The sequence below is a fragment of the Paenibacillus sp. BK720 genome (assembly GCF_011761545.1).
In the GTDB taxonomy this organism is placed as follows: Bacteria; Bacillota; Bacilli; order Paenibacillales; family Paenibacillaceae; genus Pristimantibacillus.
Map to the genome: position 1 here is coordinate 230,685 of NZ_JAASRQ010000002.1, position 115,343 is coordinate 346,027.

At 52.6% G+C, this 115,343-nt stretch carries 72 protein-coding genes (2 of these 72 cut by a window edge); 59 read left to right on the forward strand and 13 right to left on the reverse strand.

Translation table 11 applies throughout. The features are described 5' to 3' along the window. From FHT67_RS07985 to FHT67_RS08060, 16 genes are all read left to right on the forward strand, one after another. Positions 1-449, forward strand: the end of a protein-coding gene (locus FHT67_RS07985) for an ABC transporter permease (protein ID WP_167197246.1). The gene continues 520 nt to the left of window position 1, outside the view; only the last 449 of its 969 coding nucleotides appear in the window; its start codon lies beyond the left edge, outside the window; its stop codon occupies positions 447-449. Positions 450-467: 18 nt separating this feature from the next. After that, entirely contained in the window at positions 468-1,340 is an 873-nt protein-coding gene (locus tag FHT67_RS07990) for a carbohydrate ABC transporter permease (protein WP_167197249.1), read from the forward strand. Between the two features lie 335 nt (positions 1,341-1,675). Then, positions 1,676-3,004, forward strand: coding sequence for a type 2 periplasmic-binding domain-containing protein (locus FHT67_RS07995; protein WP_208403189.1), 1,329 nt, complete (start codon positions 1,676-1,678; stop codon positions 3,002-3,004). 95 nt (positions 3,005-3,099) lie between these two features. Next, complete coding sequence (locus tag FHT67_RS08000; RefSeq protein ID WP_132306818.1) at positions 3,100-4,014, forward strand: glycoside hydrolase family 43 protein; 915 nt, start codon at positions 3,100-3,102, stop codon at positions 4,012-4,014. 97 nt (positions 4,015-4,111) lie between these two features. After that, complete coding sequence (locus tag FHT67_RS08005; RefSeq protein ID WP_167197254.1) at positions 4,112-5,620, forward strand: response regulator; 1,509 nt, start codon at positions 4,112-4,114, stop codon at positions 5,618-5,620. Positions 5,621-5,625: 5 nt separating this feature from the next. Then, a complete protein-coding gene (locus FHT67_RS08010) occupies positions 5,626-7,362 on the forward strand; it encodes a cache domain-containing sensor histidine kinase (protein WP_167197257.1) in 1,737 nt (578 codons plus the stop codon). A 33-nt stretch (positions 7,363-7,395) separates the two neighbouring features. Beyond that, a complete protein-coding gene (locus FHT67_RS08015) occupies positions 7,396-8,943 on the forward strand; it encodes an ABC transporter substrate-binding protein (protein WP_167197260.1) in 1,548 nt (515 codons plus the stop codon). Positions 8,944-9,062: 119 nt separating this feature from the next. Beyond that, a complete protein-coding gene (locus FHT67_RS30645) occupies positions 9,063-9,614 on the forward strand; it encodes a VanZ family protein (protein ID WP_481856696.1) in 552 nt (183 codons plus the stop codon). A 124-nt stretch (positions 9,615-9,738) separates the two neighbouring features. Further along, positions 9,739-10,560, forward strand: a complete 822-nt coding sequence (locus FHT67_RS08025) for a hypothetical protein (protein ID WP_167197265.1) — start codon at positions 9,739-9,741, stop codon at positions 10,558-10,560. Beyond that, positions 10,557-11,216 carry a DUF4328 domain-containing protein gene (locus tag FHT67_RS08030; RefSeq protein ID WP_167197268.1) on the forward strand — a complete coding sequence of 220 codons (660 nt, stop codon included), beginning with the start codon at positions 10,557-10,559 and terminating at the stop codon, positions 11,214-11,216. Before FHT67_RS08025 ends, FHT67_RS08030 begins: the two co-directional genes overlap by 4 nt. 540 nt (positions 11,217-11,756) lie before the next feature. Then, entirely contained in the window at positions 11,757-12,347 is a 591-nt protein-coding gene (locus FHT67_RS08035) for a hypothetical protein (protein ID WP_243867033.1), read from the forward strand. A 258-nt stretch (positions 12,348-12,605) separates the two neighbouring features. Beyond that, the gene (locus FHT67_RS30650) at positions 12,606-18,128 is read left to right on the forward strand and encodes a discoidin domain-containing protein (protein ID WP_481856697.1); all 5,523 of its coding nucleotides are present in this window, start codon (positions 12,606-12,608) and stop codon (positions 18,126-18,128) included. Between the two features lie 242 nt (positions 18,129-18,370). After that, the gene (locus FHT67_RS08045) at positions 18,371-19,765 is read left to right on the forward strand and encodes a glycoside hydrolase family 30 protein (protein ID WP_167197274.1); all 1,395 of its coding nucleotides are present in this window, start codon (positions 18,371-18,373) and stop codon (positions 19,763-19,765) included. 27 nt (positions 19,766-19,792) lie between these two features. Further along, positions 19,793-22,564: a beta-galactosidase gene (locus tag FHT67_RS08050; RefSeq protein WP_167197276.1), complete on the forward strand. Its 2,772-nt coding sequence runs from the start codon at positions 19,793-19,795 to the stop codon at positions 22,562-22,564. Positions 22,565-22,747: 183 nt separating this feature from the next. Beyond that, the gene (locus FHT67_RS08055) at positions 22,748-24,589 is read left to right on the forward strand and encodes an RICIN domain-containing protein (RefSeq protein ID WP_167197279.1); all 1,842 of its coding nucleotides are present in this window, start codon (positions 22,748-22,750) and stop codon (positions 24,587-24,589) included. Between the two features lie 107 nt (positions 24,590-24,696). Continuing rightward, positions 24,697-25,728, forward strand: a complete 1,032-nt coding sequence (locus FHT67_RS08060) for a LacI family DNA-binding transcriptional regulator (protein ID WP_132306795.1) — start codon at positions 24,697-24,699, stop codon at positions 25,726-25,728. A 57-nt stretch (positions 25,729-25,785) separates the two neighbouring features. On the opposite strand, the gene FHT67_RS08065 is transcribed toward FHT67_RS08060, so the two are convergent. After that, the gene (locus FHT67_RS08065) at positions 25,786-26,382 is read right to left on the reverse strand and encodes a TetR/AcrR family transcriptional regulator (RefSeq protein WP_167197282.1); all 597 of its coding nucleotides are present in this window, start codon (positions 26,380-26,382) and stop codon (positions 25,786-25,788) included. 300 nt (positions 26,383-26,682) lie between these two features. Here FHT67_RS08065 and FHT67_RS08070 point away from each other — a divergent pair, with 300 nt between their 5' ends. The 3 genes from FHT67_RS08070 (at position 26,683) to FHT67_RS08080 (ending at position 31,102) form a co-directional block, all read left to right on the forward strand. Next, positions 26,683-28,122, forward strand: coding sequence for a DHA2 family efflux MFS transporter permease subunit (locus FHT67_RS08070; protein WP_243711645.1), 1,440 nt, complete (start codon positions 26,683-26,685; stop codon positions 28,120-28,122). A 188-nt stretch (positions 28,123-28,310) separates the two neighbouring features. Beyond that, the gene (locus FHT67_RS08075) at positions 28,311-29,879 is read left to right on the forward strand and encodes a spore germination protein (RefSeq protein ID WP_167198375.1); all 1,569 of its coding nucleotides are present in this window, start codon (positions 28,311-28,313) and stop codon (positions 29,877-29,879) included. Then, on the forward strand, positions 29,876-31,102 hold the full coding sequence (locus FHT67_RS08080; protein WP_167197285.1) for a Ger(x)C family spore germination protein: 1,227 nt from the start codon (positions 29,876-29,878) through the stop codon (positions 31,100-31,102). The genes FHT67_RS08075 and FHT67_RS08080 overlap by 4 nt, the downstream gene beginning before the upstream one ends. A 6-nt stretch (positions 31,103-31,108) precedes the next feature. Here FHT67_RS08080 and FHT67_RS08085 read toward each other — a convergent pair whose 3' ends face one another. Beyond that, positions 31,109-32,194, reverse strand: coding sequence for a GerAB/ArcD/ProY family transporter (locus FHT67_RS08085; RefSeq protein ID WP_165930653.1), 1,086 nt, complete (start codon positions 32,192-32,194; stop codon positions 31,109-31,111). A 208-nt stretch (positions 32,195-32,402) separates the two neighbouring features. Between FHT67_RS08085 and FHT67_RS08090 the strand changes: the two genes are divergently transcribed. The 6 genes from FHT67_RS08090 to FHT67_RS08115 all read left to right on the forward strand — a co-directional run bounded on the left by FHT67_RS08090 (position 32,403) and on the right by FHT67_RS08115 (position 46,053). Beyond that, positions 32,403-34,682, forward strand: a complete 2,280-nt coding sequence (locus tag FHT67_RS08090; protein WP_167197288.1) for an AraC family transcriptional regulator — start codon at positions 32,403-32,405, stop codon at positions 34,680-34,682. Between the two features lie 340 nt (positions 34,683-35,022). Further along, positions 35,023-36,651 carry an ABC transporter substrate-binding protein gene (locus FHT67_RS08095; RefSeq protein WP_132306783.1) on the forward strand — a complete coding sequence of 543 codons (1,629 nt, stop codon included), beginning with the start codon at positions 35,023-35,025 and terminating at the stop codon, positions 36,649-36,651. Positions 36,652-36,722: 71 nt separating this feature from the next. Then, entirely contained in the window at positions 36,723-37,637 is a 915-nt protein-coding gene (locus FHT67_RS08100) for an ABC transporter permease (protein WP_132306781.1), read from the forward strand. 17 nt (positions 37,638-37,654) lie between these two features. Further along, the gene (locus FHT67_RS08105; protein ID WP_132306779.1) at positions 37,655-38,554 is read left to right on the forward strand and encodes a carbohydrate ABC transporter permease; all 900 of its coding nucleotides are present in this window, start codon (positions 37,655-37,657) and stop codon (positions 38,552-38,554) included. Between the two features lie 32 nt (positions 38,555-38,586). After that, positions 38,587-41,106, forward strand: coding sequence for a LamG-like jellyroll fold domain-containing protein (locus tag FHT67_RS08110; RefSeq protein ID WP_243867035.1), 2,520 nt, complete (start codon positions 38,587-38,589; stop codon positions 41,104-41,106). Positions 41,107-41,397: 291 nt separating this feature from the next. Continuing rightward, positions 41,398-46,053: a X2-like carbohydrate binding domain-containing protein gene (locus tag FHT67_RS08115; RefSeq protein WP_243867037.1), complete on the forward strand. Its 4,656-nt coding sequence runs from the start codon at positions 41,398-41,400 to the stop codon at positions 46,051-46,053. Positions 46,054-46,117: 64 nt separating this feature from the next. Here the strand turns inward: FHT67_RS08115 and FHT67_RS08120 are convergent, their stop codons facing one another. Continuing rightward, positions 46,118-48,103, reverse strand: coding sequence for a beta-galactosidase (locus FHT67_RS08120; protein ID WP_167197296.1), 1,986 nt, complete (start codon positions 48,101-48,103; stop codon positions 46,118-46,120). A gap of 250 nt (positions 48,104-48,353) precedes the next feature. Between FHT67_RS08120 and FHT67_RS08125 the strand changes: the two genes are divergently transcribed. The 16 genes from FHT67_RS08125 (at position 48,354) to FHT67_RS08200 (ending at position 73,394) form a co-directional block, all read left to right on the forward strand. Next, positions 48,354-49,325, forward strand: coding sequence for an ABC transporter permease (locus FHT67_RS08125; RefSeq protein WP_481856062.1), 972 nt, complete (start codon positions 48,354-48,356; stop codon positions 49,323-49,325). Between the two features lie 27 nt (positions 49,326-49,352). After that, positions 49,353-50,237: a carbohydrate ABC transporter permease gene (locus FHT67_RS08130; protein ID WP_167197299.1), complete on the forward strand. Its 885-nt coding sequence runs from the start codon at positions 49,353-49,355 to the stop codon at positions 50,235-50,237. A 50-nt stretch (positions 50,238-50,287) separates the two neighbouring features. Further along, on the forward strand, positions 50,288-51,871 hold the full coding sequence (locus FHT67_RS08135; protein WP_132306769.1) for an extracellular solute-binding protein: 1,584 nt from the start codon (positions 50,288-50,290) through the stop codon (positions 51,869-51,871). Between the two features lie 243 nt (positions 51,872-52,114). Continuing rightward, the gene (locus tag FHT67_RS08140) at positions 52,115-54,376 is read left to right on the forward strand and encodes a helix-turn-helix domain-containing protein (protein WP_347880082.1); all 2,262 of its coding nucleotides are present in this window, start codon (positions 52,115-52,117) and stop codon (positions 54,374-54,376) included. A gap of 130 nt (positions 54,377-54,506) precedes the next feature. Further along, complete coding sequence (locus FHT67_RS08145) at positions 54,507-57,098, forward strand: exo-rhamnogalacturonan lyase family protein (RefSeq protein ID WP_167197304.1); 2,592 nt, start codon at positions 54,507-54,509, stop codon at positions 57,096-57,098. Between the two features lie 2 nt (positions 57,099-57,100). Next, positions 57,101-57,802, forward strand: coding sequence for a YesU family protein (locus FHT67_RS08150; RefSeq protein WP_208403190.1), 702 nt, complete (start codon positions 57,101-57,103; stop codon positions 57,800-57,802). 35 nt (positions 57,803-57,837) lie between these two features. Continuing rightward, entirely contained in the window at positions 57,838-58,632 is a 795-nt protein-coding gene (locus tag FHT67_RS08155) for a polysaccharide deacetylase family protein (RefSeq protein WP_167197307.1), read from the forward strand. Positions 58,633-58,689: 57 nt separating this feature from the next. After that, positions 58,690-59,955 carry an FG-GAP-like repeat-containing protein gene (locus tag FHT67_RS08160; RefSeq protein WP_167197311.1) on the forward strand — a complete coding sequence of 422 codons (1,266 nt, stop codon included), beginning with the start codon at positions 58,690-58,692 and terminating at the stop codon, positions 59,953-59,955. Positions 59,956-59,971: 16 nt separating this feature from the next. Next, the gene (locus FHT67_RS08165; RefSeq protein ID WP_132306759.1) at positions 59,972-61,078 is read left to right on the forward strand and encodes a rhamnogalacturonan acetylesterase; all 1,107 of its coding nucleotides are present in this window, start codon (positions 59,972-59,974) and stop codon (positions 61,076-61,078) included. Positions 61,079-61,372: 294 nt separating this feature from the next. Further along, a complete protein-coding gene (locus tag FHT67_RS08170) occupies positions 61,373-66,451 on the forward strand; it encodes an S-layer homology domain-containing protein (RefSeq protein ID WP_167197315.1) in 5,079 nt (1,692 codons plus the stop codon). Positions 66,452-66,555: 104 nt separating this feature from the next. Beyond that, complete coding sequence (locus FHT67_RS08175) at positions 66,556-67,368, forward strand: helix-turn-helix transcriptional regulator (protein ID WP_167197318.1); 813 nt, start codon at positions 66,556-66,558, stop codon at positions 67,366-67,368. An 80-nt stretch (positions 67,369-67,448) separates the two neighbouring features. Continuing rightward, positions 67,449-68,411 carry a proline dehydrogenase family protein gene (locus FHT67_RS08180; RefSeq protein ID WP_167197321.1) on the forward strand — a complete coding sequence of 321 codons (963 nt, stop codon included), beginning with the start codon at positions 67,449-67,451 and terminating at the stop codon, positions 68,409-68,411. A 14-nt stretch (positions 68,412-68,425) separates the two neighbouring features. Next, positions 68,426-69,334: a sugar phosphate isomerase/epimerase family protein gene (locus FHT67_RS08185; RefSeq protein ID WP_167197324.1), complete on the forward strand. Its 909-nt coding sequence runs from the start codon at positions 68,426-68,428 to the stop codon at positions 69,332-69,334. Between the two features lie 211 nt (positions 69,335-69,545). Continuing rightward, positions 69,546-70,220, forward strand: coding sequence for a DUF2238 domain-containing protein (locus tag FHT67_RS08190; protein ID WP_167197327.1), 675 nt, complete (start codon positions 69,546-69,548; stop codon positions 70,218-70,220). Positions 70,221-70,901: 681 nt separating this feature from the next. After that, positions 70,902-72,605: a biosynthetic-type acetolactate synthase large subunit gene (gene ilvB, locus FHT67_RS08195; RefSeq protein ID WP_167197330.1), complete on the forward strand. Its 1,704-nt coding sequence runs from the start codon at positions 70,902-70,904 to the stop codon at positions 72,603-72,605. 426 nt (positions 72,606-73,031) lie between these two features. Next, positions 73,032-73,394, forward strand: a complete 363-nt coding sequence (locus tag FHT67_RS08200) for an IDEAL domain-containing protein (RefSeq protein WP_165930651.1) — start codon at positions 73,032-73,034, stop codon at positions 73,392-73,394. Between the two features lie 30 nt (positions 73,395-73,424). Here FHT67_RS08200 and FHT67_RS08205 read toward each other — a convergent pair whose 3' ends face one another. After that, entirely contained in the window at positions 73,425-73,865 is a 441-nt protein-coding gene (locus tag FHT67_RS08205) for a hypothetical protein (protein ID WP_167197333.1), read from the reverse strand. A gap of 182 nt (positions 73,866-74,047) precedes the next feature. Beyond that, positions 74,048-75,406: a uracil/xanthine transporter gene (locus FHT67_RS08210; RefSeq protein ID WP_167197336.1), complete on the reverse strand. Its 1,359-nt coding sequence runs from the start codon at positions 75,404-75,406 to the stop codon at positions 74,048-74,050. Positions 75,407-75,567: 161 nt separating this feature from the next. Between FHT67_RS08210 and FHT67_RS08215 the strand changes: the two genes are divergently transcribed. The 4 genes from FHT67_RS08215 to FHT67_RS08230 all read left to right on the forward strand — a co-directional run bounded on the left by FHT67_RS08215 (position 75,568) and on the right by FHT67_RS08230 (position 80,534). After that, the gene (locus FHT67_RS08215) at positions 75,568-76,446 is read left to right on the forward strand and encodes a LysR family transcriptional regulator (RefSeq protein ID WP_132306744.1); all 879 of its coding nucleotides are present in this window, start codon (positions 75,568-75,570) and stop codon (positions 76,444-76,446) included. A 170-nt stretch (positions 76,447-76,616) separates the two neighbouring features. Further along, positions 76,617-78,227 carry a cellulase family glycosylhydrolase gene (locus tag FHT67_RS08220; protein WP_167197339.1) on the forward strand — a complete coding sequence of 537 codons (1,611 nt, stop codon included), beginning with the start codon at positions 76,617-76,619 and terminating at the stop codon, positions 78,225-78,227. A 140-nt stretch (positions 78,228-78,367) separates the two neighbouring features. Further along, complete coding sequence (locus FHT67_RS08225; protein ID WP_167197342.1) at positions 78,368-79,333, forward strand: GH25 family lysozyme; 966 nt, start codon at positions 78,368-78,370, stop codon at positions 79,331-79,333. 94 nt (positions 79,334-79,427) lie between these two features. Further along, positions 79,428-80,534: a GntR family transcriptional regulator gene (locus FHT67_RS08230; RefSeq protein ID WP_167197344.1), complete on the forward strand. Its 1,107-nt coding sequence runs from the start codon at positions 79,428-79,430 to the stop codon at positions 80,532-80,534. A gap of 45 nt (positions 80,535-80,579) precedes the next feature. On the opposite strand, the gene FHT67_RS08235 is transcribed toward FHT67_RS08230, so the two are convergent. Both FHT67_RS08235 and FHT67_RS08240 read right to left on the reverse strand, forming a co-directional pair. Beyond that, positions 80,580-83,063, reverse strand: a complete 2,484-nt coding sequence (locus FHT67_RS08235; protein ID WP_167197347.1) for a family 43 glycosylhydrolase — start codon at positions 83,061-83,063, stop codon at positions 80,580-80,582. Between the two features lie 157 nt (positions 83,064-83,220). Beyond that, entirely contained in the window at positions 83,221-84,159 is a 939-nt protein-coding gene (locus tag FHT67_RS08240) for an ArsR/SmtB family transcription factor (protein WP_132306734.1), read from the reverse strand. Between the two features lie 163 nt (positions 84,160-84,322). Between FHT67_RS08240 and FHT67_RS08245 the strand changes: the two genes are divergently transcribed. The 8 genes from FHT67_RS08245 to FHT67_RS08280 all read left to right on the forward strand — a co-directional run bounded on the left by FHT67_RS08245 (position 84,323) and on the right by FHT67_RS08280 (position 96,061). Beyond that, positions 84,323-86,083 carry a glycoside hydrolase family 2 protein gene (locus FHT67_RS08245; protein ID WP_132306732.1) on the forward strand — a complete coding sequence of 587 codons (1,761 nt, stop codon included), beginning with the start codon at positions 84,323-84,325 and terminating at the stop codon, positions 86,081-86,083. Positions 86,084-86,342: 259 nt separating this feature from the next. After that, positions 86,343-87,665 carry an ABC transporter substrate-binding protein gene (locus FHT67_RS08250; protein ID WP_132306730.1) on the forward strand — a complete coding sequence of 441 codons (1,323 nt, stop codon included), beginning with the start codon at positions 86,343-86,345 and terminating at the stop codon, positions 87,663-87,665. A gap of 79 nt (positions 87,666-87,744) precedes the next feature. Continuing rightward, positions 87,745-88,638 (forward strand): carbohydrate ABC transporter permease, encoded by an 894-nt coding sequence (locus FHT67_RS08255; protein WP_132306728.1) that lies wholly within the window; start codon positions 87,745-87,747, stop codon positions 88,636-88,638. 4 nt (positions 88,639-88,642) lie between these two features. Then, positions 88,643-89,467 carry a carbohydrate ABC transporter permease gene (locus tag FHT67_RS08260; protein WP_132306726.1) on the forward strand — a complete coding sequence of 275 codons (825 nt, stop codon included), beginning with the start codon at positions 88,643-88,645 and terminating at the stop codon, positions 89,465-89,467. Beyond that, positions 89,464-91,206: a family 43 glycosylhydrolase gene (locus tag FHT67_RS08265; protein WP_132306724.1), complete on the forward strand. Its 1,743-nt coding sequence runs from the start codon at positions 89,464-89,466 to the stop codon at positions 91,204-91,206. The genes FHT67_RS08260 and FHT67_RS08265 overlap by 4 nt, the downstream gene beginning before the upstream one ends. Positions 91,207-91,307: 101 nt before the next feature. Continuing rightward, positions 91,308-92,615, forward strand: a complete 1,308-nt coding sequence (locus FHT67_RS08270; RefSeq protein WP_132306722.1) for an ABC transporter substrate-binding protein — start codon at positions 91,308-91,310, stop codon at positions 92,613-92,615. Positions 92,616-92,627: 12 nt separating this feature from the next. Continuing rightward, positions 92,628-94,418, forward strand: coding sequence for a cache domain-containing sensor histidine kinase (locus FHT67_RS08275; RefSeq protein WP_243711623.1), 1,791 nt, complete (start codon positions 92,628-92,630; stop codon positions 94,416-94,418). A 17-nt stretch (positions 94,419-94,435) separates the two neighbouring features. Beyond that, positions 94,436-96,061 (forward strand): response regulator, encoded by a 1,626-nt coding sequence (locus tag FHT67_RS08280; protein ID WP_167197350.1) that lies wholly within the window; start codon positions 94,436-94,438, stop codon positions 96,059-96,061. A 423-nt stretch (positions 96,062-96,484) separates the two neighbouring features. On the opposite strand, the gene FHT67_RS08285 is transcribed toward FHT67_RS08280, so the two are convergent. Genes FHT67_RS08285 through FHT67_RS08295 form a run of 3 tightly spaced genes read right to left on the reverse strand, consistent with a single transcriptional unit; the run spans position 96,485 to position 99,685 of the window. Beyond that, positions 96,485-97,477 carry an ABC transporter permease gene (locus FHT67_RS08285; protein ID WP_347880089.1) on the reverse strand — a complete coding sequence of 331 codons (993 nt, stop codon included), beginning with the start codon at positions 97,475-97,477 and terminating at the stop codon, positions 96,485-96,487. A gap of 28 nt (positions 97,478-97,505) precedes the next feature. Beyond that, a complete protein-coding gene (locus FHT67_RS08290) occupies positions 97,506-98,516 on the reverse strand; it encodes an ABC transporter ATP-binding protein (protein ID WP_167197352.1) in 1,011 nt (336 codons plus the stop codon). Between the two features lie 2 nt (positions 98,517-98,518). After that, complete coding sequence (locus FHT67_RS08295) at positions 98,519-99,685, reverse strand: COG1470 family protein (RefSeq protein WP_132306715.1); 1,167 nt, start codon at positions 99,683-99,685, stop codon at positions 98,519-98,521. Positions 99,686-99,866: 181 nt separating this feature from the next. Between FHT67_RS08295 and FHT67_RS08300 the strand changes: the two genes are divergently transcribed. Next, positions 99,867-100,454, forward strand: a complete 588-nt coding sequence (locus FHT67_RS08300; protein ID WP_132306713.1) for an RNA polymerase sigma factor — start codon at positions 99,867-99,869, stop codon at positions 100,452-100,454. Further along, on the forward strand, positions 100,451-101,224 hold the full coding sequence (locus FHT67_RS08305) for an anti-sigma factor domain-containing protein (protein WP_132306711.1): 774 nt from the start codon (positions 100,451-100,453) through the stop codon (positions 101,222-101,224). The genes FHT67_RS08300 and FHT67_RS08305 overlap by 4 nt, the downstream gene beginning before the upstream one ends. Here FHT67_RS08305 and FHT67_RS08310 read toward each other — a convergent pair. After that, the gene (locus tag FHT67_RS08310) at positions 101,208-102,065 is read right to left on the reverse strand and encodes a helix-turn-helix transcriptional regulator (RefSeq protein WP_132306709.1); all 858 of its coding nucleotides are present in this window, start codon (positions 102,063-102,065) and stop codon (positions 101,208-101,210) included. The two genes, FHT67_RS08305 and FHT67_RS08310, sit on opposite strands and share 17 nt — an antisense overlap. A 151-nt stretch (positions 102,066-102,216) precedes the next feature. On the opposite strand from FHT67_RS08310, the gene FHT67_RS08315 reads away from it, so the two are divergent. The 3 genes from FHT67_RS08315 to FHT67_RS08325 all read left to right on the forward strand — a co-directional run bounded on the left by FHT67_RS08315 (position 102,217) and on the right by FHT67_RS08325 (position 110,986). Continuing rightward, entirely contained in the window at positions 102,217-103,584 is a 1,368-nt protein-coding gene (locus FHT67_RS08315) for an MFS transporter (protein WP_132306707.1), read from the forward strand. A 131-nt stretch (positions 103,585-103,715) separates the two neighbouring features. Next, positions 103,716-110,339, forward strand: coding sequence for an S-layer homology domain-containing protein (locus tag FHT67_RS08320; RefSeq protein WP_132306705.1), 6,624 nt, complete (start codon positions 103,716-103,718; stop codon positions 110,337-110,339). Positions 110,340-110,518: 179 nt separating this feature from the next. After that, positions 110,519-110,986, forward strand: coding sequence for a nucleoside deaminase (locus tag FHT67_RS08325; RefSeq protein WP_132306703.1), 468 nt, complete (start codon positions 110,519-110,521; stop codon positions 110,984-110,986). Between the two features lie 79 nt (positions 110,987-111,065). On the opposite strand, the gene FHT67_RS08330 is transcribed toward FHT67_RS08325, so the two are convergent. Next, a complete protein-coding gene (locus FHT67_RS08330) occupies positions 111,066-113,270 on the reverse strand; it encodes an Ig-like domain-containing protein (RefSeq protein WP_132306701.1) in 2,205 nt (734 codons plus the stop codon). 313 nt (positions 113,271-113,583) lie between these two features. Further along, on the reverse strand, positions 113,584-115,206 hold the full coding sequence (locus tag FHT67_RS08335; RefSeq protein ID WP_167197354.1) for a GMC family oxidoreductase: 1,623 nt from the start codon (positions 115,204-115,206) through the stop codon (positions 113,584-113,586). A gap of 97 nt (positions 115,207-115,303) precedes the next feature. On the opposite strand from FHT67_RS08335, the gene FHT67_RS08340 reads away from it, so the two are divergent. Next, positions 115,304-115,343, forward strand: the 5' end (the start) of a protein-coding gene (locus FHT67_RS08340) for a cyclase family protein (RefSeq protein ID WP_132306697.1). It continues 500 nt past the right edge of the window; 40 of the gene's 540 nt are visible here — the first part of the coding sequence; it begins with the start codon at positions 115,304-115,306; its stop codon lies beyond the right edge, outside the window.

Consider the following 115,343-nt stretch of genomic DNA (forward strand, 5'->3'; position numbering starts at 1 on the left):
ACTTCCTCGGGGATACAAGATATTTCCGCTTTAGCCTGGTGATCACGAATATCTGGAAGGAAGTAGGCTGGGGAACGATCGTCTACCTTGCGGCCCTGTCGGGGATTGACCAGACCTTGTACGAAGCAGCGCGGATGGACGGGGCGAACCGATGGAAGCAGACCTGGCATGTGACTTTGCCTTCCATGCTGCCGATCATTTCCATTATGTTCATCCTGTCGCTTGGCGGCATTCTGAATGCGGGCTTTGACCAGATCTACAACTTGTACAGCCCGGCCGTATTCGAAGTCGGGGATGTCATCGACACCTATGTTTACCGTCAGGGGATCGTGAATTTCCAGATGGGATTAACCACGGCGGTTGGTTTATTCAAAAATATCGTCGGGATTACGCTGGTCCTCGGGACGAACTATATCGTGAAAAAGATGGGACAGGAAGGCGTTCTGTAAGGAGGGGAGTATGTCGGTATGAAAATGACTGCCGGAGAGAAAGTGTTTCAAGTGTTTCTGCTTCTGTTCATCTTAATGCTTTGCGTAATAGCGATTTATCCTTTCATTCATATTGCAGCGGTCTCCTTCAGCGCGCCTAAGGAAGCCGGCCGCTTCGGATTCCACTGGTTCCCGAGAGATATCGATCTGTTCTCCTGGGAACAGCTGCTCACGCAAAAGAAAGTCTGGATCGGCATGCGCAATACCACGCTGCGTACTGTCCTTGGCACGGTGCTTACGCTCATTGCCATGGCGCTTGCCGCCTATCCGCTGTCCCGCAGGCATCTGCCTCACCGCAGCTTTTATACGATGATCATCGTTTTTACGATGTTCTTCAGCGGAGGACTTATTCCGTCTTATCTATTGATCAAAGATTTGCATCTGTTGAATAACTTCTGGGTATACATTTTGCCGGGACTTATCCCAACCTTCTCGATGCTCATTATGCGGAACTTTTTTATGACCATCCCGGTTGAAGTCGAAGAATCCGCCAAAATCGACGGTGCCAACGACATGAGGATACTCTGGAGCATCATTCTACCGCTGTCTAAGCCGGTGCTTGCCACACTGGGGCTATGGGCAGCCGTAGCGAATTGGAACGCCTGGTTTGATGCCATTATCTATGTCACGGATACGGACTTGAAGACGATTCAGTTCTTCTTGAGGGAGGTTGTCGTCACCAGTGCGGACGCCGAGATTTTCGGCCGGGTTACGGGGGCGGCTAATCTTCAGTACGAGACTTCGATCAAAGCGGCAACCGTTATTTTTGCGGTTGTGCCTATCCTTATCGTCTATCCGTTCCTGCAGAAGTATTTCGTCAAAGGGACGATGGTTGGTTCTCTGAAAGGCTGATAGGGTTTGGTTTATCCGGGGTACATTCTCCGTTTAAATAATCGTTTATTCCATGTAAAGGGGAGCAAAAAAAGATGAAGCATGGCAAAAAGGTGATTCTGGCATCCGTATTGGCAATGTCTCTTATGGCGGCAGGCTGCAGCAGCAATTCCAATAACAGTGCGAATAGCGGCGCAACAAACGCATCCTAGACCAACGATGCAAAAGGAAACAGCGGCGCAGAAAAAGAAGCGCCTATAGAGATCTCGATCGGTTCGACCTGGAACCTTCCTTCCGCAGACGGGAACCCGACTCAGAAGTATTTGGAAGAGAAATACAACGTCAAATTCATCAACATGAATCTGACGGATGAAAGCTTTAAGCTCAAGCTCGCCTCTAACGAGATTCCGGATATTTTCCCGGGTACGCTGCAGGAAGCGGACATGGCGAATTACGCAAGACAAGGCATCATCGCAAGCATTTCGACCGATGAGATCAAGCAGTATATGCCGAAATATTCGGCGGACATCGATCAGGTCGATACGGCGGCATGGGGAATTGCCATGGTTGACGGCAAGAATTACGGTGTGCCGAGAATTTGGCTGAACGGCCGTTACGGCTTTATTCCTACTTACAACGGGGCGTGGCTGAACAAGATCGGTTATACCGAAGCTCCAAAAACGCTGGAAGAATACGAGGATGTTCTGACGAAATTCCGCAATGACGATCCGGACGGCAACGGCAAGAAGGATACGTACGGCATGACGGGCCGCGGCAAATCGGCACGAAACCAGCTGTTTAACGAAGTATTCGCCGCTTACGGCGTTAATCCTTATCAGTTTATGGCAGCGGCGGACGGTACGGTCACTTGGGGCGGGATCACCGACCAGGCGAAGGAGGCCGTGAAGAAGATTAATCAATGGTACAATTCGGACCTGATTGATCCGGAGTTCCTGACGGATGACCAGGACCAGATCAACACCAAATGGAACAGCCGGAAAATCGGCATTAAGGATAATTACATGTACCATCATTTGTTCGGCCAGCTGGAGCAGGACAAAGCAAACGGCTTCCCTGTCGTTTACGGCAAAGGTCTGATTGGCCCTGCCGGCAAATCCTATGTGATGTCCAACGGTCCTCTGCAGACCCCGCTCATGTTCGGCAAGCAGCTGGAGAAGAACGACAAGAAACGGATCAAGATCCTGCAGATGCTTGAAGACCTGGCGACTAACGACGAAGTATACCTGAGAACGACATACGGGGAAGAAGGCAAATCCTACGATATGGTAGACGGCGTTCCGGTATGGAAAAAAGAATACCTGGATACTCCGCAGCTCCAGAACGACCTTGGCACAGGAGGCTATTATAACCCGTTTGTAGACCGTTCGCTCTCCAATGCGAAGTTCCAGATGCCTGCCGACAAGCAAGCATTCTCGGATAAGCTGAATGCCGGCAACGAGATCGTTTCCGACCTTCTTGGACCAACTCCGCTGGAGTCGAAGACGAAATATTTGGCGAACTTGAACACGCTTGAGGATTCGTTCTATTCCAAGGTCATGGTCACGAAAGGCGATGCGGAGAAGGAATTTGAAGCCTTTAAATCGGAGTGGCTGAAAGCCGGCGGTCAGGAAATGCTGGACGAGGCGACTAAAGTGTATCAAGAACGTCAAGCCGCATTGAAATAATAGGCAAGGAAGGCTTCTGAACGAATTCAGGGGTCTTCCTTTTTTGGCAACTGGCACGGCGATGGAAAATCTCCTGAGGATAGAGGGTTGATCAAGTGGCGGATCACTATGCAGGTTATTTGTTTGCCTATTTCAAAGGCAATGAGACGGCCGAAGAAGAGCAGGTATACTTTGCGCTAAGCAAAGGAAACGACCCCCTGCATTGGCATGAGCTTAACGGAGGCAGGCCCGTGCTGACCTCGTATCTTGGGGAGGGCGGCGTACGGGATCCGTATTTGGCGCGATCGCCGCAGGGGGATAAGTTTTATCTTGTCGCGACGGATTTGAGTATTTACCGGAAGCCCGGCTGGAACCGGGCGGTCACCGAGGGCAGCCGGTCGATTATGGTCTGGCATTCGTACGATCTGGTTCATTGGTCGGATCAGCGGATGGTTGAGATTGCGAACGCGGAAGCAGGCTGCGCTTGGGCGCCCGAAATTTTCTATGATGCGGGCTGCCGGGAATACAAGGTGTTCTGGGCCTCAATGGCGGACTCTTCAGACGGGGGATCTGGCGGAAGGTATCACCGGATGATGGCTGCGGCAACGAAAGATTTTGTCCATTTCAGCAGGCCCGAAGTGTATATGGATTACGGCTATTCCGTGCTTGATGCAACCTTGATCGAGCATAACGGATTGATTTACCGGTTCGCAAAGGGCAAAAACATCATGCAGGAAGTAGGAACGGGTATTAAAAACGATAAGTACAGGATGATTCATGGGCAGGTGGAGCAGGATTTTATGGTCCGAGGCGAAGGCCCCATCGTCTTCAAATCCAATGTCGAAGAGAAATGGTATCTGTTTATCGATGAGTTCGGGTTTCGGGGCTATATCCCGCTGGTTACGTCCGATCTCGGATCCGGATACTGGCAAGTACCCGCTCAATATACGCTGCCCAGGCAGACGCGGCATGGTTCGGTTATCCCCGTCACGTTAGCGGAATACGATCGACTGCTGCAAGTCTATGGCTAGAACTTTATCCTTCTATTTATATTTGTCCGGATATCCTATAAAATTTAATAGAATTGCAAGCGTTAACATTACGGGGGGAAGAGGGGCGGGATAAGTCATGCGAATCTTGATTGCCGATGACGATGATTACACCCGGGAAGGCTTAAGCGAGACGATCGATTTCGAGAAATTCGGCATCCGGGAAGTGTTTCTCGCAAGCGACGGTGCTGAAGCATTAAGGCTCGCTGGGCTGAAGAAGCCGGATATTGTCCTGACGGATATCCGCATGCCCAAGCTGAACGGGATCGAATTTGCCGAGAAGCTTGCCGAGACTTCTCCGGAATGCCAGTTGCTATTTATGAGCGGGTATATGGACGTGGAATATCTCAAAAGCGCGATTAAGCTGTCCGCCGTTGAATATATCGAGAAGCCTCTCAAGCTGGGGGAAGTGGAGCAGGCGATATTAAAATCGGTCCGCACCATTCAGAGCAAGCAGAAGCAAACGGCCGTTCTGAATCAAAAGAATGAGCTGGAGCGGCAAAGATTGGCCGGCCTGCTGAGGGAGAGCGGCGCCAATCCGGATACCGTCAAGGAGTTATGCCAGGAAACAGGTTTTCCGGTGGGCAAGCGTTACGCGGGAATGATTGTGTCATGCCGGAAGAAAGAAGAGGGCAGCAGGGCCGATCTTGACCTCATCAATCGCTATTGGAGCAGCAACGGCGTCATGGCCATCGGGGAGCAGCTCGATCGTTACCGCTGCTTTGTTGTTGCCGCTTACGACAAGCAGGACTACAAGCGGATTCATTATTTGGCGGATTTATTTGTGAGAAAACAGGAGGCGTACAGCCTTGCCATAGGAGAGCCGGCAAACGGGCTGGAGTTGATGCCCGCAAGTTTCCAATCAGCCAGCCGGGCTTCGGAACGGTCGTTCTACGATCCGGAGCGCGGATTCTATCAGCCGCAGGAGGAGAAGGGGCAGAGCCATGCCGTACTTGCCAATCTGCTGCCGGAGTTTTACAAGCGGAAGGAAGAAAGTCCGGAGTTGCTCCCGGAGTGGGTGAAAGCTTCGTGCAGGCTGATAAGAGAACAGGAATACGCCGACCGTGCCCGGATCATCGCGATATTCGAGACGGCGGCGTTAGCCTTGGTCGGAGGCAGCCAGAAGCTGCTTATCGGACTGGAGAACGAATACGGCATTCATCGTGTAGAAGAAGCGTTGCGGGATTGCCGAACCCTGGAACAAGTAGAATTGACAATGAGCATCATCTGCTCGGCCTATTTGGAGGAGGTGAAGCAGACCTCGCCCTACTCGCGGCTGGTGCAGGATGTGCTTCACTATATTGCGGGGCATTATCAGAATCCGGATCTGGATTTGCGGATGATCGCCGACCATATGCATTTGTCTACCGCGCATTTGGGAATGTTGTTCAAGCAAGAGACCGGCGTATCGATTAAGCAGTATATCGGCGATTACCGGATAGGACTGGCGAAAAAGCTGGTCATGAGCGAGCATTACAAAATGAATACCATTGCCGAGCTGTGCGGCTATGCCAGCGCGAGCTACTTCGCCAAAGTATTCAAGGCTTCAACCGATTTGTCGCCACTTGAATACAGAAAGAAGACCTGATCCGGATGAACCTTATTCATGCTGTCAACGATATGCCTCTGCGCAAAAAAATTATCATTCTATTCGCCTTAATCGGGATTGTCCCGCTTATTATTACGTTCTTTATCTCCTATGGGGAGATCCGCAAGCTGGTTGTGAACGGGCAAAATTACGCCGAGAACCAGAGCTACGAGCAAACGCTGACAACCTTAAACCGCAAGCTGGAGCATATTGAGGAATTATCCTCCATGCTTATCGTAAACAAGGATATGGAGGCGATTCTCGCCAAGGGCTCGGCACGGATGAGCGTGGCCGACCAGATCGAGGTCTACGGCAATATCGTGGATTACACGCAAATTATGGTGTCCAGCTCGGACATTGACAGCATCGTATATTTTGTGGACGATAACTATGCTTTTACGGGCGTAGATACGTTATTCCGGCGGATGAACAGCATCCGGCAGCTGGATTGGGCGCAGAAGGTCATCGAGAACAAGGGCGGTCCCACCTGGACGTTAAACAAAGATATCGATACCCGCACGGGACAGTCCTATCTCTCCTTGAACAAGCTGCTCTGGAATCCGGAGGACTATACCTCCGCAATTGGCATCGTCTCGCTTAACCTGGAGCTGAAGCAAATTCAGCAAAGCTTGACGAAATCCAATCCGGAGCAGCTTGTTTATGTGGAGACGGCAGCCGGCGAGCTTGTGGCCGGCAGCGGCGGGAAGGAGCTGGAAACGATGCGGTTGGATAAGCCGTTTGACAGCAAGGGCTCCTATGTGAATGTCTCGCTGGCAAGCGGGTCCTATATGGCGAGAGGCCAAGAAATAGGGGATACCAATCTGTATTTGATGTCCGTTATTTCGCACCGCGCCGCCACGAAGAGCATTAATGAAATCAAATATCAGATGGGGATGGTTTACGTGATCATCTGTCTCCTTCTGCTTTTGTTTATTTTCCCGGTGGCCAGATCGATTACCCGCAGAATTTATCTGCTGATGAACAAGATGAGCCAGGTTCGGCAGGGCCGCCTGAACGAGCTGGATATCCGGACAAGCAAAGACGAGGTCGGCCAGCTTATCTTAAGCTATAATTACATGATTAACAGCGTGCAGGAGCTGATGGTCGAGCAGTACAAATTAGGCCAGGAGAAAACGCAGGCCGAGCTGAAGGCGCTCCAGTCCCAGATCAATCCCCATTTCTTGTACAATACGCTGGATATGCTGAACTGGATGGCGCAGAAGGAAGAGCGGGACAACATTCAGCAGATTATTTATGCGTTGTCCGATTATTACAAGCTGATTCTGAACAAAGGCAATGATTTTGTTACGGTCAGGGATGAGCTGAGGTTAAGCTCGATTTATATGGAGATTCAGAAGAAACGGTTCAAGAACCGGGTCCAGCTTGAAATGGAAGTGGAGGAATCGGTGATGGATTGCATGCTCCCGAAAATTACGATTCAGCCGCTTGTGGAGAACGCGATTCTTCACGGTGTCTCGGAGAAGCCCGGCGGCCGGGGCACCATCCGGATTACGGGCCATATTGAGGGGGAACGCCTCATTATGCGAATCAGTGACGATGGCGTCGGTATGCCGGAAGAGGGAGGCGGCGGGCAGCGAAAGCATCGCGGGAGCGGTTACGGCCTAAGCAATATCAGGAAGCGGCTGGATTTATATTTTGGCCAAACAGCCGAGCTGCAGCTTCAAAGTACGCCAGGCGAGGGAACCGACGTGACGATAAACGTTCCGGTAACTCATCGTTGAGTAGAGGCAATGGATGCAAGGGGATGAGGAAAGATGAGGTTGTTTCGAATAACTCCGGCCTTGCTGACGATCCCTCTGGTACTGGGCGGATGCATGGGGCAGGACAATATCCCCGATAGGGCGGAGGTTGCGGAGGCGGTAAAGCCGGTCATTCAGTTAAACGCGATTACGATGGGAAATCCGCCGGCAAGAGGCATGGATTCCTTTTACAAGCAGCTGGACGAATTAACGATACGGGATTTCGGAGCTACGGTCCGGTTTGATTTTATTCCGTGGGATGAAGAGAAAAGCAATATCGGCATGGCGATTGCCTCGAAGAAATACGATTTCTACGTAGGTGGTCCGTGGTCGGATTTCAAGTCCTTTGCAGCCAAAAACGCGTTTGTCGATCTGACACCGCTATTAGGCGAGGTGCCGGCGCTGGTGAAGCATTACAAAGGGATGCTGGAGCAGATGAAGATCGACGGCAGGCTGTACGGCATTCCTCAGCTGAACGTACCGGGGGCCGGTCGGGAAGGGATGCTGTATCGCGAGGATCTGCGGAAGAAGTGGCAGCTGCCCGAGATGAAAGATTTTTCTGTCATGGAGCAATATTTGTATAAGGCGAAAGAAGAGTTTCCGGATACGCCCATGATTATCGACAAGCGTTACAGCGATAACCTGTGGCTTGCCCTGACGGGGGATAAGTATTATTCCGTCGCCGAGTTTGCGGTAGCGCCGATTAACGATCCGTACAAGGTCATCAGCATGTTTGATACGCCGGAGTATAAAGGGATGGTCGCAAAGGCCAAAGAGTGGTACGACGCCGGCATTGTGGATCATGATATTCTCGGGGCCCAGGAGAATGAAACAACCAAGACATTGGCATTAATGAAGGAGAATAAAAAGCCGCTGGAGTTTAATAACCATTTTGGCGCGGTCAGCAATTCGTATATTTCGGCGTTAAAGGCCGCTTATCCGGAGCAGGAATACGGCTGGATGGATTACAAGTTCGATATGTTCCCGAGTACGTTGTTTCTGCCGAATACCTCGGCGAATACTACAACGCAGATCTCGATTGGTTCGAACTCCCGGTATCCGGAGATAGCTCTTCAATTTCTGGAAAAAGCCCATACCAATCAAACCTATTATAATCTTCTGGTATACGGCGTAGAGGGCGAGAATTACAAGCTGCAGGGCGGCATGATCTCTTACGACGGGATTAAGGAAGAGAATAAGAAGCAGGCTTGGACAGGATTAATGGACGGCTACATGAACGTTCCAGTCCGCTATCCGGAAGAATGGCAGGCAATCGTAGACAAGCTGACCGTTAAGGAGGGCCCAAAGCTGGCCGAAAAGAACGGTGTTGACCCGTACCAAAATTTCCTGTTCGATACGTCCTCCTTATTCGACGAGCTGTCCAGTCTGGAGACGGTTCAGGAGCAGTACGTTCAACCGCTGAATCTTGGGATAAGTAAGGACATAGAAGGCGACCTGGCCGCGATGAAGCAGAAGCTGAAGGAAGCGGGCATTGACCGTTATTTGAAGGTGCTGCAGGAGCAGCTGGATGAGATGGAAAAGAAGGAGAGGAAGCAGCCTTGATCGGCTGCTTTTTTGTTGAAAAATAGGATCTCAATATGTAACTTTTACAGCTTATCCATCGTCTAGTGGTTTGTGGAAAAAATTAGGTTATGAAAACGAGTGAAGAAGGAGATCCATTCATGAGATTAGGATTTGATATTCTTATAATCGCGGTTCCCGTAACGCTGCTTTATTTGATTATAAGAATAAGTTTATGGAAAGTGTTCAGAATCAAGTTGATTCGGGAGGTTCTTCATCTATCTTTTGTTTTATACACGTCTTCCGTCGTATTTATTGTGTGGCTTTATTATGCGGCGCAAACGGAATATATGTTGTATAATTATATCCCTTTCAAAACCATCGTTGGTTACCTACAGGAGATCCCTTCCAACACGGCGTTCAAAAATATTATAGGAAATCTCCTCATTTGCTTGCCGTTTGGTTTTTACTATTATTTTAATATCCGGGTCATTCCCAAAATGAATATAGCCATTTATGCGGTCGCGATCCCGTTTATTATTGAATTCGGACAATGGATCATGTATTTCATTCATCTAGGAATGAGGGCCGTTGATATTGACGACGTTATCTTAAACGGTTCGGGTATTCTAATAGGATATTACATAACGAAAGGCCTTTTTCGGAAGAAGAGGCGTTCGGTTAAATCTACTGAAATGGTATTGAGCCGTTAGTAAAGCAGTCTGCCTGCTGGCAGGCTGCTTTACGCATTTCTTCCTTTATTAAGCAGGAATACTTATCCAACTGTCGAATAGGAGTCATTCGATCTACATTCGAACAAATAGGATGGTTGCGAAAGTGAAAGAATTACCTCAAATGACAAGCAACGACAGTCAAAAGTCATACCGCCATTGGATTATAGGCATTCTATTGCTTCTCATTCCCTTTACTGTTGCGATCTATGCTTATTGGCCCCAGTACTATAGTTTCACGACTACGGGCGAGATCGTTCCGATGCAAGAGATCGAAGTCGACGGCAGCGTTAACTTCGTGTATGTCCAAGAAGGCGTTACGCGCAACCGGTATGAGAAGTATTCCGTTGGCCTTCGCGATTCGGAAGCCGAATTTACGAAGGTCGATTCCTCGGCTGAAGACGATCTTAGCGCAATGCTCGACTTTGAGGAAGAAATGCGTAATGAAACGATCCACCATGCCATTGATTCGGCCTCCGAGGTAAGCTCCACCGCGATCATACAAGATCGGCGGAATGAGCGGCTTCAGCAGATCATCGAAGAAACCTCGGATTATTACGGGGACTCCATCGGACTAATGCTGGGGATTGGGCTGGTAGAGGAAACGATGCAGGAGGATTTCTCTCAAGACGGCACGATTATTATCGCGGGCACGGGAACGCTTGAAGAAGACCATACAGTCGGCTCCGTTGGAGCTATCCGGGATAAGCTGCGAACGGCCGAAGCGGCGGGTGCGGATATTTTCTTCGTGCCCAAGGATAAAGAGACGTTTATGTATCCGGGGCTCAGCAATGAAGAAGAAGCCGAGTTAACCTCGGAAAAACTGCGTTTGAAGCTCGAGATTGTCCCGGTTGCGACATTAGAAGAAGCTATTTCCTATTTGCGGCAATTACCTAAACCCTATCTCCGGAGCGTGATTAAACCTTGAAATTGAAGTCAAAGACTTTGTCGAACGTATTGAAGATATTGCTGTGGGTACTTGCCGGATTTGCCTGTGCCGATTTGGTAAGCTCCATTGTGTATACGGCAAGTCTGGATGCTTTCACCGCTTATATTTACGATTTCTACGGTTTCGTCGAGATCGTATCCTCCGTTCTGTATTATATTGCCGCGGTTGTCTATCTTATCTGGATCTATTGCGTTCATCTCGATATGAAAGCGATCTTTCCTAGCTTCGCCCGTTCGCCGGGAAAAGCGCTTGCGTGCATTCTGATTCCCGTTTACAACTTATTCGGGATTCCTTCTATTTACCGAATGATTGGACGAAGTTATCTGGAAGAAACAGACGGTGCCAAGAAGGAAGGGCGCTGGATCTGCAGCCTGGCATTGCCGCTTCTTCTATTCATGATGATTTCAAACGGTCTTGGCCGTATGGTTAATCAAGCCGACGAGCTGAGCGGATCGATGATTCTTATCCTGAGTTTAGTTACGCTGATCCTATACATGTGTTTTTTGATCCTCTGCATCCAAGTATCGCGCGGTTTGCATATTGCCCGTCTAGAGATCTTCTCAAGGCAATCCAACGATTTTAATGCCGGTGACTTTGAAGAAACCACCGTTGGGCAGCCGACCGCAGCTCATTAGCTTGAATATTGAGCAATAAAAGAAGCCAAGTACTTCGGATACTTGGCTTCTTTTATTGCTGAGGCACTTACAGTGCACTTATGCCTGGATTTCTAAAAATTCTTTTATATGTTTTATACCCGGAAAAGGGTTCCCGAATTTGCTAGTATAGGAGTGTAACACAATTGAATAGGGTTTGAGGATCTTTTGCTATCGGAATTTGATGTAGACAGACTAGGGGGGGCTTATGGTTGACGTTTTTGCTGTCGCAGATATTATTGTTGAGCATATTAAAACTCATTACTCCGAGGATATTTCGATTGTCGGATATTACGGATCTTATTTGCAGGTCTTGCTAGATTCATGGCGCTTCGAGACAAGATATCGGGCATTGGAAGCGAATCCAATGCATCGTTAATGGTAAATAAAGCAGAATCCGTTATAAAGGAATGCCTTGCCGGCTTGGCTAATATGCGGATTTTTACAGACTCTAAAGATCTGTCCTATTTTCGGATTCAAGCTCAAAAGATTGCTGGAGACATTTTCAAGTCCCTTGGCTTCTTGAACCAAATCTATTATAAGCGAAGCTGGGGCCACTATCGTGAGCAAGTCAGAGATCTCAAGGTAAAGCCGGAACAACTAGATCAATACCTGGATACGATTATGTTCAGCCATAGTCCGGATGATATTTTAATGGCGTGCGAGAAACTGACGGCTTCCACCATTCGTCTTATATCGGAGAAAAGAAACAATCTGGTAGAGAATCGCTCTTACAAAGAACGTATGAAGGGATACTACGAAGAGGAACGGGGGATGATGAACAAGCTGTTGACCGCATGCGAAAAGGGCCATTACGAAACAGCCTTCTTTGTTTCTGCCGGCTTGCAAGACGGACTAGCCCGAATATTGTACGCGGCGGAAAAAGGGCGTTGGCCTGGTCTTGGTGACATAGGGGATTATCGAGAGTATTACGTTCGTTTTGGATATCCGGATCTTGTCTCGCTGCTGGATCCAACTAATTTCGAACCGTTACGGTTAGCCGTGTTGCAGCTTATCGTTCAGTTGGAGAAGCATCTCATAGCGGAGGGTGTAGCCTTAAATTCCTTCGACTCTGTTGCTGAATTCGAAGCATTTTACACCAATAAAATATAAAAATAAGATCTAATAAGCTCCGGACAATCCGTCCGGGGCATTTCTTTGCTTACGCAAAAGTTACAGGAATCTTGCAAAATTGCGATAGGAGCGGTCGGGGCCTCGCTCTATAGTTAAAGTAGATTGGACGAAAGGAGGAAGGATGCCGATTCAAAGCGTTTTATGGCGAGGTTATTTGTAAGCGGTATCATCTTACTAGAGGAGGAGTTATTGGTGGGGCAATTAACTTTCAGCAGGGTATGGACGAGGCTGTTGTCCATGATCGTTACCGTGAGCATGGCGGCGTCGATGCTGCCGCAAGGGGCGGCAGCGGCGGCCGAGGATACCGGTGAGGGGAACAGCTCCGGCTATACCGTTACCGTTCAGGAAAGCATCAGCAGCAATGGCTTTACGCATCCCGGCGTCGGATTAACGAAGGACATTCTGGAGAACATGCGGGCTCAAGTGCTTGCGCATAAGGAGCCTTGGTATTCGTATTACACGGCCATGACAACCTCGGCTCAAGCCTCCAAGACCGTGTCGATCAAAAATCAAAGCGCAACCGACCCAACGAAACCGTTGTCCAATTTCTTTAACAGCCAAGGCATTCAATCGAGATTTATAAGCGATGCCCTGCTGGCCTACACGCAATCCATTATGTATGTCGTAACCGGCGATGCGACCTACCGGGCAAATGCGATGAAGGCGATTCGGATCTGGTCCCAAATGGATCCATCCCAATACGCGTATTACACGGATGCTCATATTCATACCGGGATTCCGCTTAACCGGATGGTAACGGCAGCTGAGATTTTGAGATATACAAGCAGCCCCTCGCCGGAATGGGAGTGGACGGAGCAGGATACAACGAATTTTTCAAACAACCTGATTAATCCGGTTATTGAAACGTTTCAACACAGCAACAACTATTTCATGAATCAGCATACGTATCCGTTAATGGGCGCGATGGCCGGTTATATTTTTACGAACAATAAAGAGAGATATAATGAGGCCGTTGAATGGTTCACCGTGAATAAGACAGCGAATGACCAGGGCTTTAACGGATCCATTAAACAGATGTTCCGCATGGTGGATACGAATGACCTGACGGGAGAACCGGTAACGCCGCATGTGCAGCATTTGGAGATGGGACGGGACCAGGCTCACGGAGGCGGCGATTTAACGAACGCGGCGATCCTATCGCGGATGCTGCTGGCGCAGGGAACAAAGGTAGACCCGGTAGACGGTACCGTCTCCGAAAGCGCGGATGCCGTGGGTCCATTCGAGTTTTTGGATGACCGCATTCTCGCAACCGCCGATTATTTCTGGCAATATATGCTTGGCTATGATACCCCTTGGACGCCTGTGGCTTACGCGATTTCGCCGGACGGTACGATCCGGGACACGTATAACCATCTTGCTGCCGGGTATAGGGGCAGGTACAATACCGCGAACTTCTGGGACCTCTATTACTACTATACATACGCGAGAGGGATCGATGTTGCCGAGAAGGCGCCGTATTATTTCGAAGCCTTTAAGAAAAGAACTCCGCTTACGTTTTATTACGGCGGCGGGCTTAACAACAACTGGGATAACGTCGACGGTGGAGGCGACTTCTGGCTGTATATCCCGAAGCAAGCGGAGGCTGAAGGCGCGTCTTATCTGCCAAAACGGCAAGCAAGCCCATCAATCATGGAAGTGGAAGACCGTTACACTGCGTTGGACGCTCATTCCGTGACCAAGCAGGAGGGAGATGCCTCTTATGTCCGCATGAATGCGACGGAAGCGGGAACTACGGTTGCTTATCTAAGCTCGGGTTACGGCTTGCAGACCTTTGGCTTGAAAATCCGGACCAACGGCCCGGCTGATCTCGATATGCTTGGCGCGGCCTGGACCTTGCCGGATACCAACGGACAATGGAGGTATGTGACGGTTTCCGGCTTTATGGGGGATATCGCGTATTTGACAGTGAAAGGATCAATCGGCACCATCGTCGACATCGATCATATTAACGCTCAGGCAGCAACGCAATTAACGCCGCCGGCGTTTAAGTCCGGAAGCTCGGATTTGAAGGTATATACGTTTGTTGGCTCGGCCCTTACTCTCGATCTCTCTGCGGATGATGCCAATAGTGCCGATACGATCACCTATTCGCTGGCTAATAAACCGGAAGGTGCAACGCTAAATGACTCAACGGGCGCATTTAACTGGCAGCCTGCAGAGGCCGGTGAGTCAACCTTAATAGCTGAAGCATCCGATGGAACAAGCGTTTCGGCGAAAAAGATTACCATCGTTACGGCTTCGGACCGGGTATCCGCCGTAAAAGCGGCTATAGCGCCATACGATCCATCCGCCGTTTATGTGCTAGACTCGCTTGCTCAATACGAAGCGGTCTATAACGAGACGATCGGGATGTTAAATACGGCATCCAATGATGCGTTTAATCGGCAGCTGGGCAAGCTTAGGCAATCGGCGGAAAATCTTGCGTTAACGACGCCTCTCCGGGCGGATGGCAGCATTCATTACTCCGATTCCGTTTTCTGGTCCAGCTGGGGAGCCGACGTTACCAAGATGGACGATTTGAGCTATGATACGGGCGGCTATTACGGACTTGCGCTTGGATCAGCTCCTAACCTGTACCATATTCTTGATTTCGGGCCCGATTATAAAGTATCCGCGACGAGGTTTGGATTCCAGAGCAATATTTTCGCCGATCGGCTTGCCAACTCAACGGTGTATGGCTCGAATGACGGGGAGAACTGGACGCGGCTGACGCCAGGCGCTACGCGAATGACGCAGGAATACCAGACCCTGGATGTGGATGAAGCGCGCCGGGACGAGAAGTACCGTTACATCAAGCTTGAAATGATTAAACCTCTGCCTGATGTTCTATATGGCATCGTCCGAAATTTCCTGGAGCTGACCGAATTTAGAATTTACGGGACACGTTATGAGACCGGCAATAAATTGGCTTCCGTATCCATGAGCTCGGAACAAAGCGTAAACGGCAAGATTACCACCGGGGATACCGTTAAGATTACCATAACGGCACGCGATGCCATTCAAAATGTCAAGGTTCGAATTCAAGGTCAGGATGCCGCGGTGAGCACATCCGATCAGAAAACATGGACGGCAGAAGCGAAGATGCTCCCGGCCGCTCCAACCGGATCGGTTAAGTTTGCCATCGACTATGAGAAAAGGGACGGAACAAGCGGCGACACGGCTTATTCCACAACGGACAGCTCGGCCTTATTCCTCGTTGACGGAACGACCTATCTGGATGTAACCAGCCTGGCGAAAGTGACGGCTTCCGACCCGCAATGGCCGGGGACCGGCTTATCCGCCGAGCAAGTGGGCTATTTATTGTTTGACGGCGATCCTGGTACTTACGGAGATTTGACGAATAGCACGGGGACTTATACGGTTGATTTCGGAGAAGGGGCAGCGGTAGAGTTGAACGAAATCGTACTCCTGCCAAGAGCGAGCCATCCGGCCCGAATGAACGGGCTTATTATTCAAGGCTCCAACGATAATTCGAGCTGGACCAACCTGACAACGGCGGTGGCGTCATCCCAAGCGAACAAGTGGTTTGACATTAGCGGCAATCAGCTGTTGGAGCATAAGCCCTACCGTTACTTCAGGCTGTATAATCCTACCGCTTGGAGCGGGAATGTTGCCGAAGTAGAGCTGCATGGCAAATATACGGCATCCGCGGAAACCGTAGCATCCAAAATCACGAGTATTGCGGTGCCGGCAAAAGGCGCGGCAAGCCTAACGCTTCCGAGGGTTCCGGACGGTTATTCCGTATCGGTTGCATCCGCGGCACCGGAAGGAATCATTGGCACGGACGGTACGATTACGCAGCCGGCTATGGACACCATCGTCTCCGTTGTACTGTCGGTTACGAATGAAGCAGATGGGACTACAGCTAATACAAGTGCGATTAACGTTGTTGTACCAGGGAAATACGCGCCGATTCAGATCGTTGTAACAAAGCTTGCGACCGTTACAGCCTCCGACAATCAATACGTGAAAACAGGGAGCGGCCTGACGAAGGAACAGGTAGGTTATCTGCTGTTTGACGGCAATACGTCGACTTACGGCGATCTGGTTACCGGTCCGGGCTCTTCCTATACCATTGACCTTGGCGTAAATTCTTCCGTTAGCCTGACTCAGATTAAGCTCTATCCAAGAGCGGCGCTGGCCGGCAGGCTGGACGGACTGATAGTCCAAGGCTCCAACGATAACGCGAGCTGGAGCAATTTGACGACTCCGGTTACGGGGGCCCTGTCCAATGCCTGGACCGATATCCGGCTGGATAAAATCATTGATCATGGAGCTTACCGGTATCTCAGGCTGTATAACGCCGGGAACTGGTACGGCAATATTGCGGAGGTTGGGATCTACGGTTATTACGACTATGATCTCCATTCCAAAATCGTACAGCCGGAGGGATTCACACAAGCAAGCTATTACAAGTATTTAAAAGAAATAGACCTTATCAAGGCTGCGAACAATCAGCCGGGCGCCGATAAAATGGAGATTCTGAACCAGCTGCTGGCCGCAAGAAATCTTCTTGTTTCCTTGGCTGATCTCTATCCGAAGATCCCCGTGACGGCCGACATGACGCTTGCCTCTTCCGATTCCTGGGACGGCACGGCCGATGCCGCGACGAATGGCTGGCGCGCCTTTGACGGGGATACGGCTACATCCCCGGATACAAAAACCGCATCGGGCTGGGCTCGCATTGACCTCGCGGCAGGCAACGAGAAGGTGGTCGGCAGCATACGGTTTATCGGCAGAAACGGGAATATCGCAAGGATCAACGGCGCTCAGATTCAAGGCTCGAACGATGGCATCAACTATGAGACTTTGTTTACGATTAATGGCATATCGGATTTCAAATGGTATTCGCAGCTGCTGGACAACGGCAAGGCTTACCGGTACTTGAGATATTACACGCCAAGCGGATATGCCAATATTGGAGAAATCGAATTCCGTGAAAAAACCGTAGACCGCACGCTGCTTGAGCTGTTTATAGAAGAAGCAAAAGCGATAGACTTAGAACCGTACACATCCGAGAGCGTCACGGTTTTCCAGGCGGAACTGGCGGCTGCGCAAGAGTTATGCATGAATGCAAATGCTGCGCAGGCTGAGATTGATTCGGAAGCGGCGAAGCTTCGGCAGGCACAGGATAACCTGAAGGTTCAGGTTCCGCTAGCCGCGGATGTGCCGGGGAAAGCGGTCCTGTCGGACAACAACGGACATGACAGCGGCTTAAAAGACGGAAGCTATACCGTTACGATGAACCTCTGGTGGGGCAATAACGGTACCGTATATAAGCTGTACGAGAATGGGGAGTTGATTGATACGCAGAAGCTCGCCGACAAATCGCCTGAAGCGCAAACCGTAAAGACGGATATGACGGGCAAAGCAAACGGAACGTATACGTATACCTGCGAGCTCACGAATTCGTTCGGAACTACGGCATGCGCTCCGCTGGTTGTCGCCGTAACGGATGCTAATCCTGGCAAGCCGGTATTATCGAACGACAACTGGGATAACAACGGCGAATACAAGATCTCCTTGAATATGTGGTGGGGAACAAACGCAAGCGAGTACCGGCTTTATGAGAACGGGCAATTGATAGATAAGCAGGCTCTGGAAGCCGGTACGCCAAATGCGCAATCCGCGGTAACGGCGATTTCGGACAGGGCGCCTGGCGAGTATGTCTATGAAGCCGTCCTCGTTAACGCTGCGGGAGAGACCAAGAGCGGGAAAATGAGCGTAACCGTTAAATAGCGCGAACCGCATTTAAGCGGCAACGAGACTGTCCAAACGGCAGTCTCGTTTGCTTATGAAGGAGCTAATAAACAAGTATTGACAGTTTCCGGAAGTCGGGAATATAATTAAAACCAGATTATTGTAAGCCTTTTCAATCGAGCTCTATAATTACCAATACCCGTCAATGGGTATTCATTTTTCAGCAATTATGAAACCCGTTTCATGAAATAGGTTTCAGACTTGGCTGAGCAGGAGGACTTATGAGCGGCAATAACGGAAACGGAAACGGACTTATCGACGGGGATACTTTCATTCAAATCAAGCCGGAGAACGGTTACGACGGGTTTGAAGGCTGGGGCACCTCGCTTGCCTGGTGGGGGCATATTGTCGGCCAGTGGAGCGATCGGAATAGGCAAGATGAGATCATGGATCTTATTTTTGATGCGGATAAAGGTCTAGGCTTAAACATCATCCGGTACAACATCGGCGGCGGGGAAAATCCGGCGATCCAGCCTAACACGCTGCGTCCGGGCGGCGATGTTCCGGGCTTTCAACCGGAGAAAGGCATATGGGACTGGAGTGCCGACGAGGGTCAACGGAACGTCTTGCTGGCAGCGATGAAGCGCGGGGCTGATATTGCCGAAGCCTTTTCGAATTCGCCGCCCTACTGGATGACGATAAGCGGTTCCGTTACGGGTGCGGAAGACGGCGGAAATAATCTGCGTGAAGAATGTTACGAGGAGTTTGCGGATTATTTAACGGAAGTGGTTAAGCACTACAAGGAAGCGCACGGCGTTGCCTTCCGGACGCTTAATCCGTTGAATGAACCGGTCTCGAACTGGTGGAAGAAGGGCAATATTCAAGAAGGCGCTCATTTTTCGCTTGATAAACAGATGGATATCATTAAGCAAACCGCCCGATCCCTCCAATTAAAAGGCTTAACCGAAACGGCAGTCAGCGCACCCGATGAAAATAGCGTGGATGAAACGCTGGAAATGCTGCACGGCTACGACGAGGAGACGTTTAACAGCTTATCGCAAATCAATACCCATTCTTATAACGGCGTTCGCCTCGAGGAAATTCGGAAGCTCGCTCAGGAGAAGGGGAAAAAGCTGTGGATGTCGGAGTACGGAACCGGCGGGACGGGACCGCATGATCACGGGGATATGACCAGTGTGATGGAGCTGGCTGAGAGGGTCATTACGGATCTGCGGCTGCTGCAGCCCGCAGCTTGGGTATATTGGCAGGCCGTGGAGGACGAAAGCGCCCAGAATAACTGGGGATTTATCCACTCCGATTTCAGGCATGGCGAGAACCAATACGAAATAACGAAGCAATATTACGCGATGGCTCAATTCAGCAAGTTTATTCGTCCCGGCAGCCGTATTTTATGTCCCGACGATCGCGATTCCATTGCGGCTTACGATGCAGAACGCAAGCAGCTTACGGTGGTTGTTCATAATCGGGAAGGGCAAAGACGAATCCGTTACGACCTTGGCCCTTTTGTCCCAGACGGCACAACGGCCAAGCTGTACCGTACATCGGAGCAGGAAAACCTGGTTGAAGCGGAGTTGTTCATTCATAGTAACAAAATTACGGTTAATCTCGAGGCGCAGTCCGTGACGACTGTGGTCGTATCCAATATAACTCTATAAAAAGAGAAATAGGGAGGAGTACTTCAAATGCAGGAAACCATCCAACCCACGAATGGACTGCCGCATAAAAATACGGCTGTTCAATATAACGCATTCAGTTACAACATTAACGGTGAGCAAGTGTTCCTGAACAGCGCGGCTATTCATTATTTCCGCATGCCTAAGGAAGAATGGCGCGAGGTGCTTGTGAAGGCGAAGCTGGCCGGCATGAATTGCGTCGATACTTATTTTGCGTGGAACGTCCACGAGCCTGAAGAAGGACAGTGGAGCTTCGAAGGCGATAACGACTGCGGCGCTTTTCTGGATCTTTGCCATGAATTGGGACTGTGGGTCATTGCCCGTCCAGGTCCGTTCATTTGCGCGGAATGGGATTTCGGCGGCTTCCCATACTGGCTGAATAATAAGAAGGATATGAAATTCCGGGCTTACGATAAACAGTACCTGACTTACGTCGACCGCTACATGGACCGGATTATCCCGATTATCCGGGAGCGCGAGATTAACGCCGGCGGCTCGGTTATCCTTGTGCAGGTCGAGAACGAATACGGTTATCTGGAAACCGACGAGGCTGCGCGCGACTATATGCTTCATCTTAGAGACGTCATGCTGGAACGCGGCGTAACGGTACCGCTGATCACGTGCGTCGGCGGCGCGGAAGGCACGGTTGAAGGCGCGAACTTCTGGTCCGGAGCGGACCATCATTATAATAATCTGGTGCAAAAGCAGCCGGATACGCCAAAGATCGTAACCGAGTTCTGGACCGGCTGGTTCGAGCATTGGGGTGCGCCTGCGGCAACGCAGAAGACGGCAGCCCTATACGAGAAAAGAATGCTGGAATCGCTGCGGGCCGGTTTTACGGGCATCAGCCATTACATGTTCTTTGGAGGTACCAACTTTGGCGGTTACGGCGGCCGCACGGTTGGCGCGAGCGATATTTTCATGGTGACCTCCTACGACTATGATGCACCGCTTAATGAATACGGTCGCGTAACGGAGAAATACAATACCGCCAAACGAATGTCCTATTTCGTGAATGCAACGGAAAACGTCCTGCTGAGCGCGGTTGAAGGCGCTGCCGGTTCAGCAGCTCTTCCGCAAGGCTTTGCGGCACGTGTTCGCGAGAAAGGCAATGAGCGGATCTGGTTTGTGGAGAGCTCGAAGGACGAGCGGGAAACGACCAGCATGACGCTGCCGGACGGACGGACCATTCCGGTTACGGTTGGCCCTCATGCCATCGTTCCCGTCATCGACAGGCTTCAGGTGGAACCGGGCGTTTATCTGACCTGCAATACGTATCTTCTTGCCAACGAGCTGATCGACGGGCAGCAAACGCTTATGGTGTACGCGGAGAACGGCCAGCGTTCGCATATCGAGCTGGAATCCGGGCAGCCCATCCGGGTTGAGGATGACGGTGTCAGAAGACAACTGCTGGAAGGCGACAGAAGAGTTGTTTTTGATCTTTGCCACTTCCAGGAGGCGCAGTTCGTTCAACTGACCGTTGGCGGCAAGCCTTACCGGATTATCGTCATCAACAAAGACAGCGCGGACCGGGCTTGGCGGATTGCCGGCAAGAACGGGTCTAACTGGGCGATTGGCTACGCAGACTTCGACCTGCTTGCAGACGGTACGTTCCGTGCTGCCCTCCAGGATAGCGATGCGGAGCCGATTCTTCTGGGCGAATGGGCAACTCTCCCTGGAGGACAGCTTGCTCCATACGTGTATTTGCAAGCGCCGGCTTTAGAAGGCTGGACATCCGAAGCCTGCGAGCTGTCGGCGGCGCAAGGCCGGGAGGCTTCGCAGCCGAAAGCTTTCTCCGAGCTTGGTCAGCCGTATGGTCATTTGCTCTACGAATGCGACATCGACGCAGGCAGCGAGAGTGCCGCAAATCTCGTTATCTCAAGACTCGAAGATACCGCCAGAGTGTACGTTAACGGCAAGCAGCAAGCGCTTGTGCAAAAGGTCGGAGCAGCGGCGGTGGAAGTGCGGCTTGCGCCGAACAGCAAGAACCGGCTGCAAATTCTGGTGCAAAATATGGGTCGTCTCAATTTCTCGCCGTATTTGGGCGAAGTGAAGGGGATCGCCGGAGCCGTCTATGCGGACGGACAATCGGTTGATCTGCTCGGCGGCTGGAAGCATGAAGACGCAACGGTTCATCTGAACGAGGTCAATTCGATTGCGGGCGGCAGCGTGATCCGCAGAGCCTTCACCGTGGAGGCCGGTCTTGACCGCGCCGTTCTGGTAGGCGCGATCAGCGGACGCCTCAGCATTAACGGCAAGGAAATCAAGCTGGAAGGCTATCAGGATTGGTTCCTGCATCACACGCTGGACATCTCGGACTATATTCAGGAAGGCTCCAACCTGATCGAGATGGCTTACGTAAAATCGCCGCTGCAGCGTCTGGAGCTGCTCTTGTCTTCCTCGAAGAACGAGTTGGGCGGATGGCGGATCGCCGATGTCGAGCAGCTTAACCGTAAACCGTACGCGGGAAGCACCGGAGCTCCGGCGTGGCATACCGTGCAATTCGATAAACCGGAGCTTCCGGCGGATGTTAACGCCAAGCTGAAGCTGCGTTTAACGGGTATGAGCAAAGGAACGTTGTGGCTTAATGGCATCAACCTTGGCCGTTACTGGCAGGTTGGTCCTCAGGAGGATTACAAAATTCCGATGGCATGGCTGAAGGAGCGCAACGAGCTTGTCCTGTTTGACGAGAACGGCGCAAGCCCGTCGAAGGTACGCCTTCTTTATGATCAGGCATCCAGCAGGCGCTGGATTTCTATTCCATCCCAGCCATGGCTTTAAAATAAATAGGTTATGAGTAACCGCTGCTTAGATGATGCGTTCAATTTTTGAATCAGTCATATCGGGCAGCGGTTTTTTCTGAGTTGTTGTAATCGTTTGCATGAAGGGGGGTGATGCCGAAGCGTCCGTCTCACCTGAGAACCGTCAGAAGTGATGAGCAATCTCAAATAAGGAGAGGAAAACATGAAAAGGATCAAACGAGTTCTGGCAGGGGCTTTGGCAGGCGGCATGCTTGCGGGAAGCTTCGGGATAACCGCATCGGCGGCAGGCTCTTACACCGCCGTTGCCGATCCGTCTTTGCAGTATCAGACGATTGAAGGCTGGGGAACTTCGCTGGCCTGGTGGGGAAAGGTAGTAGGCGGTTATGCCAACAAGGATGAATACGCGGACAAAATGTTCAGCACGACAAGCGGGATTGGCCTAAACGTTCTCCGCTACAACATCGGAGGCGGCGAGAATCCAAGCTTGAGTTACCTGGAATACCGGAAGGCCGTGCCCGGCTTCCAGCCGACGCAAGGCGTATATGATTGGACGGCCGACGCGAACCAGCGGTACATGCTCCAAGCCGCAAAAACAAGAGGCGCCAACGTATTTGAAGCCTTCTCCAATTCCGCTCCTTACTGGATGACCAATAGCGGCAGCGTTACCGGCGCATCCGGCGGGGCTAATAATTTAAAGAGCGATTATTACGATGATTTTGCCGATTATTTGACGGAGGTCGTCAAGCATTTCCGCGACAGCTGGGGGATTACCTTCAAGACCCTGACCCCGCTGAACGAGCCGGTATCCACTTGGTGGTCGCTTGGCAACAATCAGGAAGGCATGCACTTCGACCGGGCTAATCAGGATACGATTCTGAGCCAGGTGAATGCCTCCCTTGCCGCGAAGGGTCTCACGGGAACCAAGCTGAGCGCCCCGGAAGAATACAGCATAGATGATTCCGTAACCTCTTATAACAGCTACTCAAGCGCAGTCAAATCGGCATTGGCACAGGTCAACACGCATACGTACGGCGGAACGAACAGAGCGGCCTTCCGCAACATCGCGGCATCCAACGGGAAGACGCCTTGGGTCTCGGAGTACGGAGACGGGGATGCCAGCGGCCTCACGATGTCCCGCACCATCTTGAAGGACATCCGCAACATGGGCGTAACCGCGTGGGTTTATTGGCAGGCGGTAGATAGCGCGGATGGGTGGGGCTTTTTCAAAAACGTGCTGAACAGCACGCAGACGACAAGCTACACGGTGAACAAAAAATATTACGTCATGGGAAATTACAGCAAATTTATCCGCCCGGGCTACAAGATTATCGGCATGAGCGATGCCAATACGCTGGCGGCTTACGATGCGGCCTCCAGCAAGCTTGTGCTGGTTACAACCAACAGCGCGACAACGGATACCTCCGTCACCTATGACCTTGGCAAGTTTACGGCCGCAGGCAGCTCCGCTGCGGTATACCGGACCTCCGCAACAGAGGATCTTGCCCAGCTCTCTAATGCGGTCGTCTCGAACAAAACGTTTACCGCTACGGCCAAAGCAAGCTCGGTTACGACATACGTGATCTCCAACGTTACCTACACCGGCACAACGGGCTATCCTTCCGCGGCAATCTATAAGATTGTCAACAAGAACAGCGGGTTGGTAATGGACGTAAACGGCGCTTCAACTTCAAATGGCGCATCGGTTGTTCAATACACGGATAACGGCGGCAGCAATCAGCGCTGGAAGCTTGTCTCGGCAGGCAACGGTTATTACAAGATTCAGAACGTGAACAGCGGACTGTTGCTGGATGTGAACCAGGGCTCCACAACCGGCGGTACCGCGTTGATTCAATACCAGGACAATGGCGGATATAATCAGCAGTGGCTCCCCGTGGACGCCGGAGGATCGGTTATTCTCGTGAACCGGAACAGCGGCTTGACCGCGGATGTGAATCAAGCCTCGACGGCAAGCGGGGCATCCGTCATTCAATGGTCCGACAACAACGGGGCAAATCAGCAGTGGACGTTGGTTAAAGTCAATTGAAATTATAGGGAGATTGGCGGATAGCGGCTGCTTAAATCCGTTTCTTTAGCAACCTAACTTTGGTATAATTTCAACTATATTAGATGTTCCAGAGGAGAACCTATCAGATGAAGCAAGTGACCGTATACGATATAGCGAAGGAAGCCAAGGTGTCCGTTGCAACCGTTTCGCGCGTACTTAATGACACCGCTCCCGTACGCGCTTCCACGAGGGAAAAGATCGAAGCTATCATGCAAAAATATCAGTTTCAGCCCAATGCGAACGCAAGGAGCCTGCTGAAGAAAGAAACGGGAATAATCGGCGTTATTCTGCCGGATATTACGAACCCGTTTTTTCCCGAAGTTTTTTCCGGCGCGGAGCAGGAAGGAAGGGAATCCGGCCATACTTTTTTCCTCTGCAATACGATAGGCTTGCATGACAAGGAATCGGAGTTCTTGACCATCATGCAGGAGAAGCGGGTCGACGGCATTCTGTTTATGGGCGGACGGATTAACCTGAAGGATTGCAGTCCTGCCTTGATTCAGGAGGTTGTGGAGCATTCGCAGAAAATTCCGATGGTGCTCGTAAACGGCAATTTGAAGGATTCCGGCATTACCCGCGTCGTAACGGACGAATATGCGGGCACCGTTCTGGCGGTCAAGCATTTACTCGAAACCGGCCATAAGAAGATCGGCTTTATCGGCGGACAGATTCATATGGCAACTACAGCCGTCAAGATCAGGGCTTATAAGAAGACTTTAAAGGATGCGGGTCTTGCCGTGCGGGAGGACTGGATCCTGCCGGACAGCTTCTCCGTTGATTCCGGACGGACGCAAATGGAGGCCTTGCTGCAATTGAAGGACCGGCCGACGGCGGTATGCTGCGTTAACGATTTTACGGCAATCGGGGCGATTAAAGCGGCGGTGGAGCAGGGACTTCGCGTACCGGAGGATATCTCGATCGTTGGGTTCGACGATATTCCGCTTGCTCATCACGTGATTCCCGAGCTGACAACCGTATCGCAGCAGGCGAATAGCCTTGGACGGACGGCGGTGCGGGTGCTCCGAGATCTGATGAACAAGGAAAAGGTCAAGAAAGTGTACTCCCTGGAGCCGGAACTTATTGTCAGACAAAGCACAAAGCCGTTAGCCGATGGATAATCAGAACAAAAAATCGCCTTCACCCGTATGCACGATTTCAGGGTGAGGGCGATTTCTTCATTCCTTCGGGTCCTGCAGCGTGCGGAGCAGGAAAAACTGCTTCGCGAGAAAAACAGGGGTATACGGCATGTCCGCCCGAAGCCAGGACACTATCGTGCCGATCAAGGCGGCGGAGCTGTACCACACCGCAATATCCTTCTGAATATTGGCCTTGGCCACAAAAGAAGCATTTCCCCGTTTGTCTATCCCGTCCGAGATCAGCTTGGTCAACAGCCGCAGCAACCGCTCGGTAAAGATCGTCGTGCGGTGAGACGCCAGAATGATCTTGTAAAATTTCGAATGCTCCGCGATATGCTCCAGCAGCTTTACAAGCATCGTTGTATTGATTACCTCCGGGGAGTCGGATTTTACGGTAGACCGGTCAAGAACCTGATGAATGTCTTCGATCATATCATCGGCCATTTTCTCCAGCATGTCCGGGATGTCTTTATAATGAAGATAAAAAGTAACCCGGTTAATCGTAGCGCGCTCGGCAAGCTTGTTAACCGAAATTTTCTCGATGTCCATTTCCTCGAGCAGATCGATAAAGGCATCTCTTAGCAGCTGACGCGTCCGGAGGATACGGGGGTCGGTCCGGGTTGTTGTTTTATCCATCGTTACTGCATTCCTTTCCTTTAGTAACTAATTACCTAGTAGTAAACTACAATTTCTTTTTTGACTGTATTATTTTCTTTGCTAAAGCTACAAAAATTCAATTTCTGTAAACTAATTTACACTTTTGCCTGGAATCGTTGCTTGTAAAAGGGGCGGCTCGAGCTATAATTTAATTTATACAATGTTCACTATACGACACATTGTAAATTTAGTCTAGAGAGACAAGAAAGAAGGATGGAGCGGTTGAGTAAAGGTTTACAAGCAGACGGTTCTGTCAAAAAGGGGCCCATTTTATTTGTTATGATTTTAGGCGCTTTTATTGCGACGCTGAACCAGACGATTATGAGCGTAGCCGGCCCCGAGCTGATGAATGACTTCGGCATATCGGCGACTACGGTCCAATGGCTGACGACCGGATACATGCTGGTCAACGGTATTTTAATTCCGATTACAGCCTTTTTGATGCAAAGATTTACGACGCGCGAGCTGTTCCAGACGTCAATGGTTTTATTCCTGGCAGGTACCGTCGTATCGGCGCTCGCATCGGATTTCAACGTATTGCTTATCGGACGATTGATTCAAGCGGCTGGCGCCGGTATCATCATGCCGCTACTCATGACCGTTATCTTAACCTTGTTCCCGCCCGAGAAGCGGGGCGGCGCAATGGGGATGGTTGGTTTCGCCATTATCTTCGCACCGGCGATTGGCCCAACTCTTGCCGGCTGGGTGCTCGAGAACTTTAAATGGGAAATGATGTTCTACGGCATGATTCCGCTTGCGGTTATCGTTATCATTTGCGGATATGTTTTTCTCACGAATGTTTCGGAGCGTTCGTATCCGAAGATCGATGTGATCAGCGTCATCTTGTCCACGATCGGTTTTGGCGCTTTGCTGTACGGCTTCAGCCGTGCGGGCAGCGCAGGATGGGAAAGCGCGGAGGTGCTTATCACGATTATCGGAGGCTTTATCGCCCTGGTGCTGTTTGTATGGCGTCAGCTCATTTCCGACAATCCGCTGCTTGATCTGCGTGCCTTTAAATACAATATGTACAGCTTAACGACGTTTATCAACATTGCGATTACGATGATTATGTATGCGGATATGATGCTGCTTCCGCTTTACCTGCAGAATGCGCGCGGTTATACCGCGATGGAATCGGGTCTGCTTCTGCTTCCGGGCGCGCTTATCATGGGCTTCCTGATGCCCGTTACAGGCAGACTGTTCGATAAATTCGGCGCCAAATGGCTATCCGTTGCCGGCATGATTATCGTTATCGTGACAACTCTCGGTTTCATTAATCTGACGGATACCACCAGCTATACGTATCTGGTTCTCATGTCGACCGGACGCCGTATCGGCATGGCGCTCCTGATGATGCCTGTTCAGACAGCGGGCCTCAATCAATTGCCTAACCGTCTGAACGCGCATGGCACCGCGATCTCGAACACGATCAGGCAGGTAGCGGGTGCGGTTGGCACGTCGCTTCTCGTAACGATCCTGACTACGCAAACGAAGTCCCATCTTGAGGATGCGATGACATCCGGGGCAACGGAAGGCATGACGCAACAGCAGATGGTAACGAACGCGACGATCAGCGGCATGAACGATGCCTATCTGGTTATCGTCGGAATTGGCGTTGTGGGTCTGATTCTGACCTTCTTCATCAAACGCGTTGCTCAAGCCTCTGACGAGAAACAGATCACAACGAAGATGAAGGTTCAGGAAGCTAGAGAAATGTAAATGTTACGCAATAAGAAAAGAGCTGCCGCGAGGCAGCTCTTTTTGGCGTTTTGGATATTCCAGAAGATGAACGGACAGCTTGGGCTAATGAAGTCTCCGGATCAAAAGAAGCTATTCGATAAACTATGGAAAGATTGGATATACTACACAACTGAATGCTTAACGTTTGGAGGAGGCATATGCGCTTGATGCGAATAAGAAGCCGGCAACAATCTAACCGCAACCATAGCTCTGACCGATTCGAATCGAATGATCCTCCAATGCTTAGCGATCAGCATGTTGAATTAAGCACAAAGCTTTCTATAAACGAGAAGACGGTTAGGGGAATTTTTGAACAATGCTCCGATATCATTTTTCGTTCCATCAGCAGCAATCCTGAAATTCTTATCGTATATGCGGATGGTTTAATTGACAACAAAACGCTGGATAACATGGTGTTAGCGCCGCTCCTATATGAAGATGCCCCTATATCGGGGCAGATGATTCAAGATAAACTGTTTGCCGTCTCGCAAATTAAAACGGTTTCCACTTTAGGCGAAATAATCGATGGCATTCTGAAGGCGAATATTGTTCTCTTGGCTGACGGAGAAAACAAGGCTCTTGTCGCAGATCTAAAAGGATTCGAGAAACGCTCGATTGAAGAACCGGCTGCGGAAATATCCGTTCGCGGCCCAAGGGACGGATTTACGGAAACGCTGCGTACCAATACCAGCTTAATACGAAGACGAATCCGTAGTTCAAAGCTGAAAATGGAATCCGTTACGATAGGCAAAGTATCCCAGACAGATGTTGTTATTGTATATATTGACGGAATTGTCTCGAACGCAGTGCTGAAGGAAGTCCGCAATAGAATCGACCGGATTGTGATGGACGGGGTGTTGGAATCAGGCTTTATCGAAGAATTTATTGAGGATGCCCCATGGTCTCCATTCCCGCAAGTTCAAAATACCGAGCGGCCCGATATCGTATGCGCAAGTTTGCTCGAAGGAAAAGTCGCGATCCTTGTCGATAACACCCCGTTTGTGTTGATCGTTCCGATGACGTTTTGGACGGGTTTGCAGGCGGTTGAAGATTATTACGAACGTTCGATTTATACAACGTTTATTCGATTTGTCCGTTATTCCTTATTTAATATCGCACTGCTGCTTCCGTCCTTGTACGTCGCGCTCTCAACCTTCCATCAACAGCTTATCCCTACGAACCTGCTCATCAGTATCGCTAATTCGAGGGAGGGCGTTCCTTTTCCTACCTTTGTCGAGGCATTGTTAATGGAGTTTATGTTCGAGGGGCTTCGCGAGGCCGGTATTCGCATGCCTAAAGCCGTAGGCTCGGCCGTCAGCATTGTGGGAGCGCTTGTCATCGGACAAGCTGCCGTGCAAGCAGGCATCGTATCCGCTCCTGTTGTCATTGTTGTTGCCACGACAGGGATCGCCTCCTTTGCCATCCCGCGCTATAATTTCGGGACCGCTTATCGTCTTCTTCGTTTTCCAATGCTGATAATGGCGGGTATGCTGGGCTTATACGGGATTGTAAGCGGATTATTCCTGTTGATCATCCATCTTCTTGGCTTACGGTCGTTTGGAGTTCCGTATATGACTCCGGTCATTCCGCATATATCTCAAGGCTTGAAGGATATATTCATACGCGCGCCAAGGTGGAGTATGACCCAGCGTTCCGCCTTTTCATCAGGGGCAAATAAGACCCGCATTCCGGAAGGCCAACAACCACGTTCAAAGAAAGGGAAAGCAGACGAATGAAAAAGTTGCGCAGGACCAGCTTGTTCTGTTTGGTTCTCTCTTTTACCTTAGTATCGGGCTGTTGGGATAGTTCGGAAGTAAATGAGATAGCGGTCGAACTTGCATGGGGGATCGACAATGCCCCGGACAAGAAAGTGATGATCAGTGCCCAGACGATCATTCCGACCAAAATAAGCGGCGGACAGCAGAACGGCAAAGGCGGAGGAGGCCAGGATAAACCGTTCTTTGTTGTTTCGGGTGTCGGAATGAATACGCTCGAGGCGGTAAAGCAGATGCAGACTAAGCTTTCCAGGCAAGTGTTTCGCGGTCATCGGCGGGTCATCGTAATTGGTGAATCCATGGCTAGACAAGGTGTTAATGAGATATTCGATACGTATACCCGTGATCCGACACTCAAGCTGCGAACCGATATATTTATCGTCAAGGGAGGTACGGCAAGGGATTTTCTAAAAATATCGTATCCGTTGGAAATCATTCCTGCCCTTGGGGTTTTGGGGGAATATGGTCAAATGGGAACGCCCGTGGAAATGGGATTGTTGAACTTTTTGCATGCTGCAACGAGCGAAGGAGCTTGCCCTGTCGTACCTGCAATAACCATCGGCATGAACTCCGTGCCGCAAGGTCAAGAAAATCAGAATGAGCAATCCGGTTCCAATCATAATGGGTTCCGGATTGCAGGTACAGGAATTTTTAATAAAGAGCTGAAATTAGTCGGGTTTTTAGATTTAGAGGAAGGCCTCGCCATGCGCTGGGTAAACGGCAATCTGCACAGTCTGACGGTATCCGCAGCAATACCGCAAGAGGAGGGGAATGTCAGTATTAATCTTTATAAGATGCAAAGCAAGATTCAGCCAGCACTCCAGAAGGGCAAGTTGAAAATTTTTGTTACATTAACGGGACAAGGAGCTATTCGTGAAAATAACACCAGGCTGGACTTAACACAGACGAATAATATTAGCCTGGTGCAAAACGCGTTGGACAAACAGGTCAATGAAACCGTCTCACGGACGATTGCCAAAGTGCAGAGAAAATACGGGACAGACGTGTTTGGATTCAGTGATACTATTAGAAGAAAAAACTTGGCATTATGGAGATCGATAAGGAATAACTGGGAAGAACAATTTAGGGAAGCGGAGATTTCTGTAAACGCAAAGATAACGGTTCGACGGATAGGGGTAACAGGACCCTCCTTGCAATTAAAAGCAGACGAGATCAAGAAATGAAGAAGTTCATTTCATCAATTGCCGAAGCCAATTAACTAGGAGAAGAATCGCAGGCAAAACCAAGTACATGGGCACCCATATATAAGGAACCAATATTTCGAAGTGATGACGGTAAATGTGCTCCGCAATATTTTTGGACATAGTCAATCCAAGAATGAGGGAGATGGCGCAGGACGGGATGACAAGCACACGGTAACTCTTCATATTCGTTAATTGTTGAATCCCTCTGACCGCCGCAAACATTAAGACGACGCTTTTTAGCAGCGCCGTCATTAATAAATAAAGCACGCCGAACATCTGTAAGTTTTCAATGAATTTTCCGATACTGATCAAACTAAGCAGGGTGTAAAGAGGGTACAGGAAACCGGAAAACATATCTCCGAAAACGGAAATCGCCATGACATCGAATAAGGTAACCATGATTCCGGAAAGCAAAGACGCGAGAATCGTAATTCTCAACACTTTATTGGGCTCTTTGGTCTCTGTCCAGAACATAGCAAGGGTAATGGTTTCTCCAAAGGATTGAGTGATGCCGGAGGGATAAACGGTCTTCATGACGGGCGCCCAGCCTTGTTCCAAAACAGGCAGCAAATTATGGAATTTCATAACATTGGAGCCTATGAGAAGAACGGCTTCAATACAAAACAAGAGCAATACGATCGGGAGAAACATTTCCCCCAGCCGGGAAATGCGTTCAATGCCACTATATACGCAATAGGCTATAATAAAGATAAAAACGCCTGAGATGACGATAAGCGGTGTATTAAACAAGATGGTAGTTGAAACCATATCCCGGATATCCGCTGTAATCCGTCCAACAATATAGATAAACAATAGGGGGTATAGAAATGCAATCGGAGTTCCGATCCATCGGCCAAATTGCGCGGGAAACCATTGCACAAGGGTTAGCCCCGGATTCATGCGCATCAAGGCGAGGAAGATTAGAACCACTACCAAGCCGAAGAAACAAGATATCAATTCCCCGATCCATGCATCCTTGCCCGCCTGAGCGCCAAAGCCGAAAATAATCGTAGTGCCTATTTGAAAAATAAAGGTGATTGCGAACAACTGATAGACCGTAATTTTACTCATCTTAACCTCGCAATTCCCATGATGAATTTTTTGAACAGTTATCATCTATTTTTCCAAATTCATCCTTTCTTATTCCGTCGGGGGATCGCGGGAAATCCTTCAATTGCTGCTTTGGACGGTAGTCTGCTTTTGTCCGGGGTGGTATAATAAAGCAATTATTGAGACTTTTCCCATCGTTTGAGTTGGCAAGGCGAAAGGTGGCGTTGCGATGAAAAGAAGCCGTATGAATCTGCTGATCCAGCATCTCGTCTCCTACTTTCTGGTATTGCTGTTCCCGCTCTTGATTATTTTGATCTACTATTATCCCCACTCCACGGCGGTCGTCAAGCAGAAGGAGATGGACTGGAATACGCATCTTACGGAGCAGGTAAGGACATCGATGGATACGTTTACGCGTTATGTATACAATCTGCCGTTCGAGCTGTTGAAAAACAGGGAAATCAAATTGTACAACGCCGAAGACATTGACTACCAACGCGTGCAAATCGCAAACGAAATGCGCAAATACAATGCCACGGACGGCTTTATCGACAACACCCTGCTTTATATCGAGAGTATGGGCTATTTATTCGCCAAAACAGGAAGCGCTTACAATGCGGGCGACTTCGGCAAGCCGGGCATCGGCTATTACTATAAAGACTGGCCGAATATGTTTAACGAGCTGAATCATTTGAAGGGGACGTTAGTTCGGCCGGTTGAGGATGTCATCATTCCGGGCAGCAATCATGTCCGCATGCTTACCTTCGCTCTGCCGCTTCCGATTGGCGGCTACGAGACGCCGGGAGCGGTACTCATTATGGTCCGCGAGGATACGATTATCCGGATGCTGAACTCGATGTCGGAGATGTACAGCGGAGACTTCTTTATACTGGATGGAGAGGGCGTTCCTCTGCTCACCTCCAGGAAAGGATCGTACATACCCACCAACGAAGTGCAAAGCTTCCTGAGCGGATTGGGTAAGAGCGGCAAGGGAGCGGGCTTTTACGAGAAAGACGGCCGCTCTTATATTATCTCGCATACCATATCCGACAAGAACGGCTGGCAGTATGTAAGCGTCCTGCCTGTAACCGAGATGCTGCAGGGCATTCAGACGATCCAGCGCAATACCGTTCTTCTGATTGGCATCATGCTGCTGCTCGAATTTCTTATCATCTACGTGGCGATCCGCCGGAACTATCAGCCGATCAAGCGGATTGTGGATTTTGCCTCCAATTTGTTCGAGACCGGCGGCAGGAAGCCAATGAACGAATTCGAAGTGATCTCTTTCGCTCTTGGCGAGCTTGTGTCCGTGAATACCTCCCTTGATGCGAGAGTGAAGCAGACGATGCCGGTGCTTCGGGATCATATGCTGCTGGAATTGGTAAGCGGGAAAGCGGGCAATGACGAAGCGTTTACGAGGCAGGCGGCTTCGTACGGCATAGCATTCCCGCACGAAGCGGTTGCCGTTGCCGTATTGTCGATCGAATCTCCAAAGAGCGGTGACGGGACGGATTGCCGGGCAGCAGAGTTTTTGAGAACAATGGAGGCGGAGCAGCCAAGCGAGAGTACCGGGTATTTTCTAAAGAGCATTTACAGTCACGAAATGATATACGTCTGCTCCCACGAGGCAGGCTTTGCGATAAAGCCGTATTTGGAGGATACCGGCAGGCAGCTGGAAGACCGGACAGGGGCAAAGGTCTATATCGGCATAGGGACCTCGAGCAAGCCCGAACGGGCAGAAGCCGTTCACGTCGCTTATCTGCAGGCGATTCGGGCAATGGAGCATCTTCAGCTGCGCGGAGGCAGTCCGGTTATCGTCTTCGATGAAATAGAGACGCCAAAAGCCGGCTCCGTATCCTACTACGCGGAGCTGCTGCAATCGCTCGAGTTGTCGATTTTGAAAAATGATGCCGGTGCGGTACGCTCGATTACGGACCGTATCATAGCCCAGATGAGCAGCGCGGGAATGCCGCCGCATATGGTCCGAAGCGTTTATATTAACACGGTGAGCGCCTTGCTTAACGGGCTGCAGCGATTTAGCCCGGAGGACGATGTCCTGCTCCGGCTTACGGATACGGCTTACCAGTTCCGGTATACGGTGGAGCAGATGGCCGATATCGTCCGGGACAGCTGCGAGCGGTTATGCCTCATGATCCAGAATACCTTGCAGCCTGTCCGAAATGCATCCCGGGACGACATTACGCGCTTTATCGAGAATAGGGGGTTAAACCCTGATTTCTCCCTTCAGCTGATTGCGGACCATTTTGCCATGTCGCCGTCCAACTTCAGCCATCACTTCAAGAAAACGATGGGCCAGAACTTTAAAGAATACATCGATTTATTCCGCATACAAACCTCTATTCAGCTGCTCAGGACGACGAACCAGACCTTGGAAGGCGTTGCCCAGCAAACGGGCTTCTCCAATACGTCGAGCTTTATCCGTTGCTTCAAAAAAATCGTAGGCACGACGCCCGGGCAATACCGGGAAACGCATAAGCTTATTTCCTGACATGCTGCACCTGCATCGCTGGCAAGCCTGCCGAATCGCTCGGCAGGCTTTGTTGTTGCCCTAGCAATAAAATGGCTCTCTTCCAGCCAAGAATCAGCCTTCTGCGCCTGGCAAGCGGCATTTTTTGAACATCCACAATAATTGAACAAGCAAAAATCGAAGCGTTTTCACCGGCGGTTAGTTAAACGCTTTCAAAAAATGCCAACCGTTCGAAAACTGTCCGTATACGGTATACCGCCGTACCGATTAGTGTGGATGTACCGGGCGGCGACGCCTCGGTGCGGCGCATCGGCTTTCGATGCGGCTGCCATCTTATTAATTGAATTGAGGGGGCAATTACATGCGGAAGAAAGTAGTCGGCATCATTACCGTCATGCTTGCTGCAACGACCATTATGTCGGCGTGCAGCAGCAACTCGAATTCGGGCGGAAGCAATACGGGAAGCAGTCCTGCGGCGGACGGCTCCGCCGGCAGCGGCGGCAATAGCGGCAAGAAAGTAAAGCTTACGGCGATTATGACCAAACATGCTTTGACGAAACCACTTAAGGATATGGAATGGCTGCAGCAGGTGGAGGAGAAGGCCGGCGTTGAGATTGATTGGCAGGAAATTACGGCCGACTGGGACCAGAAGAAAGGAACGCTGCTGGCAAGCGGAGATGTGCCGGATCTCTTTATCGGTCCTAACGTCATTACGGATGCGGATATGGCGCAATTCCAAGGGCTGTTTCAGGATCTGTCGGGCATGCTGGATAAGCTGCCTAACGTTCAGGCGATGTTTGACGCCAAGCCGGAGACGAAGAAAATCGCGGAGCAGCCGGACGGCAAAATTTACGGTCTGCCGAAATACCAGCGGTATTGGCCATCCACGGCTACCCGCCAATACATTAATCAGAAATGGCTGGATAACTTGGGCCTCCAAATGCCGACAACCTGGGATGAGCTGTACGATGTGCTTGTAGCGTTCAAAGAGAAGGACGCTAACGGCAACGGAGATCCGAACGACGAGATTCCTATGGATTGGCCTGGCGGAATAGGCGGTTATTTCAATCCGGCTTATCTTCTCGGCGGAGAAGGCATGACGCTGACCGACGGCAGCCCGCAAGGTTATTTCGTGGAGGACGGCGTCGTGAAGAACTATCTGGTCGATGATCGCTACAAACAGCTGGTTGTTTTTCTGAACAAGCTGTATAAAGCCGGCCTGATTAATCCGGAGGTATTCACGCATGATTATACGAAATACCAGTCCGTTGCCAGGGGTGAAGGGGATACGGCGAAGGTTGGCTTTACGATGGGCTGGGTGGCTTCCGACCGCTTTGGCGAGCAGCTTGCGCCGCAATACACCTCGATGTCGCCGCTTAAGGCAACGCCAGACAGCAGCGTATCGTGGAGCTATGATTACAATTCCTTGAACTATGGGGTTAATCAGCTTGTCGTATCGGCCAAATCGAAAAACAAAGACGCCATTATGCGGTTTATAAACGAGCTTTATGCGCCGGACATGGGCATGCAGGTTCTGTTCGGCTCCCTTGGACCCAATATTAAGGATAACGGCGACGGAAGCTACAGCGTGCTGCCGCCGGCCGACTCCAAGATGGATCCCGGCACATGGAAATGGACATCCACGATGGCGGATAACGGAGCGTTCTATATTCCGGATTCGCTTCAGCTCACGCTGGGCAAGGATATGCAGGAGGTTCTGGAGCAATCGAAGCCGATTGACGCGATTCAGATCGACGCGGATAACGACGTGTTCCCTACCTTTCTGAAATATTCGAGCGCCGACAACAGCACCATGGGACTGAACAACACCAACGTCATGAACCTGGCGAATACGAATTTCGCGAAATGGGTAACAAAAGGCGGCGTTGAAGGGGAATGGGACAGCTATGTCAAGGAAAGCGAAAAAGCCGGTTTGAAGCAGAATCTTGAGATTATGCAGAAGTACTACGACGAATACAAAAAGCAATAACGGACCGCGGAATTCGGCATGCCACTTGACGCGGTATGCCGGTTCCGGCTGGCAAAGGAGGTTATCGGCCGATGCGATTATTAGGAGGAGGACTCCGGGCATTAAGACGGGATTATCAGCTGTGGATTATGATTGCGCCCGCGATCGCCGTTGTTCTGATCTTTAACTATATACCGATGTACGGCATTCAGCTGGCTTTCAAGGATTTCGATTTTACGAAGGGCCTAACCGGCGGCGCCTGGAGGGGCATCGATTACTTCAAGCAGTTCATTGACAGCTATCTGTTCACCGATCTGATGCGCAACACGTTCCTCATCAGCCTGGCAACCATTATCGTCGGGTTTCCGGCGCCTATTATTCTGGCGTTGATTCTGAATCAAATACGGCGCAAAAGGTTTAAAAATGTGATGCAGACGACGGTTTATCTGCCGCATTTCATTTCGATTATCGTCCTCGTGGGCATGATGAACGTGCTGATGTCGCCGGAGACCGGCGTTGTTGGCCATATGATGAAGGGGCTGGGGCTTGGCGATATCAACCTGATTGCCTCGACCAATACCTTTATCCCGGTCTACGTCCTGTCGGATATATGGCAGCATTGCGGCTGGAACAGCATTATTTATTTGGCTGCCTTGTCTACGGTTGATCCGCAGCTCTATGACTCTGCGAAGATTGACGGCGCGAGCAGAATGAAGATGATCCGGTATGTCGATCTTCCGGCGCTGGTTCCTACTATTATTATTTTGTTTATTCTGAGCATGGGCAATATTCTAAGCACGGGCTTCGAGAAAATCTTCCTGATGCAAAACGCTCTGAACCTGCCGGTCTCGGAGGTTATCGCCACGTATGTTTACAAAATCGGCATTGTGTCCAATCAGTTCAGCTATGCTTCCGCGATCGGTTTGTTTAATACGCTGATCAACTTTGTCTTCCTGTTTGGGATGAACGCGGCTTCCAAGAAAATGTCCAATACAAGCCTATACTAAGGAAGGAGGGATGCCATATGGCGCTCAAAGGCTTGAAAGGGAGCGAGCTCGCCTTTCATATCGCGCTTTACGCGTTATGCGCGGTTATATTCGTCATTATCTTATATCCGCTCTATTTCATCGTGATTGCCTCGTTTAGCGATTCAACGCTCGTGTCGACCGGGAAGGTGCTGTTTTTTCCGAAGGGCACAAGCCTGTTCGGCTATAAAGAGATTTTCCAGGACAGCCGGGTATGGACCGGCTACCGGAATACGTTGTTTTACACCTTGCTTGGAACGCTGGTCAACATGCTGTTTACGATGCCGGCCGCTTACGTGCTGTCGCGGAAGGAATTCAAAGCGAGACGTCCGATTATGTTTCTCTTTGTCGTCACGATGTTTTTTAACGGCGGACTGATCCCGACCTACCTGCTGATGAAGGATCTTCATATTACGAATACGTTCTGGGTATTTATCCTGCCTTTTTGCGTGAATATCTTCTATCTGATTATAGCCCGCACGTTCTTCGAGACCGCGCTGCCCGCTGAGCTTTACGAGGCGGCGGTGATGGACGGCTGCTCGCATTTCACGTATTTCGCCAAGGTCGCTTTGCCATTGTCCAAGGCTTTGATCTCGGTTATCGGGTTATATTACCTGGTCGGACACTGGAATGATTTCTTTACCGGCTTGATCTATATCCGGGACAATAATCTGCAGCCGCTGCAAATCGTGCTAAGGGATATTCTGCTGTCCAACCAGGTTTTCCAGAATGGAGCGGGTACGGGCGGCGGAGCGGCATCCGGCGGTTATGCCCAGCGATATGCCGACCAGATCAAATACGGCGTTATTATCGTGTCTTCTCTGCCGATTCTGATGCTGTACCCGTTCCTGCAAAAATATTTCGAGAAAGGGGTCATGATTGGTTCCGTAAAAGGATGATTCCATAAGGGGAGAGGAGCTTGCACGAATCTATGAAGCTGAAAAAGCTTGTAATGCTTACGCTGGTATTGTCATTAACCCTGCCGCTTACCGCGATGGGAAGCGGGGAGGGAAATAAGCCGGGCTCCGGCGCTGCGCCGGCGGCTCCGGCCTTCACCGATGTGTCGGTGCACGACCCTTCTATCGTCCGGGACGGGGATTCGTATTACGTATTCGGCTCCCATATCGAAGCGGCCAAGTCTGCCGATCTGATGAACTGGACGACCTTCACCAACGGGTATACGACACCTAATAACGTGCTTTACGGCAATCTCTCGCAAAATCTGGCCGCTTCCTTCAAATGGGCGGGCGAGAATGACTCCGACAGCAAGGGCGGCTTCTCCGTCTGGGCGCCGGACGTGTTCTGGAATGCCGACTACCGCAACGCGGACGGTACAAAAGGCGCTTATATGCTGTATTACTGCACGTCTTCGACGTATATTCGTTCGGCGATTGGCTTTGCGGTATCGCAAAATATCGAGGGCCCGTATACGTACGTAGATACGCTTGTATACTCCGGCTTCACGGCAAACGAAGCTTATGACGCAAACAGCGCCATCAATAAAAAGTGGACCAATACCAACATTCCGCAGCTCATCTCGGCAGGCAAGCTGGACGGCGAGAGCGGCAACTGGTTTAATGCGGACGGAACGTTCGCCAATATCGACTATCCGAATGCCATTGACCCGCAGCTGATGTTCGACAAGAGCGGCAAGCTATGGATGTCCTATGGCTCCTGGTCGGGCGGCATTTTCACCCTGCAGATTGATCCGGCGACCGGCAGAGCCATTTATCCGGGCAAGGATTCGGTAACGAAGGACGGAAGAATGGTAGACCGTTATTTCGGCACCAAGGTCGCGGGCGGTTATTACAAATCCGGCGAAGGGCCTTACATGGTTTACAACAAAGATACGGACTACTACTATTTGTTTGAAACCATCGGCTGGCTAGGGGCGGACGGCGGCTATAACATGAGACTGTACCGTTCGAACAACCCGCTTGGTCCATTCGTGGATGCGGCAGGCAAAAGCGCGGTGCTAGCGGAGGATACCGACAACTCGGCCGTTGGCAACAAGCTGATGGGCAACTTCCTGTTCAAGCGCGAAGTAGGTGATCCGGGAACCGGAATCGGGTACGGCTATGTATCGCCGGGGCATAATTCCTTTTACCAGGATCCGAAGACGGGCAAAATGTTTCTTGTCTTCCATTCCAGATTCCCGCAAAAAGGCGAGGTCCACGAGGTTCGCGTCCATCAAATGTTTATGAACAAGGACGGCTGGCTCGTAGCCGCGCCATATAGGTATTCGGGAGAATCCCTGGAGAAGGTAAACCGCCAGGATCTGATCGGCGACTATAAGTTTATCAATCACGGCAAAGGAACAACGGCCGGTATCGTGGAATCGAGCTATGTTACGCTCGGCAAGAACAACAAAGTGTCGGGCGATGGGAACGGCACATGGAAAACAAACGGCCAAAACGAGGCCGAGCTGACGCTGGACGGCAAGACGTACAAGGGCGTGTTCGTTAAAGGCTGGGATCCGATGTCCGAGTCGTTTGCGATGACTTTTACGGCGATGTCTGATGACGGGGTTACGATCTGGGGCAGCAGGCAGGAGGAGAAGACGGACTCGCAGATTGTACAGGATGTGCTGGCGGATTTGACTGTAGGAGATACAAGCCGCGTCATTGCGAATTTGAATCTTCCATTGGAAGGGGCACGCGAATCATCTATTACTTGGTCTAGCAGTAATCCTTCCGTTGTATCTTCCGAGGGTGTTGTAACCCGGCCGGCTTCCGGCTCGACTGCTGCGACGGTAAATTTAACGGCGGTTGTTAAGAAGGGGACGGTTTCGGAAGCAAAGAACTTCGCCTTAACGGTCCTTCCTTACACGAATGCTTCCCTGTCTGCAAAGTATTCGTTCGAAAATAATGTAATCGACTCGACCGGCAGCTTTGGAGCGGGGTCGGTTACCGGCAACCGGATCGATAACACGGGAGGTACGTTATCTTATTCGGCAGGCGTGGTTGGTCAAGCTGCCGTATTCGACGGCAATTCCGGCGTGCGGCTGCCTAACAAGCTGATCGACGGCAATCAATATTCCGTATCGCTTTGGGTGAAGCCCGACCAGCTGACGACTTATACGACAACCTTTTTCGGCGCCAAGGACGGCTTTAACTGGGTGAGCCTGGTGCCAAAGGGTCCGAATGGCGACAATACGATGGTATGGTCCGGAAGCGGTGTCTGGTATGACGGCATCGCGGGACTTACGATTCCAACCGGTGAATGGACGCATCTCGCGTATTCCGTTGATAACGGCACTTTGACCGTTTACGTTAATGGCGTGCAGAAATTCAGCGGCTCGAATTTCCCGGATATTTTTACCGGGACGGAATCGGTTTTCAGCCTTGGCGTGAACTGGTGGGATGCCCCGTTCAAAGGGCAGCTTGATGAGCTGCAGGTGTATGAGGGAGCTTTGAGTCCGGTTCAAGCAGCCGAATTGGCCAATCGATAGAGCAATAGTTACGGGACGATGCGGGCATTGGCTCAGCGGCGTCCCGTTTGCGTTTTTTTCCCCTAATAGGCGAGCGTACAGGAAGAATTGTCCATTAAAAGGCCATTTGTACCCCCGAAATCGGGAAATCGGTACGCTAAACGACCGAGATGTACCTACCTTCCCGAACGGGGGACCGCTACAATCAGGTGTACGGTAAGCGTTTTCATTGGTAGGACCGCATCGGAAAGCACCCTCTACATAAGATGCGGACAGCGCTGCCGAATAACTTGGGTAAAGGGGATGCAAAGATTGAGCGTTAACGCAAAACGCCGGAGCAGGACGTGGATGGGCATGCTGCTGATCATCGCCGTCCTGGCGCAAATCGGCTTCATACCTCCGGGGACGAATGTCGCGAAGGCAGCCGACAACGGCTTGGCGCAAAAGCCTTACATGGGCTGGAGCAGCTACAGCATGCAGGTATACGACGGCCCGTCGGGCAACTGGATTTCGGAAGACAAGATCAAGCTGATGTCCGATACGATGCACGAGAAGCTTCAGGCACACGGCTACGAATACATTAATATCGACGCGGGCTGGAACGGCAGCATGGACGAATACGGCCGGCCGATTCCCAGCACGGAGAAGTATCCGAACGGCTTCAAGAACCTTGTCGACTATGTGCATGCCAACGGGCAAAAGCTCGGTATCTATATGATTCCGGGCATATCGCCGGACGCGGTTGAACGCGACCTGCCGATCTACGGAGCACCGGAATGCACAATCGGAGACATCGTCGTGAGGCCTTTCAAATACGGCGATTATTGGAATCTTGGCTACAAGATCGATTTCAGTAATCCATGCGCGCAAAAATGGGTCGACTCCGTTGCCGATCTGATCGCGTCTTGGGGCGTCGACTTCGTCAAGTTCGACAGCGTGACGCCGGGCTCGGGCCATAACGACGAGAGCATCGATGCGCGCGGCGACGTGAAAGCGTGGTCCGAAGCGTTAAGCAAGCACGGCATCTGGCTGGAGCTGAGCTGGGCGCTTGATCACAACTACGTCGATTATTGGAAGAAATACGCCAACGGCTGGCGCATCGACTGGGATGTCGAGGCGTACGATCCGAACATTGGCATGACGCAATGGGCGAATATCGCCAGGTTGTTCCCGGGCGCGGCTCTTTGGTGGCGCGACGCAGGTCCCGGAGGCTGGAACGACTTCGACTCCCTGAACGTCGGCAACGGCGAAACGTCGGGCTTGACGAAGGACGAACGGCAGACGGCGGCTACGCTGTGGGCTGCTTCGGCAGCGCAATTTTATACCGGGGATGACTTGACCAATCTGGATGATTACGGTTTATCGCTCTATACGAACGATGAGGTAATCGCCGTCAATCAAGCGGGCCATCCGATTCATCCGGTATCGATGGATACCGATCAGCAAGCCTGGTACGCCAACAACGGCGACGGCACGTATACGGTGGCGCTCTTCAATCTGGGCAGCAAAGGCGCGCGGGTTGGCGTGAAATGGAGCGATATCGGCCTAAACGGTTCCGGCTCGATCCGAGACCTGTGGAGCCATAAGGAAATGGGCAGCTCGGCGACCGGCATTGATCCGCTATTCCTCGAGCCGCACGCATCGCGTCTGTTTAAGGTGACGGTGCAAAACGGTACCTCGATCGTCAACGATGACGATACCGGGATGAAATATACGGGTGAGTGGACGCGCAACGGTGGCAACGAGCTTGTGCGCGACGCCCAGGACTTATCCGTTGTTGTCACGGATTCTTCGAGTTCGGGCGGCAGCTCCGGCGGTGATCCGGGCGCTGGCACCGGCGGCGATTCCAGTGCCGGTTCCTCGGGTTCGGGAGACGCTGCGGCTTCCTCCTATACGGTTACGATCAACGATGACGATCCGGCGATAACGTACGCCAATAAATGGGGGCACAGCACCGGCCGGTCCTTCGGCGATTACATGGGCGACGTGCATTACGGCGAGCCGGATGGTTCGGAGCCGGAGTTCACGTACACGTTCGAGGGGACAGGAATTGAGCTGCTATCGGAGCAAAGCACAAGCAGCGGCAAGATTGATATCTATATCGACGGAGAGTTTAAGTCGACGGTTGATTCATACGGCAGCGAATCGAACGGGCAGCACTCCGTGTACAGCGTGGCGGATTTGCCGCAAGGCACGCATACGCTGAAGGCGGTCAGGAATGCCGGCGGCCAATATTATTTCCTTGTTGACGCCTTGAAGGTCACGGCGGACACGCTGCTGGGCACCCCTTCGGGCAGCAGCTTCAATAAGGACGCGCAAGCCGACATTACGGTTCCGCTGCAGCTCGGCGCCAGCTCCTTCACGGGCATCAGCAACGGCGCCGCATCCTTGCAGCCGGGTACAGACTATACGGTATCTGACGGCGTCGTGACGATCAAGTCGTCTTATCTGGCGCAGCAGGCGTCCGGTCAATCGGCAGCTCTAAGCTTCAAATTCGCGGGAGGAGCAGCGCAGACGTTGTCCGTGGCCATTAGCGGCACTTCGATCAGTCCGGTATCGGCTTCCTTCGACAAACGTCCGGCCGCTCAGGCAGACCTTGCGGTTACGCTGACGCTTGGCGACTCTAACGAGCTGACCGGCATCAAGAACGGAGCCAATGCCTTGACCGAAGGAACGGATTATACGATAGACGGCAACGTTGTCCGCATCGCCAAATCCTATTTGGCATCACTGCCGGCCGGGAATGCGAGCTTGTCTTTCGAATTCTCGGGCAGCAGTCCGAGAACGCTCGCGCTTACGATTCTGAATTCGGCTTCTCCTGGCCGCTACAACTTCGTAAACAACGACGATCCGGGCATCCGTTATACGGGCAGCTGGAACCGCAGCGGCGGCCGCGGCCTTGGCGATTACAAGGATGACGTGCAGTGGACGGAGAACAACGACTCCTTCTTTACGTATACGTTCCAAGGCACGGGGATCGACTATATTACCGAAGTAGACGAGGGTCAAGGCAACGTCGAAATCTTCATCGACGGAGTCAGCCAGGGCAATGTAAGCACGTACGAAGCGGGTGCGCACAACGCGCCGCAGCGGACGGTGTATACGGTACGCGGCTTGACGAACGGCTTCCATACGATCAAAGCCGTGAAGAAATCAGGAAAATTCATGCTGCTCGACGCGCTGCGCGTACAGCTGCCGGACCTGATCGATGTCTCCTCGACGGACTTTGCGAAGAACGCGCCTGCTGACGTCAGCGTGAATCTGCTCGCAAGCCCGGATAGCCTGAACGGCGTCTATAACGGCGGAGCGGCGCTTGTTCGCGGCACCGATTATACGATTGAGGATCATGTTCTGACGATCAAGCAGCAATACCTGGCCGCTCAGCCGGACGGCACAACGAAGCTGACGCTCCGCTTCCGGGGCGACTACGGCGACGACGCGCATGCGTCCGCGGCGGAAGGAGCTGCATACACCTATACGTTTAAAGGCACCGGCATCGAGCTGCTGTCGCCGGTTGGTCCAAAGCAAGGCGAGATGGACGTATACATCGACGGAGAGCTGAAGACGACGGTTAACGCTTATGCGGACAGCCGCGACTCGCAAGTAAGCTTGTACAGCGTCTCGGGATTGACCCCGGGTTCGCATACGATCCGCGTCGTTAAAAAGTCCGGTGAACTGATGCTTGCCGACGCCCTCCGGTTTACCGCTGCGGAAGCAAGCGTGCCGCCGGTATCGGGAGGCGGAGGTGTCGCGAGTCCGCCGGTCGATCCTGCTGCGCCAAAGGTTGTTCGCACGACGCAGCCGGACGGCACGGTGCGGGATGAACTGTCGCTGGCCGGCACGGAAGCGAAAGCGTGGATTGACGCGCGCAAGGCATCGGGAGCAAGCGCCTTGAAGCTGGTGGTGCCGGATTCGAAGGGTCAAGCGGCAGAGGCCGGCGTGAAGCTGGATGCGGAAGCGGTCAAGCAGCTCGCGGCAAGCGGGCTCGATCTGGATATTGACGTGTCCGGCGCGAAGATCCATGTGCCTAACGCCTTACTGAAAAACATAAATACGGAAGTTCATTTCGTCATTTCGCCAGTTGCTGAGCAGAAATCGCAGCTCGAGCGCCGCGCCAATCTGTCGACGGTTGTATCCGAAGCCGTCAAGGACAGCAAGATTACGCTGATTGGCATTCCGGCGAACATTGATACCAACCTGCCGGCAGGAGAGACTACGCTTGTGCTGCCGCTGCCTGCGGGAGATTGGAGCTCCGAAGCGCTATCGCATATCGGCGTCTATATCGAGCATAGCGACGGCACAGTGGAATACAAGCAAGGCGCTGTTATTGATATGGACGGCGGCAAGGGGATCCAGTTTAAGAACTCGAAGTTCAGTACATTTGCGCTTATGAAGCTGGGTGATGCATCAGGATCCGCTCCGGCTGCGTACATGAATGGCTTCGAAGGCAATCTGTTCAAGCCGGAAAAGGCGATTACCCGCGCGGAGATGGCGACCATCCTGTCGCGTATTGCACAGGACGCCACGGCAGGAGAAGATGGCCGCGTTTATAGCGACGTCAAGCAGGACTACTGGGCGGCGGAAGCGATCCGCAAAGCTACGGCAGCCGGTTTGATGAACGGTTATACCGACGGTACGTTTAAACCGGAGAAGGCGATTACGCGCGCTGAGATGGCGCAGCTCGCCGTGCGGCTGGCCGGCGGAGGCTCCAAATTAGGCGCAGGCTTCGCGGATACGACCGGTCACTGGTCGGAGCAAGCGGTGAAAGCCGCAGAAGGAGCCGGTTACATTAAAGGTTACGCCGATGGCACATTCCGGCCGGATCGCACGCTGTCTCGCGCCGAAGCCGTAGTTGTAATCAATCGCTCGCTGGGCATTAACCCATCCAGCGGCGGAGCTTCCTCCTGGAAGGACGTTCCGGCAAGCTATTGGGCATCCGGCGATATTGAAGCGGCATCCATACAATAATAAGTCCTAAAAGCAAAAGAAGAAGCATCGCTCTCCGTTTAACGGAGGGCAATGCTTTTTCGTGTTAGAACCGGATGACCCGGTATTCGTACCTGCCTAATTCCAGCCTGGTGCCTTCAACAAGCGGCTCCTGCGTGAGCTCGTCAACCGCTGCACGCGGAATCGTTACGCTCCCGCCGCCGCCATCCATATTCACAATGATCCATATCTCAAAGCCTTCGCCGCGTCTTGGGGCAACGATAGTACCCTTCGTCACGTCGGAGAGGAGCGTTACGCCCGCCTCATCCGCATAATGCGCGATAAGGGCTTCCATTAAGCGCTGTCCGTTCTCGCCGGCGGGCAAGGAGCCCAGCATGACGATTTTTCCTTTGCCGTGCGTCTTCTCGGTAATCCACGCAAGCTCCGGCGTTAAACCGCCCTCCATCGTTCCAACCGTCTCTGCGTCTACCGGTTTAAAGACACTGCTCCACAACGTAAGAGGAGCCGAATGGCCCTTCGCATGCCCAACCGTGCCGCTGCCATCCATCGGATAGGCATAGACGACTTCCACGCCTGCCAGCCGTTCCAGCCTGCCCAGAGCTGCGTCTATCGGAATCGTATGCTCCTCCGTGCGCCCGCCCGTCAACGGGCCAATGACCCAAAAGCCGCCATACTCAACCAGCTCCAATGCCCGGTCCATATAGTCCGGCGATACGTAAGGCAGGGATGGCGTGAAGAGCAGCTTATAACCGTCCAGCTCATTACCCTCCGGTACGACATCCCTATGAATGCCGGCGTTAAGAATCCTTGTGTAAAAGTCCGTGATTAACCCCCGATGGTTCAGCTTGCGGTGAGGCTCCGTCTTCAGAAATGCCTTCGCCCGGTCCGAATAAGCAAGGGCAACCTCCGCTTGCGCCGGACGGGTGCTCAAAATCACTCTTTCCAACTCCTTACGGGCTTTCTCTACCTCAAGCACCTGGTTATACCCAATTGCCGGTTTGCACCATGCGCTTAAGACCGAGCCATGCGGCTGCTCGCAGCCCGCCCGCTGCTGCCGCCGAAGCCAATAGCAGAACGCTTCGGCGCCAAGAGCGTACGCGGCAACGGCTTCCGCGCGAAGATAGCCGTCCGGATGCGGCTTCGCGTAGCTTTCTAATGAAGCTGCAAAGGACGGGCTGGTCTCCATAATCCAATAATCACGGCCGCGCTTGAAGCAGCGGAACAAATCGTTATTAATAAGAAACGCCGGAACATGATCGGTTGTGGCGTACGTATCAAAGGAAGCGAAATCAAGCCCGCGGAAGAGCCGTTCATTATCGACGCTAAACGCCATGCTGCTGTTATGGGTAATCGGTGCATCGGAATATCGGCGGATAATCGCCGCCTGTTCATCGGCGAATTCGGCGATTGCCTCCATCGAGAACAGCCGGTACATGGTCTTCAGCGAAGAATTATGCAGGAAGGGAGCGGGACCGGGCTGCGGCACCTGGTCGAACCGGTGATAATATTCACTCCAAATCCGGGTTCCCCAGGCATCGTTAAGTCTCTCAATCGTCCCGTAACGCCGTTCCAGCCACTTATGCCATTCCGATAGACAGGTACGGCACATGCATTCCGACACGTGGGCCTTGAATTCATTGTCCAGCTGCCAGCCGATGAGACCCGGGAGCCGTCCTATTGCCCGCGCAATATTTTCGGTAATAATCGCTGCCTTTTCCCTGAAAAAGGGATGATTCGTGCAGGCATGCTGCCTTGAGCCATGTCCCATCGTCTGACCGTTCGCATCGACATACATCCGTTCGGGATGTCCGTGGCTGAACCAGATTGGCGGTGTCGCCGTAGGCGTGCACATGACGGTATCGATCCCGTTCTCATGCAACCGCTTTACGATACGCTCGAAAAAGCTCATATCGATCTTGCCCTCATGCGGCTCCATTCCCGACCAGGCGAACTCCCCGATCCGTGCCACGTTAATGCCGGCTTCCTTCATCCGTTTCAAATCCTCTGCCAGAACCTCCTCATTCCACAGCTCCGGATACCAGGCTGCCCCATGATACAGCTTCTTTCCCATAAGCCCACCTCTGCTCGACTGGAATAACACGCAGTTTTACTATAGGCGCTCGAAGAGGGGGGGGGACAATCGTACAATTTTGTCAGGTTTACCGGGACCTTCTACTATTTTGACGGGTTTGCATTATCTTGATTTACGCCCGTATCCAGGGTTTGAAAGGGCTTTCTCAAAAATGTCCGATTGGCGGAAAGGCGGGGGAGGCTTAATAATTAGGTCATGCGACGCAACCAAAACTTGGAGGTGACCCTAAATGAAGCAGGCGGCTGCTCCCGGCCAAGCAGAACTGATGCAGGCGACGGCAAGCCATAACAGAACAAGATCCAACGTGCTGGCGAGACTCAAGAAAGACAAGTGGCTGTACTTGCTTTTAACTCCAGGCTTGCTATACTTCATTATTTTCAAATACGTACCCATGTGGGGCGTGCTTCTGGCGTTCAAAAACTATCAGCCCTTCCTTGGCTTCTGGAAGAGCGATTGGGTGGGACTGGAGCATTTCCGGGTGTTCTTCACCAATCCCGAATTTTTCATGCTGCTGCGAAACACTTTAGTACTCTCCTTATACAACCTGGTGTTTTACTTTCCGGCACCTATTATATTAGCCCTTCTATTAAACGAGCTGAGGCTGGCGTTCTTCAAAAGAATCGTGCAGACGTTGATCTACATTCCGCATTTTATCTCGCTTGTCATCGTAGCCAGCTTAACGTACGTCTTCCTGACGACCGAAGGCGGCGTGATTAACGAATTCCTGTTCAAATACACGGGGGCCAAGATCGATTTCCTTGCCAGTCCGGAATGGTTCCGGCCGATGATTATCATGCAGACCGTCTGGAAGGAAACCGGCTTCGGCACGATCATATTTCTGGCAGCGCTTGCAGGGGTAGACGTCGAGCAGTACGAAGCGGCGATTACGGACGGGGCAAACCGGTGGAGGCAATTATGGCATATCACGCTTCCGTCCATCCGGAGCACGATTATTATTTTGTTGATTCTTCGGATGGGCGACGTGCTCGACAATGGCTTCGAGCAGATCTTCCTGATGCTGAACCCGCTGAACCGGGAGTCTGCCGAGGTGTTCGATACCTATGTCTATATGATGGGGATCACGCAAGGGGCGTTCAGCTATAGTACGGCGGTTGGCTTGTTCAAGGCGGTTGTTGGCGTCACGCTTGTGCTCGGAGCGAATTGGCTGGCCAAACGGTTTGGGCAATCCGGTATCTATTAAGAGACTTGAAGGAGGAGGGAATCACGCATGGCAAAACAATACAGAAGCGCGTCCGGGACCGCCTTCGATATTACGAACGTGATCCTGCTAAGCGCCATCAGCCTGCTGGCCGTGCTGCCTTTTATCTACATCATAGCGGGATCCTTCGCATCGGATGCGGAATTAACGAAGAGAGCCGTATTCCTGATTCCGAAGACGTTCACCACCGCGGCTTACCAGTTTATTTTCTCGACCGATACGATTCTGCAAAGCATTAAGGTGTCTCTCTACGTAACGGTTGTGGGCACGGCGGTGAATCTGTTCTTTACGGTAACGATGGCTTACGCCTTGTCCAAGCGCAGTCTGATGGGCCGAAACACGGTGCTTAACCTGATCGTATTCTCGATGCTGTTCGGCGGAGGACTTATTCCGACCTACCTCGTTGTCCGCGATCTTCATCTGCTCGACTCGTTTTGGGCCTTGATGCTGCCGGGCGCGATCAGCGCGTTTAACCTGATTATCGTGAAAAATTTCTTTCAGGAGCTTCCCGCCGAGCTGGAGGAAGCGGCCAAGATTGACGGCTGTACCGAGCTGGGCTTGCTATGGAAAATCGTCCTTCCGCTCTCGATGCCGGTGCTTGCGACCTTTACGCTGTTTTATGCGGTAGGGCATTGGAACAATTTCTATTCCGCCCTGCTGTACATTAACGATCCGCAGAAATGGCCGCTGCAGGTAATGCTCAGGCAAATCGTGCTGCTCTCGCAGACGGCCGCCGGCGACATCAATTCCATGGATCCGAACTTTGTGGCGCCGCCGGATCAGTCGATCAAGATGGCCGTTATCGTTATCGGCACCATTCCGATTCTGCTCGTCTATCCGTTCCTTCAGAAGCATTTCGCCAAAGGGGTCCTGATCGGTTCGGTCAAGGGGTAATACGGATTGCGATACAACAATTTTAAGATTAAAGGGAGGCGTTGGTTAAGATGAACAAAAAGACGCAAAAATGGGTAGCGACGGCAGCGCTCGGAACATTGGCTATGACAGCGCTGGCGGGCTGCAGCGGCAACAAGGAGGAGACCTCCAAGCCGGAAGAATCGGCGAATGCGACGGCAACCGCCGCTACCGGGGCGGCTGCCGAAAAGCCGCTGGACATCAGCATCATGCTGCCGATCTTCAAGACGAACTTTCCGAAGGATGACGGACCGGTTGTCAGCGAAATCGAGAAGCTGACTAATACGAACATTCACCTGGAATGGGTGCCTAACGCCTCTTACGGCGATAAATTCAACATCACGCTGGCCTCAACCAAGCTCCCCGAAATCATTTATGTGCCGGGCTCGAAGGATCCAAGCTTCGTGAATGCCGTCCGCTCCGGCGCGTTCTGGGAGGTGGGCCCATACCTGAAGGATTATCCTAACCTAAGCCAGGCGAACGAGGTGATTATGAACAACTCCTCGATCGACGGGAAAAACTACGGGATTTACCGCGGCCGTGCCTTGGGCCGTAACGGGATTGTTTACCGGAAGGACTGGCTGGACGCGGTTGGCCTGGAGCAGCCCAAGACGATCGACGACTTCTATAACATGCTGAAGGCGTTCAAGGAGAAGGATCCGGACAAGAACGGCAAGAACGATACGTACGGCATGGTGCTGGTGAAATGGACCGGCGGTTGGGCAAGCGCTTTTGACACGATTAAGCTATGGTTCGGCGCTCCGAACAAATGGGGAGTCGTGGACGGCAAGCTCGTGCCGGAGCATCAAACGCCGGAATATCTGGAAGCTCTCAAATTCATGAAAAAGCTGTATGACGAGAAGCTGATCAACCAGGATTTTGCGGTATTCGATTCGGCGAAATGGGTGGATCCGGTAGTAAACGGTCAGGCTGGCGTTATCGTAGACGTTACGGATACCGCGAACCGGATCGAGGATAAAATCCATGCGGCGCTTGCCAAGGACGGCAAGGACGACCCGAACGCGCAGTATATGTCCAACATGATTGGCGTAACGGGGGCCGACGGGCAGTTAAAGGCGCTTCCGACGTCCGGCTTTGCGGGGCTGCTCGCGATTCCGAAGACAACGGTCAAGACCGAGGAAGAGCTGAAGCGCGTGCTTAAGTTCCTGGATCAAATGAACGAGCCGGAGCTGACGACGCTTGCGGGCTACGGAATCGAGGGCAAGCACTACACGCTGGACGGAGAAGCGCTTGTGCCGAGCAAGGATGCCGCGCTGCTGGAATCCGAAGTGGAAGGCCTCAACCAGATGCTGCCGTTTATCCCGGAAGACCGCGGCCTGAAGGTGAAGCAGACGCCGCTGCGCCAGCAAACGACGAACATTCAGAAGGAAGCCGAGCAATATATCGTGGCCAATCCGGCTGAGCCGTTTATCTCCGACGTGTATTCGCAGAAAGGCCAGCAGCTGGACAACATCATCAACGATGCGCGCATCAAGTTTATCGTCGGGCAGACCGACGAAGCGGGTCTGATGGCTGCCTTTGAGACGTGGAAAAAATCCGGCGGCGACGATCTGGTGAAAGAAATGAACGAGCTGTACGCAGCATCCGCGAAATAAAATAAACAGGTCTTTCGCACCCATCAACAATTCCTTCGGGAGGATGGGTGCTTTGGCATGACCGGAAAAACACTGATTTTCGCACAAAATAGTCTGATTTTCATGCTTCCCTTTTATTGGAATCTATTATAAGGTCGAATTTATAACCGAAAGGAACGGGGGAATAGGATGCTCCATGGAAAGAAAATTTGGCGGAGCCGCACGGATTCCGGCAAAGGACGCTTTTTTAGAAAAAGCTTAATTATGATTTTCATCGTCTCCGGCATTCCCGGACTTATTATCGGAGGACTTATCTATTGGATGGCCGGCGGCCGCGTGGAAAGCGAGCTTCTGCAGCTTCATTACCAGCAGATTGAACAACGCTCCGAGCAAATGGACGATCAGTTAAGCAACCTGGAGCTTCTGCTTTCCCACTGGGCATTCGACAACAAATTCGACTACAGCTTAAACGGACTTGATTTTGTCCGCGATTTCAAACGAACCGACGATATCACAAAGACGCTGATCGCCATGCAGGGCTCGAACGCTTTGGTCAAGAAAGCCGAGCTTTACGTTGGCGGGAAGAGCCGGGTGTTGTTTAATCCCGAATATACGCCGCTGCAGGATCAGCAGGATTTAAGCATTTACGGCAAGCTGATACACGGTAAAAACCTGACCTATTGGACCCAGTGGGCGTTTGACTCCAACCATCCGGAGCAAAAGGATTTGACGCTGGTCCACCATATTCCCGGAGGCAGTCCCAATCCGTTTGGCGTGCTGGTCTTCCGGTTCGACGGCGAGAAGATTGCCAGTCTGCTGCAAACGATGACCCCTTATTACGAAGGAGAAGCTTTTCTGCAGCAAAAATCGGGCGACCTTTTTGTATCCGCGAACGGAAGCGCTTCCAACTCGGATTTCGTTCAGGCTCTTCGCGAGAAGATCAACGGCTTGCATGCGGGGAAAGGCTCGTTTTTCTTCGATTGGAAAGGTTCGACCTACACGGTGTCCTACGGCAGCCTGTCGCGAATTTCCGATGAGTGGCTGTACGTCTCGGCATCTCCGATCAACAGCATCATAGCGCCGGTGATGTTCATCTCCAAGCTTGTCATTACGGTAAGTCTGATCGCCCTGCTGCTGGCAGCCTTGCTATCCTGGCTTGCCTCCCATCGGATCTATTCGCCGGTGAAGCGGCTTGCGAATCTGCTTGGCGGTTATTCGGGCGGGGCGGGCTGGACGGGGAAGCAGGACGAGTTTGCGCTTATCGAGCAGCAATATCAGCACCTTCACAAGGAGCGGCTCGAACTGAATTCGAAGCTGGCGGAGCAGCTTCCGCACGTGAAGGAAAGCTTTCTGCATCAGCTGCTTCAGGGGTATTTGTATGCTTATTCGGAAGAGGATTTGCTGCGCCGCATGGAAAAGTTCAAATGGGAGGTGCACGGCCGCCATTTTGCCGTCTTGTTTATTCAGCTGAACGGTATCGCCAATATGGACGAAACATTCCGCAGCGGCGACGAAGGGCTCGTTACGTTCGCGGCGGTGAATATGATGAAAGAGCTGGCTTCCAAGCATTTCGAGCAAAGCGACACGCTGAATTTTCATGATTTGACGGCCGGGATTATGCTGTTTATACCGGAAGGCAGCCCGTATAAGCAGGCGGTTGAAGCCTTCAGCGAGGAGCTGACGACCTCGGTGAACCGGATTCTGCGGATGAGGGTGACCCTTGCCGTCAGCCGCCAGACTGCTTTTATCTCCGATCTGCCTAACGAGTTCGAGCGGGTCAAGCAGGCGGTCAGCTACCGCAATTGCGACAATGCCAACCAGATTATCGATATGGAGCAGGGCGTGCTAGGCGGCGAGGCCTGGGCGGAGCCGCAGTATCCTTTTACCTTGGAGCGGGAGCTTGTTCAGGCTCTCCGTACCGGCAAGGAAGAAGAGGCGGGCGAGCTGCTGGGGGCGTTTGTTGACGCGTTATCCTGCGCCGGGGCGAAGGAAATCGACGTGCAGCAGGGAATGCTTCATCTGCTTGGCAATATCCAGCATGTCATCATGGTATCCGGGGTTAATCCGAACAGGCTGTTCAAGGGCGTTAATCTGTACGAGCAGCTGTCCCAAATCCGGGAGCCGAAGCGGATGCTGGCCTGGTTCAGGGATAAGGTGCTGGCGCCTTACCAGAAGGAGCTGTCCTGCCGGGCGGGCTCCGAGGTTAAACGGCTGATCGAGGCGGCGATGATCTATATGCAGCAGCATTACAGGCAGGATATTTCGCTGGATAACTGCGCGGAGCATATCGGCACCAATCCGTTTTACCTGAGCAAGTCGTTTAAAGTGGTCACCGGTAAAAACTTCATCGACTATCTGACCGAGCTTAGGATCGAGAGAGCCAAAGAGCTGTTAAGAGAATCGGAATTGAAAATCAACGACGTAGCCGAGCAGGTCGGTTACCAGCACAGCTATTTCAACCGGATTTTCAAAAAGCTGGAGGGCATGACGCCAACCAGCTACCGGGAGCAGAGCCAGCACCTGTAACGCAATCAAGATCGTGCAAACGCCGCAATAATGTGCAAGCCGTTTTTTGGCCCTTCCGCAATATTGTCTCATTGAGCGTTAACCGGGAAGCTTCTACAATGGGGCCAAACGACGAAGGAGATGAGGGTAAATGGCGAGTACGATTCAATTGCGCAGCTTGTCCCCTCGGCAGCATGCATGGCCGGCCGGGATGACTTGGGGAATTCCGTGGAAGGAAGGCGAGCTGGGGAGAGACGAAGCTTTGCGCTTGACAACGAGCTTGGGCGAACCCGTCCCGATGCAGCATTGGGCGACCGCCTATTGGCCGGACGGAAGCGTGAAATGGTCCGCTCACGCGGCGGTAAGCACGGATAACGGGGCGAAGGGGTACATCTTGACGAGAGGGGAAGCAGCGAATGTCCCTTTCAAGGTTAAGGTGACGGAGACGAGCGATGCGGTTCAGCTGGATACCGGCGTTATCGTATGCACGCTTGGCAAGAGGGGCAGCAATTGGCTGCGCGGCATTACCCGGAACGGGGTGGAGGTGTGCAGCGGCGGTGTGCTTGTATGTATAAGGGAGACCGGCAGCGAGGTATCCGGCAGCAGGACGATCCGGCAGGAGCCGTTTGAAAGCCGGGTGCACCGGTTAACTATTGAGCAGGAGGGTCCCGTTCGCGCGGTGGTGAAAATCGACGGCAGGCACCGCGCGGCAGCCGGTTCGCGGGAATGGCTTCCTTTTTCCATGAGGCTCTATCTGTATGCCGGTCTAGAGACGATCCGGATTGTGCATACGTTTTTTTACGACGGCAATCCGAACGAGGATTTTATTAAGGGATTGGGAATCCGTTTTGCCATACCGATGCGCGGCGAGCATTATAACCGTCACATCCGTTTCTCGGGGGATAGCGGGCTGTTCGCGGAATCGCCGAAGACGCTCCATACCCGCAGGACAAAAGGGAAATACCGCGAGCTGTTCGAACAGCAGACCGCTGGCGGAAAAGTTGGCTTTGACCCCTCGGATGACGCGTATTTCCTTGGCTTGCTGGAAGATTCGGCGACATGGGACGGTTTCAAGCTTATGCAGCAATCGTCCGAGCATTACCGGATTTGGAAAAGAACCGGCGATGGCTGCAGCTGGGTAAAGGCGACGGACGGTTACCGGGCGGGAGGGCTCGCTTATGCCGGCGGCGAAGGCGGCGGACTTGCCTGCGGGCTGCGGCATTTCTGGAGGAAGCACCCTTCGGGCTTTGAGATTCATGGAGCTTCCGGTGACGAGGCTTCGCTTACCGCATGGTTATGGACGCCGGAGGGCGAACCGATGGACCTGAGGCATTACGATACGAAAACCCATGTCGAATCGTCCTATGAAGGGGCGGAGGAGCTGCGCGCAACCCCATACGGCATCGCCAACACGAATGAACTGACGCTTTGGTGCACGGAAGAAACGCCAGGACCGGAGCAGCTGGAGCTGATGCGGCAGGAAACGGACAGTCCGTCCCTGCTCGTATGCGAGCCGTCCTATTACCATGAAGCCGGAGCTTTCGGGATTTGGAGCCTGCCGGATCGTTCCACCGAGGAGAAGCGGCAGCTTGAAGAACGGCTGGACGGCATTATTGCTTTTTACAAGAAGGAAGTGGAGCAGCGCAAATGGTACGGATTGTGGGACTACGGCGATTTCATGCACAGCTACGATCCCGTCCGGCATGTCTGGAACTATGATTTGGGCGGCTGCGCCTGGCAGAACACGGAGCTTGCGCCGAACATGTGGCTATGGATCATGTTCCTGCGGTCGGGCAGGGAAGACATCTTCCGGATGGCGGAAGCGATGACCCGGCATACAAGCGAGGTAGACGTGTACCATTTCGGCGAATATGCCGGACTTGGTTCGCGGCATAACGTGGTTCATTGGGGCTGCGGATGCAAGGAAGCACGGATCGGCATGGCCGGCCTTCACCGTTACTTTTATTATCTGACGGCGGATGAGCGGATCGGGGATATGATGAACGAAACGAAGGACTCGGACTTTACGACCGTTAATCTTGACCCGATGCGCTATTATTTCCCGAAAGACGAGCATCCGACCCATGTCAGGGTTGGCCCGGACTGGGCCGCCTTCAGTTCGAACTGGATGACGCAGTGGGAACGTTACGAGAGCACGGCATACCGGGACAAAATTCGGGTTGGCATTAACAGTATTAAAGGAGCCAATTACAGGCTAATTTCCGGTCCGACCTACGGCTATGATCCAAAGACGGGTATCCTCACGCCGATGGGCGACGATAACTGGGGCAGGCATCTGGCGATTTGCATGGGCGGACCGCAGGTATGGTTCGAGCTGGCCGGCATGCTGAAGGATCCGGAATGGGAGGAGATGCTGGCGGAGTTTGGGGTCTATTACAACAAGACGCAGGAAGAGAAGGATAAGCTCACGAAGGGTCATATCCGCACAACGCGTTTCGAGCATCCGGTGCTCAGCGCGGCAATCGTTGCTTATGGCGCTTTTTACATGAAGGATGAAGCAACGGCCCGGCAATGCTGGGACATTCTGCTGGGCAATCCGTTTGCGGCCGTGAATCTTCAGGACGAGGCGTCAACGGTTGCACACATCGACGTGCTGCAGGAGATCGACTGGATAAATACGAATGAAGCAGCCCAATGGTCGCTGAATACGATTATCGCCTTGGAGCTGGTCGCAGACCATCTGCCGAAGCTTCGGGAGCAGCCTTTACAGGAGTTGATTTGACGATGACCACAACAACGACGGCAAGAAGCATGCTGATTCCGGCCGGATGGAGGATGGTTTACAATAACCCGCTCTGTTCGGCTGAGGACGTATCGGATTTCCGGATGGAAGGGGATGCCTCCGTCACCTTTCCGATGGGGCGCATGCGCCTTGAAAGCACGCGGGACCCCGTAGAGGGGCAGGCAGCCAATCTCGTATTCTGGTGCCCGGAGCAATTCCCTCCGGATCTCGTTGTTACTTGGGATTTCTGGCCGGTCCGCGAGCCGGGATTGGCGATTCTATTTTTCTGCGCAGCGGGAATAGAAGGACAGGATTTGTTTGATTCCGGGCTGGCGAGCCGCAGCGGGATTTACGACCAATATCATCATAGCGACATCAACGCGTTCCACGTATCCTATTTCCGCAGGCGCCACGCGGAGGAGAGACGGTTCCATACCTGCAACTTGCGGAAGAGCTACGGCTTTCACCTTGTGGCACAAGGAGCTGATCCGATCCCGGATGCGGCGGACGCGCAAGGGCCTTACCGGATGCAGCTGCTGAAGCAGGGGCCATATGTGCAATTTGCCGTCAATGATCTATTGTTGTTTAGTTGGAAGGATGACGGCTCCACTTGGGGGCCGCTGCTGGGGAAGGGCAAGCTGGGCTTCCGCCAGATGGCCCCGCTGATCGCGGAATACGGAAATTTGCAGGTGTTTGCCCCGTAAGGGAATGCCTGCACCAGAAACGAGAGGTTAAAGAAATGGCGATTGCAATGTGTTTCCCGGAAGGCCGGCATAAGGCGTTAACGCTCAGCTACGATGACGGCAGGTTAGCCGACCGGCGTCTGGTCGAAATTTTTAACCGTTACGGGCTGAAGGGGACGTTCCATCTCAATTCGGGTCTGCTTGGCACGAAAGACCGGATCGGAGAGGACGAGGTCAAGAAGCTGTATGCCGGCCATGAAGTGTCCGCCCATACGCTGACTCATCCCACGATTGCACGTTGCCCGAATGAGCAGATCGTATACGAGGTCATGGAGGACCGGCGCAATCTGGAGCGTATAGTTGGCTGCACGGTCCGCGGCATGTCTTATCCTAACGGTTCGTATAACAAAAGAGTCAAGGAGCTGCTGCCCGGTCTTGGCATCGAGTACGCGCGCGTTGTTCCCAGCACGGGACAGTACGGCATGCCGGACGACTGGCTTGAATGGCAGCCGACCTGCCATCATAACCGGGATTTGATGAAGCATGCGGAGGAGTTCGCCGGACTTCGCAAGTCGCAATATTTGTACCTGATGTACGTATGGGGCCATAGCTACGAGTTTGACAACGATAACAATTGGGAGCTGATGGAGCAGTTCGGGCAATGCATCGGCGGCAATCCGGAGATCTGGTATTGCACGAATATGGAGCTTGTGGACTATGCGAAAGCCTTCGAAGCATTGAAGTTTGCGGCAAACCTCAGCTTTGTGTACAATCCGTCCGCCATCGGCGTATGGCTGAAGGTTGACGGGGAAACGGTGGAAGTAAAGGGCGGCCAGCAGATTACGTTGTAGTTAGAGTTAGAGAGTTAGCGATAGGTAATCTATTTTATCTTGTTGGGAGGGAAAAGGATGTCATCCGTAACTACTAAGGAGCCTTTTCTGCTAGGAACCGTAAATCTGCAGGCAGCCGGGCCTAACTGCAAGGTGCTGCTCGGCGACCTGAACGGCGACGGCCGGATGGAGCTGCTGCTGGTGCAGCCGGACAACCGGCAGGATGTCCGTTACATTCCCCATCAGGTGCAATGCCTGACCGCCTATGATCTCGAGGGCAATCTGCTGTGGCAGACCGGCAGGCCCGATCCGGGAGCGGGCCGGCAAGGCTCGGATTATCCGGCGCAGATTGCGGATATCGACGGGGATGGCAGGCTTGAAGTGATTTGCGTGATGGAGGATCGGCTCCATATTCTTAATGGGCATGACGGCTCGGTCCGATCGACCCGCGAACTGCCGGATCCGCATGCCCATGACTGCATTATCGTCGCAAACCTGAGCGGTGCCGCGCATGCGGGGGATCTTATCCTGAAGGACCGTTATCACCGGCTGTGGGCGCTGGACCGGGAGTTTAAGCTGTTATGGACGCATCAGGGAAATCCGGGTCACTTCCCGTGGGTTTACGATCTGGATGGCGACGGAAGGGATGAAGTCATGGCCGGTTACGACCTGCTTGATCATGACGGGAAGCTGCTGTGGAGCTGTCATGATCTGGACGATCATGCCGACTGCATCTGGGTAGGCGACGTGAACGGAGACGGGGAGCCCGAGCTGGTTATCGGCGGGAGCGTAACGGTTATGTACGACCGGCATGGCAGGGAGCTGTGGCGTTACGAAGGGTCCGTTGAATCGCAGCATATCGCGCTGGGCCGGTTCCGGACCGATCTTCCGGGCCTGCAGATTGCCGGGCTCGATCGGCTTGTCCGGGAGGATGACGGCAAAGGCCTGATCGGCAAGGATGCTTTATTCCTGCTCGACAGCGAGGGCAAGGAGCTCTGGAAGGAAGACCGGAAAACGCCGGGCTGGCTGACCATTATCGAACCGCTAAGAGGGTGGGCCGAGGATGCGCCGGACTACATATTGGCTTACCGGCGCGGCGGCGTATATCCCGGTCTGTACGACGGTTCTATGAATACGGTAGTAGAGTTTCCTTCGGAAGGGTATGCCGTCCACGCGGATCTATGGGGAAGCGGTACGGAGCAGGTCATTATCTATTCCAACGATACGGCTTCCATCTATTCCAGCAAGCATGCGAAGCTTAGCGAATGCGTAACCGGTTCTCCGCTGCCGCAGCCTAAACGGCTGTCCAGCTCAACCTTGTATCCGGGCGGAGAAATGAAGTAGAGGAGCTAGAGAAGAAATGACGCGAAACTACCGATTTGATTTCGGCACCGGCGTCCCTGCCGAGGGCTATACGAAGATTACGCCGCAATCCGTCTATGATTCCTTTACGGGGTACGGCTTTACCCGGACGGACCGCATCAATGCGAGGGACCGCGGAGAACCGGGGGCCCTTCGCAGAGATTTCTGCATCCCGCTTGATACGGCTTTCCTGCTCGATGTGGAGGATGGCATCTACCGCGTCTCTGTCCTGCTGGGCGATGAAATTGCCGAGACCGAAACGACGATCAAGGCCGGTCAGGGGCGCCTGATAGTGCATAAACAGCGGACGGCTCCAGGCAGCTTCTCCCGCATCGGCTTTTCGGTATGGGTAAGCGGCGGGCAGCTGAAGCTCACGTTCTCGGGGCTTGCTCCTCGCATTAACGCGATGGAGGTAGAGCCGGCACCGCAAGCCTGTACGATTTTCTTGGCCGGAGACTCAACGGTAACGGACCAGCCGGATGACGGTTATCCGTATGCGGGCTGGGGGCAGATGCTGCCGATGTTCGTCAAGCAGGACGCAGCCGTAGCGAACTACGCCTTATCCGGCCGCAGCTCCAAAAGCTTCATCAGCGAAGGCGTGCTGGATGAAATCTGGAGCCGCATAAAGCCTTACGATTATCTCTTTATCCAGTTCGGCCATAACGATCAGAAGTTTGACGAAGAGCGTCATACGGAGCCTTTCACCACCTACAAGCAGACTCTGAAAATCTATATTGACGGAGCGAGGGAGCGGAAGGCGATCCCGGTTCTGGTCACCTCCGTGCAGCGCCGTTTCTATGAAGAGGACGGAACGCTGCGGGATACTCACGGGGATTATTTGACGGCGGCAAGGGAGCTGGCGGCGGAAGAGGAAGTACCGTTAATCGATTTGGCGAAGGCAAGCAAAGCCTTGTTCGAAGCGTTGGGTCCGGAAGAAACCAAGAAGCTGTTCATGTGGCTGGCCCCGGGGGAATTCATGAACTTCCCGGATGGTACCGAGGATAATACGCATTTCCAGCAGCTAGGCGGGATTGAGATCGCGAGACTGGTCTACGAGGAGTTAAAGGCGCTGAAGCTGCAGCCGCTTATGCTGTATTTGCGGTAACAGGATTTGAAATTTTCGAAATTCAACAGGTTTTGACAAAAATATCGCTTAAACCAGGATGGGATTAAGAAGAAAGTGGGTTGCCAATTGATGGACAAAACAGTACAATGAGTCCAATGAAACCGCTTTCTTATTTTTTGTTTAGAGAAGTCCCGCTGGATTTCATATTTTTACGCTTAACATGAAACGGGTTTCATGAAACCGGTTTCCGGAACAAGGGGGGGAGCTCGCCAGCTTTGCCAGTACCATCCGCGTTTGATCGTACTCTAATTTATTCAAAGGAGCGAAAAGAAAGTGCGGAAAAAACCGATTGCGTGGCTTTTACTGCTGTCATTAGGTGTTTCTTTGTTCAACTTTACGCCGATCCCCAAGGTGTCGGCAGCTTCGGCTATCGATTTTCAAGATCATTTCACTGACGGGAATTATACGGCGGATCCGGAGTGGACAGTTACGTCCGGTACATGGACGGTAGCAGCCGATCCGGCTGATGCCAACAATAAAGTGCTTAGCCAGACCGATACGGGCGAAGGCATTATTACGACGGGAGATAATTGGACGGATTCCACGGTTTCCATGCGGTTCTATACGGGAGCCGGCGGCGCCTTTCCGGGCATTCTGGCCCGCGTCCAAGACTATAAAAACTTTTACTATTTTCAAATGCAGTCCTCCACCGGGCTTACCTTGACCAAACGTGTGAATAACACGGACGCCACGATTAAAGGCGCCACCGCTTATGCGCTCAGCAAAAATACCTGGTATACGCTGAAGCTTGTGCTTATTGGCAGCTCAATCAAAGCCTACATCGTGGAGAACGGAAAGGATAAGCTGCTGTTTGATGCGGTCGATTCAACTTTCGCAAGCGGGAAGATCGGCATCCGCAACAAATGGCAGTCGGTTCAAGTGGATGACGTTATGGTTACGGATATCCCGGCAGCCAATTCAACCGTCATTCAATCGGATGCGCAGACCAGTTCCTCCGTTTCGCTGAATTGGAATGCCGTTGAAGGGGCAAGCAGCTACAACGTTTATCGTTCCACAACATCCGGAAGCGGTTACAGCTATGCGGGCAGCACGACCGCAACCAGCTATTCGGATACAAGCTTGAGCTCGGACACGGATTATTATTATAAAATCGCTTATTTGTACGGCGGACTTACCGAGTCCCAGTGGTCGCCGGAATTGAAAGTGAGGACTGTAGGCGTTGCGCCGGCTGCGCCAACCGGTCAGACCGCAACGGCGGTTAACTCGTCGAAAATCAATCTGAGCTGGGCGGCCGTTGCCAAGGCAACCGGCTACAAAGTGTACCAGTCCTCCAACGGCGGTGCGTCTTTCGAGAACATTTACGACGGAACCTCTTTAAGCTATCAAGCTGCAGGCTTGACAGCCAACAAGGAATACAGGTATCAAATGACGGCGTACAATGCCTTTGGCGAATCGCCGCCAGTATCCGTTCAAGCAACGACCTATGCGTTTGACGCGCCTGCTAACTTCAAGGCGGCGTCCACGACGGATTCTTCGGTAACGCTGACCTGGGATGCCTTGCAGGGAACAGCCGTTGCTTATTCCGTTAAAAGGGCCGCGAGTGCCACGGGAACCTTTTCCGAAGTGTACAACGGTACGGATACCACCTTCACTAATACCGGTTTAACGCAAGGCACGGGCTACTTCTATACCATCAGCGCGGTAGTAGACGGCGTTTCTTCCGCCGTATCCGATTTGCTTGGGGTGAGTGCGGTGCGTACCTCGTTAACGCCGGGCGCTCTTTGGGCAGATATAACCGGCAATCCGATTGACGCTCACGGCGCGGGAATCATGTACGACGAGAAAACGAAGAAGTATTACTGGTATGGGGAATACCACAAAGGCGGATGGCCGGCTGCAGGCGTCCGGGTATACTCTTCTACGGACCTCATGAACTGGAAAGACGAGGGTATGGCTCTTACGTTAATCAACTCGATGGATGATTTTACGAATGACCCTCTCATCTCCAAGCTGTATGAAGAAAGAACGGATACCGTTAACATCTGGGCGGATATCCGCAAAGGAAGAATCGTTGAACGTCCGAAAGTCATCTACAACGACGAAACCAAGAAATACGTCATGTGGGCTCATATCGACGGCGACAAGGATCCTTACAACAACAGTGCCAACTACGGCAAAGCTCAAGCGGGCGTGGCCATAAGCGATTCGCCAACCGGACCGTTCGTCTACCAGCGAAGCTACCGGATGGACCAGGCTCCTGCCGGAGAGATCGACTACCAGCCTGGCAACCCGGGCATGGCAAGGGATATGAACCTGTTCAAGGACGATGACGGAACCGCGTACCTGATCTATTCGAGCGAAGAGAACCTGACGATCTACATCTCCAAGCTGATGCCGGATTATCTCGACGTAACCGGCTGGCATAAAGACGGCAACGTGGACGAGTACGGAAACGCCGTTCGCGATGCTTCGTACAAAGCCGTAAACGGCGTTGACTACGTGCGGGTATTCCCGGGAGCGCAACGCGAAGCACCGGCCATGTTCAAATATAACGGCCATTATTACTTGATTACTTCCGGTGCAACGGGCTGGGCTGCCAACCAGAACAAATATACGGTAGCGGATCATATCTTCGGCCCATGGGCTCCGATGCAGGATCCGTTCGTCCGTACGTCGGCCAGCGATCCGGATCCGACGAAAGCTTTTAATACGCAATCGACGTATGTAATTCCGGTTGATCCGGAGAACGGCAAGTTTATCTATGTAGGCGACATTTGGAACGGCGGCAATTTTGCCAATGACGGAGCCAAATACGTTTTCCTGCCAATCGAGTTCGGAATGGGTACGGATATTGCGATTAAATGGTATGCGAGCTGGACGCCGGATCTATTGAATGCAATGGGTCAAGTGAACGTGACCACCAAGTTCCCTGAAGCGGTTAAGCTTGGGGAAGTGCCTAGCTTGCCGAGCCAGGTTGACGTGTTGGGCAAAACGGGAACCGTGTCAACGCCCGTAACCTGGTCCGTTAACTCGCATGCTCTCACGGCAGCGGACTTTGCTAAGCCGGGTCCCATTACGGTTCAAATGACGCTGCCGGAGTATTACAACAAGGTGCAGAGCGTCAAAATGTACGTCGTGCCGGACAACGCGCTGTATTTCGTGAATGCCGGAGGTTACGCGACATCCGATTACAAGCTTCTCGCTTCTTATATGCAAGACACGCTGGCGAACAAAACGGTAATCGAGCAGGCTTATAATGCAGCCGATGCTTCGCCTTGGGGTTATCTCGGCACGGATTCGCTGCCTTCCGGTTCGGCTGACGGGGATATTTTCTCAACGGTCCGTTACTTGAACGGCGGCAATGTAGCCAATTCTCCGAAGGGTACGGACCTTGCTTATCAATTTACCCTGGAGAACGGTTCGTACGATGTTTATCTGGGCTTTAACGATCCGTGGACCAATACGAGCAGAAAAGCCAATTTGCTCCTGAATGACGAGAATAAAGGCGCCGTTACGTTTACGCCAAGCAATACGATGGCATTTACGGGCGTGAACGTAACGGGCGGATCGTTGAAAGTGACCGTTAGAAATACGGCAGCGCAAGATCCGATGATCAGCTGGATAATGATCGTAGATCCGGATTTGGCGCCGGCGACGGATTCTACAATGGGCCTTACGGCAACAGCGGCATCTTCGACCAGCGTGAAGCTTGCCTGGAACAAAACGACCGGAGCGCTTGGTTATAACCTGTACCGTTCGGAAAGCGAAGAAGGCACCTTCACGAAAGTGTACAGCGGCGCGGCCGGCTCTTACACTGACAGCAGCCTGCCTTCCGAGCATACCTATTACTACAAAGTTGGCGTGATTGACGGAACGGGCAAGGAGTCGGCATTGTCCGCTGCGCAAAGTGTTACGATTGCCCGCACGGTGAAAGAAATCGCGGACGGTATTACGGCGATTACGTCACCGGCGAAGGATGCCGCGATGCTGACGCTGCCTGAAGTGCCAGCCGGTTACTCTATTTCCATCCTGTCCTCGGACAACGAAGTGATTGGCACTGACGGAGCGATTACGCCGCCAGCAGCGGAAACCACGGTAAATCTGGTGCTTCGCGTGACAAGAACGTCGGATAACACGACGGCGGATACGGCTTCCATCGCCGTGGTTGTACCGGCGAAATCCAGCCCAAGCCATTCCGGCGGCGGCAGTAATGCCAGCTCCTCAAACGGCCTTACGCCGGTTGTTACATCGGATCTGGCAAGACTTACGGTGAACGGGGTTATGAACTCGACTACCAGAGTTGCATCAGGATCCGTAACAAGCGCCGACCTGACAAAAGCATTAACGCTTGCCCCGGTACTGCGGGACGGCAGGAAAGTCGTGGAGATTGAACTGCCGCAAGTGGCGGGAGCGGAAGCGTATGAACAGCAAATTCCGGTTAGCGTGCTCGGACAGCTTGAAGAATCGCAAGAGATTCGGGTAAAAACGGCATTTGGCACCGTTACGCTGCCGTCAGGCATGTTTACGGCTGCGGAGCTTGGTTCCGCCCAGAACGTAACGCTTCATATCGGACCTGCAAGCTCTCTGGACGAAGGGAAGCCGGCTGTCGATATTCATTTGCTGGCGGACAACAAGCCGCTTGGCTTCCATAATGACAATGTGCAAGTCCTTGTAACCATTCCGTACACGCCGGCAGCAGGCGAAAATACGGATCATCTCGTCATTCTGTACGTGAAGGATGACGGTACGACAGAGCCTGTATCAAGCGGTTATTATAATCAGGCAGCGGGCGTGATGTCGTTCACAACGACCCATTTCAGCAAATACGCTGTCGCGGAGGTCCGCAAGACCTTTAATGACCTCGCCGGGGTACCTTGGGCCAAAGCACAGATCGAAGCTCTGGCATCCAGAGGAATCATTAAAGGCACTTCCGCTAAAACCTACTCGCCAAATGCGGCGATCACGAGAGCTGATTTTATTCAGCTTCTTGTATCCGCGCTTGGTCTGACAGCCGAAGTAGACTCGAACTTTGCGGATGTCCAATCTACGGATTATTATTATCAGGCGGTAGGCATTGCGAAGAAGCTTGGCATTACGAACGGCATTCGCGAAAACCGCTTTGATCCGCGCGCAAGCATCAGCAGACAGGATATGATGACGTTGACAGCCAAGGCGCTGGTTGCGGCTAAAAAGCTGTCTGCGATGAACGGTACCGCGGCTGATCTTAGCGGTTATGCGGATGCCGATCAAGTAAGCCCGTATGCGGCAGACAGCATCGCAACCCTTGTTAAGAACGGCCTTGTGCAAGGGGCGGGAAGCAAATTGTCTCCTCTGGCGACAACGACAAGAGCGGAAGTTGCCGTCATGCTGTACAAAATTTACAAGAATTAGAGTTTGAGCAGGGACGATCCGGGAGCAGGCAATCTTCCGGATTGTCCTTTTCTACGTAAAGGCTGATATAATAAACGATAGATTAAAGGAGGTGTACGATACGCATGCCGGATGTCGTCTTTTACCGCGATCAAGCGCTACCGTTTCTTGAAGCCAAACGATGCCGCAGGAGCGATTTTGCCTATCAGAAGCACTTCCATGAGGAGTATTCCATCGGGCTTATCGATACCGGGGAGACTCACGCGTGGTGTGACGGAACGCTGCACCGGGTGGAGGAAGGCCGCATGATCAGTTTTCCGCCAATGATGCTTCATGCCTGCCATCCGGAGGAAGGAGCGGACTGGAGCTATAAAATGCTGTTTATCAAGCAGGATTGGCTTCAAGGGCTGAAGCAGCGGGAGCTTGCCCGGCTGCACATTCCTTTCCTGCTGGAGGAGGGCAAGAACAAGGTTTGCCGAATCCGCATCAACCGGACGATGGAAGCCTTATCGGGAGCCGCTTCCCCGCTTGATATCGAAACCTCGCTGATTGAGCTTATCGAGGCGGTAGTCAGCCGCAATGCTTCCGATTTTGCGCATCAGCGCTGCAGAGCCAGACAAGAACGCAAATACGTCAAGCTGGTCAAGGAATACTTGCATGAGCATTATACGGAAAGGGTTACCCTGGACGAACTGGAGAGGATAACGGCTATCAGCAGGTTCCATCTGATCCGGTTGTTTAAGCAATCGAGCCTTCTGCCTCCCCATGCTTATCAGAATCTGCTCCGGATTAATCATGCCAAGGCGGAGCTTGCGAAGAACAGTCGGGCGATCGCCGATATTGCGGCTGAAGCGGGATTTTACGACCAAAGCCACTTCTCCCGGACGTTCAGCAGAATCGTAGGAGCTACGCCGCAGAAGTACGTTTTATCGATGTAGCAAAAGAGCAATTTTATACAATACGGTCACTCCCTTATCTCTTACAATAAACGCAATTCGTGAAAAGGGAGTGGCATCGCATGAATCGGCATTCGGAATTGGAACAACAGTTAACAGCAGTCTTAAAATCTATCGCGCGCCGCGCGGATTTGAAAGGTTATGCGGAGCAGAACCCGCAGTTGAATGGGATATTGCGCCGGGCTGCGTTAAGGTATATGGCGGGGAACAATCTTCAGGAAGGATTGAAAGCCGGAAAAGAGATTATGAGAAGGGGTTATTCTCTTTCCATCGAATACATTGGTGAGAATACATCGGATGCCGGGGAGTGCGAACAAGCCGCGGCTGAGATGAAAGCGCTTATTCAGCAGTTGAAGCAGTCGGGATTGCCGGGGCGGGTGTCGTTTGATCTGTCGCATATCGGATTAATGATAAGCCCTTCGCTTGCGCATGCCAACTTGACGGAGCTGGCCAAGCAGACGGAAGGAACGGAGATCGAGCTGTTCATCAGCATGGAAGAGTCGGGGAAAACGGATGATATTTTATCCGTCTATAAGCAGGCAACGGCCGAATACTCCGGCATCGGTATTACCTTGCAGGCGCATCTCAACCGAACGCCGGCGGATTTGGCCGCGCTGACTTCGCCTGGGCGAATCCGTATCGTAAAGGGAGCTTATCAAGAGCCGGACAATCTGTCGCTTGCACGGTCGCCCGAGCTGAATGAGCGTTATTTGAATCTAGTTGAACTAGCAATCCGTGAAGGCCATCAGGTATCTATCGCCACCCATGACGACGTTATTATTAATGCCGCAAGGGAGAGAGGATGGCTGACAAGCCCGCAAGCCGAGCTTGAAATGCTGTACGGCATTCGTCCGGAGCTGGCTTGCCGCCTTCGGAGCGAAGGGGCACCGATACGGATTTATGTTCCGTACGGCCACGAGTGGTACTTGTATTTATGTCACCGGATTGCGGAATATCCGCCTAACCTGTATCAGGCTGTCATCGATATGGTAAGCGGACAGGGAGTGAACAACAACTACCAGTAGGGAGCGTGTTCGTAATGGCATCTAACTTTCATTTGAACGACGGTTCTTCGCGTCCGCCAAGAATGGAAATCCAACAGTCCTGGTGGGCGATGACTGGGCTTGGCGAGAACGGCCGGGAATGGACGATGGAGGAGAAGTTCGAGAAAATCGCCGAAGCCGGCTTTACCGGCATCAGCGCAACGATGCCGTCTGAACAGGACTATGCGCAGTGGCATCGTCTGCTGGACAAGCATCAGTTCAGCTTCAGCACGATCGCTTTTCCGGCGAACGTCAAGGACATGCTGGATACGCTTGAAGCCGCGAGGAAGTTCGGCCGGGTTCAATACATCAATTCTCAAGTTATGGATGCGTTTGTTATTGGCGATGAAGCGGTTCAATTGCTGGAGGGTCTTCTCGAGGCTTCTTCGGAAGCGGGCATCCCGCAATTTATCGAAACCCATCGCGGAAGAATTACGCAGGATCTGCTCCGGACGACCGAATATGTAAGGGCATTGCCGCAGCTTAAGCTCATAATCGATCTGTCGCATTACGTAGTTGGCGGCGAATTGGACGGCACGCACAGCCGTTCGGAAGAGGAGTTTGAGATACTGCTTCAGCGGACCGCCGGAATTCACGGCCGCATCTCCAACGGAGAGCAGGTCCAAGTGGATATGGTTAACGGCGGCCATCCGATGATCAAGCATTTCAAACGCTGGTGGCGCAAGGGAATGGGAAATTGGTACGCGAATGCCGCGTCCGGCGATATTCTCTCTTTTATTCCGGAGCTGGGTCCTCCGGGTTATGCGATTACGAGAGTAGCTGAGAACGGCCGCGAGGTTGAGACAACCGACCGCTGGCAGGAGGCTTTGCTGCTGAAGCAAATCGCCGAGGAATTATGGGAAGAGGTTGTAGCCGAGGCATCCAATCCGCAAGCCATACGATAAAAGGTTGCTGCCTGCTGCTGCAGGCAGTTTTTTTGTGCTCGTATTTACAGAAATGATCAATAAAATGGTTAATTTTGCCGGTGGGCCTGATAAATCGTCAATCCGAATCAAGCTTTTGCCTTGAGGAGGGGGAGCCCCTCCTTTTTGCTATATAATCTGTGCCATTTGGGGAAAGATAATCCTCAACCTGATGAAAAAGAGGCTGCGCCGAATGACAGACAAATCCAAGTGGCTGCGAAGCCATCTGATACCTTTTAAACAGAATAGGCTGCTGCAGATCACGATAGCGATATTAGCCGTATTTTGGATCATCATGGCGATACGTCCATCGGACTGGAAAATATGGGCGGTCGAAAATTCGCTTTTGATTGCCTTCGTAATTGTTCTGATTGCGGCGTACCGGAAGTTTCCGCTCAGCAATTTATCGTACGTGCTTATCGCACTCTTCCTGGCGATGCATGCTTATGCCGCTCACTATACGTATCAGGATACGCCGATAGATGAATGGCTGAAGCAGCTTTTTCACATCAAAAGAGGGTTCTACGACCGGATTGTCCACTTCGCGTTTGGCTTGCTTATCGCTTTTCCCGTACGGGAGTCGGTTCAATATTTCCTGAAGCTGCACAGGAAATGGCCGGCCTATATCGTGACCTTTGCGATGATTACGACGGCAAGCGCTTTGTACGAGCTGCTCGAAATGTGGTCGGCTTATCTGTTCAACAGAAAGATGGCGGCCAAGTATATCGGGCTTGAAGGCGATCCGTTTGATTCGCAGAAGGATATGACGTCGGCGCTTGCCGGAGTAGTCGTTGCGATCGTCATATTTCTGCTTCTGTGTAGAGCGCTGAATCGGAAGAACAGCATGATCGGGAAAAATACGGATTGAAAAGCCGATTTTGATATGCTATGATGTGCAAAAGCAAAAGCGCAGAAGAGAATAACATGCAGTCAGCTTATGTTCAGAGAGCGGAGGGAATGCTGAAACCTTTGCCTTAAGCCTTGCATGAGGTCATCTCGGAGCTGTTGACTGAAGGCTGAAGGAAGTTCAGCTGCGTAGGCTCAACCGGATTGGCACACGTTACCGTGCGGCAGGTAAGCAGTTGCTTGCCTCATGAGACCGGATTTGCAAGATCGCCGGTGAACCAGGGTGGTACCGCGAAGATAACCCCTTTCGTCCCTAGGCCGTTCAGCTGTATGCTGACGCCTATGGAAGAAAGGGGTTTTATGATTTTTCATAAAGAAGCGTGGAAGAGAAATAGCGGCATGCGGCTTATGCCCAGAGAGCAGAGGGATTGGTGGAACCTTTGCCATAAGCGATGGACGCGGTCATCTCGGAGCTGTTGACCGAAAGCTGAACTTCAGCCAAGTAGGCTCAACCGGAATTGCACACGTTATCGTGCGGCAGGCAGGAGCGTTCCTGCCTCTTGAGACCGGATTCGCGAGAATTTCGGTGAACCAGGGTGGTACCGCGAAGACTAAACCCCTTTCGTCCCTTATGGCTTGCAGCATTGCTGTGATTAGCCGGGGAAGAAAGGGGTTATTTTTTAATTACGGGAGGCTGCCCAAGATGGAGAAAACGACAAAAACCTGGATGACTGGCTCGGAAGCACTGCTGCGAGGATTATTGGAAGAAGGCGTTGATACGGTATTTGGTTACCCTGGCGGGAGTGCGTTATATATTTACGATGCAATGACGCAAAACAAAGAATTCAAGCATATTCTGACCCGCCATGAGCAAGGCGCGGTTCATGCGGCCGACGGTTATGCCCGTTCCACCGGCAAAGTTGGCGTATGTATCGCAACCTCGGGACCGGGCGCAACCAATTTGGTGACCGGCATCGCCACGGCGCATATGGATTCCATTCCGATGGTTATCATTACGGCAAATGTGCCTACGTACATGATTGGGACGGATGCTTTCCAGGAAGCCGATATTGTAAGCATAACGATGCCGATAACCAAGCACAGCTATTCCGTCCGCGATGCGGCAGATATTCCGCGAATTTTGCATGAAGCCTTTTATCTGGCGGGCACGGGAAGGAAAGGACCGGTTCTGATCGACATTCCGAAGGATATTTCGAATGCCAAGCTGGAGTATGAGCCGTATACGGCGGAAGTAAGCCTTCGCGGTTATGAGCCGGATCCGGCCATCGACGAGGCGCGCGTTGGCGAATGGATGACGGCTATCGCCGAAGCCGAAAGACCGCTTATCATTGCCGGAGGCGGGATCGTCCATGCGAATGCTTCCGACGAGCTTATCCGTTTTGTTGACCGGACGCAGATCCCGGTTATAGCTACGCTGCACGGACTTAGCGGTTTTCCGAGCGGACATTCCCTTGCGTTTGGCATGGCCGGCCATCATGGCAACTATGCGGCCAACATGGCTATTCAGCAGGCGGATCTGATCATCTCGCTGGGCTCCCGGTTTGACGACCGGCTGACGATGAAGGTAGGGGGCTTTGCGCCGCAGGCGAGACGAATTGTCCACATTGATATCGACCCGGCGGAGATTGATAAAATCATTAAAGCCGATATCAGCATCGTTGGCGATTTGAAGGGGATTCTCGCGTACGCTTGTACGGTAGCAGCGCCTGCCGAAACCGCAGGCTGGCTGGAGCGGATTAGGCAGTATCAATCGCAGCATCCGCTACGCTACAACGATTCGGATACCGAGCTAAAGCCGCAATACGTACTCGAAATGATTCATCGGACTTCCCATGGCGACGCGATTATTTCAACGGACGTAGGTCAGCATCAAATGTGGACGGCGCAATTTTACAAGTTTAATCAGCCGCGTTCGCTTTTGTCCTCTGGAGGACTTGGCACGATGGGCTTTGGTTTTCCGGCGGCGGTAGGTGCCCAGATCGGCAATCCGGACCGGCTTGTAATCTCGATCAACGGCGATGGCGGAATGCAGATGTGCGCCCAGGAGATGGCGATTTGCGCGGTGCAGCAAATTCCGGTGAAGATCGTCGTTCTGAATAACCGGGTGCTCGGCATGGTAAGACAGCAGCAGGAGCTTATGTACGAGAACCGGCTGAGCCAGATCGATCTGGCAGGAAGCCCGGATTTCGTCAAGCTGGCCGAAGCCTACGGGCTGAAGGGGCTGCGCGCTTCGAATAAGGCCGAGGCAGACGCTGCCTGGCGGGAAGCGCTTGAGACACCGGGTCCGGTACTCGTAGAGTTCGTTATTCCGATGGACGAGAACGTGTATCCGATGGTTATCGGCGGCACGGCCTTGGATGAGATGATTCTTGGGGAATTTGAGTAAAACTTCTTCCTTGCTTTTACGTATAATGGTTATCACGTACTTGCAGGAGGAGCGCATGAATAGGTCCCGAATCATTTCTGTGCTGCTGGCAGCGGTATTGCTGTGTCTTTCGTTAACCGGCCGCGGCGCGAATCCTTTCGAAAGAGGATGTATGAAATAAGCTGAAACCTGCCAAGAATGAACAATACGCTCTTCATTTTTTTGCTAGATTGCCTCCCGGGAAGGACTTCCCGATGCATGGGTCGCGGGCCGCGGAAGGCATTGTTTCGGAGACTCCGTATCCCAGTCAGGTGAAGGAGTTTTTATCCGGAAATCTGCTGCATGAGTAATCTTGAGGCAGCCTGTTGACATCGATAACTGTATACATTATTATAACAGTAACAACTTAAGTTACAGTTACTTACTTCAATTAAGGCGGTGATGACCATGAGTATTGCAGTCAGCGATTGGGTGCAAGGTCAAACGATCAGCGGTGAATTTGTTTTCGGCTACGTCGAGCATATCGACTTGGAACAAAACGTTGCAAAGGTTCATGTTGTAAAATCGGATAACGAGGATTCGGCCGGGCGTATGGCGCTTGCTAAGGTTCATCATTTGAGACAGCAGGCAGAGTGGGTTCCGGATGAGGAGGATATTCGCAGTTTGATTGATCTCGCTCTTGAGGCGCAGGATCAAGCCTGGTTTATGGAGCTCAGCGGCCGGCTGAAGGAAACGGTGCAAGGCGATTCGAAATCCCGAAAGTGGATGTGGAACAACAACGGATCCCGTTTATCCCATATATTCGAGTAAAAATGAAAGGGTTCAAGTTAGCCGATTGGCTTACTTGAACCTCTTTTTCATTAAATGGAGCAACGGATGATTTTTGCCGATATTGCCGAAAGGCTGCTTTCCGAACGGCAGGTTAGGAAAGGCGGCCGCGGCTGTTGCCGCCTTTTTGTTGGCCGCGGCAGGCGTTTTGCCGGTTGGCTTGCTTTTGCTTTTGCTTGCGCCTTTGCTTTTGCTTGCACCTTTGCTTTTTCCGTTAGCTACTTTCCTTTTATTGCCGCTATTGCCATTAGTATCGCTATCGCCGCCATTGCCGCCATTGCCGTTCGCTTGGTTTTCGGTTTCTCTCCCCGTTTCCTCCAAATCCTCCTCTGATGTCGTTGAGCCGTTGCCGTTACCGACTTGAATGGATTCCGGAGCGATTTGTTTGGCAAATCCAAAATGGATAATGCCGCTGTTATTCACGACAATAACCTTTCCGATACAGTTAAACATACAAGACTCGCATCCCCTCGCTGCGGCAGCTTATCTCATAGTTTATGGACAAAATGCCGCATCCGAATGGGTGTTTCAATAGGGGGATAGAGCCTTTTTCCAAGTTTTCTCTATCTATCCTTTCGATTCAGTTCCGCAATAAATTGAGAGGCCATGCCTGAGTCTGCATGGCCTTTTTAGGATTACGATTGTGCTGCCGGTTTCATGGCGTGATCCTTGGGTTCCGCAGCCCTAAGTTCGGAAGCCTTGGTCTCGAACCGGTCCCAGCGGATGACGTTCTCCAGAATGATGACGAGGATAACTCCGATAATAAGTCCGTTGGAGAGAATCGGCGTCAGGAGAGGTGGAAACTCCGCAAAGGCCGAAGCCGGTATGTTCATGATGCTGATACCGGTCAGAACCGGAAGCGCAACCCGATAGATCGTCTTGGCATTAAACGAGGTTCCCTGGAAGGATCGGATCGCGGTGCCGAACATCTGCAGGTAAGCGACGAACAATACCGCATTCCCGACGGACAACGGCAGCTTAGCCAGCCAGCTGCCTAATGCCGGGAAGACTCCGACGATGATAAACATTGCTGCTCCGGCAATAAGGGCCGCACGGCGAAGTACCTTCGTGTTTTCCAAAAACCCGATCGAGGATGCGAACGTTCCGAACGGAATCAAGCCCAGGCACCCCGCCAGAATCGAGAAGCCGTTCGTGAACAGGATCGAGCGGACAAACTGTTTGTTGGTTGCTTCCCGTTTGAAAAGCCTGCCTGCCGCCGTCAAGCTCGTAAGCGTGTTGGTCATATTGACGAGCCCGGCAAGCAGGCCTACCATTATAATGCCCGGCTCAAAGCCCGGCGTTCCCCACGGAAGCCAATGCCAGATGCCGGTTCCTCCGCTTGCTGCTTCCATGCGGCTCTGACTTCCGAAAAAGACGGAGTAAGCGATCCAGCCTACGATAATCCCGCCCAGCAGAGAGAACTGCCCCCATTTCCCTTTGCCTTTCAGATGAATAAAAGCTACAACGATAATAATAAACAGGGACAAGGCAGCAAGCTTCAAATCCCATTTGCCGCCTTGATCGTATCCGATCATCCCTTTAAAGAACGTGTTGGCGAGCTGGAAGGTAAGCAGCAGCAGGAACACGCCCATAACCATCGGCGTAAAGATACGCCGCAGTACGTTCAGGAAGCCGCATAACGCAAGAATAATGACTATGCTGCTCGAGATGATAAAGCCGCTGCTAAGGCTTGCCGCAACCGTGCCGATATCCAGTCCCATCGCGGGCGCGGAAGCGCAAATGCTGAGCACCAGTCCCCACCAGACGCCGGCCGGGCCATCCATTAGGGCGTAACGGTGCCCCCATACCGCCTGGACGATGCAGAGCAGTCCGGTCAGAATAAAGGAGCGCTGCATCGAAGACGCGATATCCTCCGGCGCAAGTCCAAGCGCATGGCCGACCGAGAGCGGCACCATTACCGTATTCGTAAATATAAAGAACAGCCACTGCATGCCGGCAAGCAGCACGGTGAAGCTCTCTTTTGTTTTCAACATTAGGATTCCCAGCTTTCTTCAAAATTTCCGTTTCATTCGAGCTTCGTTTTTCTTCCGAATGCTCCGTATATGGTATCATGAGCATAACTATATTAAAAATATTAAATAAATTGCGAAAGCATATGAAAATCATATAGCAGACTTGCGGATGGGGACAGGAAATGGATATCAAACAATTGCGTTATTTTATTGCGTTGGCGGAAGAGCTTCAGGTGACGTCGGCGGCGCTGCGTCTGCATATGTCGCAGCCACCGCTCAGCCAGCAGCTGAAGCTGATGGAGGAGGAGCTTGGCGTGTCTTTATTTGTACGCAGCGGCCGCCATCTGGAGCTGACGGCGCCGGGAAAAACCTTGTACGAGCATGCCTTGACCATCACCCGGCTGCTGGAGGAAGCAAAGGAGGAAGTCAAAGAATCCGGCCTCGGGCTTCGGGGAAAGCTGTCGATCGGAATCAATACGCTGTCCGACGAACGGCTTCCGGCCGTGCTTAGCGCCTTTCGCCAGTTATATCCGAAGGTTACGTTCAAGATTCAGCAGAATGAGACGAATACGCTGACGAGATTGATCAAGGACAAAGCATTGGACCTGGCGATCGTCCGTCTTCCGGTCAGCCTGGAGGATTTCGATCATGTCATTCTTGGCGCCGAGCCTTTGTTTTTTGTGACCGGGGCGGGTGATGAGCAGCTTGAAAAGGTTACGTATGATTGTATTGCCAAGCACCCGCTTGTTCTCCCGAGCACGGAAGGGTTAGGGCTTTATCATCTGATCCTCGATCAATTCCATTCGCGCGGACTTTCGCCTGCGGTTATAGGCGAATGTTCGGATATCGGAATGCTTGTGGAGCTTATCGCTTCGGGCTTTGGCGCTTCCATTCTTCCGCGCACCTCGGTGAATCGGTATCAGAATCACCGTATCCGGATTGTGCCTATCGACGGGCCGGACGTCACTTCAAGCTCGGCGGTCATATGGCTGAAGCAGCATTATTTGAGCAAAGCCGCACAGAAGCTTATCGATTTGATTGCCGGGCCCTTGCTAAGGTAAGAGAAATCCCTTCCACGCCGGAAGGTTTTTTTTGTTAATTGGTTAATTTTTCAATCCTGAAAACCGTACAATTGAATCTGAAAAATAACCAATGCTTTTTGCCGGGCGGGTCGTTATATTATTGTTTGAAATCGATTTCATAAATAGAAATCAAATAAGGAGGCACGTTAATGAAATTAAAAAAAGCACTAACCCTGGCCGTAACGGCTTGCCTAGCGGTGGGAATGATGGGCTCCATCAAGGTACAGCAAGCGGATGCGGCCATCGGAGCAAGCGATTTTTTGAAGACAAACGGAAAGCAAATTAAGAACAACAACGGCAACGGCAGCGTCGTAAGCCTGCATGGCACCAACCTTGGCGGCTGGATGATGGAAGAGAACTGGATGTCCCCGCTTGGCGGCACCGACGAGTGGACGGTCCGCGGAACCTTGATTAACCGGTTCGGATCTTCTGCGGTTGATTCCTTGAAGGACAGCTATCAGGATTTATGGATTCAGGCAAGCGATTTGGATACGATAAAAAATATGGGTCTTAACTTTATCCGGGTGCCGATTTATTGGGAGAACATGATGAACCGCGACGGCACGATGAAGTCGGATGCCGTATCGTTCGGCAACCTGGATTGGCTTGTATCCAACGCGCAATCCCGAGGTCTGTATGTGCTGCTTGATCTGCACGGCGTTCCGGGCAATATGAACGGCTGGCAAAGCGGCGGGCGCGAAGGCGCAAACGAGCTGTGGAGCAACACCACGTACCAGAACTGGGTCGTGCAGCTGTGGCAGAGGATCGCCACTCACTACAAAGGCAATCCAACGATTGCCGGCTACGATCTGCTTAATGAACCGGTCAGCAATAACGGCAGCCTGTCGATCAGCCAAATGTATGACCGTTTGTACAAAGCCGTCCGCGCGATTGACCCGGATCATATGATTTACGTGGAAGCCTTCGGCTATTGGAATAATATTGCGGCTCCTTCGACTTACGGCTGGACGAACGTGGTTTACGAGGTGCACAGCTATGACTGGAACGATACGGACTGGAATAGCCAGAACAACAGCATCAACCAGTGGTTCTCGGATATTGTCTGGCATCAGAACAATTGGAACGTGCCGGTCTACTCCGGCGAGTTTACGTTGTTTACGCATAACGACCTATGGGAGAAATGGCTGTCGGGCCTGGATGCGCTTGACGTTTCCTGGACGAACTGGTCCTATAAAGTAACGAGCGGCGGCAATTGGGGCTTGTACCAGAACAATACGAACCCGTTCCCGAACGTAAGCAGCGACAGTCTTGCAACGATGCAATCGAAGCTGTCCAAATTCACAACCAATTACTTTACGCCAAATACGACCCTTATCAATATGTTCAAAGCTTACGCGAAGCTTAATGCGCCTTCCAGCCTGCAGGCAAAAGCGAACAATCTGTACGTTACGGCCGAGAATACCGGCGCCTCGCCGCTTGTGGCCAACCGCACCACCGTTGGCACATGGGAGAAATTTATCGTGGTGACGAACGCGGACGGCACGGTATCGTTCCTGTCGCTTGCCAACAATAAATACGTCAGCGCCGATCTTAACAACAACGGCAGGCTGATCGCGCAGGCGCAGGGTATTGCGGCGTGGGAGAAGTTCACGAAATCAACCAATGCCGATGGCACGGTATCGTTCAAATCGGTTGCCAACAATAAATATGTCAGCGCGGATTTGAATCTTGGCATGCTGATTGCCAACCGCGACAGCGTCAGCGGCTGGGAAGCCTTCAATCTGACGGCTGCGCCGTAATGCTGAAATAGAAAAGAAATTATGTAGGCCGCCCTCCCGCAGGGCGGCCTTCTTTGTGCCGAAAAGCCGTGCCTTATCTAGCGGAATCTGAATCTCCTAATATGAAGAAGCTACATTAAAGACCCAAAGGAGGGGATGTCGTGCAAGGAAGAACAAAGGGGAATGCCCAAGGCATTGACGTATCCCATTACCAGGGAACGATTGATTGGGCGAAAGTCGCGGGCGACGGAATCACGTTTGCTTTTGTCAAAGCTACCGAAGGAGAGAACTACAAGGATCCAACCTTTCTGCAAAATGCCAACGGAGCGGCAGCGGCAGGGCTTCTTGTTGGGGCTTACCATTTTCTGAGGGCGGCTTCATCGGCTGCGGCGAAACGGGAAGCTCAGTTTTTCTACCAAACGGCCTCGCAGGCTAACAGCTTGCTATTACCACCCGTCATGGATTACGAGACGAATTCGGGCAGCCTTAGCGATGCAAGCATGAACGCCGTAGCAAGAGCTTTTTTGGAGGAGACGGAGCGGTTATTTGGGGTCAAGCCGATTTTTTATACCGGCAACGCTTTTGCCAACCATTTCGATATCTCGCTTGGCGGATATCCGTTATGGATTGCCAGATACAACGCATCTACGCCGCCGGATGATGCCAAGGCTTGGGCCAAATGGAAGTTTTGGCAATACAGCGACGGAAGCTCGGGCGGGTCATTGCCTGGCGGCACCCGGAAGGTATCGGGCATTGGCGGTAATGTCGATCTGAATGAATACGCGGGGACGGAAGCCGATTTGCTTAATGCCTATGCGCCGGAGGAGGATAAACCAATGACAGATGCGGAAAAACGACGAATGGAGGAGCTTGAGCAGCGGCTTGCCGCGCTTGAGACTCATGTTAACATTTCGGGCAGCCAAACGCCGCCAAGCTGGACGAAGACCTCGACTTCGGCAGCCATGAAAGCGGGTATTATCACGTCGGTGAACGATAAAGGAATGCCGGAGTTTATTACGATTCAAATGCTGTATAACGCAGGCTTGTGCAATGCGGAGCTGATCAAATTTTTCAAGGAGTTCAGCGCCGATACGCGTAAAGCAATCGAAGAGCTGCTGAAGAAATAAAGAGGCGGAAAAATCCCTTTCCGATAGACCCGGAGGGGGATTTTTGTTGTTATGCGGGGGGCTGGCACAGTATAGTAAAAAGTGGTGAGCGCCCTTGAAGGATATTCCGTTATATAAACAAATTCAGGAAGCTATTAAAAGCCAAATCTCGCTTGGCAATTTGCGTCCGGGTGACCGGATACCGTCCGAGAAGGATTTGGCCGCGCAGTTTCATGTCAGTCTGATGACCACGAAAAATGCCTTGGCCGGTCTCGCGGAGGAGGGAATTGTCATCCGCTCCAAGGGCAAAGGCACGTTTGTTGCCGGACAAGCGCCGTACAATTTGTTTTTCCCGGCAGACGAAGGAAGCAGAGGGGAGCGGGAGCTGCCTGCATACCGCCATTCGTACGGCAAGCTTATCGGAATGATTATTCCGTCCATGCGCACGCAAGTGGAGCAGCGTCTTCTGGACGCTATCGAAAATGCGGTTAACGGCTATGGCTATACGCTGGTCATCCGCGTATCCAGGGGCAGCGCCGCCAAGGAGCTGCAATCGCTTGAGGATCTTGGCGCTATTGGCATCAGCGGTTTAATCCTCTTCTCCATAGGAGCGTTGCATGAACGTCGGACTGTCGTAAGAGCAGAGGAGCTCGAATGCCCGGTTGTACTGATCGACCGTTATTACAACGATAGGCCGGTCGTCAGCGTCTGCTCGGATAATAAGGCAGGCTCGCGCAAGGCCGTATCGTATCTTGTCGGGAAAGGACATCATCGTCTTGCCCTGCTGACGCCGCCCGTGGAGCATAGCGTAATGGCCGACAGGCTTGCCGGCTTCGAAAGCGCGGTGGCCGAATTCGGGCTGAAGCCGTCATCCGTATTGCGATATACCGTTCCGTATCAGCGGTTTAACGTATCAAGGAAGGATGGGGCGGAGTTGATCCATCAATGGATGCTTATCCATCATGACAGCTTCACCGGCCTTGTCGCTACGGACGTTGAGCTTGCCCGGCTGGCTTATCATGCTTTGAAACGGATAAACCGGACCGCAGGTAAACAATTGGTTGCGTTTGATGATACCGAGATTCCAGAGGTTGCTTTTATCCGTCAAAATGAAGCCGCAATCGGCGCCAAAGCCGTCTCGCTGCTGATGGGCCATATCGCCCGCGGAGAGCAGCTTCAAGGCAGGTTTGTTGTTCCGACTCAGCTGATTTTGCCATCATAAATAAAGAAGGAGGCAGACCTTTGATGATGGCCTGCCTTCTTTGCGTTATGGGTTAACTTTGAAATTATCAAACCGCGTATGATTATTCATTGTGCGCAGGCCTACCTTTCCGTGGGTAAACGGATTGCCACTGTTATCGGTGTAGGTGATTTTCGGAGTTGCCATATCGTTGACGTAGACCTTAATCGTTGTTCCGGAAGCGACAACCTTCATATGATGCCAAGCTCCTGCCGCGAGTGATGCGGGGGAGGAGGCGACGCCCGCATAGTTGTAATTCATCTTGCCCAAGTAGACGCCATCCGGTTTGATAAAAGCATAATAGCCTTGAAGATAATCCGGATTATTGACCAGTACGGTGCCGTTTGACGGATTATTGACTCTTACCAGCACGCCGGCGTCCCCGGTCGTGTCAACGAGCTTGATATCCGATTCCACCGTATAGTCCGCCCAGCGCTCATTGCCGATCGTTGTCTTGCCGAATACGCCTCCGCCGGCAGAGTCCAGCTCACCCGAATTGACGGACCAGCTGCCTTCGAATCTTGTCCAGCCGTTATCGTTGCCGTCATTGAAGTCATCGGACAAGCTGGTCACCGCATCGCCGCGGGAGAACGTCATGCCCGAGAAGTCGAATTCGCCTTTGACGAACTCCAAGCGCAGCTCATGGTAACCGGCCGTCAGATACAGTCCTTTCTTGCTTGAGTTTGTCCACGTTTCCCAGTCGCCTGTGGCAGGAACGCCAACGATGCCGGTTAAGTCGGTCGCACCGTCCCATACACGGTAGCTTGCGTCGGTAAACGTTGTCGCGAGACGCACATCCAGATCGTAATAGCCGGTCTCCGCCACATTGACGCGGTATTTCAGCCATTCTCCCGTCTGATTCCAGCCTACGACATTTTTGCCCTCGGCTGCCGAGCTGCGGATATCGACCGATCCGCTGCGGTAAGCGCCGCCGATATTGTCGGCCGTCAAATCATGATAAGCCGTTCCTTCGGCCCCGTTCATATAATGTACGGCCTCGATTTTGCCCGGAAGAGGCTTGTACGCATTCCAAGCGCTGCTGCCGTTCACTTTATTGCTGAAGGCGGTATAGCCAAAGTCCGCGTGGGCATCCGTTGTGGTATAGCCGATCTTGCCGCCGCCGATCCCGCTTACGGTCCGGGTTTGTTTTTTCATGCCGTCCACGTAAACGGAGAAGGTGGTGCCGGCTTTCTCAACGCGAATCTGATGCCATTTGGTATAGTCGTAGCCGGACGGAAGCGCGGAATATTGCCAGCCCTGGCTGACGCCGCCAACCACGAAGTTCGTCTCCAGACGGTTCAGGCCGCGGTTCAAGACGGCTGTTCCATAGTTGCTCTCGTCGGTGTAGGAGAAGACGGTGCCGTACACCGGATTGCTGCTGGTGCCTTGCTTCATCTGCTTGGTGTTGAATTCCGCCGTATAATCGCTGGCAGTGCCCGCGCCGGTTACTTGGCGGTAAGTATTGGTATTGCCGATCGTATCCTGCCACATCAGCTCCTGATTATAGATCCCCCAGGTTCCGCCCCCGATATTGGTCCACCCGGTTCCGATGGAGGTGCGGTTAAAGCGGTCTTCGAAATCCGCCAGCTCGGGATTTTGCTGGGAAGCCGTTGTTGGACCAAGCACCAGCATCTTGTCCCCGTTCCAGGCGATGCGGTCCAGATTCATTTTGCGGCCTGGATAGGTCAGATTGCCATCCGATGCATGGCTGTGGTAGACCATGAAATCCGAATCCAGATCAGGGCCTTTAATAACGCTGTTATGGCCAAGTCCGACATTCGAGCCTTCCGTGTCGATCAGAACCGGATTCTGGTTATCCGCCGGGGCGAAGCCGGTCGTGGGGCTTGCGCTGGTTGCGTAATTGACCCGGTATCCGGTGCTCCAGACATGATTGCCGGTATAGGTCATATAATATTTGCCGTTGCGCTTGAAGGTTGTGGAGCCTTCCGTCCAGCCCGCCATCGATAAGCCGGTGCCGACTGCCGCGCCAAAGGCCGTTGGGCTTGTCATCGGCCTTGCGTTAATCGTATTGGAGCCGGTCGAGTAGAAATACCATTTGCCGTCATCGTCAATAAAGACATTGCCGTCAATGCCCATGCCCAGATTGCCCGTCGCAACCGTGAACGGTCCTGTTGGACTGGTGCTCTGCAGCACGTAATGACCTCCTCCGCCGGGGGAGGTGTACATATAGAACATGCCGTTCCAATAGACGACCTCAGGCGCATATGCCGCCTTGGTAACCGCCTCCGTCGTGCATAAGCCGCGGTAGCTCCAATCCACGAGATTGGTAGAGGACCATACTTTTACGCCGCTCTGATCGTCAACGGTACTGACGTAAAGATAATAGGTGCCGTTAAATTTCAAAATATACGGGTCGCCTTCGCCATAGAAATCGTTGTTTGCCCAATGCCAGGAGTCCGTGACGCTAATCGGATTGCTGTACGCGCTTGCGTGAAGCGGCATCATCATGACGGCTGCGGCACCGATGAGCAGGGTCTTCCATTTTTTCATGAACTATCATCTCCTTCGCAGTTTGGTAAGCGTTTTCAAAATGTAGTATAGCAAACGAATCTTGCGGTTGCTTATATCTAATTAGATATAAAAAAACGGAAAAAGCCGGCTCTTCTGTTTCATAGAGCCGGCTATCGCGATCAACAGCCATTCATGATTAAGTAGATTCGGTCCTGCTCTTATCCTTGTAATAGACATTGACCATAATATCCTGCTTGTAGTTGCCGAAATGCCTGCCGAACAGGCTGATTCCGCCGCAATGGCGGGCCGTCTCTAGAGAGGCGAGCTTGAAGCGGAAATCCTCGCCAAGCTTTAGCCCGACATCCGCAAGAGTCACGTCCGACAGCTTGACGCCATCGAGGAACGTGCCGGCCGCCTGAACGGACAAGCTTTTGAGCAGACCGTTCTGCGTGCCGAGCTGCCACCAGGAAGGCGTCAGCGCGCCCCGTTTACTTCCGAAGTCGCCCGGGCAAGTCCATACGCCAATCTCAATGTCATTGATGTAGAAGCTGATATCGGAAGGCCAATTCTCGTTATAGGAAGGGGCTTCCGAGCAGAGTTCGAGCGAAATGTCCAGCTGCGAAGCCGCTTGTCCGGCATGCAGGTAATTCGGAATCCGGTATTCGACGTAACCGCTGCCGAACCAGAGATGCGCCGCGTTCATCCGTTCCGGATCGGAGAAATACCTCGGATCATCCACAAGTCCAAGAATTTTGCTTTCCGACGCAAGGCCGCAGGTTGGCTTAACCGCGTAATCCGAATATTGTCCGATCGGGATTTCAACCGTGTATTTGGCTTCGTCATTTAAGGCTTTTTCCGGTGAAGCAGTGCGGAGCTGAAGGGTAAGCGAGTCGATCGCAAGCGAGCACATTTTCGGGCTTCCCCGTGTTCCCGACAGGCTCTCGGTCTTGATTAGGCCGCCTTCCTCCATCTTCTGAATATGCTTCGTTACGATGGCCGACGACAAGCCTAGCATTTCCGCAAGCTCTTTGATGCTCATCGGTCCGTTATTAAGCAGCTCGATCATTCTCACCCTCGTCTCCGATGAAAAACATTCGAGCATCGTCATATATTTGGTGCTGACTTGTATATGCACGCCGGTTTCCTCGCTTTCCATTGTCTTGGCTATTATATAACCTAACTGTTAATAAAACAACTTTTTAGTTGACGGTTAAGGGGACAGGCGATAAAATAAGCAACAGATTCATATGGTTTTGTTAATATAACAACTAATTGGTTAATCAATGGAGGCGTAACAGATGACGAACTTGCCAAGAGCCGAATACCCTAGACCGCAATTCAACCGCAACGCATGGGAAAGCCTGAACGGGGAATGGGAATTTGAATTTGACGATGCGCGCGTTGGCAGCGAGGAAGGCTGGCATTCGGGCAGCAAGAGCTTTTCGAAAAAAATCCAGGTGCCGTTCAGCTTTGAGAGCGAACTAAGCGGCATTGGCGATCCGAATTTTCATGACGTTGTATGGTACCGCAGAAAGCTGGAGATTCCGAAGTCCTTCCAAGGAAAGCGGGTTGTGCTTCATTTCGGCGCCGTGGATTACGAAGCTTATGTATGGGTGAACGGCCAATTGGTGGCTTCCCACGAAGGCGGCCATACGCCGTTCCAGGCGGATATTACGAATGCGCTCCGCGCGGGCGGCGACAACACGCTCGTTGTCAAAGCGGTAGATTTCGGCACGGACGTATTCCTGCCGCGCGGCAAGCAGTTCTGGGAAGAGAAGTCCCGCGCGATCTGGTATACGCGGACAACGGGGATCTGGCAGTCCGTATGGATGGAGGCGGTATCGCCTGTTCATCTCCGCAAGGTGAAATATGTACCGAATATCGATACGAATGAGATTCAGATCCGTTCGTTTGTAGCAGGATTGGAGCAAGGCGCGAGGAACGTCAGCCTGTCGGTGAAGATTTCGTTCGCGGGAGAGGTTATGTCCGAAGACACTTTTCAAGTACGCGCGGGCGAAGAGAGCCGGAAAATCAAGCTCAGCGGATTAAACGACCACGGCATGGACCGCCTTTGGTGGCCGGAACGGCCTAACCTGTACGATGTCGAATACGTACTGTCTGTTGACGGAGCCGAGGTTGACCGCGTAACAAGCTACTTCGGCATGCGGAAAATCTCGCTCGAGAACGGCAAGTTTAATCTGAACAACCGTCCTTACTTCAGCAAGCTTGTTCTGGATCAAGGCTATTTCCCGGACGGTAACCTGACACCTCCTTCGGACGAGGCGATTAAGCAGGATGTCGCGCTCATGAAGGAAATGGGCTTCAACGGCGCGCGCAAGCATCAGAAGGTCGAGGATCCGCGCTTCCTGTACTGGTGCGACAAGCTGGGGCTGATCGTATGGGGCGAAATGGCGAATGCTTGCGACTACTCCGAAGAATACGTCCGCCGTATTACAAAAGAATGGCAGGAAGCGATCGACCGCGACTTCAATCATCCATGCATCGCGGTATGGGTACCGCTGAACGAAAGCTGGGGCGTTCCCAACATCCAGATCGACGTTCGTCAGCAGCAGCATGCGCTTGCCATGTACCATTTGACCAAGTCGCTTGACCCGACTCGCCTTGTCATCTCCAACGACGGCTGGGAAATGGTTGCAACCGACCTGTACAACATCCATGACTACGAGTGGAGACGCGAAGTGCTCGAGGACCGTTACGGCAGCGTGGAAAAAGCCGTGTCGGCTATGCCGGCTAACCGCCGCCTTAGCGTAGCGGGTTACGAATACGACGGGCAACCGATCATCGTCACGGAGTTCGGCGGCATTGCTTACAAGAAGAGCGAATGGGAAGGCTGGGGTTATTCCGGCGCATCGAGCGACGAGGACTTTGTGGAACGCCTCCGCAACGTGATTCAGCCGCTTATCTTCTCCGGCGTTGTTCAAGGCTACTGCTATACGCAGTTGACGGACGTCGAGCAGGAGATCAACGGTCTGCTGACATACGACCGCAAGCCGAAGGTGCCGCTTGAGCTAATCAAAGCGATCAACGATGGCAAGTAATCGCGGCTCCGATCTGAGCTGGCTTAACGATGCCGTACATCGTTAAGACCGGCGAATTGGCCGCTTCTGACAAACCCCGGACAGCACGAGAAAATTCTCCCAGCTGTCCGGGGTTTTGCGTTCAGGCGGCAGGACAATTTTTCACAACGATCTAAAAATATGTCCATTCCTTCTAAAAAAGCGACATGGGCGCGTTATCCCCGGCCAGCTAGAATGAGAATCAGAAAGAACGACACAAACATTCTAGGGGGAAGCGAACATGAAGAAATCGATGAAGCTTTTGGGTACCTCGCTTATCGCACTTAGCCTTGTAGCGGCAGCGGGCTGCGGAAGCAACAATAGCAACAACGGCGGCAAAGACGCGGGAACCAACAACCAGGCAAACAGCGGGACTAACGCGGCTGCGGGAAATAGCGGAGACGCGAAAGCGGAGAAAGCGGACATCCTGTTCTGGACACCGTTCTCCGGAGCCGACGGCGAATTCATGAAGAAGATTGTAGAGAAATACAACTCTTCCCAAGACACGTACAAAGTGAAGCTCGTCATTCAGCCAAACGGCGAATACTACAAGCTGCTTGACGTAGCGATGAGCGCGGGCAAAGACCGTCCGGACCTGGCGATCATGCACGTGGACCAAATCCCGACTTACGTGAACAAAGGCCAGCTTCAGCCGATGGACGATCTGGCGGCGGCAGCTTCCATTAATAAAGCGGACTATGTAGAAGCTCCGGTGAACTACGAGACCATCGACGGCAAATGGTACGGCATTCCGCTGGACATTCATCCGCTCGTCATGTACTACAACAAAGATTTGTTCGATAAAGCTGGGATTGCGGCTCCTCCAACCAACCGCGCCGAATTCGAAGCGGACGTTGAGAAACTGACGGACAAATCGAAGGGCGTATACGGTTATGTGGTTCCTACGCTCTGGCCGCAGCAATTTATTTTCCCGACGCTGGTATGGCAAAATGGCGGCGACCTGTGGAACGGTACGGACGTAGCCTACAACTCGCCTGAAGCGGTTGAGATGGTGCAATGGATGCGCGGTCTCGTAGACAAAGGCGTATCGCCAGGCAACGTTCAGCAGGACGGAGAAAACACGCTGTTCCTGCAAGGCAAAAACGCGATTCAATTTAACGGTCCTTGGATGAAAGGCCAATTCGACGAAGCGGGCATCAACTACGGCGTAGCTCCGGTTCCGCAGATCGGCAAGGCTAAACAAGCGGTATACGCAGGCTCCCATAACTTCGTATTGCCTAAAGGCGTAACAGACGCAAATGTCGTGAAAGGCATCGGCGACTTCCTGAAATACGTATCGACCAACTCGATGGATTGGGCGGCTTCCGGTCAAGCGCTGGCTTCCAAGCCAATGCTGGAAAGCGCGGAATTCAAAGCTCTCGACATGCAAAGCAACGTAGCGAAATCGTTTGATTACGTTCAATTCGCGCCAAACGTACTGAACTGGGGAACGATCTCCGATCCGATCTGGGGCGAGCTGAGCAATGCGCTGCTTGGCAAGAAGGACGCTCAAAAAGCGTTGGACGACGCGGTAGCGAAGTCCAGACAAGCGATGAAAAAATAAGTAACGGCAGGACGAAGAGGCTGACAACCAGCTTCTTCGTCCCTCTGTTTATACCTTTAATCCGAATGGAGGAGCTGTGATGGTCAAGAGCTCTTTGCAATCCCGCTTAACGTCAACCTTGTTCGTGCTGCCGTACCTGCTCAGCTTTTGCGCTTTTCTGCTGATCCCGATTTTATACGGCATTTATATTTCGTTCCATAACTTCGAGCTGCTGTCGGATTCGCATAAATTCGTAGGCTTCGAAAATTACGTTAAAATCTTTACGCCCGGCTCGTATTTGTATGAGCAGTTTACAACCGGTCTGTGGAATACGGTGCAATTCGTTCTGTATTCGGTTCCGCTGCTGGTGATCCTCGGCCTGGCGCTCGCTTTGCTTCTGAATCAGCTGCCGAAGCGGATCCGCGGGCTGTTCCGCACGTTCTACTTCATGCCTTACGCGATCTCCGGCTCGGTGATGGCCGTTATCTGGCTGATGATGTTCGACACGAACGCGGGCTTCCTGAACGGGCTGCTGGCTAAGCTTCATATCGATCCGGTTGCGTGGCTGACGGATCTGCCATGGGTGTGGGTGTCGCTCGTATTGACCACGCTGTGGTGGACGATCGGCTTTAACATGATTATTTTCACCAATGCGCTGAACGAAGTGCCGGAGGATTATTACGAGGCGGCTTCGATTGACGGGGCGAACGCATGGAAAAGATTCGTCAGCATTACCCTGCCGTCGATCCGTCCGGTTATGCTGTTTATCATTATTACCTCCACGATTGCATCGTTTAACGTGTACGCGCAGCCGTTCCTCCTCACGCGGGGCGGACCCGGCGACAGCACGAAGGTGCTCCTTATGAACGTGCTGGACGAAGCGTTTAAAGGCAAGCAGGTCGGCTCCGCTTCGGCGATGGCGATTCTGATGGCGCTTATCATAATTATCGTTTCGGCTGTCCAGTACAAAATCGCTTACGGAAGGAAGGAATAGCCGCATGAAAAAAACATTGCTTGTTCTCGCAGCAGTCCTCATAGCGGTTATTTTCCTGCTTCCGCTTATCTGGATGTTGTCCACTTCCTTCAAGAACGATTTCGAGGCTCTTGCCGGTCAGATGAATCTGATTCCGAAGAAACCAACGTTCGAGAACTATCTGGACGGGTTAAAAGGCAATCTGATGAACGTTCCGATTACGCGCTGGATCTCGAACTCCTTGTTCGTAGGCGCCGCGGGCACGGCGATTGTCCTGCTCTTCTCGTCCATGGCGGCATACGCTCTTGCCCGTCTGCAGGACTTGCCGTTTAAGAAGCTGATGTTCCCGATGTTTATCGGCTCCATGATGATTCCCGGCGTCCTGACGTTCCTGCCGATGTACATGGAATTTAACGCGCTTGGCTGGATCAATACGTATGCGGCGCTTATTCTTCCTTATTCGTCCGGCGCATTTGGCGTGTTTCTGTTGTTCCAGTTTTTCACGGCGTTTCCGAAAGAGATTGAAGAGGCCGCACGGATCGACGGCGCAAACAAATGGCAGATCTACTCCCGGATCCTGCTTCCCGCTTCGGTATCCATTATGGTAACGCTCGCGATCTTTACCTTTATGGGCATTTACAATGATTTCGTATGGCCGCTTTATTCCACAACCTCGCCGGAGATGCGCACGATTACGGCCGGCATTGCGATGATGGCGCAAGGAAGCTATACGCAGGCTTACGGCAAGCTGATGTCGATGACGGTTATTGCGACGCTTCCGGTATTTATCGTCTTTATTATCGGTCAACGTTCCTTTGTTAAAGCGATCACGCAAGCAGGTGTGAAATGAACCCAAAACGATGGGCTGTCCTCACGGCGGCGGTGCTGCTGGTGACGGCGGCCGGTATAGGAGTGTGGGCAATGAAAGACAACGCTAACGAAGCAAACGAAGTATCGTCCGAATATAACGGCCATGGCGGCACATTCAAAAATACGCTGGCGGAGATCGATACGCCAGACCCCGCCGTTGTGTATAAGGACGGCTACTATTATATGACGTTTACGCATAACGGCGCGGACGTTATGGTGATGAAATCCCGAACCATCGACTTCAAGCAGGCTGAGCGGAAGGTTGTCTGGTATCCCGATATCGGAACCAACTATTCGGCTGAGCTATGGGCGCCGGAGATTCAGTTCCTGCAGGGCAAATGGTACATTTATTTCGCGGCTGACGACGGCTTGAACGAGAATCACCGGATGTTCGCGCTGGAAGCGGATACCGATGATCCGATGGGCAGCTATACGTTTAAAGGCCAGGTGAAGGACGACACGGATAAATGGGCGATTGACGGGCTTGCGATGGAGCTGAACGACAAGCTTTATTTCGTCTGGTCCGGCTGGGAAGGCGATATCAACGTACAGCAAAATACGTATATCGCTCCGATGAGCGATCCGCTGACTATCAGCGGTCCTCGCGTTCTTTTATCCGAGCCCGATCTGGAATGGGAGAAAGCCGGAGGTCCTCCTTATATTAATGAAGGACATTCCATTCTCCGTCATAACGGCCAGGTTCATATCGTGTATTCGGGAGCCGGCAGCTGGACGCCGTTTTACGCGCTTGGCATGCTGTCGCTGAAGGAAGGCGCGGATCCGCTCGTGGCCTCGAACTGGACGAAAGCGCAGGAGCCGATTCTCAAGATGGATGAGGACGCCGGGGTCTACGGTCCGGGACATAATTCCTTCGTAACCTCGCCCGACGGTACGGAGCAGTGGATTGTCTATCACGCAACAACCGCGGCTACGGATGGCTGGGCAAACCGCAAGGCGCGCGCTCAGAAGCTGACATGGGATGAGGCGGGGAAATTGCAGGTTGGCAATCCGTTAAGTCTGGATACGGCGATTGAGGTTCCTGCGGGCATGGGGGTCTTCAAGGCGGCGGCTGCCTCTGCCGACGTAAGCTTCGATCTGATTCCTTCCGCTATTCATACTACGGCTCCTCTCCTTATCCATTATCGGAATGATACGGGAGAACAGCTTCAAGCAAACGTTAGCGTAAACGGCGAACAAGGGGTAAATGTTGGGCTTCCTGAAACTAGCGGAACGGGATACGCTTATGCCGACATTTCGCTTGCGGCGGGCATTAATGAGATTCGTATCGCGATTGTCGGAGGGCAAGGCAAGATTGAGGCCATTGAGCTTCCAAGATACGAAGCGGAATATGCTTCTGCGGGAACGCAAGGCGAAGCGGAGGAGAACTTGTTCTCGTCGGCGGGAGGAAAAGTTGTGGTTGGGCCGGGTGAGGGCGATGCCTTGCGTTTTGCCAACATTCAAGTGCCGGCAAGCGGCGATTATGAGATCAGGCTGGCGGCTGCTAATTCCTCCGGGCAAGAAGCGGAGCTTCAGATTCGCGTGGACGGCAGCGGAAGCAAAGCGAAAAAGCTTGTTTTTCCAGATGGAAAACGCAACAATTACCAGACGCAATCGGTCATCTTGCAATTGAAGGCGGGCAAGAACGCCATTATACTTGAGAATGCGACGGCAGAGGTGCATGTCGATTATATGGATATCTTGAGAAGCTCAGCACAATAAGCATTAGCTTCACCATTCTTAAGTAACGCTTACGAAGCATGAATTGTTCAGCAATTCCACTGACGTAAATGCTTCACAATTCTTTTTAGGAGGCGCTGGTCATGAGAGGCTTGTCCTTTCGTTCGTATCTTACATCAGGCTTAAGCGTCATCCTTGCGGCAAGCCTTGCCTTGACTGGCTGCAGCCATAACGATAACGGCACATCGGCATCGGCCGAGCCTAAAGCATCCGCCATTCAGCTTAATTATTGGACCCCCTTCAGCGGGGGAGACAATTTGTTTATGACCGAGATGGTCGATCAGTTTAATAAAGACCACGAAGACATTCAAGTCGTCCAGATGAATTCAAGGCTGGACGACTATTATTCGCGGCTGCGAACGGCCATCCTTTCCGGCAACGCGCCGGATGTGGCCATTATTCACGCAAGCTCCCTGCCTCAATTCGTGCAGAACGGTTACATTGAAGATTTGTCCGGCCCGGCACAAGAAGCGGGCCTGGATTGGAACGTATATAACCAAGCGGGGATGAAGGCGGTATCCTTCCAAGGGAAGCCTTATGCGGTGCCGCTGGATACCCATATGCTTGTCATGTATTACAACAAGACGTTTCTGGAGCAGGCCGGTGTTCTAGATGCGCAAGGCAAGCCGGTGCTTCAAGGCGGGGAAGAGGGATTTACCCGTTTTCTGAGGCAAATCCGTCAGGCCGTTCCGGGCGATGTCGCCCCGCTTGCCCAGCCAAGCACCAGGATCGATGCCGTGTGGCTGTGGTGGAGTCTGTATAACCAGATTCAAGGAGGCGGAAAGTTCTATAACGCGGAGGGAACGAAAGCGGTGCTTAACAACCCGGCTGCTTTGAAAGCCTTAAACTTTATAGAAGGGCTGTATAAGAGCAAGCTGATTCCTCCTAATATACCGGACTCTTTCAAGCTATTTAATGAAGGAAAAGCAGCCGTGCTCATTACGGGCGTTTGGGCAACCGGCGCGCTTGAAAAAAACGATGCCCTGAGCTTTGGCGTTGTGCCTCTGCCAACGATCTATGACAAGCCTGCGGCCTGGGCGGATTCCCATACGCTGGCGATCCCTTCGCAGCATGACATGCCACGGGAAAAAAGGGATGCGGCAATGCTGTTCATGAAATGGCTTGCCGAGCATGGCGCCAAATGGGCGGAAGCCGGCCATATCCCAAGCGTCAGCGCAGTAATGGATTCGGAAGCGTTCAAGTCGCTGGATTACCGGGGCGATTATGCGGCAGCGGCCAATTCCGTCGCTTTTTGGCCGAAGCATACGAAGCAGCACAGCTTTATCGAGGTGATCATCCGGCAATTCGAACGGATGATCTACGGTCAGCAGACACCAGAGCAGGCGCTCCAGGCAACCGAGAAGCAAATCAATCTGGAAATGTCGAAATAAGCGGGGTGAGCGATGATGACGATTTTTAAGCGCTTGAAGCAATGGTTCAAAAATCTGGCGCTCGCCCGCAAGCTTATTCTCGTTAACGTGCTTCTTATCGTGGTGCCGCTGGGAGTGATCGGCGCGTGGTCCTTCTCCATCTTCGCCTCCAAGATGGAAGAGCAGGTAGGCAAGTATCAGCTTCAGATGCTGAAGCAGGTGACGCTGAATATCGACACTTATATGAATGAGCTGAACCGTCTATCGTTAATGCCTTATCAATATCAGGAGATCCTCGATTTTCTCGCAACGAACAGAAAACCCGGCGAAGCCTTGTCTCTGCAGGAAATCGATGACCTGAACAACTTCGTCTCCAAGGTGTTTCTGAACGGCCGCGTCGATATTATGGGCATTTCCTTGTTCGGCGAGCATGGGGCTTCCTATGTCGTGCTGCCGGAAAGCCAATACATGACGACGTACCAGCTTGGCGGCAATACGGATTGGCTGGAGAAGGCTAAGGGCCGCTTCGGCCAGCCGACCTTTATAACCACACACGAAGTCAAGTCGACAAGCGGGACGGCTTATCAGGTATTCTCGATTGCCCGGGAGCTGAGAAGCTTCGACAGCGGGGATACGCTTGGTTACATCGTCATTGACATCGATCCTGCGGTAGTACGGAAGCTTCTGTCCCAAGTCAGCCTGGGGAGCAAGGAATCGCTGTACATGACCGACAGTGCCGGGGATCTGGTGCTGCGCAAGGAGAAAACGGCGATTTATCCCGTCATCGAAGGCTTGTCGGATGAAGGCGTCTCCCATCATAAGGTGGACGGAAAAAGCTTGCTTGTCGCCCACGTCAGCTCGGAGGTAACGGGCTGGACTACCGTTGGCGTCGTTCCGGTATCGGTGCTGATGAAGGATAGTCTCGTGGTCCGCAACTCGATTATGCTGATCGGCGGCATTTGTATCGGGCTTGCCGTATTGCTCTCGGTCTTTATCGCGTTCAGGATTACGAGTCCGCTCCGGATGCTGCGGTCGCTCATGCGCAAGGTGGAACGCGGCGATTTGAAGGTATCGTTTCCCGTCCGGCAATGGGATGAGGTCGGTCAGCTGGGCAATGCCTTCAACATGATGGTGTCCCATCTGAGCGAGCTGGGCTACCGGCTGTACGAGACGGAAATCAGGGAGAAGGATGCCGAGATCGCCGCGCTGCAAAGCAAGATTAATCCGCATTTTCTATACAATACTCTGGGTTCCATCTCCATGTACGCCGAAGTGGAAGGCAACAGGGAGGTTGTGACGATGACGAATAATTTAAGCCGCCTGCTTCGATATTCGTTAAGCGGACGCAAGGAAGCCGTAACGCTGCGCGATGAGCTGGACCATGTAAAAGGCTACATGACTATTCAGAAAATGCGTTACGACGACCGGATTGATTTTCGCCTTAAGGTGGACGAATCGCTGCATGGCTGTCCGGTTATTCCGCTAATGATACAGCCGATCGTGGAAAACGCCATTAATCACGGGCTCGATAAAGGGATTGGCGAAGGCAGGATTCAATTGTCCTGCTATCAGGAGCAGGGAATGCTGATGATCGTCATTGAGGACGACGGCATTGGCATGACCGGCGAGCAGCTAAGCGCGATGCGCAAGCGGTTGGATAAAATCCATGATCTCGGAGGCACCTCGGGCAACGGCCTGATGAACGTTCACCGCAGAATCCGTCTGCATTACGGCGAGCAATACGGTCTGCAGCTCGAGAGCATGCCGTTCCAAGGGTTAAAGGTCATCTTAACGATGCCAATCGCTTTTTCAATGACGGGATAGGGAGGAGTGCTTTCAAAATGCCAAACATTCTGATTGTTGACGATGAGGCGATATTCCGCAGGGGGCTTCGTAAAATCATCGAGTCCTCCTCCGGCAGCTGGCAGATTGCAGGCGAAGCAAAGGACGGCTGCGAAGCTCTCGAAATGGTGGAGAGCCTGAGGCCCGACGTGCTGTTAACGGATATCCGGATGCCCCGGATGGACGGGCTGCAGCTGATTCAAATTGCGAAGGAGCGCTATCCGAAGCTGCTTGTCATCGTGCTTAGCGGCTTTGACGAATTTACGTATTTGCAGCAATCGCTCCGCCATGGTGTCCGGGATTACCTGATGAAGCCCGTGGAGCGGGAGGAGCTGTTCAAGACGCTGGGGAAGCTGGAAAGCGAGCTTGCCAAGTCCCGGCAGGCACCCGAATTGTACACGGGGGAGCCGGCCGATGCGCGGGTCATCCGCCAGCATGTAAGCGAGCATCTGGTGGCGGGGCTGCTCAAGGGCTACGTGAACGAGACGGATCTGGCCTTGCTTGCGAGAATCGGCGTTACCTTCCAGGAGCCGTGTTTTGCCTGCATGATTATCAAGCTGGATAAGGATCAGCTCGACAAGGAACGGTACGAGAAAGCCGATCCAAGCCTGTTCCAGCTGTATATTCAACAGATCGTCCAGGAGCTGCTCGATCAGCGGGCAAAAGGATTTTCGTTTATTTTATCCGAGACCGAGGTTGTGGCGCTTGTTAATCTGCCCGGCCAGCCGGAGGCGGAAGACCCGCTGCTTGCGCTGTCGGAAACGATCCGCAGGCGGATGATCTCCCTGTCGAGATTGACCGTAACGATTGGCCTGGGAAGAATCGTAGGCGGAATCAAGGAAATTCCGCATTCGTTCCAGGAGGCGAAGATTGCCCAGCTGCATCGGTTAATCGTTGGCGGCGACCGCGTGATCAGCTATTCGCGGATAAAGGATGCCGAAGAGGAGATGGCTTGGAGCTCGCTGCTTGAGCTTCCGCTGGAGCTTCTCGAGACCTCCATTCAGGAAGGCAAGCCGGAGCAGACAAGGCAATACGCCGCTTCGTTCGTTACCGCTCTTTGCTCGCAGGCCCGAAATCCGGAAGTGATTCACCAGCAAATATGCAAGCTTCTAATTCACGGGTATGAGGAAGCGGAGAAGCTGGAGCTGACGCCAAGCTGGCTTGGCGACCGCACGATCCAGGCGGTGCTGCTGGAGATCTGTTCCTTGACCTCCCGCATGGAGCTGATCGATTGCTGCAGCGCTTATCTGGAGAAGCTGGCCGAATGCATTGCGAGCCGGCAGAAAAACGCCGACCATGACCCCATCGAGAAAGTCATCCGGTACGTGAACCAGCATTATCAGGAGCCGTTGTCGCTGACGCAAGTCGCGGAGCAGGTCTATCTGAACCCGGCTTACCTGTCGACGTTGTTCAAGCAGCGGACGGGGAGCTCGCTGGTCGAGTATTGGACGGAGCTTAGAGTCACGGAAGCGAAGAGACGTCTTGCATCCTCCAACGAGAAGGTGACGAATATCGCCGAAAGCACGGGCTTCGGGAATATTCGCCATTTCAATCGGGTATTCAAAAGCGTAACGGGTCTCGCCCCAATCGACTACAGGGAACAAGCCAGGTCGGTGAAGGGATAGAGATTAACAGCCAGCCTGCGGAACAGATTGATGTTCAGCAGGCTGTTTTGTTTTCGGAGCACAGAAAGGGATCCTGCTGCATAACTTTTTTGAACGCCGAAATGAAATTGAGAAACTATTATGGATACGACATGACCCCGATAATCGGGCAAAAGCCGTACAGGAATGGATGGGGATAAAATCCGACATAGAGCTATTGAACGTGTATGTCTTAATGAAGGATGGAACCATCATGGACCCTAATCTTGCGCTCATGAAAGAAAACGGTCAATGGACGGTATTTCGAGAGGATTAAATTCTTGCCTGATTCCGTTATCCTTGCGCGTTCCGGGACCGGCGAGCTATTGGAGCTGTATCCAAGTGAATAAGAAAAAGGAAAAAGCTTTCCGACGCTCCCTAGGCAGAGCGGGGAAAGCTTTTTGATTAGGACCGCGAACGGATTTCCTGGCGCATGAACAGCACGTAAGAGACCGCGAAGCAGATTGCCGTCTCGGCAATTAAGCAAATAAGCTGCGGCCAGGACAGAAGGATGCTTTGCAGAAGCGGCAGAGGGCTGGCAATCGCCCCAACAACCTGCTCGGTTGTCAGCGGCCCAAGCGATCGGACGCCGGGCATCAGCAGCGTGCTGGTGGCCTCCGAGAACAAATACGAAGGGGAAATCCGGTTGAGCAGGAGCATCCAGTTGAAGTGGCTAAGCTGCGCGCCGATGCCGGCCGAATCGGCGGGCGCGGTCGCTTTGTCAATCAGTCCGATAATCATGCTGTAAAACACCGAGAAAAATAACCATATCGCAATACCCGACAACGCGGATGTAGCCGTCTGTCTGAAGCGGATGGAGAAGATAATCGAAAGGTTCAGCCAGAAGCCGACGTAAACGATAGCTGCGATAAGAAAACACAGGACGCGCAGCACCTCCTCCGGCGTGGGCGGATAACCGATGACAAACAGGCCAAGCCCCATGACAAGCAGCCCGAGAGAAAACAGCGCGACGGAGATTAACAGCAGCGATGCCGTAAATTTCGCCAGGATAAAATCGTCCCGGTACAAGGGCTGCGACAGCAGTCTGCTTAGGGTACCTTTGCTGCGTTCCGTGTTGACGGCATCAAAGCCGAGGGCGATGCCGATCAGCGGCCCCAGAAAAGAGACAAAGGTAACAAAGGTCGGAAGAGAACCGTCGGAAGCGGTGAACATTTGAAGAAACAAAAAGGAGCTGTCGGTCTGCTGCGATTTGACGCCGGCTTGAATAGCGGTAACCGCGGCATAGATGGAGCCAATGCAGGCCAGCGTAATGATGCCGATCAGAATGGTGAAGCGCCAGCTCCGCAGATGGTCGCCGAACTCCTTCCGGACCAGCACCCAAAAGGGAGAGTAGCCGCGGCGCGGAATTTCTTGCGTTTGGCCCGAACGGCTGCTAATCCGGCCGGCAAGCTTTTTCCAAAAGCCGTTATTGAATGCTGTTGCTGCGTTCAAGCTGTCCGCCTCCTTCGAAATAACGGTGATAGATATCGTCGAGACCGTATTGCTTGCGCCGAATGCCGATCAAGGAAGCTCCGCAATCAAGCACGGCCCGGGCCGCCTCCGAGGTTAGGTCGCGCGTGCCGGTGAGTACGGCGTCCGATGGCTGAGCGCTGCCATGAGCATGATCCCAAGCGGCAGGACCTTTATAGGTAAGGAGACCGTCCAAGCCCGAAAGACGTTCATCCAGCTCCTTGGTCCAAGGGGCGGCGGACAGCTCGACCGTTACGCTGCCGTCATCGTCCAGCTGCTTCGCCAGCGATTCGATGTTGCCGGAAGCAATCAGCTTGCCTTGAACGAACAAGCCTACCCGGTCGCATATTTGCTGCACCTGATGAAGGTGATGGGAGGACAGCAGGACGGTAAGTCCTTCATTCCGGCTTAATTGCTCGATCAGCTCCAGCAGCTCGCGCACCCCTTCGGGGTCAATGCCAAGCGTTGGCTCGTCGAGAATAATGATTTCGGGCTTCTTGATCAGCACGTCGGCAATGCCGAGCCTTTGCCGCATCCCTCTCGAGAAAGCGCCAACCCTCTTGGTCAGCGTATGCTGAAGGCCAACCCGTTCAAGCAATTCCAGCGCCAGATTGCGGGCATCCTGGGCAGGAATGCCGTTTAGTCTTGCCGTAAGCAGCAAATTATCAAGTGCCGTACGATCCTCGTAAAAGCCTACATCATCCGGCATATAGCCGACTCTTCGTTTTACCTCAAGCGGCTGCCTTGCCGGATCAAGCCCGCATACCCGCACCTTCCCGGAGCTTGGCTCCGTCAACCCCAGCATCATCAGTATGGTAGTTGTTTTTCCCGCGCCGTTCGGGCCGAGAAGTCCGTATACCTCCCCTCTTTGAATCGTGAGATCCAACTGGTTGACCGCGGTTTGCTCGCCGTATTTTTTCGTCAGCCTGGACATTTCAATAATCGGTGCCTGGTTGAGCGAGTCCATCTTTACCGCCTCCCGAATTTACGGAATAAGCCGTAAATAGCGGCGATAACAGCCAGGATGATGACAATGCCGATCCAGCCCCAGAGGACCGAGGATTTCACGGCGACGCGGAACTGCGCGTCGGCGGATTTTTCCGGAGAAGCGGCATTGACGTTTACCACGTAGTCGCCTGCGAGTGCTTTTTTATCCGCTTTAATGGTGGCTTGAACATGGGCGGTTTCTCCCGGCTTGATGGAAGCAATGGTCGCAGGCTCGAAGGTAACCTCCCAGTCGGTTGGATTTTCCGCGGTCATGGCCACTTGCTTGAGCTCCGCCGAGCCTTTGTTGGTGACGACCAGATCAAGCTTGCGGGTGGAGCCGGCGGTTACGCTTGTACTCAAAAGATCGTTAGGCGTGCTTAACGCCAAATCGTAGGTGCCCGTTACGACGGCTTCCACCGTTGTGCTCCCGTTCGTAGAGTTGTTGGAGGCGGATATCGGAATGTCATAGGTACCGGCTTTAACCGACTCCGGCGGTTTCGCGCTAATGGTAATCGTCTTCTCGCCGTTGGCATCGACCTCAACCGAGGTCACGCTGTTGCTTCCGTCGCTGAACGTCACGTCCCAGCCGGCAGCGGCTTCGGCAGCAAGCGCGTAGGTTTGTTTCTCGGCTGTGCGGTTTCGAAGCGTCGCGCTGAAGGTAAACGTAGAGTCCGAATGCCCCTGCATATTGGGCTGATCCGTCGTTAATTCGGTACGGAAGGTACCCTGCTCTGAGACTTGAACGGCAAGCGGAAGAACGCTTCCGTCGGCATTCATTTGAAATTGGTACACGCCCTTGTTGATCTCGAGCGGAACGTCCAGCTGGAGGTTTACCGTTTGGGATTCTCCGGGCTTCACCGCGATCCTGCTTACGGTACGCCCTCCCGCGGTGAGTTCGTAATCCCACTTGTTCCCCTTCTCGTCGAAGCCAAGATCCACCGTCTGGGTAGACGAGCCGTGGTTGATAATGTCCACCGAGTATGCGATCGAATCCCCCGGCGGCGCGGACAATTGTAGATAAGGCGTATACAGCTCTACCGCCGCTGCCGCCGAGACCGGCATGGCGCCTGCTCCCCATGAGACGGCACCTAATGTCATTCCTAGCGCAAGCAAGTATTTAGCGCTTTTTTTGCGGCATGCTTGAAGCATGCGATCCCCTCCTGTAGCTCTGAAATTTGGAATGCGTCGCCTTGAAGCGTACGTAATCGGTACGAATGGCAAAAGGGATTGGATTTGCGAACCTGAAAAAAAATTTATTTTTCCTCCGGCGAAAATTCTGGTACAACGTTAGGTAGATGAGGTTGATTCGGTTAGCGGGGGAGGAACGGCTATGAGCCGCTTGGAGGATATGAGCGAGGTTCTTCGCGACATGTGCGAAGGCGAGACGGAGGCCTTTGACCGGTTTTATGCCCGGTATGCGCCGCTTGTCATGCAGGTTGCGCTGCGCACGCTGGGAGAACGGATGGAGGCGGAGGATGTTTGCCATGATGTGTTTCTTGAAGTGCTGAGGCGGGGAAAGGATTACAATCCCGGGCGCGGATCGCTGGAGGCGTGGCTGGCGGTGATGACAAGGAGCCGCTGTCTGGACCGTCTGCGCAGAGCCAAACGGATAGCCGAGAAGGGGAAGCAGCTTGGGCAGGACACCGCATCCAGCGGCAGAAGCTCGGAGGAGATTGCCCTGCGGCATTTGGAGCTGGAGGAATTAAACGAAGCGCTTAAGAAGCTGCCCCGCAATCAACGGAACGCGGTCGCATACAGCTATTACAGCCCGCATACGCAAAAGGAGCTGTCCGATGCCTGGAACGTTCCGCTCGGTACCGTAAAATCCTGGGTGCGATACGGCTTAAACAATATGCGCAAGCATCTGGAGCGAAGGGGAAGCGAGCGAACGACCGGAGTAGAGGAGGGACGGAGATGAGCGTAATGCCGGAAGAACAATGCAAAATCGGATTTAGCGAGGAACAATGGATTGATTGGCTGCTCGGAAAGCAGCCAGGCGTGCGTTATGCAGAGATGGCCAATCATTTACAGCAATGCTCGGCCTGCCGGGAAAAGGTAACGGAATGGCAGTCCATTTTTGCCCCGGCAGCCGGATACGGGGAGTTTGACCGGACCGCGGATGACAGGCTTCCGTCGGACCGGATCCGCAATAGGCTGCGATCGCATGTTCGGCGGCGCGGGATAGTTAAGCGGCTGAGATCCGGCTGGACGTCACGCAGCAAATGGACGGCCGCGCTTGTCTCCGCCGTCGTTGCCGTCGTCTGCGCGGCTTCGCTTTACGGCAGCGTCCGGCAGCCCGACGACCAGCGCAATGATTATGTCGCCGCGCACGAGCCGGAAGCAGTGGACTTTATTCACGCGCCGGAGACGGCCAGTTATAAAGTGCATCCTTATAACAATGAGCTTGGGGAAGGGTATATCTGGTTTAACAGCGACTCCGGCGAAATGCTGGTCCTGCTGGACGGCATGCTGTCGAGCCGCGATTACGACATACAGGCATGGGCGCTGGAGGGCGGCAGCCGGGTCAATCTGGGATTGCTCGAGCAGTCGGAGAAGAAGCATGCCCATCTCTATGTGAAAGCCGGAGCATTGGTAAAGGCAAGCCAGCTCGCGCTTACCATTGAGCCGTCGGGAGGCAGCGTGGAGCCAACCTCGCCGGATGCTTTCCTGTTTAAGATGGAGCATTAGCCTTGGCATTAAGATCGAGCAATAGCTGCGCCATCTTGAAGACGGTCTGTTCGTCAGCCGGCAGGTTAATGGTGACGGTAAAGCGGGGAGCGTCCGATACGATAAAAGAAAGCTGGTTAAACGCCAACGTTCCGGCTTCCGGATGATAATTGAGCTTCTTTCCTTCGGGCCCGTTCAGCACGTCATGCTGCGGCCACCATTCCCGGAAATCTTCGCTTGTTCGCTGCAGCTCGTCAATCATCTCCAGCCACCAGGCATCACCCGGGAATTTGGCATATCCGGCACGGAATTGGGCAAGTCTGTGCCGCGCATGCTTCTCCCAATTTTCCTTCAGGAGCTCCCGGACGCCGGGCAAACGGAAAGAACGCCATACGGTATTGCGTTCGCGCTCCGACATCGATTCGAAAGGGCCGTATAAGAGATTCGCGGCTTTATTCCATGCCCGGATAATCAGCCGTTGATCGGTAATAAAGGCCGGACTTGTTCCCTGACGGTCCAGGAAGCTTTGCAAATGCTCGCTGATCCTGTTCTCATCCAGGGAGAGGTCAGTCGGAATCTGCTGGATAGCCAACAGGAACAAATGCTGACGCTCATCGGCGTCCAGCTGGAGCGCGCGGCTGATGCAATCCAGTACTTGGGCGGATACCTGAATCGGCCGGGCTTGCTCCAGCCAGGTATACCAGTCCACGCTTACGCCGGAGAGCATGGCTACTTCCCCGCGTCTTAGTCCCGGCGTCCGCCGGCGCCCGATCGCCGGCAATCCGGCTTGCTCCGGAGACAGCCGGGCTCTCCGCGTCTTCAGAAATTGCGCAAGCTCTCTTAATCTTGCCTTGTCATCCATGCGATAGAACCTTCTTTCCGTTATCGTTCTTATTAAAATTCTTATCCTAGGAGAAAAACTCCTAGGATAAGCTCTCCTCTTATTCTCTAATCGGATCCATTATACACTCTATGGGAATTCGACATGAAGAGATAAGGCAGGGGAAGAACAAATGGAGAAAGCTTTACAGCAAGTATCCGGCAGAAGCGGGCTGCTTCTGCTCGGACTATCGCTTGGTTATTTTATGGTGCTGCTGGATATGACGGTCGTTAGCGTGGCCCTTCCGGCTATCCACGAAGATCTCGGGGGAGGGCTCATAGATCTGCAATGGGTCGTCAATGCTTATACGATCGTATTTGCCGGGCTTTTGCTGTCCATGGGAGTGTATGCGGACCGGTTGGGGGCAAAGCGGGTTTATGTCGGCGGTCTCATCCTGTTCTTTGCGGGTTCGGCTGCCTCCGCGGTTGTATCCGATATAGGCGCGCTCATCGCTTTGCGGGCTATTCTTGGCATCGGAGGAGCCGCTTTGCTTCCGGCCTCGTTATCCTTATTGTCCCATGCCTACCCCGTGCCGGGAGAACGGGCCAAGGCGCTGGGAATATGGACCGCGGTTACGGGAGCCGCGATGGCGGCAGGACCCGTGATTGGCGGAATACTCTCGGACTCGTTTGGCTGGCGGAGTATCTTTCTCCTTAATGTTCCGCTTGCCGCAATAAGTCTGCTGCTGACGTATTTGCTGGCGGATGAGACGCCCCGGTCCGCGCATAAGGGCTTTGATGCGGGAGGACAGGTAAGCGTCTTGGCGTCAATTGCCGCATTATCCTTCAGTTTGATGGAGGGGCAGTACTACGGCTGGAGTTCACCCGTCATTTTGGGAACCTTCGGATTGGCGATTCTGTGCATGATCCTGTTTGTATTCCTTGAAGCAAAAGGGCGTGCTCCGTTATTTCCTTTAAGCTTGTTCAGGAACGGCACCGTGTCCGCGGGGCTGGTGGCAGGCATGGCAATTAACGTGGGATTGTCCGGGGTGCTGTTTGTATTGCCCTTATACTTCCAACAGAGTAAAGGCTTATCGGCGCACGCGGCCGGCCTGTCCCTGCTCCCGATGATGCTGCCGCTCGCCTTTAATCCGATTCTGACCGGACGGATCGTCAGCCGGATCGGCGCGAGGACGCCCATGGCGGCAGGATTTGGGCTCGGAGCGGCAGGGACGCTGCTTCTGGCATGGGCCGCTTCGGGCACAAGCTATGCATGGACATTTATTGGGTTGATCTTGATAGGCTTTGGCGTTTCCCTGACCATTCCTTCGCTGATGGCGGCGGTTATGTCCTCCGCTCCGAGGGAACAGACGGGGGCGGTTTCCGGAGCGGTCAACGCAAGCCGCCAGCTTGGGTCGGTTCTTGGCGTTGCCTTGCTTGGGGCGGTGTTGAACGGCAGCCAGTCGTTTCTATCCGGGATGCGGCTCTCTTTTATCCTGATCGCGATTCTGCTCTCGGGAGGTTCTGTTCTGACCCTTGCCGTGTTCGGCAAGAAGAGATAAGCTGTCTATCGGCTGGCAAGCATCTTAATATAACACCTAATATTCCCAATAATACACCTCGTCCTGTACACCCTTACCTTCTAAGATGGGAGATGCAACTAATCCTTGGCGGGACTTAAGGGGGAGTACGAATGGCACGAAGCAAGGCAATGCTGTCTGCTTTGATGGCGCTGCTGCTGTTGTTGACGGCGTTTCCGGTGTATGCGGCGGACAGCGGCAACAACGAAGCAGTCGCTGCGGTCAGCAGCGGCTCGGACAGCTATGTGCGGATCAAGAACAAATGGAAAGGCAATTATTTGTATGAGGGCTCGGACGGCGTTGTCCGTTATGGATTTACGGCGATGGACAACGAGAGCTCCCATTGGCTGATTGAAGACAGCGGGGGAGTGAAGCGGATTAAAAACCGCGCAACCGGCCATTACATCACGATGGAGGATACGAATCAGCGGCGAGAACCGCTATTCAGCCGGAGCGTTGCAGCCAGCACCACGGCTGATCAATGGATCATCGCGGATTCCAGCCGTGCCGGTTATGTCATTATCAGGAATGCCGGCGATCCGTCCGCGAACCTGGTTATTCATCAGGAGGACCAGCTTGGATTCGCGGAAGTCAGCGGCGATATCAATATTACGTTCGAAAGCCCGCAATGGGCGCTGGAGCCGGTTGATCCGGCAGGCGTTCCCGTCCGGATCGTGAACCAGTACAAAGCAGGCCAATATTTGTATGAGGACAAGGACGGCTTTGTCAAATTTGGCGCTGCCGGCGGCATTACCGACCCGGTCACCCATTGGTATATGGAAACGGTGGAAACGAAAGAAGACGGAAGCTCGGTTATCCGTTTGAGGAACCGCGCGACCGGGCATTACGTTACGCAAGGCGATGAGGGCTGGATGCAGCTTAAGGCAATCGCTCAAGACGGCTCGAGAAGCGAATGGACGATGGCAGCTGCGGCTACCGCAGGCTATGTTACTTTTACCAACGTATTTGCGGCGCAAGCAGAAACGCCTCTTACCTATGTGCTTAATACCCAGTTCCCGGATGATACCAATGTCCGTGCCAACGACTGGGCTCAGCCGGCATGGGGAAGCGCGCAATGGCGGATCGATATGGCGGCGGATGTTCAGCCTGTCCGGATTGCAAGCTATTCCGACGATCCGGCGGGAGCAGCGTATTTATACGAAAATAACGGGGTTGTGCAATACGGAGCGCTGGACAGCGCCAATGCAGGCAGCTATCTCTACCAATGGATCATGGAGGATTTCGATGGCAAGACGCTCATCCGCAACGTGGCAACCGGCCACTATATCCGGGGCGGGTCGTCTCAGCCGACGGATCCCCTGACGGCGGATAAACCGGCAGCTATCGATGCTTCCTACCAGTGGACGCTGGCATCTTCGAAAATCTACGACGACTATAAGACGATCCAAAACGCAAGCGGGGCCAATGTCTATCTGCATAACGCGGATGCAACGGGATCTGCCCAGGCGGGCACGGTGGATCCGGACACGAATCCGGCGCAATGGCTGCTTGCCGATCCTTCGGCAGCGACGGACGGGTCCCCGCAGTTTGTGCGTATTATGAATGAATGGCAGTCCATGTATCTGTATGAGGATTCGCAGGGCAATTTGAAATACGGCAATATCCGCGAGGACGATCAGCGCGATCAATGGGTCATTGAGCGGTTCCAGGGCCGCAAGCGGATCAAGAACCGCGCGACCAATCATTATATCAATCTGCAAAATGTAACGGACGGACATATCAAAGTATCCGACGTGGAGGACGACTGGAGAAGCGCCGTTTGGGTCATCGAGGATAAAGGCGGCGGCTCCAGGCTGATTCACAGCGTACTGGACGCAAACGACGCAGAAGGCTCGCAAAAATACATCAACCTGCAGAACCTGACCAAATATGCCGAGTACGGCATTATTAATCCGAACTGGGGCAGCCCGCGCTGGCGCTTTATTAATGTGCCTGAAGCCGCGCCAAGCAATCTTCGGATCAAGAGCAAGCTGACCGGCGGTTATCTGTACGAAGTGACGGAAGCCGGCGCGGATCTAGGCAAATTGAAATTCGCCGACATTCCCGAATCCGATACCTCGTCGATCTGGTTCCCGGAAGACGCCGGCGACGGAGTTGGATCGGTAAGGCTCAAAAACCTCGCAACCGGACATTACGTTTCGATGGAGGGCGTAGGCGGTTCGGTCGAGCAGGACGCGCCGGACTTCAAGCTGGTTGCGGAAAGCATCTACCCGCAATGGGGCAGCGCCAAGTGGTACCTGCAGGATAGCGCATATGAAGGCTATGTGAATATCAAAAGCGCATGGGCCGGCCACTTTGTCTATGAAGCGAGCGGGGACGATGCAGGGTATGCGAAAGTAAGCAAGCTTGTTGCGGGCAATGATGAAGGGCAGTTCGCGGCGGAACCGGTCGAAGTGCCTGAAGCATCGCTGCCAGCCGTTCCCGTCCGGATCAAAAATGCCGCAACCGGCCAATTCCTTTACGAGAACCATGGCGGTGTCGTGCTGTACGGCAACGTGGATGCGGATAACGGCTACTCGCATTGGCTGCTTGAAGAAGCTAACGGATCTTACCGCATCCGCAACCGCGTATCCGGTCATTACATCTCGGTAGACGATAATTACCGGTACATTACGAGCGGAGCATTGGAAGAAGCGGCGGCAAGAGCGGACTGGTCCATAGAGCCGCAAGGCACAACCTACTTGATCCGCAGCTTATACGGCAGCTTTGACGATGAATATATCAATGTGCAAAATAGCGCGGGCTACGCCGAACGCGGCTTGTTCCCTGCGTCCTTCGGGACGCTGCAATGGAGCTTTGACAACGCGCCGGTTGACTTTAGAACGCCGGTAATGGGCGATGAGCGTAACGAAGCAACCGGCACCCCGATTTTTAACGATACCAATTACATCGCCATAACGGCCGGCGGCAAAAATCTTGCGGAATCAAACGGCACGGCGGTCGTAACGGCTAGCTCCGGTGCTGGTCATTCAAGCGCGGAATGGCTGCTGCAGGACTACAACGGCCGCAAGCTGATCAAGAACCGCGCTACGGGCAAGCTGCTGTCGAAGGACCTTTCTCTCAAGGACAGTGCGGCGGCCATAACGGATGCCGAGCAGTGGATGATTGAAGAACGGTTGGGACATTTTGCGCTGGTTAACGCGGCAGATAAGAAAGGAGCTTTGCATATAGAGGGCAGTTCGCTGGAGTACGGCGAAGCGGCTTCTCCAGCCGTTTGGAGCTTAACTCCGGTGCAAGACAAGATTGTTTACGAAGCGGAAAACGCCTTCCGCAGCCAAAGCATTTCGGCAGAAGCTTTGTCGGAAGGATATACGGGCACGGGTTATCTAGAAGGCTTGAAGAATAGCAGCGATCTGATCCGCTTTGTTGTGAATTCGGAAGAAGCGGGTGCCTATGACGCTGCAATCCGTTACCTGGGTAGTCAATCCGGTACGCTGAAAGTGACGGTCAACGGTATTCCCTCCGATGACGCGAACCTCCCTGCGGCATCGAACTGGAAGAATGCCGAGTTGTCGCTTGCGCTTCGCGCGGGCGTTAATACGGTTACGGTACAGGGAGCGTCAGGCAGCGGCGGCTATTCGATTGATTCGCTCTCCGTTAATCATGCGGTGAATTTGGCTTATCGCGGAGCGACCGTTCCTTACTTAACCTACGAAGCCGAGCATGCGGCTACCAATGCCGCGTTGATTGGACCATCCCGAGTATACCGCGACATGGCCTCCGAAGCTTCGGGCAGACAGGCGGTATCCCTTAGCGAGACCGGCGATTACGTAGAGTTTACCCTCGCTCGGCCGGCCAACTCCATCGTATTGCGGTATGCGATCCCGGACAGCGCGGACGGCAGCGGACGGCAGGAAACGCTAGGGCTTTACGTAAACGGCGAATTTAAGCAAAAGCTCAATCTGACTTCGAAATACGCTTGGGAATACGGCAGCTACCCGTGGTCCAACGATCCGAAGCAGGGCAGCGCGCACCGCTTCTTCGACGAGATCCATGCGCTGATCGGCGATGTGCCTGCCGGCGCAACGATCCGGTTGGAAAAAGACGCGGACAGCACGGCGAATTACTACGTGATCGATTTGGCCGACATGGAGCAGGTTGCAGATCCTTTGACCATGCCGGACGGCTTCCTGTCCGTCGCGGATTACGGCGCAGCCGCGGATGATGGCGCGGATGATACGGCAGCCTTTATCGACGCTATGGCAGCCGCCAAAGCCGCAGGCAAAGGCGTCTGGTTCCCCGCGGGTACCTTTGAGCTTCGCAGCAGCCTGCTGCATGTCAGCGACGTGACCATCCGCGGTGCGGGCATGTGGTATACCACGCTTCTTGGAGCAAGATTTATCGGCGATGGCGGACATACCGAAGTGTATGATCTGCTCGTTGACGGCGACTTGAATGTACGCGATGACGAAGCAAGCACGCATGGCTTCGAAGGGGAGTTTGGCCCGGGCTCCGTTATCCAGAATGTATGGATTGAGCATTCCAAGACCGGTCTCTGGCTGACGCGTCTGAAAGGAAGCATGGGCTATACGGACAGCTTGCATATGGTTGGTCTCCGAATGCGCAATCTGATGGCGGACGGCATTAACTTCTGCGTCGGAACGAGCAATAGCATGCTGGAGCAAAGCGACATCCGTTATCCGGGTGACGACGGCATTGCGATGTGGTCGGCGGAAGGCGTAGCCAGCGTAAATAATACGGCACGCTTTAATACCGTGTCTCTTCCTTGGCTCGCGGACAATATGGTCATCTTCGGCGGCAAAGACAACAAGCTGACCGACAACATCGCCAAAGACACGATTACCAACGGTGCAGGCGCAGCGGTATCGACACGCTTCAATCCGGTTCCGTTCAGCGGTACTACGGTCGTTGAACGCAATACGCTGATCCGAACAGGCAGCTTCGATACCGGCTATGGCGTGAACCTTGGCGCGATCTGGGTATTCGCAAGCGAGAAGGATCTGAACGGCACCGTATACATCCGGAATAACACGGCCCTCGACAGCACGTATGCCGGACTGATTGTGCATGGCGACTTTAACGTGAGCGGCGTCTCCATTGAGAATACGGTTATTGACGGCACGGGGACAAACGGAGTGGATGTGACGCCTAACGTAAAAGGATCCATAATGGCGGATAACCTTATCGTACGCGGTGAACGGATCTCCGTTCTGAACGATTCGAATCCGGGCTTTGCGTTCGAGGAGCAGAACGAAGGCTTCGCTAGCTTGTTAAAGCCTTTCCGGTTCGCGGTAGGAAATGACCGTATCGGACCATTCGTGATGGAGAAACAGACATCTGAAGCGGTTCATGTCTATAACCGAAGCGGGGAAGAAGTAACGGGAGATGCGGTTATCACGATCGACAACAGCAATATTGCTTATTTAGAAAACGGAGCATTAAAAGCAGCACGTCCAGGCACTGCAAATATTTCCGTCGCTTATAACGGCGTGAAGCGCGTATTTACGCTTCAAGTGACGGGAGCGGAAGACAGCGGCACAGGCACGAATCCGGGTAACACCGGCCATACGGGCAGTAACGGAACGGAAGTCATTACGGCAGCTTCGAAGCCGGAAGACAATGACCTTGCCTTGAAAAACAAAGTAAACGAAGGACATTCCGTCGTTACGGTTGATGTCAGCGCTTCAGCGGCATCCGGTAAAGCAGCCTTTACGGTAAAAGCATTGCTGGAGCTGGCCGGCTCCAAGCCGGACACGGTCTTGGTCGTGAAAAACCAGCAGGGAAGCTACACGTTCCCGCTGAAGCAGCTTATATCAATTTTGAAGGCTAACGGTATGACGGAAATTGTTAACGCGATATGGACCTTCTCGATCCAATCGCCTTCGTCTGACCTGACTGCCAAGCTGAATAAGGATGCGGCAGAACATGGCGTAACGACGATTGGCTCTGCGCTGGATTTCGGCATCTCGGTTCAATCCGGGTCGAAATCGATCATTATTGAAAGCTTTGGCGGAGTATACGTGGAAAGAACCCTTACGGTAAATGGCGTGCAAGAGGCGGGCAAATTAACCGTATTGGTCTACGATCCGGCAACGGGTACATTCAGTTCGGTACCGGCTTTTGTTACGGTGAAGGACGGCAAGACGGTTGTGACGATTAGAAGCATGGGCAACAGTATTTATACCGCAGCGAAGCTTGACCGTACCTTCACGGATACGAGCAGCCATTGGGCCAAAGCGGACATTGCCCTCCTTGCCGGCAAAGGTATTCTGAATGGCGTAACGGCAGGCAAGTATGAACCGGAACGCGCGGTGACCCGCGCCGAGTTCGCCGCCATGCTGGTTCGCGCGTTAGGAATCCGCCAGATTGGCGAGGCACGCAGCTTCAAGGATGTTCCAGCCGGCAGCTGGTATGAAGAGACGGTGAAGCTCGCATCCGGTGCAGGCATTATCAATGGCTATGAGGACGGAACCTTCCGTCCGAATAACAAGGTAACCCGCGAAGAGATGGCCATGATGGCAGTCAAAGCGATCGAGCTGGCAGCAAGCAGTAAGCTTGTTGCGGCAGACTTGAGCTACAAGGATGCTGGCCATATCTCCAGATGGGCATCCGATGCCGTAGGCAAAGCGACCGGTGCAGGTTTATTAAAAGGAATGCCGGACGGCTCCTTTGCTCCGGCAGGCAGCGTAACCCGCGCCGAAGCGGCAACGCTTTTGAAGCGTTTGCTGGTATCGGCAGGATTGTTGAACGGATAAGTGAATGAACGAAAAAGCGGCCGTGCTGATAGGCACCGGTCGCTTTTTGCTGTTGCCATGATAAACGATACTATTTTCTTTTTGCATGTACAGCGGAAACGGGTTATCTTAATCCTTGAGGTTTTTTATGGAACCGTTGTTGAGATTCAATAGTTTCTACATAGAAGGAGAGATAAAGAATGACCCAAGACGAGATTTTCATGAGAGAAGCGATCTACCTCTCCAAGCTGGCCGTAGAGCATGGCAATGAACCTTTTGGGGCGGTACTGGTTAAAAATGGCGAAATCGTATATTCCAACGAGAACCGGATTTATTCGGCGACGGATCCAACGTTCCATGCGGAAGCAGGCTTGCTGCGGAGATTTTGCGCAGAAACGCAGATAACCGATTTGCGGGAATACACCATGTATTCCAGCTGCGAGCCTTGTTTTATGTGCAGCGGGGCCATGGTATGGACGCAGCTCGGGCGCTTGGTTTACGCAGCCAGCGATATGGATTTATGCGGCCTCTTGAATGAAAAAGGAAGCCGATGCTCCGAGATTGTCTTTGGACATTCGCACCATAAACCCGAGGTCCTTGGAGGCGTATTAAGAGAGGAAAGCCTGAGCGTATTAGCCGGCTATTTCTCGCAGCACGACAAGGGATAAACCATTTTCATCTAAAAAACCCTGCACATCAGCTTTCATAACGCTGCGAGCAGGGTTTTTCAATTTTTAATAAAATAAGTTACTTCACGGAGACGCGGATGGAGGCCGTTTTACCGCCGAAGGCTGCTTTAATCGTTGCGCTGCCTTTGCGTACCGCTGTGATTTTGCCATCCTTGACGGTTGCGATGGACGAATTGGAGGAAGTCCATGTTGCGCCGCTCGTCGCGTTCACCGGGTTGCCCGTATAGTAGATGGCTTGCAGGCTGACCGTCAACGTATCGCCCGCCGACATCTGCGCGGATTTACTGGAGAGCTGCAGCGATTTCAGCTTTGGCGTAACCGTGACGGGGACTTCAACCGTTTTTCCTTGGTATTTGCCCGTCACTTTGGTTGTACCCACATCAATGGCTTTAACGGACGATGAACCGCTGATCGCAGCGATATTTTCGTTTGCGGCAACCCAGTTCATTTTGGTGCCGATGGAAACCTTCTTGCCGTCCTTGTAATAGCCCGTAACCTTAATCGCCTTGGATCGTCCCGGATTCAGCTCCAGCTTCGTTGGTTCAACAACCATCTTAACGATTTCCTCTTCGATCTTAACGCGAACGGAGACGGTTTTGCTCAGATAAGTTCCTGTTAAGGTTACGTTGGATGCTTCCAGACCTTTTAACGTCTTATCAAGCAAAACGATATTGTCAGACGCCGTATTCCATTCGATCGCTTCGGAAATATCGGCTTCCGTACCGTCCTCGTAAACGACCGTTACCTTTGGAAGGTTCGTCTCTTTACCCAAAATAACGCTCAAGTCTTTGGCTTCGGATAAAAGCTTGATCGGCTTCAAGTGAACCACAAGCTTTACCGTGGCCTTCAGGTCCTGCACGGTTCCCGTGAAGGTGGTCTCTCCAAGCTGCTTGGCCGTCCAGACGCCATCCTTAAGCTCGGCTATTTCCTCGTCCGCAACGGTCCATTTCACAAGCTTGGATACGTCAACGCTGGAGCCGTCGAACGTGGTTGCCGTTACTTTCGGAAGCTCGCCTTCGATTCCTTTGAAGCCGTCGATCGACGTTTTTTCAGCCTTCAGCTTGGTAATGCTCGGATACACCGTCACATCGATACTGCGGCTAACGCCACGGTAAGCCACGGTAATTTTGGTCGTGCCAACCGCTTTCGGAATGACTTTTCCTTGATCAACGGTAGCGATAGTAATATCGGAGGAAGTCCATGTGCCTACGGTTGTAATGTCCGAAGATACGTTCGAATTGCTAAGCACTTCCGCTTTGATCTGCAGAGGAGCATCCTGCAATTGCATATGGTATTCCTTCTCCGGAGCAATCTTGATGGACTGATAAGGGGTCCGGACGACAACCGTGATCGTGTCCGATACTCCGAGATAAGAGACCGTGACAGTCGTTTTGCCTGCGCTGACGGCAGTAATGACTCCTTTGTTCACAGTAACCATTTTCGCATTAGCGCTTGTCCATTTGGCATCGTTTGTGACATCGGAGGATTCTCCGGATTTCAATACGGCGTCTGCTTCCAGCTTGTAATCATCGCCGCCTACTTCAAGCTCCAACAGATCGCTAGCCGCTTCCGGAGTAATAGCGATGGATTTGTAAGGCGACGAGATCGTCAGTTTAATAGAATCCGACTTGCCCTTGTATTTCGCCGTAATCGTAACCGTGCCGGCACCAACAAGCGTGATGCGGCCGTCATCGACGGTAGCGATGGACGAGCTGGAGGTTGTCCATGTCGCATCGTCCGTAATATTCTGGCCGTCTCCGTCAAGCGTAAATACAAGCGATTGACCTAAAAGCACATCGGTTAAGGCAGTGGGAGCCGCTTGTCCGTTTTGCATAATCGTAACCTGGTTGTATACGTAATCCGATGTTGCTTTAATCGATAAGGAGAACCCTTTATAGGCAGCGGTGATAGTGGCCGTACCTTTGCCCGTACCGCTTAACACGCCTTTATCAACTTTGACGATAGAGCTATTGGATGATTTCCACGTTACGTCCGTTGTTACGTCTTTTTTGGATGTTGAGCCCGAAATGGTCGCAAGTACGGTGAGGTCCACATTGCCGTCTTCGACGTACATTTCCAGCGATGATGTGCTTGGATTGTAATCCGACTCCGCGTAGCTCCACTCGATGCCTGTCACGGTATCCGTCGTCGCCGCATGCGCAACCCCATTCAGGCTAGTCATGACAAGCGTCATGGCAAGCACGGCTGCGAGCCAGCTGCGGACGAACTTGAGCGACAGTATTTCTCTGATGTTTTCCTTCACTAATTCCCTTCCCTTTCCTTGGAAAATGTTTCTTGCTCTCTTTTGTTAACGGCATTCGAGAAGAAAAAATAAACCGCAACCGCTAAATTTACTATATATAAACATAAAGAAGAAACCGATGGCCGGCTTCTCCTTTATGGAGAACTTCATAAGGGCATGAAATAATATTGGTATTATTTGCTTCCCGAGTCTCTTAACGAAAAGTGAGTAACTTTAGTTGCAGAAGGGATGGAAACATATTGATTTTAAAATGACACGGATAACGAAAGGGGGGCGCCTTCGCTTGGAGCCGCACCTTCCTGCTGCGGAGGAGTTATTCTACATCCGTTTCAAATAACCGTTTCCGTTTTATTTTTGTGTTCGCCGCTCCATAAAGTAACCTCTTGGCAACGGTGTAACCGATCAGGTACACGGCAGCCGACGTATTCCCGTCAACCGTAAACGGTATGACTGAAGCATCCGCAACGATTAGATTTTTCACCCCATGTACGGCCCCGTGACGATCAACGACTCCTCCTCTTTCCAAAGGAGCCATGCGAAGGGAGCCTTGCTGATGATGGTTGTGATCGAAATTTTGTTTAATAAATTCTTCGAGCTTGGAATCATTCTCTATCACGTCGGGTGCCGGAGAGACGAGTCGGTAAGAGGGATCGATGGAAGCGAGCTCGGACGCTATATCTTTGACATAAATTCTGTAAATATTTTTTATGGCGTCCATATCGGAAGGATCCATTAAAAAACCTTCATCCGCGAGCACGATTTTTAGCGGATCTTTATTTTGCAATTGTATAGTACCGCGGCTCTTCGGCTTTAAATAAATCAATCCCAACGTCAACATGCCATCTGTGCCAATACCCAGCATTTGCACCGCCCGGCGTTTCGGATTCGAACCGGTTGGATCCGGCAAGAAAGCTCCTCCGGTATAAAGGGCGTTCGTATCGTTCCGAGGCAATGCAGCATCACCCGGGTTAGTCGTGAAAATCGCGAAGTTAAGCGTATGGTTTCTTAGTCTCCGGCCTACATTCGGATTGTTGAATATGCAGGGAATACCTGCCTCTTTCAGCTCGGAGGCCGGCCCTATGCCGGACAACATTAGAAGCTGGGCACTGTTGATGCCTGCCGAAATAATGATCTTTTTTCTAGCATAGGCTCTTTGCCGCTTGCCATCTTGTAAAAACGCAATGGCTTTCGCCCGTCTGTTTGAGAATAGAACTTTCAGAACTGTCGAATTGAACAATACCCGCAGCCGACGTCCATTTACTCCCTGGCCGTTCGGCTTCATAATGTCTCCGGAAAGAAAGGCTGCGGATGAGCTTTCTCGCCGGCCGTTCGGATTTTGGTACAATTGCCAACGCGAAAAAGGGCCAAGGGGAGTTTTCGGATTATTATAATCTAAAATTTCCGGGAAACCCGTTGCTCTTTCGATGGCCGTCACCAGTTTCTTTGCCATCGAAGTCGGATGTTCCGGAGCTTGCCGAATATCGATCCGCCCGCGATACCCGCGGGCTGCCGGATTGCCGGTCTTCCCATTATATTTTTCTAGCTCCTTAAATCGCCGAATAGCTCGGGCTGGGGACCATAGAGGCCCTAATAATCGTTCCCACTCCTTCATGACTGCCGAGGTAGGCCGTACATATTGTTCACCGTTGATCGAGGAGCCCCCTCCAAGGAGCCGGCCCGTGGTCCACTCAAACATGCGGTCATCCAGTTCTGCTTGGGGAATACCTTCGCCTTGCCAAAAATATTCCGGGAAAAACCGTTCTTCCAGCTCCAAAGCCATGGCCGAATCTCTAATCGGTTTGTCGTTATCGTTATTCGATCCGGCTTCGAGAAGCAATACGGAGGTTTTCTTGTCGTCGGTAAGGGTTTTGGCTATTACCGCACCGGCAGGTCCCGTTCCGACGATGATATAGTCATATATCCGATTCATAATCATGCATTCTCCTTCATTAGGCTAATGTATGATATTGCCCTTCGATGTCCAATGTGCCGCTCATACGTTATATAATAGTTTGCAGAAAGGGGACGGTTGCATGAGAGTTATTGATTTGTCGGCATTAATTGCAGATGGAA

What these genes read in the sequence shown, in the direction of transcription:
- FHT67_RS08290 (WP_167197352.1), bottom strand. Translation starts at nt 98,516, where the DNA reads ATGGACTCGCTCAACCAGGCACCGATTATTGAAATGTCCAGGCTGACG.
- FHT67_RS08100 (WP_132306781.1), top strand. Translation starts at nt 36,723, where the DNA reads ATGCGATTATTAGGAGGAGGACTCCGGGCATTAAGACGGGATTATCAG.
- FHT67_RS08130 (WP_167197299.1), top strand. Translation starts at nt 49,353, where the DNA reads ATGGCAAAACAATACAGAAGCGCGTCCGGGACCGCCTTCGATATTACG.
- FHT67_RS08245 (WP_132306732.1), top strand. Translation starts at nt 84,323, where the DNA reads ATGACGAACTTGCCAAGAGCCGAATACCCTAGACCGCAATTCAACCGC.
- FHT67_RS08165 (WP_132306759.1), top strand. Translation starts at nt 59,972, where the DNA reads ATGACGCGAAACTACCGATTTGATTTCGGCACCGGCGTCCCTGCCGAG.
- FHT67_RS08065 (WP_167197282.1), bottom strand. Translation starts at nt 26,382, where the DNA reads ATGGATAAAACAACAACCCGGACCGACCCCCGTATCCTCCGGACGCGT.
- FHT67_RS08190 (WP_167197327.1), top strand. Translation starts at nt 69,546, where the DNA reads ATGACAGACAAATCCAAGTGGCTGCGAAGCCATCTGATACCTTTTAAA.
- FHT67_RS08090 (WP_167197288.1), top strand. Translation starts at nt 32,403, where the DNA reads ATGAAAAGAAGCCGTATGAATCTGCTGATCCAGCATCTCGTCTCCTAC.
- FHT67_RS08255 (WP_132306728.1), top strand. Translation starts at nt 87,745, where the DNA reads ATGGTCAAGAGCTCTTTGCAATCCCGCTTAACGTCAACCTTGTTCGTG.
- FHT67_RS08210 (WP_167197336.1), bottom strand. Translation starts at nt 75,406, where the DNA reads ATGTTGAAAACAAAAGAGAGCTTCACCGTGCTGCTTGCCGGCATGCAG.
- FHT67_RS08215 (WP_132306744.1), top strand. Translation starts at nt 75,568, where the DNA reads ATGGATATCAAACAATTGCGTTATTTTATTGCGTTGGCGGAAGAGCTT.
- FHT67_RS08200 (WP_165930651.1), top strand. Translation starts at nt 73,032, where the DNA reads ATGAGTATTGCAGTCAGCGATTGGGTGCAAGGTCAAACGATCAGCGGT.
- FHT67_RS08070 (WP_243711645.1), top strand. Translation starts at nt 26,683, where the DNA reads ATGATTTTAGGCGCTTTTATTGCGACGCTGAACCAGACGATTATGAGC.
- FHT67_RS30650 (WP_481856697.1), top strand. Translation starts at nt 12,606, where the DNA reads ATGATCGTTACCGTGAGCATGGCGGCGTCGATGCTGCCGCAAGGGGCG.
- ilvB (WP_167197330.1), top strand. Translation starts at nt 70,902, where the DNA reads ATGGAGAAAACGACAAAAACCTGGATGACTGGCTCGGAAGCACTGCTG.
- FHT67_RS08305 (WP_132306711.1), top strand. Translation starts at nt 100,451, where the DNA reads ATGAGCGTAATGCCGGAAGAACAATGCAAAATCGGATTTAGCGAGGAA.
- FHT67_RS08315 (WP_132306707.1), top strand. Translation starts at nt 102,217, where the DNA reads ATGGAGAAAGCTTTACAGCAAGTATCCGGCAGAAGCGGGCTGCTTCTG.
- FHT67_RS08120 (WP_167197296.1), bottom strand. Translation starts at nt 48,103, where the DNA reads ATGGGAAAGAAGCTGTATCATGGGGCAGCCTGGTATCCGGAGCTGTGG.
- FHT67_RS08110 (WP_243867035.1), top strand. Translation starts at nt 38,587, where the DNA reads ATGAAGCTGAAAAAGCTTGTAATGCTTACGCTGGTATTGTCATTAACC.
- FHT67_RS08300 (WP_132306713.1), top strand. Translation starts at nt 99,867, where the DNA reads ATGAGCCGCTTGGAGGATATGAGCGAGGTTCTTCGCGACATGTGCGAA.
- FHT67_RS08105 (WP_132306779.1), top strand. Translation starts at nt 37,655, where the DNA reads ATGGCGCTCAAAGGCTTGAAAGGGAGCGAGCTCGCCTTTCATATCGCG.
- FHT67_RS08185 (WP_167197324.1), top strand. Translation starts at nt 68,426, where the DNA reads ATGGCATCTAACTTTCATTTGAACGACGGTTCTTCGCGTCCGCCAAGA.
- FHT67_RS08075 (WP_167198375.1), top strand. Translation starts at nt 28,311, where the DNA reads ATGCGAATAAGAAGCCGGCAACAATCTAACCGCAACCATAGCTCTGAC.
- FHT67_RS08145 (WP_167197304.1), top strand. Translation starts at nt 54,507, where the DNA reads ATGGCGAGTACGATTCAATTGCGCAGCTTGTCCCCTCGGCAGCATGCA.
- FHT67_RS08205 (WP_167197333.1), bottom strand. Translation starts at nt 73,865, where the DNA reads ATGTTTAACTGTATCGGAAAGGTTATTGTCGTGAATAACAGCGGCATT.
- FHT67_RS08260 (WP_132306726.1), top strand. Translation starts at nt 88,643, where the DNA reads ATGAAAAAAACATTGCTTGTTCTCGCAGCAGTCCTCATAGCGGTTATT.
- FHT67_RS08175 (WP_167197318.1), top strand. Translation starts at nt 66,556, where the DNA reads ATGCCGGATGTCGTCTTTTACCGCGATCAAGCGCTACCGTTTCTTGAA.
- FHT67_RS08250 (WP_132306730.1), top strand. Translation starts at nt 86,343, where the DNA reads ATGAAGAAATCGATGAAGCTTTTGGGTACCTCGCTTATCGCACTTAGC.
- FHT67_RS08015 (WP_167197260.1), top strand. Translation starts at nt 7,396, where the DNA reads ATGAGGTTGTTTCGAATAACTCCGGCCTTGCTGACGATCCCTCTGGTA.
- FHT67_RS30645 (WP_481856696.1), top strand. Translation starts at nt 9,063, where the DNA reads ATGAGATTAGGATTTGATATTCTTATAATCGCGGTTCCCGTAACGCTG.
- FHT67_RS08140 (WP_347880082.1), top strand. Translation starts at nt 52,115, where the DNA reads ATGATTTTCATCGTCTCCGGCATTCCCGGACTTATTATCGGAGGACTT.
- FHT67_RS07990 (WP_167197249.1), top strand. Translation starts at nt 468, where the DNA reads ATGAAAATGACTGCCGGAGAGAAAGTGTTTCAAGTGTTTCTGCTTCTG.
- FHT67_RS08295 (WP_132306715.1), bottom strand. Translation starts at nt 99,685, where the DNA reads ATGCTTCAAGCATGCCGCAAAAAAAGCGCTAAATACTTGCTTGCGCTA.
- FHT67_RS08265 (WP_132306724.1), top strand. Translation starts at nt 89,464, where the DNA reads ATGAACCCAAAACGATGGGCTGTCCTCACGGCGGCGGTGCTGCTGGTG.
- FHT67_RS08135 (WP_132306769.1), top strand. Translation starts at nt 50,288, where the DNA reads ATGAACAAAAAGACGCAAAAATGGGTAGCGACGGCAGCGCTCGGAACA.
- FHT67_RS08125 (WP_481856062.1), top strand. Translation starts at nt 48,354, where the DNA reads ATGAAGCAGGCGGCTGCTCCCGGCCAAGCAGAACTGATGCAGGCGACG.
- FHT67_RS08085 (WP_165930653.1), bottom strand. Translation starts at nt 32,194, where the DNA reads ATGAGTAAAATTACGGTCTATCAGTTGTTCGCAATCACCTTTATTTTT.
- FHT67_RS08325 (WP_132306703.1), top strand. Translation starts at nt 110,519, where the DNA reads ATGACCCAAGACGAGATTTTCATGAGAGAAGCGATCTACCTCTCCAAG.
- FHT67_RS08335 (WP_167197354.1), bottom strand. Translation starts at nt 115,206, where the DNA reads ATGATTATGAATCGGATATATGACTATATCATCGTCGGAACGGGACCT.
- FHT67_RS08045 (WP_167197274.1), top strand. Translation starts at nt 18,371, where the DNA reads ATGAGCGGCAATAACGGAAACGGAAACGGACTTATCGACGGGGATACT.
- FHT67_RS07995 (WP_208403189.1), top strand. Translation starts at nt 1,676, where the DNA reads ATGAATCTGACGGATGAAAGCTTTAAGCTCAAGCTCGCCTCTAACGAG.
- FHT67_RS08180 (WP_167197321.1), top strand. Translation starts at nt 67,449, where the DNA reads ATGAATCGGCATTCGGAATTGGAACAACAGTTAACAGCAGTCTTAAAA.
- FHT67_RS08005 (WP_167197254.1), top strand. Translation starts at nt 4,112, where the DNA reads ATGCGAATCTTGATTGCCGATGACGATGATTACACCCGGGAAGGCTTA.
- FHT67_RS08050 (WP_167197276.1), top strand. Translation starts at nt 19,793, where the DNA reads ATGCAGGAAACCATCCAACCCACGAATGGACTGCCGCATAAAAATACG.
- FHT67_RS08220 (WP_167197339.1), top strand. Translation starts at nt 76,617, where the DNA reads ATGAAATTAAAAAAAGCACTAACCCTGGCCGTAACGGCTTGCCTAGCG.
- FHT67_RS08235 (WP_167197347.1), bottom strand. Translation starts at nt 83,063, where the DNA reads ATGAAAAAATGGAAGACCCTGCTCATCGGTGCCGCAGCCGTCATGATG.
- FHT67_RS08270 (WP_132306722.1), top strand. Translation starts at nt 91,308, where the DNA reads ATGAGAGGCTTGTCCTTTCGTTCGTATCTTACATCAGGCTTAAGCGTC.
- FHT67_RS08155 (WP_167197307.1), top strand. Translation starts at nt 57,838, where the DNA reads ATGGCGATTGCAATGTGTTTCCCGGAAGGCCGGCATAAGGCGTTAACG.
- FHT67_RS08320 (WP_132306705.1), top strand. Translation starts at nt 103,716, where the DNA reads ATGGCACGAAGCAAGGCAATGCTGTCTGCTTTGATGGCGCTGCTGCTG.
- FHT67_RS08010 (WP_167197257.1), top strand. Translation starts at nt 5,626, where the DNA reads ATGAACCTTATTCATGCTGTCAACGATATGCCTCTGCGCAAAAAAATT.
- FHT67_RS08060 (WP_132306795.1), top strand. Translation starts at nt 24,697, where the DNA reads ATGAAGCAAGTGACCGTATACGATATAGCGAAGGAAGCCAAGGTGTCC.
- FHT67_RS08280 (WP_167197350.1), top strand. Translation starts at nt 94,436, where the DNA reads ATGCCAAACATTCTGATTGTTGACGATGAGGCGATATTCCGCAGGGGG.
- FHT67_RS08080 (WP_167197285.1), top strand. Translation starts at nt 29,876, where the DNA reads ATGAAAAAGTTGCGCAGGACCAGCTTGTTCTGTTTGGTTCTCTCTTTT.
- FHT67_RS08055 (WP_167197279.1), top strand. Translation starts at nt 22,748, where the DNA reads ATGAAAAGGATCAAACGAGTTCTGGCAGGGGCTTTGGCAGGCGGCATG.
- FHT67_RS08160 (WP_167197311.1), top strand. Translation starts at nt 58,690, where the DNA reads ATGTCATCCGTAACTACTAAGGAGCCTTTTCTGCTAGGAACCGTAAAT.
- FHT67_RS08095 (WP_132306783.1), top strand. Translation starts at nt 35,023, where the DNA reads ATGCGGAAGAAAGTAGTCGGCATCATTACCGTCATGCTTGCTGCAACG.
- FHT67_RS08275 (WP_243711623.1), top strand. Translation starts at nt 92,628, where the DNA reads ATGATGACGATTTTTAAGCGCTTGAAGCAATGGTTCAAAAATCTGGCG.
- FHT67_RS08150 (WP_208403190.1), top strand. Translation starts at nt 57,101, where the DNA reads ATGACCACAACAACGACGGCAAGAAGCATGCTGATTCCGGCCGGATGG.
- FHT67_RS08310 (WP_132306709.1), bottom strand. Translation starts at nt 102,065, where the DNA reads ATGGATGACAAGGCAAGATTAAGAGAGCTTGCGCAATTTCTGAAGACG.